General features: G+C 71.0%; 87 protein-coding genes, 2 tRNA genes and 8 pseudogenes (1 of these 97 running past the window's edge). 50 read left to right on the plus strand and 47 right to left on the minus strand.

The window, feature by feature from the left end; all coding sequences use genetic code 11:
• Positions 1-158: 158 nt before the first annotated feature.
• Positions 159-641, minus strand: coding sequence for a cupin domain-containing protein (locus tag ACIGJO_RS16145; protein ID WP_399958190.1), 483 nt, complete (start codon positions 639-641; stop codon positions 159-161).
• 81 nt (positions 642-722) lie between these two features.
• Here ACIGJO_RS16145 and ACIGJO_RS16150 point away from each other — a divergent pair, with 81 nt between their 5' ends.
• Entirely contained in the window at positions 723-1574 is an 852-nt protein-coding gene (locus ACIGJO_RS16150; RefSeq protein ID WP_399958193.1) for a LysR family transcriptional regulator, read from the plus strand.
• A gap of 98 nt (positions 1575-1672) precedes the next feature.
• On the opposite strand, the gene ACIGJO_RS16155 is transcribed toward ACIGJO_RS16150, so the two are convergent.
• Complete coding sequence (locus ACIGJO_RS16155; RefSeq protein ID WP_399958196.1) at positions 1673-3571, minus strand: LamG-like jellyroll fold domain-containing protein; 1899 nt, start codon at positions 3569-3571, stop codon at positions 1673-1675.
• 742 nt (positions 3572-4313) lie between these two features.
• Between ACIGJO_RS16155 and ACIGJO_RS16160 the strand changes: the two genes are divergently transcribed.
• Positions 4314-4925 carry a hypothetical protein gene (locus tag ACIGJO_RS16160; RefSeq protein WP_399958199.1) on the plus strand — a complete coding sequence of 204 codons (612 nt, stop codon included), beginning with the start codon at positions 4314-4316 and terminating at the stop codon, positions 4923-4925.
• Between the two features lie 214 nt (positions 4926-5139).
• Here the strand turns inward: ACIGJO_RS16160 and ACIGJO_RS16165 are convergent, their stop codons facing one another.
• The gene (locus ACIGJO_RS16165) at positions 5140-5664 is read right to left on the minus strand and encodes a DoxX family protein (RefSeq protein ID WP_399958202.1); all 525 of its coding nucleotides are present in this window, start codon (positions 5662-5664) and stop codon (positions 5140-5142) included.
• A gap of 239 nt (positions 5665-5903) precedes the next feature.
• Here ACIGJO_RS16165 and ACIGJO_RS16170 point away from each other — a divergent pair, with 239 nt between their 5' ends.
• Together ACIGJO_RS16170 and ACIGJO_RS16175 are read left to right on the plus strand one after the other, a co-directional pair.
• Positions 5904-7919, plus strand: coding sequence for an FAD-dependent oxidoreductase (locus ACIGJO_RS16170; RefSeq protein WP_399958204.1), 2016 nt, complete (start codon positions 5904-5906; stop codon positions 7917-7919).
• Between the two features lie 32 nt (positions 7920-7951).
• Positions 7952-8509 (plus strand): PadR family transcriptional regulator, encoded by a 558-nt coding sequence (locus ACIGJO_RS16175; protein ID WP_399958207.1) that lies wholly within the window; start codon positions 7952-7954, stop codon positions 8507-8509.
• Here the strand turns inward: ACIGJO_RS16175 and ACIGJO_RS16180 are convergent.
• Positions 8490-9551, minus strand: a complete 1062-nt coding sequence (locus ACIGJO_RS16180; protein ID WP_399958210.1) for a DMT family transporter — start codon at positions 9549-9551, stop codon at positions 8490-8492. The genes ACIGJO_RS16175 and ACIGJO_RS16180 overlap by 20 nt on opposite strands.
• Positions 9548-10444, minus strand: coding sequence for a phosphatase PAP2 family protein (locus tag ACIGJO_RS16185; RefSeq protein WP_399958213.1), 897 nt, complete (start codon positions 10442-10444; stop codon positions 9548-9550). Before ACIGJO_RS16185 ends, ACIGJO_RS16180 begins: the two co-directional genes overlap by 4 nt.
• A 160-nt stretch (positions 10445-10604) precedes the next feature.
• Between ACIGJO_RS16185 and ACIGJO_RS16190 the strand changes: the two genes are divergently transcribed.
• From ACIGJO_RS16190 to ACIGJO_RS16215, 6 genes are all read left to right on the plus strand, one after another.
• On the plus strand, positions 10605-11234 hold the full coding sequence (locus tag ACIGJO_RS16190) for a TetR/AcrR family transcriptional regulator (protein ID WP_399958216.1): 630 nt from the start codon (positions 10605-10607) through the stop codon (positions 11232-11234).
• A gap of 236 nt (positions 11235-11470) precedes the next feature.
• On the plus strand, positions 11471-12250 hold the full coding sequence (locus tag ACIGJO_RS16195) for an SDR family oxidoreductase (protein WP_399958219.1): 780 nt from the start codon (positions 11471-11473) through the stop codon (positions 12248-12250).
• A 53-nt stretch (positions 12251-12303) separates the two neighbouring features.
• Positions 12304-13317 (plus strand): SPFH domain-containing protein, encoded by a 1014-nt coding sequence (locus ACIGJO_RS16200; RefSeq protein WP_399958221.1) that lies wholly within the window; start codon positions 12304-12306, stop codon positions 13315-13317.
• A complete protein-coding gene (locus tag ACIGJO_RS16205; RefSeq protein WP_399958223.1) occupies positions 13314-14213 on the plus strand; it encodes a hypothetical protein in 900 nt (299 codons plus the stop codon). Before ACIGJO_RS16200 ends, ACIGJO_RS16205 begins: the two co-directional genes overlap by 4 nt.
• A 75-nt stretch (positions 14214-14288) precedes the next feature.
• The gene (locus tag ACIGJO_RS16210; RefSeq protein ID WP_399958225.1) at positions 14289-14783 is read left to right on the plus strand and encodes an FBP domain-containing protein; all 495 of its coding nucleotides are present in this window, start codon (positions 14289-14291) and stop codon (positions 14781-14783) included.
• Between the two features lie 98 nt (positions 14784-14881).
• A complete protein-coding gene (locus ACIGJO_RS16215; RefSeq protein ID WP_399958229.1) occupies positions 14882-15286 on the plus strand; it encodes an SHOCT domain-containing protein in 405 nt (134 codons plus the stop codon).
• A gap of 83 nt (positions 15287-15369) precedes the next feature.
• Here the strand turns inward: ACIGJO_RS16215 and ACIGJO_RS16220 are convergent, their stop codons facing one another.
• Complete coding sequence (locus ACIGJO_RS16220) at positions 15370-15501, minus strand: hypothetical protein (protein WP_399958232.1); 132 nt, start codon at positions 15499-15501, stop codon at positions 15370-15372.
• On the opposite strand from ACIGJO_RS16220, the gene ACIGJO_RS16225 reads away from it, so the two are divergent.
• Complete coding sequence (locus ACIGJO_RS16225; RefSeq protein ID WP_399958235.1) at positions 15500-16393, plus strand: acyl-CoA dehydrogenase; 894 nt, start codon at positions 15500-15502, stop codon at positions 16391-16393. The genes ACIGJO_RS16220 and ACIGJO_RS16225 overlap by 2 nt on opposite strands.
• A 182-nt stretch (positions 16394-16575) precedes the next feature.
• On the opposite strand, the gene ACIGJO_RS16230 is transcribed toward ACIGJO_RS16225, so the two are convergent.
• Positions 16576-19452: a hypothetical protein gene (locus tag ACIGJO_RS16230; RefSeq protein WP_399958238.1), complete on the minus strand. Its 2877-nt coding sequence runs from the start codon at positions 19450-19452 to the stop codon at positions 16576-16578.
• A gap of 241 nt (positions 19453-19693) precedes the next feature.
• On the opposite strand from ACIGJO_RS16230, the gene ACIGJO_RS16235 reads away from it, so the two are divergent.
• From ACIGJO_RS16235 to ACIGJO_RS16250, 4 genes are all read left to right on the plus strand, one after another.
• A complete protein-coding gene (locus tag ACIGJO_RS16235; protein WP_399958241.1) occupies positions 19694-20914 on the plus strand; it encodes a saccharopine dehydrogenase family protein in 1221 nt (406 codons plus the stop codon).
• 117 nt (positions 20915-21031) lie between these two features.
• The gene (locus ACIGJO_RS16240; protein WP_399958244.1) at positions 21032-22531 is read left to right on the plus strand and encodes an APC family permease; all 1500 of its coding nucleotides are present in this window, start codon (positions 21032-21034) and stop codon (positions 22529-22531) included.
• Between the two features lies 1 nt (position 22532).
• Positions 22533-22949, plus strand: a complete 417-nt coding sequence (locus tag ACIGJO_RS16245; protein ID WP_399958248.1) for a universal stress protein — start codon at positions 22533-22535, stop codon at positions 22947-22949.
• A 563-nt stretch (positions 22950-23512) separates the two neighbouring features.
• Positions 23513-25033, plus strand: a complete 1521-nt coding sequence (locus tag ACIGJO_RS16250; protein ID WP_399958251.1) for a hypothetical protein — start codon at positions 23513-23515, stop codon at positions 25031-25033.
• A gap of 74 nt (positions 25034-25107) precedes the next feature.
• Here ACIGJO_RS16250 and ACIGJO_RS16255 read toward each other — a convergent pair whose 3' ends face one another.
• Complete coding sequence (locus ACIGJO_RS16255) at positions 25108-25656, minus strand: zinc-binding dehydrogenase (RefSeq protein WP_399958254.1); 549 nt, start codon at positions 25654-25656, stop codon at positions 25108-25110.
• 1758 nt (positions 25657-27414) lie between these two features.
• Between ACIGJO_RS16255 and ACIGJO_RS16260 the strand changes: the two genes are divergently transcribed.
• Positions 27415-28335 carry a Dyp-type peroxidase gene (locus ACIGJO_RS16260; protein WP_399958257.1) on the plus strand — a complete coding sequence of 307 codons (921 nt, stop codon included), beginning with the start codon at positions 27415-27417 and terminating at the stop codon, positions 28333-28335.
• 506 nt (positions 28336-28841) lie between these two features.
• Here ACIGJO_RS16260 and ACIGJO_RS16265 read toward each other — a convergent pair.
• From ACIGJO_RS16265 to ACIGJO_RS16275, 3 genes and pseudogenes are all read right to left on the minus strand, one after another.
• Positions 28842-29069, minus strand: a pseudogene (locus tag ACIGJO_RS16265) (AraC family transcriptional regulator); the annotation flags it as partial.
• Positions 29070-29473: 404 nt separating this feature from the next.
• A complete protein-coding gene (locus ACIGJO_RS16270) occupies positions 29474-30223 on the minus strand; it encodes a transposase family protein (RefSeq protein ID WP_399958260.1) in 750 nt (249 codons plus the stop codon).
• 157 nt (positions 30224-30380) lie between these two features.
• Positions 30381-30937: pseudogene (locus ACIGJO_RS16275) on the minus strand (transposase); the annotation flags it as partial.
• Here ACIGJO_RS16275 and ACIGJO_RS16280 point away from each other — a divergent pair.
• Positions 30937-31170 (plus strand): annotated as a pseudogene (locus ACIGJO_RS16280) (tyrosine-type recombinase/integrase); the annotation flags it as partial. The pseudogenes ACIGJO_RS16275 and ACIGJO_RS16280 overlap by 1 nt on opposite strands.
• An 861-nt stretch (positions 31171-32031) precedes the next feature.
• A complete protein-coding gene (locus tag ACIGJO_RS16285) occupies positions 32032-32229 on the plus strand; it encodes a hypothetical protein (RefSeq protein WP_399958263.1) in 198 nt (65 codons plus the stop codon).
• A 129-nt stretch (positions 32230-32358) separates the two neighbouring features.
• Here the strand turns inward: ACIGJO_RS16285 and ACIGJO_RS16290 are convergent, their stop codons facing one another.
• From ACIGJO_RS16290 to ACIGJO_RS16310, 5 genes and pseudogenes are all read right to left on the minus strand, one after another.
• On the minus strand, positions 32359-32694 hold the full coding sequence (locus tag ACIGJO_RS16290) for a hypothetical protein (RefSeq protein WP_399958266.1): 336 nt from the start codon (positions 32692-32694) through the stop codon (positions 32359-32361).
• Positions 32691-38765 carry an RHS repeat-associated core domain-containing protein gene (locus ACIGJO_RS16295; RefSeq protein WP_399958979.1) on the minus strand — a complete coding sequence of 2025 codons (6075 nt, stop codon included), beginning with the start codon at positions 38763-38765 and terminating at the stop codon, positions 32691-32693. The genes ACIGJO_RS16290 and ACIGJO_RS16295 overlap by 4 nt, the downstream gene beginning before the upstream one ends.
• 198 nt (positions 38766-38963) lie before the next feature.
• Positions 38964-39797: pseudogene (locus ACIGJO_RS16300) on the minus strand (IPT/TIG domain-containing protein); the annotation flags it as partial.
• A gap of 867 nt (positions 39798-40664) precedes the next feature.
• A tRNA-Pro gene (locus tag ACIGJO_RS16305) sits at positions 40665-40738 on the minus strand.
• 50 nt (positions 40739-40788) lie between these two features.
• Positions 40789-43443: an ATP-binding protein gene (locus ACIGJO_RS16310; protein WP_399958269.1), complete on the minus strand. Its 2655-nt coding sequence runs from the start codon at positions 43441-43443 to the stop codon at positions 40789-40791.
• A 108-nt stretch (positions 43444-43551) separates the two neighbouring features.
• Between ACIGJO_RS16310 and ACIGJO_RS16315 the strand changes: the two genes are divergently transcribed.
• The 3 genes from ACIGJO_RS16315 to ACIGJO_RS16325 all read left to right on the plus strand — a co-directional run bounded on the left by ACIGJO_RS16315 (position 43552) and on the right by ACIGJO_RS16325 (position 45098).
• Complete coding sequence (locus tag ACIGJO_RS16315; RefSeq protein ID WP_399958272.1) at positions 43552-44064, plus strand: DUF309 domain-containing protein; 513 nt, start codon at positions 43552-43554, stop codon at positions 44062-44064.
• A gap of 124 nt (positions 44065-44188) precedes the next feature.
• Positions 44189-44611, plus strand: coding sequence for a DUF350 domain-containing protein (locus tag ACIGJO_RS16320; RefSeq protein WP_399958275.1), 423 nt, complete (start codon positions 44189-44191; stop codon positions 44609-44611).
• 1 nt (position 44612) lies between these two features.
• Entirely contained in the window at positions 44613-45098 is a 486-nt protein-coding gene (locus tag ACIGJO_RS16325) for a hypothetical protein (RefSeq protein WP_399958278.1), read from the plus strand.
• Positions 45099-45110: 12 nt separating this feature from the next.
• Here the strand turns inward: ACIGJO_RS16325 and ACIGJO_RS16330 are convergent, their stop codons facing one another.
• From ACIGJO_RS16330 to ACIGJO_RS16340, 3 genes are read right to left on the minus strand one after another with little or no spacing between them, the layout of a single operon-like run.
• Positions 45111-46400 (minus strand): NAD(P)/FAD-dependent oxidoreductase, encoded by a 1290-nt coding sequence (locus ACIGJO_RS16330; RefSeq protein ID WP_399958281.1) that lies wholly within the window; start codon positions 46398-46400, stop codon positions 45111-45113.
• The gene (locus ACIGJO_RS16335; RefSeq protein ID WP_399958284.1) at positions 46397-47830 is read right to left on the minus strand and encodes an FAD-dependent oxidoreductase; all 1434 of its coding nucleotides are present in this window, start codon (positions 47828-47830) and stop codon (positions 46397-46399) included. The genes ACIGJO_RS16330 and ACIGJO_RS16335 overlap by 4 nt, the downstream gene beginning before the upstream one ends.
• Positions 47827-49260, minus strand: a complete 1434-nt coding sequence (locus tag ACIGJO_RS16340) for an FGGY family carbohydrate kinase (RefSeq protein ID WP_399958287.1) — start codon at positions 49258-49260, stop codon at positions 47827-47829. Before ACIGJO_RS16340 ends, ACIGJO_RS16335 begins: the two co-directional genes overlap by 4 nt.
• A 372-nt stretch (positions 49261-49632) precedes the next feature.
• Between ACIGJO_RS16340 and ACIGJO_RS16345 the strand changes: the two genes are divergently transcribed.
• Complete coding sequence (locus ACIGJO_RS16345) at positions 49633-50640, plus strand: hypothetical protein (protein ID WP_399958290.1); 1008 nt, start codon at positions 49633-49635, stop codon at positions 50638-50640.
• A gap of 145 nt (positions 50641-50785) precedes the next feature.
• Positions 50786-52315: an amino acid permease gene (locus tag ACIGJO_RS16350; RefSeq protein ID WP_399958293.1), complete on the plus strand. Its 1530-nt coding sequence runs from the start codon at positions 50786-50788 to the stop codon at positions 52313-52315.
• A 31-nt stretch (positions 52316-52346) separates the two neighbouring features.
• Here ACIGJO_RS16350 and ACIGJO_RS16355 read toward each other — a convergent pair whose 3' ends face one another.
• A complete protein-coding gene (locus ACIGJO_RS16355; protein ID WP_399958296.1) occupies positions 52347-53114 on the minus strand; it encodes a sulfite exporter TauE/SafE family protein in 768 nt (255 codons plus the stop codon).
• Between the two features lie 338 nt (positions 53115-53452).
• On the opposite strand from ACIGJO_RS16355, the gene ACIGJO_RS16360 reads away from it, so the two are divergent.
• Entirely contained in the window at positions 53453-54496 is a 1044-nt protein-coding gene (locus ACIGJO_RS16360; RefSeq protein WP_399958298.1) for a hydroxyacid dehydrogenase, read from the plus strand.
• Positions 54493-56385, plus strand: a complete 1893-nt coding sequence (locus ACIGJO_RS16365) for a DUF2264 domain-containing protein (RefSeq protein ID WP_399958301.1) — start codon at positions 54493-54495, stop codon at positions 56383-56385. The genes ACIGJO_RS16360 and ACIGJO_RS16365 overlap by 4 nt, the downstream gene beginning before the upstream one ends.
• A 50-nt stretch (positions 56386-56435) precedes the next feature.
• Here ACIGJO_RS16365 and ACIGJO_RS16370 read toward each other — a convergent pair whose 3' ends face one another.
• The 5 genes from ACIGJO_RS16370 to ACIGJO_RS16390 form a co-directional block, all read right to left on the minus strand.
• The gene (locus ACIGJO_RS16370) at positions 56436-57068 is read right to left on the minus strand and encodes a lactate utilization protein C (protein WP_399958304.1); all 633 of its coding nucleotides are present in this window, start codon (positions 57066-57068) and stop codon (positions 56436-56438) included.
• The gene (locus ACIGJO_RS16375; RefSeq protein WP_399958306.1) at positions 57065-58597 is read right to left on the minus strand and encodes a lactate utilization protein B; all 1533 of its coding nucleotides are present in this window, start codon (positions 58595-58597) and stop codon (positions 57065-57067) included. The genes ACIGJO_RS16370 and ACIGJO_RS16375 overlap by 4 nt, the downstream gene beginning before the upstream one ends.
• Positions 58594-59361 carry a (Fe-S)-binding protein gene (locus tag ACIGJO_RS16380; RefSeq protein ID WP_399958309.1) on the minus strand — a complete coding sequence of 256 codons (768 nt, stop codon included), beginning with the start codon at positions 59359-59361 and terminating at the stop codon, positions 58594-58596. Before ACIGJO_RS16380 ends, ACIGJO_RS16375 begins: the two co-directional genes overlap by 4 nt.
• A 157-nt stretch (positions 59362-59518) precedes the next feature.
• Positions 59519-60250, minus strand: coding sequence for a FadR/GntR family transcriptional regulator (locus ACIGJO_RS16385; RefSeq protein WP_399958313.1), 732 nt, complete (start codon positions 60248-60250; stop codon positions 59519-59521).
• Positions 60251-60378: 128 nt separating this feature from the next.
• Positions 60379-61614: an MFS transporter gene (locus tag ACIGJO_RS16390; RefSeq protein ID WP_399958315.1), complete on the minus strand. Its 1236-nt coding sequence runs from the start codon at positions 61612-61614 to the stop codon at positions 60379-60381.
• A gap of 132 nt (positions 61615-61746) precedes the next feature.
• Here ACIGJO_RS16390 and ACIGJO_RS16395 point away from each other — a divergent pair.
• Both ACIGJO_RS16395 and ACIGJO_RS16400 read left to right on the plus strand, forming a co-directional pair.
• Positions 61747-61902, plus strand: a pseudogene (locus tag ACIGJO_RS16395) (AraC family ligand binding domain-containing protein); the annotation flags it as partial.
• A gap of 184 nt (positions 61903-62086) precedes the next feature.
• Complete coding sequence (locus ACIGJO_RS16400; RefSeq protein WP_399958317.1) at positions 62087-62479, plus strand: helix-turn-helix domain-containing protein; 393 nt, start codon at positions 62087-62089, stop codon at positions 62477-62479.
• Here ACIGJO_RS16400 and ACIGJO_RS16405 read toward each other — a convergent pair.
• Complete coding sequence (locus ACIGJO_RS16405) at positions 62442-62813, minus strand: DUF3040 domain-containing protein (RefSeq protein ID WP_399958320.1); 372 nt, start codon at positions 62811-62813, stop codon at positions 62442-62444. The two genes, ACIGJO_RS16400 and ACIGJO_RS16405, sit on opposite strands and share 38 nt — an antisense overlap.
• 252 nt (positions 62814-63065) lie before the next feature.
• Between ACIGJO_RS16405 and ACIGJO_RS16410 the strand changes: the two are divergent.
• The 3 genes and pseudogenes from ACIGJO_RS16410 to ACIGJO_RS16420 all read left to right on the plus strand — a co-directional run bounded on the left by ACIGJO_RS16410 (position 63066) and on the right by ACIGJO_RS16420 (position 65774).
• Positions 63066-64017: pseudogene (locus ACIGJO_RS16410) on the plus strand (HAMP domain-containing sensor histidine kinase).
• A 2-nt stretch (positions 64018-64019) separates the two neighbouring features.
• Complete coding sequence (locus ACIGJO_RS16415; protein ID WP_399958982.1) at positions 64020-64742, plus strand: response regulator; 723 nt, start codon at positions 64020-64022, stop codon at positions 64740-64742.
• A gap of 126 nt (positions 64743-64868) precedes the next feature.
• The gene (locus ACIGJO_RS16420) at positions 64869-65774 is read left to right on the plus strand and encodes a DUF2510 domain-containing protein (protein ID WP_399958323.1); all 906 of its coding nucleotides are present in this window, start codon (positions 64869-64871) and stop codon (positions 65772-65774) included.
• A 67-nt stretch (positions 65775-65841) separates the two neighbouring features.
• Here ACIGJO_RS16420 and ACIGJO_RS16425 read toward each other — a convergent pair whose 3' ends face one another.
• On the minus strand, positions 65842-67905 hold the full coding sequence (locus ACIGJO_RS16425) for a phosphocholine-specific phospholipase C (RefSeq protein ID WP_399958326.1): 2064 nt from the start codon (positions 67903-67905) through the stop codon (positions 65842-65844).
• Between the two features lie 456 nt (positions 67906-68361).
• Here ACIGJO_RS16425 and ACIGJO_RS16430 point away from each other — a divergent pair, with 456 nt between their 5' ends.
• Positions 68362-69780, plus strand: coding sequence for a DUF2252 domain-containing protein (locus ACIGJO_RS16430; protein WP_399958329.1), 1419 nt, complete (start codon positions 68362-68364; stop codon positions 69778-69780).
• Between the two features lie 34 nt (positions 69781-69814).
• On the opposite strand, the gene ACIGJO_RS16435 is transcribed toward ACIGJO_RS16430, so the two are convergent.
• Positions 69815-71137 (minus strand): hypothetical protein, encoded by a 1323-nt coding sequence (locus ACIGJO_RS16435; protein WP_399958332.1) that lies wholly within the window; start codon positions 71135-71137, stop codon positions 69815-69817.
• A gap of 363 nt (positions 71138-71500) precedes the next feature.
• Between ACIGJO_RS16435 and ACIGJO_RS16440 the strand changes: the two are divergent.
• Positions 71501-71821: pseudogene (locus tag ACIGJO_RS16440) on the plus strand (site-specific integrase); the annotation flags it as partial.
• A gap of 99 nt (positions 71822-71920) precedes the next feature.
• Here ACIGJO_RS16440 and ACIGJO_RS16445 read toward each other — a convergent pair.
• Positions 71921-71994, minus strand: a tRNA-Pro gene (locus ACIGJO_RS16445).
• 127 nt (positions 71995-72121) lie between these two features.
• Between ACIGJO_RS16445 and ACIGJO_RS16450 the strand changes: the two genes are divergently transcribed.
• Complete coding sequence (locus ACIGJO_RS16450; RefSeq protein WP_399958335.1) at positions 72122-72823, plus strand: transketolase; 702 nt, start codon at positions 72122-72124, stop codon at positions 72821-72823.
• Positions 72824-72910: 87 nt separating this feature from the next.
• Positions 72911-73810 carry a transketolase family protein gene (locus tag ACIGJO_RS16455; RefSeq protein ID WP_399958338.1) on the plus strand — a complete coding sequence of 300 codons (900 nt, stop codon included), beginning with the start codon at positions 72911-72913 and terminating at the stop codon, positions 73808-73810.
• A gap of 172 nt (positions 73811-73982) precedes the next feature.
• Here ACIGJO_RS16455 and ACIGJO_RS16460 read toward each other — a convergent pair whose 3' ends face one another.
• From ACIGJO_RS16460 to ACIGJO_RS16485, 6 genes are all read right to left on the minus strand, one after another.
• Entirely contained in the window at positions 73983-75173 is a 1191-nt protein-coding gene (locus ACIGJO_RS16460; RefSeq protein ID WP_399958341.1) for a Gfo/Idh/MocA family protein, read from the minus strand.
• A 41-nt stretch (positions 75174-75214) separates the two neighbouring features.
• The gene (locus tag ACIGJO_RS16465; RefSeq protein WP_399958344.1) at positions 75215-77431 is read right to left on the minus strand and encodes a right-handed parallel beta-helix repeat-containing protein; all 2217 of its coding nucleotides are present in this window, start codon (positions 77429-77431) and stop codon (positions 75215-75217) included.
• The gene (locus tag ACIGJO_RS16470) at positions 77428-78894 is read right to left on the minus strand and encodes a M1 family metallopeptidase (RefSeq protein WP_399958347.1); all 1467 of its coding nucleotides are present in this window, start codon (positions 78892-78894) and stop codon (positions 77428-77430) included. The genes ACIGJO_RS16465 and ACIGJO_RS16470 overlap by 4 nt, the downstream gene beginning before the upstream one ends.
• Positions 78891-80564 carry an extracellular solute-binding protein gene (locus tag ACIGJO_RS16475; RefSeq protein ID WP_399958350.1) on the minus strand — a complete coding sequence of 558 codons (1674 nt, stop codon included), beginning with the start codon at positions 80562-80564 and terminating at the stop codon, positions 78891-78893. The genes ACIGJO_RS16470 and ACIGJO_RS16475 overlap by 4 nt, the downstream gene beginning before the upstream one ends.
• 49 nt (positions 80565-80613) lie before the next feature.
• Positions 80614-81474: a carbohydrate ABC transporter permease gene (locus ACIGJO_RS16480; RefSeq protein ID WP_399958984.1), complete on the minus strand. Its 861-nt coding sequence runs from the start codon at positions 81472-81474 to the stop codon at positions 80614-80616.
• Positions 81475-81577: 103 nt separating this feature from the next.
• Positions 81578-82456 (minus strand): ABC transporter permease subunit, encoded by an 879-nt coding sequence (locus tag ACIGJO_RS16485; protein ID WP_329946083.1) that lies wholly within the window; start codon positions 82454-82456, stop codon positions 81578-81580.
• 502 nt (positions 82457-82958) lie between these two features.
• Here ACIGJO_RS16485 and ACIGJO_RS16490 point away from each other — a divergent pair.
• From ACIGJO_RS16490 to ACIGJO_RS16510, 5 genes are all read left to right on the plus strand, one after another.
• Positions 82959-83945: a hydroxyacid dehydrogenase gene (locus ACIGJO_RS16490; protein WP_399958354.1), complete on the plus strand. Its 987-nt coding sequence runs from the start codon at positions 82959-82961 to the stop codon at positions 83943-83945.
• A 59-nt stretch (positions 83946-84004) separates the two neighbouring features.
• Entirely contained in the window at positions 84005-85099 is a 1095-nt protein-coding gene (locus ACIGJO_RS16495; protein ID WP_399958986.1) for a LacI family DNA-binding transcriptional regulator, read from the plus strand.
• Between the two features lie 314 nt (positions 85100-85413).
• The gene (locus ACIGJO_RS16500) at positions 85414-86832 is read left to right on the plus strand and encodes a M60 family metallopeptidase (protein ID WP_399958357.1); all 1419 of its coding nucleotides are present in this window, start codon (positions 85414-85416) and stop codon (positions 86830-86832) included.
• 32 nt (positions 86833-86864) lie between these two features.
• Positions 86865-89279 carry a polysaccharide lyase 8 family protein gene (locus ACIGJO_RS16505; protein WP_399958359.1) on the plus strand — a complete coding sequence of 805 codons (2415 nt, stop codon included), beginning with the start codon at positions 86865-86867 and terminating at the stop codon, positions 89277-89279.
• A 25-nt stretch (positions 89280-89304) separates the two neighbouring features.
• The gene (locus ACIGJO_RS16510) at positions 89305-91242 is read left to right on the plus strand and encodes a DUF2264 domain-containing protein (protein ID WP_399958362.1); all 1938 of its coding nucleotides are present in this window, start codon (positions 89305-89307) and stop codon (positions 91240-91242) included.
• Between the two features lie 85 nt (positions 91243-91327).
• Here ACIGJO_RS16510 and ACIGJO_RS16515 read toward each other — a convergent pair whose 3' ends face one another.
• The 6 genes from ACIGJO_RS16515 to ACIGJO_RS16540 all read right to left on the minus strand — a co-directional run bounded on the left by ACIGJO_RS16515 (position 91328) and on the right by ACIGJO_RS16540 (position 97201).
• A complete protein-coding gene (locus ACIGJO_RS16515; protein ID WP_399958365.1) occupies positions 91328-91909 on the minus strand; it encodes a GAF domain-containing protein in 582 nt (193 codons plus the stop codon).
• Positions 91906-92529: a GTP-binding protein gene (locus tag ACIGJO_RS16520; RefSeq protein ID WP_399958368.1), complete on the minus strand. Its 624-nt coding sequence runs from the start codon at positions 92527-92529 to the stop codon at positions 91906-91908. Before ACIGJO_RS16520 ends, ACIGJO_RS16515 begins: the two co-directional genes overlap by 4 nt.
• Positions 92507-92878, minus strand: a complete 372-nt coding sequence (locus tag ACIGJO_RS16525; RefSeq protein WP_399958371.1) for a DUF742 domain-containing protein — start codon at positions 92876-92878, stop codon at positions 92507-92509. The genes ACIGJO_RS16520 and ACIGJO_RS16525 overlap by 23 nt, the downstream gene beginning before the upstream one ends.
• Before the next feature lie 2 nt (positions 92879-92880).
• Positions 92881-93315 (minus strand): roadblock/LC7 domain-containing protein, encoded by a 435-nt coding sequence (locus tag ACIGJO_RS16530; RefSeq protein ID WP_329946090.1) that lies wholly within the window; start codon positions 93313-93315, stop codon positions 92881-92883.
• A 7-nt stretch (positions 93316-93322) separates the two neighbouring features.
• Complete coding sequence (locus ACIGJO_RS16535; RefSeq protein ID WP_399958376.1) at positions 93323-95275, minus strand: ATP-binding protein; 1953 nt, start codon at positions 95273-95275, stop codon at positions 93323-93325.
• A 666-nt stretch (positions 95276-95941) separates the two neighbouring features.
• On the minus strand, positions 95942-97201 hold the full coding sequence (locus tag ACIGJO_RS16540) for an MBL fold metallo-hydrolase (protein WP_399958379.1): 1260 nt from the start codon (positions 97199-97201) through the stop codon (positions 95942-95944).
• Positions 97202-97580: 379 nt separating this feature from the next.
• On the opposite strand from ACIGJO_RS16540, the gene ACIGJO_RS16545 reads away from it, so the two are divergent.
• From ACIGJO_RS16545 to ACIGJO_RS16565, 5 genes and pseudogenes are all read left to right on the plus strand, one after another.
• Positions 97581-98162 (plus strand): carboxymuconolactone decarboxylase family protein, encoded by a 582-nt coding sequence (locus ACIGJO_RS16545; RefSeq protein ID WP_399958382.1) that lies wholly within the window; start codon positions 97581-97583, stop codon positions 98160-98162.
• A 95-nt stretch (positions 98163-98257) separates the two neighbouring features.
• Positions 98258-98539 (plus strand): annotated as a pseudogene (locus ACIGJO_RS16550) (thiamine pyrophosphate-binding protein); the annotation flags it as partial.
• A 136-nt stretch (positions 98540-98675) separates the two neighbouring features.
• Positions 98676-99914 (plus strand): thiamine pyrophosphate-binding protein, encoded by a 1239-nt coding sequence (locus ACIGJO_RS16555; RefSeq protein WP_399958384.1) that lies wholly within the window; start codon positions 98676-98678, stop codon positions 99912-99914.
• On the plus strand, positions 99911-101158 hold the full coding sequence (locus ACIGJO_RS16560; RefSeq protein WP_399958388.1) for a Glu/Leu/Phe/Val dehydrogenase dimerization domain-containing protein: 1248 nt from the start codon (positions 99911-99913) through the stop codon (positions 101156-101158). Before ACIGJO_RS16555 ends, ACIGJO_RS16560 begins: the two co-directional genes overlap by 4 nt.
• Before the next feature lie 218 nt (positions 101159-101376).
• Complete coding sequence (locus ACIGJO_RS16565; protein ID WP_399958988.1) at positions 101377-102987, plus strand: alpha/beta hydrolase; 1611 nt, start codon at positions 101377-101379, stop codon at positions 102985-102987.
• A 191-nt stretch (positions 102988-103178) separates the two neighbouring features.
• Here the strand turns inward: ACIGJO_RS16565 and ACIGJO_RS16570 are convergent, their stop codons facing one another.
• The 3 genes from ACIGJO_RS16570 to ACIGJO_RS16580 form a co-directional block, all read right to left on the minus strand.
• Complete coding sequence (locus tag ACIGJO_RS16570) at positions 103179-105191, minus strand: hypothetical protein (protein ID WP_399958391.1); 2013 nt, start codon at positions 105189-105191, stop codon at positions 103179-103181.
• 229 nt (positions 105192-105420) lie between these two features.
• Positions 105421-106218: a hypothetical protein gene (locus ACIGJO_RS16575; RefSeq protein WP_399958393.1), complete on the minus strand. Its 798-nt coding sequence runs from the start codon at positions 106216-106218 to the stop codon at positions 105421-105423.
• Positions 106215-106841 carry an RNA polymerase sigma factor gene (locus ACIGJO_RS16580; protein ID WP_399958395.1) on the minus strand — a complete coding sequence of 209 codons (627 nt, stop codon included), beginning with the start codon at positions 106839-106841 and terminating at the stop codon, positions 106215-106217. Before ACIGJO_RS16580 ends, ACIGJO_RS16575 begins: the two co-directional genes overlap by 4 nt.
• Before the next feature lie 359 nt (positions 106842-107200).
• On the opposite strand from ACIGJO_RS16580, the gene ACIGJO_RS16585 reads away from it, so the two are divergent.
• Positions 107201-107812, plus strand: coding sequence for a TetR/AcrR family transcriptional regulator (locus ACIGJO_RS16585; RefSeq protein WP_399958398.1), 612 nt, complete (start codon positions 107201-107203; stop codon positions 107810-107812).
• 43 nt (positions 107813-107855) lie between these two features.
• Here ACIGJO_RS16585 and ACIGJO_RS16590 read toward each other — a convergent pair whose 3' ends face one another.
• The 3 genes from ACIGJO_RS16590 to ACIGJO_RS16600 all read right to left on the minus strand — a co-directional run bounded on the left by ACIGJO_RS16590 (position 107856) and on the right by ACIGJO_RS16600 (position 110515).
• Positions 107856-108857 (minus strand): DUF6745 domain-containing protein, encoded by a 1002-nt coding sequence (locus ACIGJO_RS16590; RefSeq protein ID WP_399958401.1) that lies wholly within the window; start codon positions 108855-108857, stop codon positions 107856-107858.
• A 166-nt stretch (positions 108858-109023) separates the two neighbouring features.
• On the minus strand, positions 109024-109350 hold the full coding sequence (locus ACIGJO_RS16595; protein WP_399958404.1) for a hypothetical protein: 327 nt from the start codon (positions 109348-109350) through the stop codon (positions 109024-109026).
• 913 nt (positions 109351-110263) lie between these two features.
• A complete protein-coding gene (locus ACIGJO_RS16600) occupies positions 110264-110515 on the minus strand; it encodes a hypothetical protein (protein WP_399958407.1) in 252 nt (83 codons plus the stop codon).
• Between the two features lie 169 nt (positions 110516-110684).
• On the opposite strand from ACIGJO_RS16600, the gene ACIGJO_RS16605 reads away from it, so the two are divergent.
• From ACIGJO_RS16605 to ACIGJO_RS16625, 5 genes are all read left to right on the plus strand, one after another.
• Positions 110685-111644 carry an STM4015 family protein gene (locus ACIGJO_RS16605; RefSeq protein WP_399958408.1) on the plus strand — a complete coding sequence of 320 codons (960 nt, stop codon included), beginning with the start codon at positions 110685-110687 and terminating at the stop codon, positions 111642-111644.
• 5 nt (positions 111645-111649) lie between these two features.
• The gene (locus tag ACIGJO_RS16610; protein ID WP_399958411.1) at positions 111650-112597 is read left to right on the plus strand and encodes an STM4015 family protein; all 948 of its coding nucleotides are present in this window, start codon (positions 111650-111652) and stop codon (positions 112595-112597) included.
• Positions 112578-113723, plus strand: coding sequence for an STM4014 family protein (locus ACIGJO_RS16615; protein WP_399958414.1), 1146 nt, complete (start codon positions 112578-112580; stop codon positions 113721-113723). Before ACIGJO_RS16610 ends, ACIGJO_RS16615 begins: the two co-directional genes overlap by 20 nt.
• Positions 113724-113790: 67 nt before the next feature.
• On the plus strand, positions 113791-114600 hold the full coding sequence (locus ACIGJO_RS16620; RefSeq protein WP_399958990.1) for an STM4013/SEN3800 family hydrolase: 810 nt from the start codon (positions 113791-113793) through the stop codon (positions 114598-114600).
• A protein-coding gene (locus ACIGJO_RS16625; RefSeq protein WP_399958416.1) for an STM4012 family radical SAM protein crosses the window boundary here: on the plus strand, positions 114600-115343 show its 5' portion. It continues 621 nt past the right edge of the window; only the first 744 of its 1365 coding nucleotides appear in the window; it begins with the start codon at positions 114600-114602; its stop codon lies off the right edge, out of view. The genes ACIGJO_RS16620 and ACIGJO_RS16625 overlap by 1 nt, the downstream gene beginning before the upstream one ends.

Below are 115343 nucleotides of genomic sequence, written 5' to 3' on the forward strand. Positions count from 1 at the left end.
AGCGAGTATTTCCGGGGAGCAGCCATGGTCGATGTTCCTCTCATGAGTCCCATCTGACCTGCTGTCAACCGACTCCGCATCTCGGGGGAACCTCACCGGTCCGTCGCCCCAGGGACCCGGACGCCGAGAGGCGGGGGGGGCGGGCCGTGCCGTCGGCCTCAGGCGGGCTCGGTCGCGTAGCGGCTCATCGCGTCGATGTTGGCCTGTGGCGTCAGCGGCCGGCCGCCTGCGAGTTCTTCCTGGAGGTCCCGGAAGTACTGCACGTACAGGTCGGGGGTGAATGTGCTGAGCATGACGGCGGGGTGGTCGGTCAGGTTGGCGAAGGTGTGCGGGGTACCGGGCGGAACCATCACGAGCGTGCCCGTGGCGGCGTCGTAGTCCTCGTCCCCGACCGTGAACCGCACGGTGCCGGACAGGATGTAGAAGCCCTCGTCGTGTCGGCCATGGCGGTGCTGCGGCGGTCCCTGGGTGTGCGGGGCGAGGACGGACTCGGCGATCGCGAGACGATGCCCGGTGTGGCTGCCGTCCTCCAGAAACCGCATGCGCGTGGTACCCAGAACGATCGTCTCGCCCTCGCCGGGACCCGTCACCGATACCGAGGGGTGGGTCTGCGGCTCGCTGGTCATCGCTTCTTCGGTCATGCCCACAAGTTCACCGCCGGGGCTCCGGGGCTGTCCAAGACCTGTTCCGCAGCGCCGATACCTCGTGGGTATCGTTGCAGCGTGGAGCTACGGGCCTTGCGCTACTTCGTGGCGGTCGCCGAGGAGCTTCACTTCGGCCGGGCCGCCATCCGGCTGCACATGAGCCAGCCGCCACTGAGCCGGGCGATCAAGCAGCTGGAGGCCGATGCCGGGGCCCTGCTCTTCGCCCGCTCCCCTGCCGGCGTCACGCTCACTCCGGTGGGCACGGTGCTCCTCGACGAGGCACGGGCCCTCCTCGACCATGCCGACCGCGTCCGGGAACGGGTGAGCGCGGCGGCACGCGTCGCGACCATCACCATCGGCATCCTGGGCGACGGCACCGACCCGGGAGTGGCCAGGCTGGCCGCCGCCTACCGCCGGCACCACGCCGGCGTCGACATCCGCGTCCGCGAGACCGATCTGACCGACCCGACCTGCGGGCTGCGCGCCGGACTGGTCGATGTCGCGCTGACCCGGGCGCCGTTCGACGAGACTGCCCTGACGGTACGTGCACTGCGCGCGGATCCGGTCGGCGTGGTCCTGCGCGCCGACGATCCGCTGGCCCGCCGCGACGGGCTGCGGCCGGCCGAGCTGAGCGACCGCCGCTGGTTCCAGTTCCCGCAGGGCACCGACCCCGTCTGGCAGTCGTACTGGAACGGCGGCACGCCGCGCGAGGGTCCCGTGGTGCGCGCCGTCCAGGAATGCCTGCAGGCCGTGCTGTGGAACGGCACGGTCGGCCTGGCCCCGCTCGGACACGACCTGCCCGCGGAGCTGGCCGTGGTGCCGCTGATCGGCATGCCGCCGAGCCGAGTGGTGGCGGTGTGGAACGAGGGTGACACCAACCCGTTGATCCGGTCCTTCGTCGAGATCGCGACAGCCGCGTACCGTCACTGAGCCCCGGCAACCCGGCGGAGACGGTCCCGTGTGCCGCGATCCGGCGACTGCACGCGTATCCGGTTCGCTCCTCGGCCCGTCGCGAGGAGCAGCGGCGCTCAAGCGTTCATGAAGTCCCGGACGGGCAGGGCGCGCTCGACGATCCTGATGTCGCCGAGCCAGCCGTGCATCAGCTGGTCGAGCCGTCCTCCGTACTCGTAGGCGCCGAGCAGCCAGGGCAGGCCCAGGGTGGCGAGGCCGATGGTGCGGGTGTCGGGGTTGCGGGCGACCACGCAGCCGTCGATGTACATCGCCGTGTGCTTCCCGTCGTTGACGACCGCCACGTGCCACCACCGCTCACGCTGCAGCTCATGACTCCAGTTGGTGACGGCCCCCGGTCGGTTCAACGGCGCCGCCGCCCACTGGAGCCCGGGGCCGTCCGATACGGAGAGGGTGGCGACGGGCTCTTCCGGGTCGCCCGAGGTCTTGCCGGCTGCCCCGAGCGTGCCGCGGCGGCCGAGTACGGCACCCCAGGCGTTGCGTCCGGCGTCCCAGTCCCCGGGGAGCCGGAGGAAGGCCTCGATGGTGTAACCGGACCTGAACGTCTTGGTGTTGAGCGGAGCGTGGTTCTCCGTGCGCAGGTACGCGCCCCGCAACGGCGGCTTCGAGCCGTCGAAGTAGAGACTGCCGTGGCCCGGCTGGTCGGGATGGTGGGAGGTGGACCAGCGCAGCGTGTCGGGCGCGCTTCCGGGGACCGCTTCGCGCACCAGGTCGTTGCGGTGCCGGGACAGGTCCGGGACGCGCAGGCCCGCATCGGCGGGGGAACCGTCCTGGTGCGAAGGGGAGTCGAAGCGCCAGTAGGCGACGGTGCCCGGTATCAGCATCCGCTCGGCCGGGCGGGGACCGCGCACGGGTACGGGCGCGAAGCCCGAGAAGCGCTTCTCGAAGTCGATGGGGACGGCGAAACAGTCCTGCGGCCCCGTCAGTTCGATCTCACCGCGTTCCAGGTCGTTGAGCCTCTCGCCCGCGCGGCCAAGGATCCACGGGGAGATCGTCTCCACGTCAATGGTGTTCCGGGCCAGGTCGAAGCGGTAGAGACGGATCATGGCGCTGCCGCCGTAGTAGCGGTTCTGGTAGTTGGCGATGTGCAGATGGACGTCATTGCCCGCGGTGTTCTTGACGGTGGTGCGCCCGGCGGGCCAGTAGTGGCCGTTGAGGGTGAGGAAGATCTGGTCGTGCCCGGCTATCAGCTCGTCCCACAGGTGCTTTCCGTGCTCGGAGAACTGGGCCTCGTCGCCGTCCGTGTCCGCGTACACCAGCTCGTGGGTGGTGAGGATGACCGGCGTCTCCGGGTGCCGGGCGATGACGTCCTTCGCCCAGGCGAGACCGGCCGCCGACGGCCGCCAGTCGAGCGCCAGCACCAGCCACTCGCGCCCGGCGGCCCGGAACAGGTGGTAGGTGTTGTACCCGTCCGGGGTCGCCCCGCCGAACGTCGGCAGACGCCGCATCCGCTGCGGTCCGAAGGTGTCCAGGTACGGGGTGCGGCCGCGCTGATCGTCGGTGGAGGACGTGATGTCGTGGTTGCCCGCGACGACGCTGTAGCCGACCCGCCGCCGGTCGAGCAGCCCGAACGCTTCGCCGATCGCCTTGAACTCGCCTGCTTGCCCGCTCTCGGTGAGGTCACCCAGATGGGACAGGAAGACGATGTTCTCGTCGCGCCCGTGATCGAGTACGTAGCGCAACGACGCCTCGACCGGCGCCTTGTGGATGCTCGCCCCGTCGAAGAGGTACTGGGTGTCCGGCATGACGACGAGCGTGAACCTGGGGCTCTCGCGGTCGGGCCGCCAACCTGCCGTGACGGCGTCGGTGTTCTGCTGGGGAAGAGCTGCGACGGGCGTGGCGGACGCGAGCCCCGTGGCCGCGGTGGCAGCGCCGGTGAGCGCGGTCGCCCGCAGGAACGTACGACGGCTCGCGCCGGGCAGGAGCGGTCCGTCGGGCTGGTGAAGGGGGCTGCACATGGATGTCTCCGCGGGGAATGAACGTCGGGGGTGATCGTCTGCAAGCTAGCGCGGAGTGGAGGGAGGAACCGGTCCGTACGGGCGACAGCCGGGCGAAGACTCCATGAACTGCACAGCACCGGCGCGCGGGCCCGCGGTGATGGGACCGTGCGGACGCGCATCGGCAGTCGTTGCGCAGTGGCCGGTTCAGCCGCTTCACGCGTCTCGGAGTGAGTGCCCCGGCCTGCCGAGGCAGCCACCCATGACCGCACTTCCTGACCGCGTGCGCGGTGGACGACCACCGGGTCACCCTCCAGGGAGCACGCTCCCGATCGGCACATGTCCAGGATCGGCAGCCGGTGTTGCGAACGCGGTTGGTGAACGCCGTGAAGCCGATGAGCCGATCCGTCCGCCTCGCCGTGGAGCCGATGAGGCGGTCCGTCCGTCACTGTCACCCGTTACGGTGACTCTTCGTGTTGGCTTTGTGTGTGCAGGGCATGTCTGACTTGACATTCCCGCTCCACCGAACACCTGGAGTCACCATGAGCCGTCCTCGTCTGGCCGTGCTCGGCATCGTCGGCGCCCTGTGCGCCACCCTCCTCTGCACCGGGGCAGCAACCCCGGCCGGCACGGAATCCCCCTCCACCCAGGGTGCTCGCCGCGCACACCATCGTCGTGGGCGCCCCCTCGACCGTGCCCCCCGCACACGGCGAACACGACCAACGTTCCCTGTCAGGGAGGGCAGATCCCCTCCGGAGGGGGCGTGCGCACCACGAGCAACGGGGTGTTCCTGACCGCTACGTGGCCCAGCGGAATCAGCTGGTTCGGCGACGTCTACAACGAGACCAACACCCCGCAGACCTTCACCCCCGTGGCGATCTGCACCTCCCAGCCTCACGCGACCCGGTTCGGCACCTCGGCGAACGTGCCACCGGGGCAGACGGCGATCGTCCGCGCGGCCTGCGACCCGGGACAGGTGGCCTCCGGCGGCGGACCGAACGCCGGCGCCCGCGGTACGGGGTCCGACAGCGGGCAGGCCTACATCAGCCAGTCGTCCGACATCGGCCAGGAGTGGGTCGGCCGGGTCACCAACCACGGCCCCCGCGCCACGATCCTGCAAACCTACGTGCGGTGCGCGAACACACCCCACACCGCCCACGCCAGCGCCCCGACCAGCCTGACACAGGGCGCCACGGGCACCGCCCACGCCGAGTGCGGGCCCGGTGAGGTGCCGACCGGGGGCGGCGGACTCGGCAATCCCGCGGTCGAGTTCAACGAGTCGTTCCCGACGGCCACGGGGTGGACCATGCGCGCCACCAACCGCGGCTCCTCCCCCCTGGACCTGTTCGCCCGGGTGACCTGCACGCAACCCTGATCCGAGCGCGGCCGAACCGGCCTGATCGCTTCGAGGCATGGAGGGAGTCACTACGCCCGGCTGGTTCCCGGGGCGGCCGGCGCCGGTACGGCGAGAGGTGCCCGGCCCGTGCGTCACCGGGCCGGGCGCCTTCAGCGGACGACAGCCCGTGTGCGGAGGGCCGTCCCAGGGACTCCGAACCGGACGCTTCCGCGGTGGCCGGACGGGGTGGGGTCTACTCCTCGTCCAGCGGCTCCGCCTGCCGCCTGGCCCGCCTGCCGACGACGGTCGCGGCGGCCATGGCGCTGCCCACGAAGGCAAGCGCGACCACCCACGGCTGGTCGAGGACATGCCGCGTGGCGTGGTCCACGGAGTAGCGGCCGGGGCCGGTCAGGCCGATGGCCGCGGCCGTGAAGCCGAGGAACGCCGGGTACTCGTAGCCGCCGCCCTGCGCGAAGAAGCCCGCCGGGGCATGGACGGAGACGGCCCCCGCCATCGCTCCGGCCGCGGCCGCGCCGGCCGCCGGAGTCGCGAGGCCGAGGGCCAGCAGGACACCGCCGCCGGTCTCGCCGAGCCCGGCGGCGACGGCACTGTGCTTGGGCGGCTGGAAGCCCATGGCCTCCATCGCCGCGGTGGTGCCCTCGATTCCGCCGCCGCCGAACCATCCGGCGAGCTTCTGGGTGCCGTGCGCGACGAGAACCGCGCCGGTGCCGAGGCGCAGGACGAGCAGGCCGAGATCACGCCGGTTGACGCAGACCATGAGGGACTCCCGGGGGTGGGGCAGTCGGGCGGACGCTACGGATTCCACTGTGGTCGGCCCGCGCCCCGGAGGCACGGTCGGGTTAGACCGGACGGGAACGGACGGCCGTCCGGCAGGGCTCCGCAGGTGCGACGCAGATCATTGTGCAACTTGTTGCACAATCACGTTCGGGTGGTTTACAACGGGACAGCCCTCAAAAGCTGCCCCGTAGACGACACCTGTGCGAGGAGAGACGCCGGATGAGTCCGTACCCCACGCTGCTGAGCCCGCTCGACCTGGGGTTCACCACCCTCCCCAACCGGGTCCTCATGGGATCGATGCACATCGGTCTGGAGGAGGCCGAACGCGGCTTCGAGCGCATGGCCGCCTTCTACGCCGAGCGCGCCCGCGGCGGGGTCGGCCTGATCGTCACCGGGGGCATCGCACCCAGCGAACGTGGGTGCTCCTTCCCCGGCGGCGCCAGAATGACCACCGAGGCGGAGGCCGCGCAGCACGCGGAGATCACCACGGCCGTGCATGCGGCGGGCGGCCGGATCGCGATGCAGATCCTGCACTTCGGCCGCTACGCGCACCACCCGGACCTGGTGGCACCCAGCGCTCTCAAGGCCCCGATCAGCGGCTTCACCCCGCACGCCCTGACCGGCGACGAGGTCGAGGAGACCATCGAGGACTTCGTCCGGGCGGCGGAGCTGGCGCGTCGCGCGGGCTACGACGGGGTCGAGATCATGGGCTCCGAGGGCTATCTGATCAACGAGTTCATCGTCTCCGCGACCAATCACCGCACCGACCGCTGGGGCGGCTCGTACGAGAACCGCATCCGGTTCCCCGTGGAGATCGTGCGCCGGGTCCGTGAGCGGGTCGGCAGCGACTTCATCCTGATCTACCGGCTCTCCATGCTCGACCTGGTGCCCGGCGGCTCCACGCTGGAGGAGGTCGTGCGACTGGCGCGCGAGATCGAGGCGGCGGGTGCCACGATCATCAACACCGGCATCGGCTGGCACGAGGCACGCATCCCCACCATCGCCACCTCCGTGCCGCGCGGCGCCTTCACCTGGGTGACGGAGAAGGTGCGCGGTGCGGTCTCCGTTCCCCTGGTGACCAGCAACCGGATCAACACCCCGGAGGTGGCCGAGGAGATCCTCGCCTCCGGCCGTGCGGACATGGTGTCGATGGCCAGGCCGTTCCTGGCCGACCCGGACTTCGTGGCCAAGGCGGCCGCGGGCCGCGCGGACGCGATCAACACCTGCATCGGCTGCAACCAGGCCTGCCTGGACCACATCTTCAGCCTGCGGATCACCTCGTGCCTGGTCAATCCGCGGGCCTGCCACGAGACGGAACTGGTGCTCTCACCGACCCGGACCCGTAAGCGGATCGCCGTCGTCGGAGCCGGTCCCGCCGGTCTGGCCTGCGCGGTCTCGGCGTCCGAGCGCGGGCACGCGGTGACCCTGTTCGACCTCGCGGACACGATCGGCGGTCAGCTCAATGTGGCCCGCCTGGTGCCCGGCAAGGAGGAGTTCGACGAGACGCTGCGCTACTTCCGTACCCGGCTCGCCGAGCAGGGCGTCGAGCTCCGCCTCGGCACGCGCGCCACGCCCGGGACGCTGGAGGGCTACGACGAGATCGTCCTCGCCACCGGAGTCGAGCCCCGCACCCCCGCGATACCCGGGGCCGGACACCCCAGCGTGGTCAGCTATCTGGACGTGCTGCGCGACGGAGCACCGGTCGGTGAGCGGGTCGCCATCGTCGGGGCGGGCGGCATCGGCTTCGACGTCGCCGAGTTCCTGACGGACGGCGGCGATGCGGCGAGCCGCGATCCGGAGGTGTTCTTCCGCCAGTGGGGCGTGGACACCGGCTACGCGGACCGCGGCGGGCTGCGCGCTCCCGAGCGCCCCAAGGTCTCCCGCACGGTCCATCTGATCCAGCGCAGGACGACCAAGGTCGGAGCGGGGCTCGGAAGGACCACGGGGTGGATCCACCGGACCGAGCTGCGCCACCGCGGCGTCGAGATGATCGCGGGCGCGAGCTACGACCTTGTCGACGACGAGGGCCTGCATCTCACGGTGGACGGCGAGCAGCGCCTGCTCCCCGTCGACACCGTGGTGCTGTGCGCGGGCCAGGAACCGCGCCGCGAGCTGTACGAGGAGCTGCTCGCCGCCGGCCGTCCGGTGCATCTGATCGGCGGCGCCGATGTGGCCGCGGAACTCGATGCCAAGCGCGCGATCCGCCAGGGAACGGAGCTCGCCGCGACGTTGTGAGGCCCCTGCCGCCCGTCCCTAGGATGCACTCCATGTCACTGCCGCACGCGATCCTCACCGCCCTGCTGGAAAAGCCGTCGTCGGGGCTGGAGCTGACCCGCAGGTTCGACCGGTCCATCGGGTACTTCTGGTCGTCCACGCATCAGCAGATCTACCGCGAGCTGGGGAAACTGGAGCAGGCCGGGCGGATCAGGGCCCTGCCCGCGGCGCAGCCGGCACGTGGGCGGAAGAAGGAGTACGAGGTGCTGCCGGCGGGCCGGGAGGAGCTGGCCGCCTGGGTGGCGCTGCCGGAGGATCCTCGTCCGGTCCGTGATCCGCTGCTGCTGCGGATGCGGGCGGCCGCGGTGGTCGGGGCGCCGGGCCTTCAGGCCGAGCTGCGGCGCCATCTGGAGCTTCATCGGCGTCAGCTGGCGGAGTACCGGGAGATCGAGGAGCACGACTTCACGCCCGCTCCGACGGCGGCCGAGGACCGGCTGCGGTACCTGGTGCTGCGCGGCGGCATCGATCTGGAGAGCTTCTGGATCGGCTGGCTGACCCGGGCCCTCGACGATCCGGGCGAGCCGCCCGCTGTCATGGGCCGCCCGTCCTGACGGCGAGCGGGTCGAGCGCCGAGGTGTCGAGCGGCGGCAGGCCGGCCCCGCCCGGACCGGGAGCGTGCGGGGCCGGCCGGGCACGGGCGTGTGCCGCGCGGACGGAGGCCGGGCGGCGCCGCTTCCGCGGGCTGCCGATGACGATCCGCGACGGCGCCGGCCCGCCGTCCACGGCCACGGATGTCCCGTCCTTGCCGACGGCCCCGGGCGCGGGCCGATCCTGGGCCCGGCTGAGCAGGATCACCCCGCGTACCGCGGCCGAGGCGCCCGCCAGTGCCAGTACCACGCTGATCGCTCCGCCCTGGAGGCGTTCGCCGAGGAGGGCCAGGCCGATCGCCGCCGCGGCGACCGGGTTGGCCAGCGTGACCACGGCGAGCGGGGCGCCGAGACCGCCGCGGTAGGCGGTCTGGGACAGCAGCAGGCCGCCCATCGCGAAGGCGGAGACGAGCAGCGCGACGGTCAGCAGCCGCCAGCTGAAGAGCGGCCCCGTGGTGTGGTCGGTGACGGCGACCGTGAGTGTCTGGGTGAGCGCCGAGGCGACGCCGGAGGTGATGCCGGACGCCGCCGCGTGCCGCAGTCCCGGGCGGGTGCCGGGCCGGCTGAGACCGGCGACGACCGCCATGGTGACCGCGCCGACGCCGAGTGCTTCGGGGAGGCTGAGGGTCTCGTGCGGGGCGGCGCCGCCGCCCGCGGTCATCAGCAGCGCGCCGAGACCGATCAGGGTGAGGATCGTGCCGCGCCATTCCGTCCGGCTCACCCGGCGCCCGGCGGCGCGCGCGCCGAGCGGGACGGCGGCGACGAGGGTGAGTGCCCCCAGCGGCTGGACGAGGGTGAGCGGGCCGTACTTCAGCGCGGCGACATGGAGCAGCGCGCCTGCGGCGTTCAGGCCGACGGCCGACCACCACGCTCCGCGGCCCAGCATGCGCAGGACTCCGGCGGAGGGCTCGGTGCGTCCGGCGAGCCGGGACTGGGCCACGGCCGCGGCCGCGTAGGCGGCAGCGGACACGAGGGACAGGGCGACCGCGACGAGCGTGGCGTTCACCGCCGGGCTCCGGACCGGGCGAGCGTGCGCGGCCCGGCCGCACCGGCGACGGGCGCGGTAGGGGTACGGAATTCGGCGGCCGCCGGTACGCGGGCGGTGGCGAACGCGCTCCCGGCGGCGGCGGGCGCCCCGGGTGACTGCCGGGGCAGGGGGCTCCGGGCCGGCGCGCTGCGCGGGAGCCGGAGCACGGCGAGGGTCACGGCGAGCAGCGCCGAGACGGCGATCGCGTCGAGCCAGTAGTGGTTGGCGGTGCCCACGATCACGAGCAGCGTGACCAGCGGGTGCAGCAGCCACAGCCAGCGCCACCGGGAGCGGGTGGCGACGATCAGCCCGACGGCGACCATCACCGCCCAGCCGAAGTGCAGGGAGGGCATCGCGGCGAACTGGTTCGCCATCGAGTCGGTGGACGGCGTGTTCCCGTACACCGTCGGGCCGTACACCTGGCCGGTGTCGACGAGCGCCGCCGCGTCCAGCATCCGGGGCGGGGCGAGCGGGAACAGCAGGTGCAGCGCGAGGGCGGCACCGGTGAGCACGGCGAGGACGCGGCGCGACCAGACGTAGTGACGGGGCCGGCGCCAGTAGAGCCAGACCAGGAACAGCACCGTGGCCGGGAAGTGCACGGTCGCGTAGTACGTGTTCGCCGCGTGGATCAGCGTCTCGCTGTGCAGCAGGACACCCTGTACGGCGCCCTCGTCCGGCAGGCGGACGGCGCGTTCGAGGTCCCATACGTGTGCGGCGTTGCGGAAGGCTTCCTCGACATGCCCGTTGGCGGCCTGCCGGCCGAACTTGTAGACGAGGAAGAGTCCCGCGACCAGGAGGAACTCACGTACGAGGGGCGGTCGGGCAGAACTGTCCGGCTCCCGGTCCGCAGGCTCGCTGCGGGCGTGTATCACCCGTTGCCCCTTTGCTGACGAAGCGCTGTTACGGCGGCATGGCCCAGTCCATGCCGTATCGATACGCCAGTGTACCGATACGCGAACGTATCGGTACACGCGCGTATCGGTACACTGGCGTATCGAGGGACCTCACCGCAGAGCCGCAGGAGGGAAGCACATGCCGTCGCACGATTCCGTACAGGAGTCAGCACCCGTGTCGCGCCGATCGAAGATCACACCGGAGCGGGAGCAGGAGCTCTACGCGGCCGTGCTGGACCTGTTGCGCGAGAGCGGCTACGAATCCCTCACCATGGAGGGAGTGGCCTCGCGGACCCGCTGCGGGAAGTCGACGCTCTACCGGCAGTGGGGCTCCAAGCCCGAGCTGGTCGTCGCCGCGCTGCACGGCACCCGGCGCATGTCGCTCTCGCACATCGACACCGGCACCCTGGCCGGGGACCTGCATCGGGCGGCCCGGTCCATCGGCGAGGGCTCCGGCCGTGACACCCCGCTGATGCACGCGCTCAGCCACGCGGCGCTCCAGAACCCCGAGCTGCTGTGCGCGTTGCGGGAGGCGCTGATCCTGCCGGAGATCGCGGCGATCGACGCGATGGTGCGACGCGGCGTGGAGCGGGGCGAGATCGCGGCGGACAACCCCGCGGCGGCATACGTCGCCGCGCAGCTGCTCGGCGTGATGCGTGCGCGGCCGCTGCTGGAGGGGCGGTACGCGGACGAGGCGTATCTCACGCGGTTCGTGGCGAACGCGATCCTTCCCGGACTCGGACTGCGGGCACCCCTGCCGGAGTCCTGAAACAGACGTGGACCGTCCGCCCCGGCGGAGACGACGGTCCACCCGCGCCGCACCGTGGGGACGGGGGCGGCGCACCACCCCGGCCGGCCGGTGAATCCTTCGGGAGTCACCGGCCGGCCGTGTTTCCCCGCACTCCGGGCCTCGGCCACCGCCGCCGTCCCGTTCCTCCCCCGCGGACCCTAGGTCACCAAACAAATGCTTGGTAGCTTATCGTCGACAGCGACGGAGGGCGGACCATGGACATCGGCGATCCGATCGACTTCTCCGGACGGGCGGTGATCGTCACCGGCGGCACGAAGGGCATCGGCGCGGAGATCGCCACAGCCTTCCTCGCGGCGGGCGCGGATGTCATGGTGTGCGGCCGCGGCGAACCGGTCCGGCCGCCCTCGGCGGACGGGCGCCACGCCCTCTTCCGGGCCGCCGACGTCCGGGATCCGGCGGCGGCCGCCTCGCTGGTGGCGGCGGCCGCGGACCGGTTCGGGAGGCTCGATGTGCTCATCAACAACGCGGGCGGCTCCCCCGACGCCGACGCGGCGACCGTCTCCCCGCGTTTCGTCGAGAAGGTCGTCGCACTCAATCTGCTCGCCCCCTTCTACCTGTCACAGGCCGCGAACCTGGTCATGCGGGAGCAGCCGGAGGGCGGCAGCGTGATCAATATCGGCAGCGTCTCCGCGCACCAGCCGCAGCCCGGGACCGCCGCCTACACGGCGGCGAAGGCGGGGCTGCTGGCACTGACGCGGGCACTGGCCCTGGAGTGGGCCCCGAAGGTGCGGGTCAACCACATCACCGTGGGCCCCGTCCGCACCCCGAGCGCCGGGGGCGACAGGGAAGGCGGTGGGGCGGCGGAGGATGTCATCCCGATGCGGCGGAAGGCGTCGGCGGACGATGTGGCCCGAGCCTGCCTCTTCCTGGCCGGCCGGCTGGCTCCGTACGTCAACGGCGCCGATCTGGCGGTGCACGGCGGCGGCGAGGTACCGGCCCGCTACCTGGCCGGAAATCCCTTCTCGTCCCCTTGACGATATTCGGCGCCATCCTTTATCGTCGCGCTGACGAAATAAAGGGGGCCCTCATGGCCGACATCACCCGGCGCTTCGGCTGGCGCCATCTGCGTTCCGCGCCCACGGCCCACATCCGCCACCACAAGCGCGGCAAGCTCGCCCACGACGGCCCCGGAGTCAGCTTCTGGTACCGGTCGCTGACCGCCGCGCTCTCCGAGGTGCCGGTCAACGACCGCGAGCTGGCCATGGCGTTCCACGCCCGTACGGCCGACTTCCAGGACGTCACCGTGCAGGCCACCGTGACGTACCGGATCAGCGATCCGGCTCAGGCGGCGGCCCGGCTCGACTTCTCCGTGGACCCGGACACCGGCGACTGGCGCGGCGCACCGCTGGAGCAGATCGCCACCCTGCTCACCGAGACCGCGCAGCAGCACACGCTGGACGTCCTGGCCCGCACACCGCTCGCCGCCGCGCTGGTGGACGGGGTCGCCTCCGTACGCGACCGGGTCGCCGCAGGTCTCGCCGCCGAACCGCGGCTGCCCGCCACCGGCATCGACGTGGTGGCCGTCCGCGTCGTGGCGATCCGCCCCGAGGCCGAGGTCGAACGGGCCCTGCGCACCCCGGCCCGCGAGCAGATCCAGCAGGAGGCCGACCGGGCGACGTACGAACGCCGGGCCGTCGCGGTCGAGCGCGAACGCACCATCGCCGAGAACAAACTGGCCAGCAAGATCGAACTGGCCCGCCGCGAAGAGCAGCTGGTGGAACAGAACGGCACCAACGCGCGGCGCCAGGCGGAGGAGAAGGCGGCGGCCGACGCGGTACGCACCGAGGCCGAGGCGGCCCGCACCGTGCGGCTGGCCCGTGCGGAGGCGGCGGCGGCCCGGGACACCGGAGCGGCGCGTGCCGAGGCACAGGCGGCCTGGCTGCGGGTGCACGCGGAGGTGGATCCCTCGACGCTGCACGCCCTGGCGGCGACACGGCTGGCCGAGAACCTGCCCCGCATCGACAGCCTGACGCTCTCCCCCGACGTTCTCACCGGGCTGCTCTCCAAGCTCGGCCGCCCGGCCCCGGAACCGCGGGCATGAGCCTCGCCCCGCGTGCGGTGCTCGTGCACCGGACCACCGAGTACGAGGAACTCCTCGCCCGGCACGGGACGCACGGACAGGCCGCGTTCTTCCTGTCCAGCCGGGGCCGGTCGATCGACGAGGTGGCCCGGCGCCACGAGCGTACGCAGCGGGCCCTGGCCGACGTGGCGGCCGCCGTTCCGCTCCAGTGGCGGGGCTCACGGGTGGAGCGCGCGGATCTGGACCGCTTCCTCTTCGCCCCAGAGGACGTGGTGATCGTGGTCGGCCAGGACGGGCTGGTGGCCAACGCCGCGAAGTACCTCGCGGGCCAGCCGGTGGTGGGGATCGACAGCGACCCCGGGCGCAATCCCGGCGTTCTCGTCCGCCACCGCCCCGCCGACGCCGCCGCCCTGCTCCGGGCGGCCGTCACGCCCCGGGGCCGGGCGGAGGAGCTCACCATGGTGGAGGCGGTCGCCGACGACACCCAACGGCTGCTCGCGCTGAACGAGATCTACCTCGGCCCGCCCGGCCACCAGACCGCGCGCTACCGTCTGGGCCCCGACGACGGGGCGACCGCCGCCGAGGCCCAGGCCTCGTCGGGCGTCCTGGTCGGCACCGGAACAGGAGCCACCGGCTGGCTCCGCTCGCTGTGGCTGGAGCGGGGCGGCACGCCGGTGCTTCCCGCCCCGTCCGATCCGCGGCTGCTGTGGTTCGTACGCGAGGCCTGGCCCTCGCCCGTGACCGGCACCTCCCTGGTCGCGGGCGAACTGATCCCCGGACAGGGGCTCCGGCTCACGGTCGAGTCGGACCGGATCGTGGTCTTCGGCGACGGCATGGAATCCGACGCCCTGGAGCTGACCTGGGGGCAGACCGTACGGCTCGGCATCGCCGCCACCTCGCTGCGGCTCGTCGTCTGAGCGCGTCGGCCGACCACTCCCCTACACACTTTAACCATTTGCCTAGAGGTCATAGGCGTCAATAGCGTCTTCCTCATGAGAGCCGTCAGTGAGCGGGAAATCCGCGCGTCCTTCGTCAACTGCTCCAAGGGTGAGGCCCAGCGCCTGCCCCTTCCCCGCGATCTGGACGAACGCCGCTGGGACGATCTGGACTTCCTGGGCTGGCGCGACCTCTCCGCACCGGACCGCAGCTACATCGTCACCGAACTGCGGGGATCGCTCATCGGCATCACCCTGCGCTTCCCCTCCCACCAGCGCGGTTTCCTCCACCGCAGCATGTGTGCGGTCTGTCTGACCACCCACCCGGGCAACGGCGTCTCCCTGATGACCGCCCGCAAGCGGGGCCAGGCGGGCCGGGACGGGAATTCGGTCGGGATCTACATCTGCACCGACCTGGACTGCTCGCTGTACGTGCGGGGCAAGAAGGTGCCCGCCCCCGGGGCGCGCTTCGAGGAGTCCCTGACCGTGGAACAGCAGGTGGAGCGCACCCGGAACAAGCTGTTCGCCTTCCTGGACACGCTCGCGGGCTGAACCGCCCGCCCCGTAACCCGATCGGACGCCTACGGATGCGCCATAAAGAGGCTAGCTGTATGAATAAATCACCATTCGCGTGATTGGAGCAGGCACCCATGGATGACTACCCGCTGCTGAACCTCTTCCTGACGATGCTGTTCCTGTTCCTCTGGGTGCTGTGGTTCTTCCTGCTGTTCAAGGTGGTGTCGGACCTCTTCAGGGACCACACGCTGAACGGCTGGGCGAAGGCGGGCTGGCTGGTCCTCGTGATCCTGCTGCCCTACATCGGCGTTCTCGTCTACCTCATCGTCCGGGGCCGCAGCATGAGCGAACGGGATGCCAAGCAGGTCAAGGAGTCGGAGGCGGCGTTCCGCCAGTACGTGAGACAGGCGGCGGGCACGGAGGGCGGGGCCGGCGGCGCCGGCCATGTGAACGACCTCGCCAGACTCGCCGAACTGAAGGACAAGGGCCACATCAGCCAGGAGGAGTACGAGAAGGCCAAGGCCAAGCTTCTCGCCTGACGCGCGAGGCCCCCGCGGATACGCGGCACCCCCTGCGGACATCCCTGAGGCCGTACCGGAGATCTCCCCGGTACGGCCTCGGGTCATGGTCGGGAGATCCCGCAGAGGTGTTCGCCGATCCGCACGAACGCCTGGACCAGCGGGGCGGCCGGCACGGCGGAGGAGGAGGCCGGGGCCTGCGGGCGGGTACTGGCGCACTCCGTCCTGGGCGACATGGGCGGCCCCCTGCGCGCGGGCGACATCCTCAAGCACGCCACCGAGTACCAGCTGGACACATATCTGCGGCCGCTGATCCGCGGCGAGCGCGCCTGCTGCTTCTCCCTGACCGAGACCGACGCGGGCTCCGACGTCCGCTCCATGCGCACCGTCGCCGTTCCCGACGGCGCGGGATACCGGCTGACCGGGCACAAGGTCTTCTCCTCCGCCGGCCCGTTCGCCGACTTCGCGATCGTGGTCGCCCGCATGGCCGGGACCGGTGAGCAGGAGGGCGAGAAGCCGCTGTTCTCCGCCTTCCTGGTGGACCTCGACAGTCCCGGCTGCCGGGTCGAGGACGGGGCGACACCGATGTCCGGCGAACACATCGAGAGCGACATCGTCCTGGACGACTGCCACGTCCCCGCGGCCAACCTGCTCGGCGAGGAGGGCATGGGCATGCGCATCGCCCTCGGCCGGGTGACCACGAACCGTCTGCTCCACTGCCCCACCGTGCTCGGCGCCACCCGCCGCGCCATCGCTCTCACACTGGAGCGGACCCGGACGCGCAAGGTCGCCGGAGGACAGCCGCTGCTCATGATGCAGGCCATCCAGCACAAGGTCGCCGACATGGCCACCGAGTTCTACGCCGCGCGCTCCATGACGTACGCCGCGCTCGCCGCGCTCGACGAGGGCCGCGAGGCGCACGCCGAAGCGTTCATGTGCAAGCTGTTCGTCGCCGAGTCCGCCTTCCGCATCCTCGACGAGGCCGTGCAGATCCACGGCAAGGAGGGGCTCACTCGGGGAACCGAGATCGAGTTCCTGTTCCGCAAGATCCGCATGTTCCGCATCCTCACCGGGACGTCCGAGATCCAGCGCAACGGCATCGCCAAACTCCTCGCGTTCAATCACTGACCCGCCGGCGGCACCGGAAGGCCCCTCATACGACCACCGCGGCCCCGCCGCCCGCTTCCCCGTCGCCTTCGGCGCGGGGCTCACCACCCGGTGCGCGCGGCCGGCCGTCCTCCGCACACCCGGTCCGGGGGGGCACGCGGTACGTGACACAGGGCACGGCACACGCGGTGGACCGCCTCGGCTCAGCGCCGGCCACCCCCTCCGCCCGTGCCGGAACCGCTGGTCGTGGAACTGACGCAGCCGGTGCAGGGGCCGGTGCCCTGCCGCAGATACCGGTGCTGGTTCGCCAGGTCGATCGCGGGCGTCAGCGACATGTCCTCGGTGGGGATGCCGATGCCGAACCGGCCGTAGAAGACGAGCAGGCCGGCGTCGGCGCGTTCGACCGCCGCCCGGGTGCGGTCGTAGGCCACCGCCGTCAGGCGGCGGACGTCGATGCTCACGAGGCGGCCGCCGTCGGGCGGGGGCCGGCCGATTCCCTCGCCGTACTGGTGGAAGATCTTCTTCACCGGGCCGTCCTCCACCAGTCCGCCGAGGTACTCCTTGAGGAGCTGTACGGCCTGGTTGTCGCCCAGGTCGAGGGCGTCGAAGGAGCGGGTGATCGCGAGGGAGGCCAGCTCGGCGAACCGGTCGGTCCTCTCCTCCCGCTCCGCGGTGCGCTGTTGGCTCTCGTCGAGCTGATCGAGCCGGCCGTCGAGGTCGTCGGCCTCCGGACTCTGGGCGGGTGGTGGTTCCGGGTCGTCGAGAGCGAGAGCGCCGGCCTGGAAACGGCCGACCTGCCGGGCTATGTCCAGCGCCGTCCGGTTCACGGGCTCTCCGGGGGGCGAAGGAGCGGCCCGGTGCACGGCGAGAATCACGGCCCTCAGACGGGCGGCGGCCCGGGGATGCGCCACGACCTGCTGGTGGATCTCCTCGTACGCGGCCGCGGCGCCCTCGGCGTACTGCCCGCGCTGAACCTCCAGCGCGTATCTCTCGGCCACCGGCCGCTTCCACGCGCCCTCGGACACCGGAACCAGGGAGACGGGGAACAGCAGCGCGACCATGATGCCGACGCTGACCCCCGAGAGGGACCGCCGTGCGAAGTTGACGGTGATCCCCAGCGGCAGCCGGGACTCGCCGAAGCGCGCCGGGCGCAGCCGCTGTCGGACCCGCGCCACACGGTCCGGCCAGCGCAGTACGGCGTAACTGCCGGAAGCCAGCACCGTGTAGGCCGCCAGCCAGTACAGCCAGTCCACCTCGGTGAGTTCTTGGATCCTTTCCACCACGCCGCGCACCACGGTGACTTGGGACGGGGTGAAGGACAGCACGTTGGCCAGCCACACCATGAGCACGGTCAGCACCAGGCCGAGTTCCACGGACAGGGCGATGTCGGCCACCGCCTGCACCGTCGGCCGCGTCGACTCCTTCAGCTTTCGCCAGCCGCGCCAGGAGAGCCCGACGGCGAGCGGGAAGAAGAACCCGGCGGCCGGCGTGAGCGTCAGTACGTCGCCGGAGACGAGCTGCTCGACGGCGAGGACGACCAGGAACACACCGGGCAGATCCGGAAGGTGGCGCACGACCAGGCGTTCGGACGCACCGCACCGCCTCACCAGGAGCAGCAGCGTCCAGCCGCCGAAGAAGAGCAGCGCGACCAGGGGGACCAGACGAGCGGGGACGGTGCGGAACAGGAAGAGGAGCAGTACCACCGGCGGGACGACCGAGAGAAGGGCGAGGGCGGCCGCCGCGACGTACCGGCGGTGCCGGATCCAGCGGATCAGGGGTTCGACGAGCAGCAGGCCCGCGACCTTCGGCACGATCATGACGGCTGCCGCGAGAAGCAGGCCGAAGACCGCACCGAAGAATCCGCCGAGGACCACCCTGACGGCGGCGAGGAGTGCGGACCCCAGCCCGTCGATCTCCTGCCGGGTGCCCAGGCGCCAGGCCGCCCACGCGCCCACCCCGAAGGTGACGTACAGGCCCAGGAGTTCCGGCACGTCCGGGGATGCCTCGTCGTCCGGGGAACCCTCGCCTTCCGGGGGTTCCTCGTCATCACGGGCGGCCGACGCGGGTCGGGTGGGGGTCGGTGCGTCCGGGGCCGGTCCGTCCGGGCTCGGCGCGTCCGGAGCCGGTTCGTCCGGAGCCGGCGCGTCCGGGCTCGGCGCGTCCGGAGCGCGTGCGGCCCGGGGCCTGCTTTCGCGCAGCTGACGGGCGAGGTCGAGGAAGATCTCCAGATTGGGTATCCGGTACGCGGGCCATACGAAACGGGTCGGGAAGTCGCTGCCCCGCGAGGCGACCAGGAGGCAGCCCTCAGCTGTCAGCGAGAGCGCGTCGACGTCCTCCCAGGCAGTGAAGTCGTCCTGGCCCCGCCTGCGCCGCACGGTCAGCCCGTCCTGGCTCAGCACCAGGTCTCCGAAGGAGACTTCACCGCCGCCCAGAACCGTCACGGCGGCCGGGGCCAGCTGCGCGTCCCGGACACCCTGCCGGATCGCCGGCCCCCACTCCTCCTCCTGCGGGAGCTGGGCACCCCTGATCACCGTACGGGTGCGCAGGCCCCGGATCCTCTCCCCGCCGAGTACGGGGCCGCGGTCCGCCGCCCCGAGCGTGACGACCGTGCCCTCGGGGTTGGACAGCTTGTAGCGATGCGAGCCGTTCGTGAAGACAGTGGCCGACTGCCAGGGATAGACCGCTTCCGCGGCGTCGGCCGCGATCGCGACGAGGCCCTTCTCGTAGAGGCGGAACTCCACTCCCGTGTGCCGCCGGTACCACAGCGTCCGGACGGCGAACGGCCCCAGCAGCGCCAGCCCGCCGAGCGCTTCGGCGACAACGGCTGCAACGGAAACCGCCCAGCCGAGGAACACCCCGAGGAGGATCGTCAGGAGGTAGGTCAGGGCCGAGAAGGGGGCCAGCTTCAGCAGGAGCAGCGCGTACGCGGAGGGCCTTCTGCGCCGCGGGCGGTAGGTACGGCGATGACGCCCCAGCCCGGGGCGCTCCGCCCCGCCCTCCGCCCCGTCCTCCGCTCCACCTCCCGCGCTGCCTTCCGCACCGTCCTCCGCGCCGCCCTCTGCCCCCGTCAGCTCACTCATCCCGGGAAGTTTCCCGCACAACACCTCTTAAGTGAAAGCAAGTTGGTGTCTGGGGCACGGCAGCACTCCCATGAGGCGCGGCCCCGGCCGGACGAACCTGCGGAAAACGGATACCGCGGACCGAGGGCATCACCCGTGCGGTTGCCCGTCACCGGGCCGTCCGGCTGTTACCGTCCTCGCCCCACCGGACGGCACTGGCGCGCCCACTGCCGCGGCAGCACGGAGAAGGAGTGGTGCACCCATGCGTGTCCTCTTGGTCGGCGCGGGAGGCGTGGGCACGGCGATCACCGGGATCGCGGCCCGCCGGCAGTTCTTCGAACACATGACGGTCGCCGACTACGACCTCGGGCGGGCGGAGGCCGCGGTCGAGGCTCTCGGGGAACACGGGCATCGGTTCACCGCCGCACGGCTGGACGCCGCGGACCCGGCGGCGGTGCGCGCCGCCCTCGGAGAACACCGCTGCGACGTACTGCTCAACGCCACCGACCCCCGCTTCGTCATGCCCCTGTTCGAGGCGGCACTGGCGTACGGTGCGCACTATCTCGACATGGCCATGTCCCTGTCCCGGCCGCACCCGTCCCAGCCGTACGAGAAGTGCGGGGTCAAGCTCGGGGACGCCCAGTTCGAACGGGCCGCCGAGTGGGAGGCGGCCGGCCGCCTCGCCCTGGTGGGCATGGGTGTCGAGCCCGGCCTCTCCGATGTGTTCGCCCGGTACGCCTCCGACGAACTCTTCGACGAGATCGAGGAGATCGGCATTCGTGACGGCGCCGACCTGGTCGTGGAGGGCTACGCGTTCGCCCCGTCCTTCAGCATCTGGACGACCATCGAGGAGTGCCTGAACCCACCGGTCGTCTACGAGGAGGGGCGGGGCTGGTTCACCACTGCCCCCTTCAGCGAGCCGGAGGCCTTCGACTTTCCCGAAGGCATCGGGCCGGTGGAGTGCGTCAATGTCGAGCACGAGGAAGTGCTTCTGGTACCTCGATGGCTCAAGGCCCGGCGGGTCACGTTCAAGTACGGTCTCGGCGACGAGTTCATCGGGGTGCTCCGGACCCTCCACAAGCTGGGCCTCGACCGGACGGACCCCGTCCAGGTGAACAGCGGCTCGGGCCCGGTCGCGGTGTCCCCCCGCGATGTCGTCGCCGGTTGTCTGCCCGACCCGGCCGGACTCGGCGAGCGGATGAGCGGGAAGACATGCGCGGGTACCTGGGTGAAGGGCGTCAAGGACGGCAGCCCCAGAGAGGTCTACCTGTACCACGTGGTCGACAACCAGTGGTCCATGCGGGAGTACGGCTCCCAGGCCGTGGTCTGGCAGACCGCGATCAACCCCGTCGCCGCCCTCGAACTCATGGCCCGCGGCACCTGGAGCGGCAGCGGAGTGCTGGGCCCCGAGGCCCTGCCGCCCCGGCCGTTCCTCGATCTGCTGACGGAATACGGCGCACCGTGGGCCATGCGTGAGCAGTGACCGTGCCCGATGGCATCCGGGTGCTTCCGCCTGACAGAAACAACCAGAGGCCACCAAATGTCATGGAGTCGGTATATTTCGCTCGTTCTTTCAGGACCGTGACCGGAGCGAGGGAGCATGGCAGAGGCGGAGAACCTTGCCCGGCCGACACCATCGGCGAGCCTGAAGCCGAACGCGATCGGCTTCGTCGACGCGCTCGTCATCGGACTGAACGCGACATCACCGGCCTACTCCGTGGCGGCCGTCATCGGCCCGATCGTGGCCCTCGTCGGTGTCTACGCCCCGGGGGTGCTCTTCGCCTCGTTCGTGCCGATGCTGTTGATCGCCTCCGCGTTCTACTACCTGAACAGGGTCGATCAGGACTGCGGCACGACATTCTCGTGGGTCACCCGTGCGATGGGACCGTGGACCGGATGGCTCGGCGGCTGGGCCATCACCATGACCGGGGTTCTGGTGATCGGCTCCCTGGCGGACGTCGCCGTCAGTTTCGGCCTGATGGCCATCGGCCTCGACAGCTGGGCGGAGAACGCGTTCGTGCGCCAGTTCCTCGCCGTGCTCCTGATCCTCGTCATGACGGGCATCTGCGTCATCGGGACGGAGCTGTCGGCGAAGGTGCAGAACGTCCTCATCCTGGCACAGGTCGCCTTCCTTCTGGTCTTCGTGATCGTGGCCCTCTACCGCGTCTACGCCGGTACGACGTCGTTCGATTCCGTCAAGCCCTCGGCCGGGTGGCTCAACCCCTTCGGTGCGGGCGGCTCGGCACTCACGGGCGGGCTGCTGCTGGGCGTCTTCGTCTACTGGGGCTGGGAGTCGGCGGTCAATCTCACCGAAGAGGTCGAGGACTCCGCCAGCGCTCCCGGCAGGGCCGGAGTGTGGTCGACCGTCATTCTGCTGGTGACCTACGTGTCCGTCGGCTTCGCGGTCGTCGCCTTCGCCGGAACGACCTATCTGGCCGACAACGCCGCGGAGGAGGAGTTCATCTTCGCCCTTCTCGCCGGTGACGTGATGGGCGGCTGGGACTGGATCGTGCTGCTCGCGGTCGCGACCTCCGCGCTGGCCTCGACCCAGACCACCATCATCCCGGCGTCGCGCACGGCGCTGTCGATGGCCCGCCGCCACGCGCTGCCGACGCACTTCGCACGCATCAACCCGCGTTTCCGGACCCCCGACGTGAGCACTTGGTGGGTGGCGGGCATCGCCATCGCCTGGTACATCGTCGTGAACCGGATCAGCCAGAACGCCCTCTTCGACTCGCTGACGGCGCTGTCCCTGCTCATCGCCTTCTACTACGCGCTCACGGGTGTGGCCTGCGTCGTCTACTACCGTCACCATCTGACCAGGAGTGTCCGCAACTTCGTCCTCATCGGCCTCGGCCCGCTGGTCGGGGCCGGGCTGCTGACCTGGCTGCTCGTGCGGTCGGTGATGGACATGTCGGACCCGGCGAACTCCTACAGCGGGACCTCGTGGTTCGGGCTCGGCCCTCCGCTGGTCATCGGCATCGGCATCAGCATCGTCGGGGTGGTGCTCATGACCGTGTGGCGGCTCCGGTCGGCCGCGTTCTGGACCGAGCGCCGGAGTGTCGTCGATCCCGATCTCGTACCCGGCAAGGAGTCCTGAGATGTCGGTCGTCCTCGGGTACGACGAGTCACCCGGAGCCGCACGCGCCCTGCGCATCGCGGTCGAGGTGGCCGCCGCGTTCGGTGAGCGGCTCGTCCTGGTCTACGGGGCGGCGCCCCCCGGGCCCTCCGGCGAGGAGTACAGGTCCCACTACGAGGCCATCCGCCAGGCCGGGCGTACGGGGCTTGAGCACGGCGTCACGGTGGCCGAGGAGGCAGGCGTACAGGCCACCGTCGAGGTCATCGACAAGAGACCGGCGCAGGCGTTGATCGACGCCGCCGCACGCCACGGAGCGAGGGTCATCGTCGTGGGCAGCTGGGGCGAGAGCCCGATGCGCGGGGCACTGCTCGGCTCCACCCCGCACAAGCTGCTGTATCTGTCGACGGTGCCGGTGCTCTGCGTACCGACCGGGGAATGAGGACGGCAGCCGACCGCAGCCGGCGGAACGGCGTTCTCCGGCTCCGCCTCGGCGTGCTGCGGGCATCGCGTTGACCGGTAGTCCCGGAGTGGTGCCTCGACGGTGAAGTCGGCCACCCTAACGGAGTAATGCCAGACAGATGCTGGAACAGTACATTGAGTCCTGTAACGAAGACGGTAAGTGACTGAGCTTCAGACTTGCCCATGTCCGAGCCCCCCACTCGGTCTGCCCAGCGGCAGACCCTCGCAGAGGGGCCGACAGGGCCGCCCCGCTTCCCGCCTCAAGGGCGTGACCGGCTGAGGGAACCCGCAGCTGGTTGACGACCGACGCGCCCTATCAGCCACGGCCCGGTGAACGGTCCGATGGACCGCCTTCCTCCTCAGCCCGGTTGCGCGAACGGCCGCGGAACCGCCGGAATCCCCCAACGGGCCTGCCCCGGCCCGACATTCGTTTGCTGCGGCCGGCGAGCCGGCACACCGCCACCGCCCCGGGCGCGACGGCGCCGAAGAGCCATGGCGCACACCGCCGCTGTCACCACCCCACCTCACAGCAGGAGTTGAACCATGAGTGGATGCGGCTGCAGGCAGTCCCCGGTCGTCATCGGCGGCTGTCAGCCCGCCGGAGCGGGCTGTCCGCCCGCCGGCGGCCACGGTGGCTGTCCCGGCTCCAGGCCGAGCCAGCACTGCGAGACGACCCCACTGCGCGATTCCGCACCGTACCGGGTCGCGGCGACCGCGAGCAGCACCGACCCGACGCCGTACTACACCATCGCCAACACCCACGCCGCACTGGACCCGCTCGTCGCCCGGACCATCCTGAACGGCGGTACGGGCACGTTCCCGGCCGACGACGGGACGCACAACGGCCGGCACACCTGGCTCGCCGGCGTCGTGCACATCGACCCCGCGTCAGTGCGCGGCAACCCCACCGGCGTCACGGTCAGCGCCTCGGTCCACGTCCACAACGACGGCCCGGACGCGGCCTGCCGGCTCTACGGCCGCTTCGCCCTGTGGAACGGCACGAACCCGATCCGCACCGATCTCCTCGGCCCGCCCGATCTCCCGGCGGGTGGTGACGACAACGGCGTCATTCCACCGACCACCGTGTCCCTCGCGGACGTCCTCGCGGGAAGGATCGTCGTCGAGCTCAACCTCGAAACAGGCAATGACGACACCTGCCGGGTCGGCCCCAAGCAGTGGACCGTCGACAGCTTCGTCCTCACCGTCCAGGCATCCGCCCCGGGCTGCGGCAGGCCGTTCCTCCGTACGACCTGCCGCGGCTGCGACGGTGTGCTCACGTGCACGACCGACACCCTCGACGGCTCGACCCCCTACACCCCGGTCCCGCCGGTCGTCCCGGACACCTCCTGCCAGGACAGATGCTCCCCCGCCTCTCCCCCGTGCATCTCCACCGACCGGGGCAACGCCCTCACCCGGGGCAGCGACGGGTGTCTGTACGCGCCCGACACGCCCACCCTGGACCCGTCCCCGTGCAACGCCGCGCGGAACACGACCGGCGGCCTGCTCGTGCCGCGGGTCGACCTGACGGGCATCGCTCCGGGCAGCAACAGCGGTATGGAGCGGTCGGTGGACATCGATGTCGCCGAGATGCCCGGCTGCCCCGAGAGGTGGAGGATCGGCGCCCGCCTCACGCCGGTGAGCGCGTTCCTCAACTCCGAACGGCAGCACGCCGACCTCCTGGCCAGGGCCGGCGTCGATGTGCCGATCCCGGAGTCCGACATCGTGCTCCCGGAGGCCGGGGTCTACCACATCGACAGCGATGTCCGGTACGCGCTGGGCACCGCCACCGGCGGCAGCGGCTACATCATCGGCTGGCTCAGGGACGAGACGACAGACACCCTCCTGACGAGCTTCACCCAGATCGCGGCGATCAACGCGGCAAAGCAGGAGCAGCAGGGCGGGACCACACACATCATGACCGAGTACACGGTCACGTCAGGCCCCCGGACGGTCCGCCTGCACCTGATGCTCGTCCGCACCGGCGGCACGATCACCGACGCCGAGGCCGGCGGCACCGACAGCAATGGGGCGACCCGGATGCGTTTCCTCAAGGTCAGGGACTGAATGAGCGTTTCGCACGCGGGAGACGCTACGAGAAGATGGTCCGCTCGCCGGCCGCCATGGCGGCCGCGACCGGGTCAGGACCGGGTCAGGACCGTGGCGGCCGTCGAAACTCGGCGAAGGCGCGCTCGATCTCCTCGTGCGCGCGTGCCACGAATGGTGCCCACGCGCGATGGGTGACGACCACGAACTGCCGCTGCTGGATGGCCTCGACCACCTGTTCGCCGACGCGTCCGGGATCTGCCCCCTGGGAGCAGCGCGCTGTTCTCCTCGGCGGCAGTTGAGGTGATCGCCGGGACCGCGCCCGCGGCGTCCACCGCGACATCCACACCGTCGCCATCGGTGAGCGAGGCGATGGCGGCGGCGAGATCCTCGTTCGCGGGGTCGACCACGCGTGCGCTCAGCGCGGCCGTCACGGCGCGACGGTCCGCGCTCCGCTCGGACACCAGCACCTTGTCCACGCCGCGAGCCTTGAGCGCGGACCAGGAACCGATCCCGATCGGCCCGGCTCCTGCGACGAGTGCGGTGCCGCCGGGCTCGACGCCGCTGCGTGAGACGGCGTGCCGGCCCACTGCCATCGGTTCGACGAGCGCGCCCAGCCGCAGGTCCACACCATCCGGCAGCACGTGCGCCTTCGACGCGTCACATGTGGTGAACTCCGACAGACCCGCCGCCTTCCACGTTCGACCCGAGCGAGCCCATCAGCCGGCAGGAGAAGGGCAACCCCTTGCGGCAGGCCCCGCACTCGCCGCAGGAGACCGCCAACGGGTAGACGGCGCAGAGGTCTCCCCACCGGTCCCCAAAAACGATCAGGGCAGGTTTCGGATTTCTCCGAAACCTGCCCTGATCTGCGACTGTCTCCAGTCGGGACGACAGGATTTGAACCTGCGACCCCTTGACCCCCAGGAGTAGGGCCTGTCCCTTTCATCTGCACATACTGAGTAGAAATCAGGGTGCATAGTGTGCAGTGCCGTGCGTGCCGTTCAAGTGCGCGGATACCGGGGTGGTCCCCGACCGGTCCCCACGGGGCATGTCCGTGACGCGCATGTCCAGGGACCGCCGCCGGGTCAAGAGGCTGGCTCGCCAGGGCCTGTCACCGCATGACACCTGGCGGCCTTGAAAGGCCGCTGCCACTTCGCCACCGGTCACTGCCGGGCTTCCGGAAAGGCGCGAGGTGACGCGGTCCTCCGTGAGCAGGCCACCGGCAGCCCGCCAGACCGCTCGGCATCCAGGCTCCGCAGGTCGTGCGCGCCGCGCCAGGACAAGCAGGCGAAGATTCAGATCCCGATCTTCGGTGCCGTAGGCATGACGGAGGGTTCGGCGTCCGCCCTCGGCCAGACCCAGACCTTCACCAGAATACGGATCGTGGACGCCCAATGTGACCCTTGATTCCTGTTGGTCAGGCATGGTCTCACGCAGGCCAGGGAGGGGTACAGCGTCCCGGTCTGCTTGATGGCCGAGGCGTGCGCGGTGGCGTCGGTGCTGGGAATGCTGGGGGGAAAGAGAGACGACCGCACGTGTGCGGGTGGAGGGCCTGCGGGAGGAAGCCGCTCGGATGGCCGAGGCGTTGAGGCCGCGGAGATGAAGCTGGACCGGCGGGTGATCGTGCGGGAGGCGTTGATCGTCTCCCCGGGCGGGACGACTGGCGTGGCCGAATCCAGGCCAAGACCGAGCAGAGCAACAGTGCCCTCGCCTGCATCGGTGCCGGGCTCGACGGCGCCGCCGTGGCGGGACAGGCTGCCGATGACGGTGCTGACCTCGGAATCACCAGCGGGTTCTGGGTGTGGTCGAGGAGGGCCACTGCAGGCCAAGGGCCGCCCAAGCCCGGGGAGATCGCGGTGGGCTGGGCCTTCAGACGACCCCGGCGAAAGTCAAGGGGGCGCGCTCGAAGACCAGGCGCCTGGCGGAACGCGGGGAGCTGCTGGCTCCCGCGAGGACTTCCAGCAGACGTTCATTCGGATGGTTCACGGTCGCGTACAACCCGAATCACGAGTGCCCAACCGCCGCCTCGCTTCTCTCCCACGCTTGGTCACCGAGAACTGCGGCGACACGATGGCGGAATGCGAACTGGCACCAGCGGCTCCTTGTCGTCAGACCTGCCCTGCCGAACGATGCCGGGCATCAACGGGTGTTCCAGAGAACAGTCCGTAAAAGCACTGTTGCGTTCGGACTTCGGTTGACAGGGTGAGAAATGATGAGGCAACGGGCTCATCGGAGTGAGTGAGGTCGAAGTGGTACGGCGTAGAAACCTGATGGCTTCGGGCATGGCAGTTGCTCTAGCAGGTGGAGGTGCAGCTGCCTACGGGTTGGCTGGCAGGGGAAGCACAGGTCCTGATGCTTCTTCTAGCGATTCGGCCGACATACCAGCCCAGTTGCGTGGAGTCTTGCCGGAGCGGCACGCGGCGTTGATCGCGCTCGATATTGGACAGCATCGGGGCGGGCTGAGCGAACTCGTGAAACGGGTTCACGCTGCCGCTGAGCCAGGCACATCTGTGGGGTTCGCTCTTGGGGCGACACTTTTCGGGACCAAGGATTCGCTTCCCCGTCAGCTCAAGGCGATGCCGCACTTCGCGGGCGACCTTCTTGAGCCTTCGATGTCGCACGGAGACATTCTTGTGCACGTCGCGGGCAACAGAGCCGCAATGGTACGGAAGGCCGTCGAACGCATCAGAAATGCCACCTCCCCTCACTGGAACGTTCGGTGGCACATCGATGGCTCTCGTCCCGCCAACCGAGTCGAGGGCGGCAGGGGCCTCGCCCGTAACCCGTTCCGCTTCACTGAGGGCTTCGGCAATCCCGGCACCGAGAGGGAATCCCTCGACCGCGCGCTCACCGCTGCCGATCAGGACGAGCCTCAGTGGGCTGTGGGCGGCAGCTATCAAGTTGTGCGCATCATCCGGTTCGCGACGGACCTATGGGACAAAGACTCAATAGATGAACAGGAACGGATCATCGGCCGCCGACGCGACGGTGGATGGCTTGACGGCACACCCGTCGACGAGCGGCCAAACTATGCGGCCGATCCGACGGGCAGGCTTACCCCGCTTGATTCACATGTACGTCTCGCAGCTCCTGACCGCCGCAACTCACCACCGATCGTGAGGCGCAGCTACAGCTACGACCAGGGCAACGGCGACACTGGGATCATATTCTCCTGTTTCCAGCGAGACCTGACCCAAGGATTCGAAGCAACCCAGAAACGACTGGAAGGGGAATCCATGGCGAAGTACCTGCTGACCACCGGCGGTGGGTATTTCTTCGTTCCTCCGCACGGCGACGGCTGGATGGACGCACTCACGCACTGAGCCGCGTCCCGCCCGTCTCCGGGTGCAGTTGGACGGTTGCAAAGAGCGTTTTGTCCTGGCGGGGGTGTTTGATAGCTGGCATGATGTCAGCTGCTTGGGGCGGACCCTGCCGACGTGTGAGGATCCGCCCGCGAGTGTGATGTGTGCGGACAGGCGATGTGGCGGTGGCCGGTGCGCCCGACGGTCTGGAAGCAAGAGATCTGGACCTTTTCGTGGTGTTATGCCGCCACGCAGGTGGGCGGCGAGTGGTTCGAGATCTCGTGACCTCCGTATCTGTCGATGGAGATGCGCTGGGAGAGGGCCGTCGCGGATGGCCTTGCCGTCGGCGCCTCCCACGCTTTTGGCATCTTCGACAAGACTCTGTGCGGGATCCAGGAACTAGGCATGTCACCGTCTGACCACTGGTAGCTGCCGGAACGGGAGGCAGCCTGTGGCGCGTGCGGGGAAGCGGCGTGTGTCATCAATGAGCCTTTTCAACGTGGCCGCGGCCGAGTGACGCCGGGGTCACGACAGCTCATGTACGCCCGCGCGGCCGGCGTCCCCACGCCGAACTGCTCGTGGAGGTGCTCCAGCGCCCAGGCGACGACCTTGGCGAGCGGGTCGGCGCCGATCTCCTCCGGTAAAGACCTGTCGAGGTAGCGCTCCTGACCGGCCGAGGGGCGCGGCGGGACCACCAGTCGGCGGGCCAGGGCCCCTGCCGCCTCGTTGCCGTGGTCCGTCCGCACGATGTGGAGAAAATCGTCTCAGGCACCCGGCATGTCAGCCAAGTTGACAACGCCCACTGGACCGCTCCGGATCGATGGAGGCACGGGTGAGGCTTCGCACTGACAGCGGTGGGTACATCCGCAAACATGGACGCCGGCGCATGGATATCGCTGATAGCTACGGGGATCGTCGTGCTCATCGGGGCGGGGCTCATCTGCTACGAGCATTGGGGATCCGGCGCGAACCAGAGCCGGGAGTATGACCTCGGTCCGGACAACACCAGCGGCGGAGGCGGAGGCGGCTGACGCCCACGGTTCGGCCGAACCGCCTCAGCCCGAACCCGCCGCCGATCCCAGGACCGCGCTGCAGCAGCGCATCGAACAACGGCCTGGATCTCGTCGGACTCCCATCGCGATAGATCGGTGCCTTGGGTTCAGCGTTGCCGCTCCAGGGTGAGGACGGCTGCAGCGATTGACGACATTCGATTCGGGCTGCACCGGGCCTTGCGGAGGATCCGCCACGACTTCAGCCGTGCGACACCACGCTCGACCGGAGCCCGTGCCGCGGACAGCACGCGGTTGACGGTCTGTTGGGTGGGCGTGAGGCCATGGCCCGGTGGGCGCCTGAGGGGCGTCGTCACCCACGGTCCGGCTCCCACGCAGGCGCGGTCTGCCAGGGCTGGAACGCCCTGACGCTCGCAGATCCGGATGATCCGGGCAGTGCGGGCCGCGGTCAGGTCGTGCGTGCGGCCGGGCAGTGCAGGCGAGATCCACAGCAGCCGCCCAACCGGATCGGTCACCACCTGCGCGTTCACCCCATGTCGGCGGTGCTTGTGGGAGTAGTCGGCCCGGCTGTCGCCGACCCGGTCGCGCTCCGCCAGAGTGCCGTCGAGCAGAACGTGGTCAGGGTCGGCCTCGCGCAGAGTGCGCAGCAGGCCGGGCGCGTGGTCGGCCAGCATGTCGACGACGGCTGCCACGTAGGCGTGCGCGGTGCCGACGGAGATGCCGAACCCGGCAGCGAGTTGGGCGAGAGTGTCGTGCCGCCGCAGGTAAACCAGGCCGACCAGGGCACGCTGGTGCGGCGGGAGCTTGCAGCGGCGGTCACCCTCGCGGGTGACGATGAGCGTGGTGACCCACTCGACCAGGGCATGAGGCAGGTCGAGTGCGGCTGAATACGGAACCAACGCGGCTCCTGTGCCTGTGGGGTGAGACCGAACACCTCCCCCAACGGCACGGGAGCCTCGTGCGTTGCGCACACCGCCGGCATCACCCGATCAGTGGCGACTCCGAAACAGCTCAATGACCGCTGGCCGCAGGCGATGAGGGGCGAGGACGCGCCGGTCAGCGTGGCCCGGCGACTATGAATACTTCCAGTGTCGCTTCTCGGGTGAGCCTGCGGCTCATCAGGTCGATCAGCGCGAGGTGGATCATGGCCTCGGAGCGGTGCGGGTGGGTTTCGTAGTCGCGGCGAGGCGGCGGTAGTGCACGAGCCAGCCGAAGGTCCGCTCGACGGCCCAACACCGCGGAAACACCTTGAATCCCCTCTAGGCAGGGTCTCGGCGGGTGACTTCGACGTCGATGCCAAGGCGGGCGCCATGCTCGATGACCTTGCGGTAGCCGGTGTCGGCCCAGGCTTTGGTGACGCGAGGGTGGTCCATGGCGATGTTCGAGAGCACGTGGATGCCGGCGACGTTGTCGGAGACGCCAGCGGCCGTGACCAGCACGGCCAGGAGGAGGCCGAGTGCGTCGACGCCGATGTGGCGCTTGCGGCCTGCGATCTTCTTGCCCGCGTCGATGCCCTGGCCTGACGCCGGCACGTTCGCGGAGGTCTTGATGCTCTGGGCGTCAAGGATGCAGGCGGTCGGCTCGGCATCCCGGCCCTCGACTTCCCTCACAACGCTTTCACGACCTCCGGCACTCGACCGCCACCCCGCTCCTGGAACAGGGTGTCGACCTTGTCGTGATCAAGGAACTCCTCTGCCACGCCCACATCGGCGTCACCGCCAGCATCTACGCTCATGTCCGACTTCGCCTCCAGCGCCAAGCCATCGATACCCTTGGCAACGCCCCGCGCGACCCTGCGGCCCGACGACAGCGACGAACCGCCACTTTGTGCAGCGCCCATCGCTGACGTTGCCGTCAATTACTGCCGTCAGACCCCCAGAGGCCCCACCGGAGAGAATTCCGGCGTGGCCTCTGTGTTCATTCATTGGTATGAACAAAAAATCCGCGAGCGAAGGCGACGACCTATTACCGATCCCTAGGGCGCCTCGGATTTTCAATCTCTTCTTGCGGTTCTGGAATATCGATCGAAATCTCACCGAGTTCCCCCTTCGATACTCTGCCGAAGGAGGAGATTGCGGATCGCACATCATCGCGAGCCCATCCAGTGCGGATGAAGAATTCGCTACGGGACAATGCTTCTGCTGATTCGATTACACAGGTGAGGAGTCGGCCAAGCTCAACCTCCGTCAAGGTGAGCATGAAGCTGTTTTTATCGCGCTTGAGCTGCATACATCACCCGTTCGGGTCGAGTCGGGACAGGAAGTTTTCGGCCGACGTCTTGAAGGCTGTCATCGAGTATGCGCCGCGCTGAATAATCATGACTCCACGGCCTGAATCATACCATCCCATTCCTCCACCTTAATCGCCTTCCCCGTGCCACTATTTGCATACATGTCAAGATAATCTGCGAGCTCGTCGTCAACCATTCCCAGACGGTGACTCACATTTCCCTTGGCGACTTCGTCACCAATATGCAGAACACCTTGATAGGCAGCGTCGGAACACCCGTCCATTCCACCGGAATTGTGAACGAGGACCGGGGTGGCACCAGCGAGCACATAGTACGTGTGCGTGCTGAGGTGCTGTCATCTGCGTTTTCGCAGGTCAGCGAAATTCGGCCAGTGCGTGGAAGTGCCGTGTTGTGCGGCCCTGTTGCCGTCGGCGTTGCTGTCAGGCGGCTACGCGCGTGAGGGCGGCGGAGTGGGCTTTGGCCGGTGTCCTGTTCGGGTTGGAGTCGGGCATGGTCAGGGGGCCGTACGCTGGCCGGCAACTCGGGCAGGCTTTGATCGTCTACGCCCACGTCCGGCTCCGACTCCAGCGCCAAGCCATCGACACCCTGGGCGACGCCCTCAGTGCCGAGGACGACGACCGTGACGACCCACCCGCCGCAGCAGTCGTCCGCTGACGTTGCCGTCACTGTTGCCGTCACCGTTGCCGTCAAGACCCCAGGAGCCCCGCCGGAACATTCTCCGGCGGGGCTCCTCAGCGTCCGCTTATTTCACCCTTGGGCGCTTTAAGCCCCCTCGGAGCTGGGCTAATCTTCCACCCCTGCGTCACGCATTGAAAGCAATGCACTTTCAATCGCATTCCGAAGATGTGGCCGCGCGTTTCCTGAGTCAGCCTTGCCCAGCAGGACTGAAAGGAAATCCGCGTCCGGGTAGCCGTTAGCCTGGGGTTCCTTGATCGCCCACACCTGCGACCAAATAGAGATCATCATCTCGTTGCAGGCTTGAGCCTGCCGCAACTCATGCGATCCGTCTTCGGTGAAGATATCGCGCGCCGAGATACCGAGCCGATGCCCCATGGCCAGCAGGAACGCCTCCTTGGACTCCGAGTTCAGGATCGCCAGAACTTGGTCTCGAATGTTCATTGGTCCATGTCCCAGAAATCTTCGTCCGTCATCCGTCGACCGCCACCATAGGGCTCGCGAGGCAATGAATCGACGTCGTATCCACGCGACCGCAGAACCGCGACCCTGGTATTTCCATTCATGATCGTTCCGTCCGGCTTGGCGATCAGTGGTTCATGTGCTCCCGGCCGCAAGGAGAAGGTAATGTCGTCCGTATCTTGCTTGTGCCAGAAGTCCAACGAACTCTTATCGAGCGAACTGTCTGGATGTAGTGACTTCAGCGGGACATCACACGGACCTGAATTGTGAACGAGTACCGGAGTCTCGCCCGCCAGCACATAGTACGTGTGGAGGTCTGCGACGGTGAGGTTGTAGACCGTGGTGGTTGTGGTGTGGTGGGTGACTGCGGTGATCTGCACCCAGGTGCCGTTGCTCGTCTGGAGCCATTGGCCGGCGGTGAGTTGATCGGCTTCGATCCAGCGGTTCAGAGCGGGGACCCAGAAGGGGTGGCCGTCCGTGGCAGTCAGGGTGTGGGTTGTGCCTGTGTCGAGGGTGATGTCGACCAGTTGTTTGTCACCGGTGCCCTTGATCAGGGCGGTGACGGGGCGGGGGCCGCTTTCACCTGTTTCGGGGTCGGTGGCCAGGACCTCGTCGCCGATCCGGATGTCCTTGATCGGCTTACGGGTGCCGTTCGCCAGGAGGACCGGTGTGTCCGAGGTGAAGCTGTTGCCGGCCTTGAAGCACTTGCCGAGGGAGGCCCACTTGGCCGCGCCCGCCGCACCGAGCATGCCGGTTGCGCAGCCCATGGCTGCGGAGGTGCCGACCTGGCCCCAGTTGGCTTTGCGGCCCGAGAGGCGTTGGCCGAGCCAGTCGAGGCCGGCTTCGGAGAGGCCGCCGATGACGCAGCCCGCGAGCATGGGGTTGTTGCCGGAGGGGTCGGTGTAGGTGGTGGGGGAACTGAGGGCGTACTGGTAGAGGTTGATGCCGCCCGCGTGGCCGATCGGGTCCTGGGAGATGAAGCGGCCGGACTCCGGGTCGTAGTAGCGGTTGCGGTAGTGGAGGAGTCCTGTTCCGTCGGATTCGCGTCCGGTGAAGGTGTAGGGGTTGGAGGATGCGGCGCCCGAGGCGGTGGGCTGGCCGTTGGGGTCGTAGGTGTAGCGGGTGGCGACGGTGCCGTCGGTGTTGGCCAGGCCGACGACGGTGCCCAGCGCGTCGGTGAGGTAGATCTGCGTCGCGTTGTTCTCGGTGCGGGTCAGGTACTCGTCCAGGCCGGATGTCGCGACCGTGGCCGTCGCCGCCCCTGCGGCGTCCTGCTCCACAAGCGGGTTGGAGCCGTCGGTCAGGTACTTCTTCGTGGTGGTGCCGAGGGCCTTCGCGGTGCGGGTGCCCAGTGCGTCGTACGTGAACAGACTGGACACTCCGCCGGTCGCGGTGAGTCCGGACAGCTGGCCGCGGGCGTTCCAGGTATAGGTGCGCTTTCCGTCGTTCTTGAGCCGGCCGTCGGCGTCGTAGGTGAAGGAGCGGCCGTTGAAGGTGGTGACCCGGTTGTCCTTCCCGAACACCGCGCCTGTCTCCGCCGCCGGCAGCGCGACCGAGGCGAGACCGCCGGACAGGCCGGTCTGGAGACCGCGCACGTCCCTGGCGTAGGTGAGGTCACCGATGCCGGCCGCGCCCTTGGCGTAGCCGATGTTCTTGACGGTGCCCGTCTTGTCTAGGGTGGTGGTACGGGTGATCCCGCCGGGCAGTGCGGCGGTCTTCTCGCGGCCCACCGCGTCCAGGCCGAAGGTGACCACTTGGTCGCCGGAGGTGACGGAGGTGAGGATGCTGGAGGCGTCGTAGCCGTAGAGCGTGGTCTTCCCGGCCGCGGTCATCTCTGTGCGCCGGTCCGCCGCGTCGTAGACGTAGGCGACCGTTCCGGTCGGTCCGGTGACCGTCTTCGGCCGGTCGTATGTGTCGTACGCGAAGGTCTGTGTCCCGGCCTGGGTGTCTGTGATCGTCTTCGGCAGGTCGACCGCGTCGTAGACGTAGGTGGCGGTGGACTCGGCCGTGCCGGCCACGTTCACGCCGTACTTGGTGTTCTTCGCCCGTCCCAGCAGGTCGTACTCGGCTGTGGCGATCTGGCCGGAGCGGCTGGTCACCTTCGCCAGGTTGCCCGCGGCGTCATAGCCGAACAGCGCCTGTGCTCCCAGCGGATCCTTCGCCGACTTGGCCCGGTCTGCGTTGTCGTACTCCCAGACGGTGGGGTTGTTGCGGGCGTCGGTGAGGGTGGTCAGGTTGCCGTTCTCGTCGTAGTCCAGGGCGGTGGTTTGACCGAGCGGATCAGTGATCTTGCGCGTCTGGTTGAGAGCGTCGTAGGTGAGAGTCGTGAGGGATCCTGCCGCGTCGGTCAGCGCGGACGGCCGCCCTGCCGCGTCGAGGAACTGGCTGGTGGTGCGGCCCTCCGCGTCCTTGACCGACACCACCTCACCGTTCAGGCAGGTGTATTCGGTCACCGCTTCGGAAGCGTCGGTCACCGTCTTCACCTGCCCGTCAGGGGTGTAGGTGAGAGCGGTCTTCCGGTTTGCGGGGTCGGTGACAGTCCGCAGATCGCCCTCGGCGTCGTAGCCGAGGATCGTGGTGTTGTTCAACGGATCGGTGAGGGCGGTGGGCTGGTCGTACGGACCGTCGTAGACCGCGGTGCCGGACTGGCGTGCCTGTGGCGTTCCCGCGAGCTCGGTGGTGCGGGTGATGTATCCGTTGGTGTCGTAGGTGAGTTCGGTGCGGCGGCCGTACGGGTCGGTGACCGCGTCCACGCGGTGGCGAGGCCCCCGGTGGTACTGGGTGGTGCGGGCGAGGGAGCTGCCGTGGGCCTGGGTGTCCTTGATCCCGTAGCCGTCCGCGTCGAACTCCACTCTCCTCACGGATCCGCCGGGCTGGGTGACCGTCGTGGAGGTGACCTTGCCCGCGCCGGTCAGGGTGTACACGAAGGTGTACTTGGCACCCTCGGTGAGCGTCTGCTCCTGGACCCGCCCGCCCGAATAGATGTTGGTCATGTAGGTGACGCCGCGAGCGTCCGCTGCTGTCTTGATGCGGTTGGAGGTGCCGTCGTAGGTGTAGCGGCTGATCTTGCCTGCGGGGTCCTTGACGGTGTCCAGGCGTCCGGTGGTGTCGTAGGTGTACCAGGTGGTTCGGCCCGCGTTGTCACGGACCGATGAGACGCGCTTCTTGGTGTCGTAGGCGAGGGAGATCCAGCGGCCACCGGGGGTGGAGATCTGCGTGATCTCGCCCTTGTTGCCGGCGCGCGTCAGCTGTACGGCGTTGCCGTGCCGGTCGCGTATCTCCTTCAGCGGCGCGTACTGGGGGAAGATCCAGGTGGTGCCGTCGCGGAACTTCAGGTGCCACGTTCCGTCGTCGCCCCACACGATCTTCGATCCGTGGTATCCGGACGGGGTTCCGGAGGGTTCGAAGACCGCGTCGGAGTAGCCCGTGCCGGGCGAGGTGCGTACGAAGGGGACCGACTGGCCGCCGGGCAGGTACAGGTCGACCTGTTCGTACTGTTTCTTCGAGTGCAGGAAGACGTTGTAGGAGAGGTCCCGTCCGATACCGAAGGCGCGGGTTCGCGTGTCGCCCTGCCAGTAGGTCCGGGTGACTTCGGCCGGGCCGCGGGAGTCGGACACCGCCAGGTCGGTACGCGAGTCGGTCAGCATTCCGGTGGACAGGTCGACGGGGTCGCCGGACAGCCAGTCGACAACGTCCTTCACCCACGGCAGGTCCCAGGGAAGCCAGTCGGGGATGTTGAACATCGCACCGTGAAAGGCCCAGACCCGTGTCTTGGCATCGGGCACGACCTGGCGGCCGTCGGCAGATACCTTCCCGTGGCCGTAGACGTACCAGCCCTTCTTCTTCGGGTCGTAGTCCATGAACTCCACGCGGGTGCCGGGGGCTTCGCGTGTGTAGTTCGGATAGATGACCTGCGCGCCCTTGGGAAAGACGTACGTGCCGCCCGGCTGCACGGTGAAGTACACCGGCACGACGCTGTTCTCGGGCAGCGGGAAGGGCGGCCGGTCGATGGGGATGGCGGTGATCCCCAGCTCCGTGACCGGCTTGCCCTTCTCGTCCCGGACCACTGAACCCTTGGGGATACGGACTTCGAGCCCGGGGATCTTCGGCGTCTTCAGCACGACGTCGGACTTCGCCGGGGCGGCGAAGCTCACCGTGTTCCTGGTGTCGAGGGGCGTCATCCAGACCGGGAACCCGAGATCGACGCTCTGGCCGCGCTTCGGGCCGATGTGTATATCGAAGCGGCCGTACTGACGCTTCCTCGTGTTCGCTGTCGAGCCGTCGACCACCAGGGTCTTCGCGTCGGGACTGATGCCGGCCAGCAGGAATCTGCCGCGGGAGTCAGTTCTGGCCGTCTTGTCGCCGACGGAGACGGTGACCTCTGCCAGGGGTTTCCCGTCCAGCTTCAGTATGTGACCGGTCAACGCCGTTCTGCCCGGGGGCGAACGAAGGCCCTGCGGGGCTTTCGGCCCGTGACCGCGGCCTGTCACCCAGTCCCGGCCGGTTGTCTGCTGCTTGCCCGGCTGCCAGGCGTCCGCACCCTTGGGAACAATTCCTGCCGTATCGCTCGTGTCGTCTCTGCTCTTCGCTGCGGCCGCGAATCGGTCCTTGATGCCGAGAGTGATCTGACCGGTCGACGGGCCTACCGGCTCGACCACCAACGTGTACGTGCCCGGCTCGAGGAATCGCAATGATGCTGAGAGAGTCGACTGGGACAGATGTACCGATCCCCATTCCTCACCGGCTGAGTCAACCAGCGTCGCGGACCAGGCGAACGGTGATGGTGCCTCCACCTCGACGTCGGGACCGGCCCCATCCTCCGACTCGACTGTGAAGGTGAAGTAGGCGTGCTGGTACGGCTGGGAGATCACTGCTGTTTGCTTGGCCCCGCCCAGCGCCAGTGTTCCGGCGTTCACTCCGGCCAGCCGTGATGCGGTCACGGTGCCCATGGCTGTGCGCCAGGGTTGGACCAGAACCAGGTGTGTTCCCTCGGGGAGAGGCGCGGGTAGAGCAACCCCGGTCTCTCCCGACGTACCGATTGTGCCGATGCCTGTCATGATTTGGCCGTCGGGTGTGACCCTGGAGACCGAGGCCATGCCCTTCAGCGCAACCGGTCCCGACACGATGGCCGAGATGCCGCTGTGGTCCGCGGCGAGAACGGGAACGATGAGCTGCTGACCCGGTCGTGTCAGTTCCGCTTGTGTGCTGGTGCTGCCAGTGGTGAGGGGCGTGGTTGTCACGGGAGTCGAAAGCCAGAACTTCACCGACCCGGTGGAGGCCACATACGTCTGGAGCACCGCTGTGTAGTCGTCTCCAGGGGTCAGGTCGTTCAGGTGCAGAGCACCGTCGCTGTTCGCGAAGACGGTTCCGAGCCCCTCGACGATATTTCCGTCGGCGTCCCATGCCTGAAGGGTCGAATTCATCGGGATGGTTACGTCAGTGACGCCGAGCCCCACGATTCCGCCGGGCGGGGCGGTGAACTCCGCTCGCGCCAGCTGCCCACGCCGCGCCACCACCGCTGGTACCGATGCCGCGTCCGGTGAAAGAGATACCTTGACGTCCGCCGACAGGAGAAGTCCCAGCGTTCCGGTGACCCCTGGGTCTGGGTTGGCGGTGACGATGTAGGTTCCCGTCTCCGGCAAGTCTCCCAGCCCGACTGTTGCGGAGGCTCCGGCGGGGACATAGGTCCCTCCCCAGCCGACAGTCTCACCGGACGGTGCCTGCACCGTGACGTAGGCCGCGCCGGTAAAGGTGCTGTCGAGCGCACCGATCGAGAGGTCGTCGCCTTTCTGTGCCTCGAAGGTGGCTTTCGCGAGTCGTCCTGGCCTGTTGAGGCTGACGTTGGCAGGCGTCGCGTCGGTCGGGGAGAGCCTGCCGACCGCCAGAGCCTGAGACGCGGTGACCGTGACAGACCCCGGCCCCGTAGCCGAGCTGTACGGCTTGATGACCAGGGAATACGTTCCGGAGACCGGCAGGTCGGTGAGATCCCAGTCGAAGAGCTTGCCGGGGCGCACCCGGACCTGGTCGAGCTCGATGTCCTGGGGAGAGACCATCCGCAGCTGCAGGTCGCCACCAAACGTCGAGCCGGAGAGATGGAAGCTCAGGGAGTCGCCTGCGTCGGCATCAATCAGAACCCGGGCTCTCTTGTCGGAGGCCGAGATCGAGACTGAAGGCGGATCTTCATCGGTCGGCGACGTGCGAACCGTGGTCTCGAACTCGTCTCCCCCCAGGGGAACACTGAAGTCGCCGGGAACCGCTCCCTGGCCGTCAGGGGTCTCAACCGTGATCCGGCCTGTAGTCGCACCTGCGGGGACCTTCACCGTCAGAGCGTCGTCAGCACGGTCAACGACCTCCGCGATCCTGCCGCCGTTGAATCGGACGACATTGTCCGTCGCAGCGGACGCGAAACCAGACCCGGAGAGCACGACGTTTGTCCCTGGCGGACCGGAGGTCGGCGCATATGAGGTGACGCTGGGCTTGCCCGGGGCTGGAGTGAAGGTCTCCACAGACGCTGCACTGGCACCGCCGACTGCTACCGAGACCAGCCCCTTGGCCGCGCCTTCGGGAACGGTCACCACCAGTCGGGTGGCCGACGCCGACGTGACCGTGGCGGTCTTCGTTCCGAACGAGACCGTGTTGGATGCCGCTGTTGTCGAGAACCCCGTGCCGGAAAGAGTGACGCTCGCGCCGGATGCAGCGCGGACAGGAACCAGGGAGAGAACCGACAGGTCACTCGACGCGAAACGGTCCACGCCGAGGCGGTTGCCCGCCGCGTCGTAGCGGTAGCGAGCGGTCTGGCCTCCCGGGTCCGTGACACCTACGAGGCGGGATGCCGCATCGTAGGCATACACCGCATTGTTCGTGGTCGGCTCGGCGGCTGCGGGTGCAGTCGGCCCCGCCGGGCTGCCCACCGGCGTCGATTCGCTGAGAGTGCCGTCCCAAGTCTGCGAAGACACTCCTGATGAGGGGGCGGATGGGGCCGCCTCGGCGGACACCAGCCCTACCGACAAAGCCAGCCCCAGCACCCCGACCGTGAGTGCCCGCCAACGTGCGGACACACCTGTTCCGAACCGTTCGCCGCGCATGCGCACGCCGCCCCTCCCCAGAACCCCCTCATGAGCCACGAATGGCCCACGACACCCACATCTCCAGGCGAGCGATCACAAGTTACACACAAACTGTCGCCATCGAGCCGAAGAAGACAAGATCACGCCAACGCGACACACTCACAGCACTATTGACCATCAGGCCATGATGGAGATCAACCATCCAGAAACCTCAGCTCAGGGTGCTCGGACAGACGTCGCCGGCTTACCACGCCCCATAGACAGCCTCCGCACACCTGCGCCATCTCCAGGTCAGATTCGTCCGAATTGGAGCAGGCGCGAAGTGTGTAAAGTCCTCTGCGCCCATCCGCGGGGTTGGTCGTCGTACCGATAAGCGTGCCCGCTACGCGGTGGCAATTGGCCGCCACGGCAATCTGGCTGAAGACCAGTGCGGTCCAGCACATTGTTGGAAGCCTGTTCGGGGCCGATGGTTACGTCATCTCGGGAGCTTTCCACTCCTAGCCGCCCATCACGATCACCGCCGGCGCCCCGCTCGCCGTGGTCTCCAAGACGCTGCGGCACTCCACTCCGTCGACCACCGCCCGCCTCTACAGCCACCTCACCCAACAGGCCGCACACCAGGCCGTCGACGCGATCGCCCACACGCGCACCACGGCGGCAGGAGCTACTGGCCGCCCGCCCCGACCAGGGTGACTACGACCACATTCCCCACCTCCGCGAAGCCCTCCACAAGTTCCGCTCCCCCGCACCGCATGCCGCCAGTGCCACGGCGAACCGCTCCAGGCTCGGGCCCGCGACCACACTGCGACCACCATGCCCCCGGGCGCACGAAAGGCCGCCCTCCCATGGATGAGAGAACGGCCTCCGACCTGCGTTTCCGCACAGTCGGGACGACAGGATTTGAACCTGCGACCCCTTGACCCCCAGTCAAGTGCGCTACCAAGCTGCGCCACGTCCCGATGCGTTTCCTCCCGGTTGCCCCGGGTGGCCGCGCAAGAGGAACTTTACCTCACTCCGAGGACCGGATCGACGCCCGTGCCTGCTGGGCGCGGGCGGCGAGCCCTTCCGCTCCACAGGTCATGGCCTGTTTCTGCGCCCGTGCCAGCTCCCGGTGCGAGCGGATCGCGATTCCGTAGTCCACCCGGGCCAGGGCGTGCTCGTACGCGGACGGGGACTTCTCCAGGTGGCGGAGTGACTCGGCGAGCAGACGCGTGGATTCCTCCGACGGGGCGAAGAGGGCAACGCTGCGCAGGGCTTCGCCGATCGCGGTGTCCGTACCGAACCGTTCCGCGTGCACCCTGGCGCGGGCGGCGAGCTGGGCTCCACGGGCCGGGTCGTCGTCGACCAGGGCGCGGGCGAGATCGCCGGCCCAGGGTGCCCAGACTCCGTTGAACCGTCCGCGTGGTTCCAGCGCCGCGCCCGCCGCCTCCAGTTCGGTGACGGCTTCCTTCGTACGGCCCTCGGCCAGCAGCAGCCGGCCGCGGACGCACGGAGCGTCGGGCAGCACCATGGCGCTGGGATAGGGGGCGCCGAAGTCGTAGCGGTCGGCGACCAGACGGGCCTCCGCCGTGCGTCCGCGGGCGAGCAGGGTGTCGATGAGCAGACAGGTGGCGTCCCAGTGGACGGGCAGCCCGCTGCCGACCCGGTCGGCCAGGCGCAGTCCCTCGCGCAGGAATCCCTCGGCCTCGGCGAGGCGGCCGCGACGGCGGTGGACCAGTCCGAGCAAGGTGTGGGCGAAGGCGAGGTGCGCCCCGCTCCACCCCGAGATCTCGAAGGCGCGCACCGCTTCGCCGAACAGGCTCTCGGCCCGGTCCAGCTGGTCGGTGAAGGCGTAGGCGATGCCGACCATCGTGGGGAGCTCGAAGCCCCATTCGGAGTCGGTCCAGCCGAGGCCGCGCGCCGGACTGCCGTCGATCAGCGCGCGTTCGCAGAGGTCGACGACGACCTGGGAGTTCTCGCCCCGCAGCATGGCGTCGAAGGCGCGGAGGGTGAGCAACGCCCGTTCGGCGTTGTCGCGGCCCTCCAGATGATCGGCGTTGCGGGCCAGCCGCCGGGAACGGCTCGGACCATCGGACTCGGTGGCCTGCATGCCCTCCCAGAGGAAGTGCGCCGCCTGCAGCCGCATGAGTCCGGGCCCCGGAGCGGTACGGGCCGCTTCCGCGGCCAGCGCGAGCGCCGCGTCCCTCAGCTGGTTGTTGTGGGCCAGGGCGGCGGCGAGCCGGAAGGTGGCGTCCACCCGCAGCCCGTCGTCCAGCCCCGGCAGGTCGAGGGCCGACCGCAGGTGCCGCACCGTGGTGGGCGGTGAGCTGAGCAGTGTCGCGCAGCCCAGCTCGTACAGCAGGGCAGCCCGCGCGTGCGGGCGGGGCGGCTCCTCCAGCGCGCGCTCCAGGCAGCGCCGGGCCGCTTCGGGAGCGCCGACGGCGAGGTGCTGGCCCGCGGCTTCGCGGAGCTGGGCGACCAGTTCCTGGTCGTCGTCCGGGTGGACTTCGAGCAGATGCCGGGAGGCCGCGGCGGCGCCGAGCCCGGCGCGGTTGATGGCCCAGGCGGCCCGCCCGTGCATCGCGGTGCGGGTGGCCGGCGGGATGGAGCGGTAGACGGCGGTGGCGATCAGCGGGTGCACGAACTCCAGCGGGTCGAAGCCGCTGACGATACGGGCGTCGCGCAGCCGCGCCGTGCAGTCGGCGGCCTCCGCCGAACTCATCCCGGCGAGGGTGGCGGCGAGTTCCTGGGAGATGTCGGTGCCCAGGACCGCGGCGGCCCACGCGAACCGGTTGGCGTTCGTGCCCAGCCGTTCGAGCCGGGCGACGAGTCCGCTGCCGCGGGCGGACGCGCCCAGTTCCCGCAGCGTGCCCGCCGATTCCTCGACCGGCGGCAGTTCACGGTCCTGGACCTTGGCGACCAGCTCGACCGCCTCGTACGGGTTGCCGCCGGTCACGGCCCACACCTCGCGGCAGAACGGGTCGTCCGCGTGCTCGCCGAGGGCGGCGCGGACCAGTTCGGCGGTGGCGTCCGGGGTGAGGGCGCGCAGGGCGACCCGGACCAGCGGGGCGTGGCCGGCCGGGTTGCGCTCGGCGTCCCGGTCGGCGGTGTAGCTCGCGTCGCGCTCGGCCATTTCCTGCGGACGGTGGGCCTGGACGACCAGGAGCGGGAGTTCACCGAGGCGTGCGGTGAACGAGGCCAGCCAGGCGAGTGATTCGCCGTCGGCCCAGTGGGCGTCGTCCACGATGAGCAGCAGCGGCCGGTGGCTGAGGCGTGAGGCCAGCCGGGAGACGAAGAAGTCGAGGCCGTCGCGGACACCCTGCGGGTCGGGCTGCGGACCGCTCGGTTCGGCGAGGCCGAGTGCGGGTGCCGTGATCTCGTACCAGTCGCCGAACAGCGCCCGGGTCTCATCGGCGGCGAACTGGTCGAACGCGGGCTGGAGCAGCTGCCGCACGACGTGGAACGGCACCGATGTCACCGTCTCACCGCCGCGGGCCGACCAGACGGTGCAGCGGTCGGACGCCATCGACTGGACCTCGGCGAGCAGCGCGGTCTTGCCGATGCCCGCCTCACCACTGAAGACCACCAGTCCGCCGACTGCCTGGGCGCCGCAGAGGGCTTCCACGGCCGCAGCGGCTGCGGCGAGTTCCGGTTCACGCTCGTACAACGGCCGGGACGGCTTCATGCCCACCCTTCCCCAAAGTGGCACTGACGACTGTCGAGACTAGTCGTGCGCGGGGGCCCACGGACAGTGTTCAAGCCATTCCTCGCAGGTACGGGGCACAATCGGGTAGTGGACGAAACTCGCAGGGACCGTGACGCCGAGGGCAGGGCGCGCAACGCGCGCCCCCGGGACGGGCTGGGGCGCCCCCTGCCCTACGGGACCCCGGGGGTGGAGCGGCAGCCGGAAGGCGTGGTCCGTACTCCGCGGGAGACCGTGCGGGAGGCGCAGCGGCTGCTGGACGCGGGGATGCCCTTTCACGCGCATGAAGTGTTCGAGGACGCCTGGAAGTCGGGGCCCGAGGGGGAACGTGAACTGTGGCGCGGGCTGGCCCAGTTGGCTGTCGGGCTGACACACGCGGCCCGGGGCAACACGGCGGGCGGGGCGCGGCTGCTGCGCAGGGGCGCGGGGGCGATCAGTGCCTTCCGTGACACCGATCCGCACGGTATCGGCGTCGGCTCGCTGGTCGGCTGGGCGACGGAGCTGGCCGGGCGGGTGGAGGCGGGCGCGGCGAGGACCGCTGGTGCTGCCGGGGATTCGGGGAACGTGGACGCGGCGGCGGAGGCGCCTCGGCTGCGGAAGTAGAAGCACCACGGCAGCGAGGGAGCGTGCGATCAGGTGTGCGATAGATTTCCCTCTTCCTGACGCGTTTTCCCTGTTCCCGACGTGTTTCCCGGTTCCCACCGCCTGCTCTGGAGACGGACTCCCGATGACCGACATCATCAACGGCCTCGGCCGCGCCACCGCCTACGGGGCCCTCGGCGTCGTACTGCTCGTGCTCGGCATCCTGCTGGTCGACCTCCTGACGCCGGGCAGGCTGGGCCGGCAGATCTGGGAGGAGCGCAACCGCAACGCGGCCGTGCTGCTCAGCTCGGCGCTGCTGGGCATCGGCGGCATCGTGTTCACCTCGATCTGGACGACGTACGAGGACTTCGGCAAGGGACTGGTGTCGACCGCGGCGTTCGGGGTGCTCGGTCTGGTGCTGATGGCCGTGGCGTTCCTGGTGGTCGACCTGGTCACCCCCGGGAAGCTCGGAGCCACGCTGGTCGAGCGGGAACCGCACCCGGCGGTCTGGGTGACGGGGTCCTGCAACCTCGCCGTCTCGGCCGTCGTCTCGGCGTCCATCGCCTGAGGTGCCTCCCCGGAAGCCCCCGCGGCCGCCCCCCGGACGCTTCCCGGACGCCCCCGCGGCCGCTTCCCGCGAAGCCCGCTCCGGCGCTTCCCCCGGACATGATCTTCCCCGGTCCGCGGACCCTCGCGCCGCACAGCCATTACGATCCGGCTCCATGAGCACTTCTGACCAGGACCAGGGACAGGACCAAGGCGTGGACGCCCCGATAGCCGCAGTCGCCACCGACGGAAAGAGACTGACACCACGTCAGGCGCGGCGGCTGCGGATCGTCCTTTCCTCGGTGGGCATGGCGGCGATGGCCGTGGTTCTGGCGCTGCGGATCGCCAGCCGCTCGTCCGTGCTGGTCGTCGGCGTGTACGGGCTCGCGCTGATCCTGTGCGGCGTCGTGATCGAGCTGAGCAGGAACGGGCGGACCCGGCTGGGCAGCTGGCTGCTGGGCGTGGGCCTGGTGGCGGCCGTCGGCGCGGACTGGCTGCTGATCCCCTGAGTTCCGGGGCGCTCACACGGCGGTGATCCGCACGGTACCGCCGTGCGGATCGGCCCGCTCCAGCCAGCCCGCGCCCAGGTGGAAGGGCCGGCCCGGGACGGCGGGCAGCAGCAGGCGCTGCCGGTCGAGTTCGCGCCCGTCCTGGGTGACGACGAGGACGGGGTGTTCCAGCCGCCGCGCCGTACGCAGCACGAACCGGCCGCGGAGGGGGCGCGACCCGGCCGGACCGGTCCGGTTCGGTGCGATCCACAGCAGCGGGGCACCGACCGCCAGCGGCACCGACGGCCGGGCCGGCGGCGCGGTCCCGGCGAGATGGCTCAGCACGGGAGCGGCCGCGGCACGGCCCTCGGACGACGCGACCCCCGCCCGCTCGACGCCGTGCAGCAGATTGCCCACGGCGAAGACCCCCTGCCGTGAGGTGCGGTAGTCGGCGTCGTACGCCGGCCCCCGGGTGCCGGGGTCGAGGGTGAGGCCGCCGCGCCGGGCGAGTTCGTGGTCGGGGACGAAGTCGCCGGTGAGGACCACGGTGTCGCAGGGGATGGTCAGGGTGCGGCCGTCCTCGTGGCGCAGCGTCACTCCGGTCAGCCGGGTGCGGCCGCTCAGTCCGATGACGGTGGCGCGGGTGAAGAGCGGACAGCGGCCCTGGAGGCGCAGGAGCGCGGCGACCGGGGACGGCGGCTGGTCGGTGACCATGGCGACGACCTCGGCCCCGGCCGCACGCAGGGTGTCGGCCGCCGCGTGGCCGACGGGTTCGTTGCCGATGACCACCGCGCGGCTGCCGACCGGCTGCCGGTACAGATGGACGGCCTGCTGGAGTTCGCCGGTGGTGTATACGCCGGAGGGCCTGCCACCGGGGATCAGCCGGGCGCTGCGCGGACGTTCCCGGGCACCGGTGGCCAGGACGACCGCGCGGGCGGTGATCCGCTCCAGCCCGGCCGGTCCGGTGACGTCCAGGACGTGTGCGCCGACGGGGTACGGGGCGGCGGCCGGGCTGTCGGCGGCGGATCCGGCGGGGGTGGCGTTCGCCCAGCCGGTGACCGTGACTCCCGTACGGAGCACGGCTCCCGCGCGCACGGCGGCCCTGACGCACTGGCGGGCGTAGTCGGGCCCGGTGTCCCCGCCGCGCAGCCGTCCGCCGAACCCGCCGTGGTGGCAGTGGCGTGGCACGCCGCCCGCGTCGAGTTCGCGCTCCAGGATCTCGACCCGGCCGGCGCCCGACGCGGCGAGTTCGGCTCCGGCTCCCAGACCGGCCGGACCGGCCCCGACGACCAGCACGTCCACGGCCCGTTCGTTCCGGGTCACGGCCGGGCCCCCTCGAACAGCGCGCGGACGGCGGGTCCGCAGGCGAAGCCCTGACAGCGGCCTCCCCGGGCCCGGGTGCGCCGGCGCAGGCCGTCCAGGGAGGCGGGCGGGACGGTGGCGGAGAGGGCGTCGCGGATCTCGCCCAGGGTGACGCGTTCGCAGTGGCAGACGATGGTGCCGTACGCGGGGTCCCGGCCGATCAGGTCGGCTCGCAGATAGGGGCGGGGGAAGGCCTCTCCCAGGTTGGGCATCGTGACGGCCGGCAGTTCGCGCGGGGTGCCGAGATCCAGGCCGATGCCGTCGAGCAGCCCGGTGACATGGGCGGCGATGGCCATCGACGCGGTGAGTCCGGTGGAGCGGATTCCGCCGACGGTGACACAGCGCCGGTCGGGGTGTGCCTGGATCCGGTAGTCCTCCTGACCGGTGGCGGCCCGGAGCCCGGCATAGACGGCGGTGACCTCCTCGTCGAGCAGCTCGGGCAGGATGCGGCGGCCCTTCTCCCGAAGGAAGTGGAGGCCGTCCGCGCTGGAGGCGGTGTCGGTCTTGTCGTCGAGCTCCTCGGAGGTGGGGCCGAGCAGCACATTGCCGAACACTGTGGGCGCCACCAGAACTCCCTTGCCCGCGGCGGTGGGCACGGGCAGCAGGATGTGGCGGACGAGGTCGCGGGCGAGCTCGTCGAAGACCATGAGCTCGCCCCGGCGGGGCGTCACGGTGAAGGTGCCCAGCCCCAGCCGCCGGTCGATCTCGTCGGCGTACAGCCCTGCGGCGTTGACCAGGTAGCGGGTGTGCAGCGGGCCGCGCGAGGTCGTGAGGGTGTGGCGGCCGGCCGCGGCGCCGGAGCCGGTGTCCGGGCCGCTGTCGATGCTCAGGACCCGGCAGCCGAGGTGCAGATGGACCCCCGCCAGTGCGGCCTGGGTGGCGTACGCGAGAGGAGTCGTCCAAGGGCAGATGATGCTCTCGTCGGGGATGTCGAGGGCCCCGAGCGCGCCCGGCCCCAGACGGGGTTCCCGGCTGTACAGCTCCTCGGCTCCCAGCAGGCGCCCCGCGTGGTAGCCGTTGCGCTCCGCCTTCGCCAACAGATGCGGGAGCAGCGCGTGTTGTTCCTCGTCCCAGGCCACGAGGAGGGCGCCCACGCGTTCGACGGGGATGCCGGTCCCGGTGGCGTACCCGGCCAGCAGCCGCTGCCCCTCGCGTACGAGGCGCGCTTCGAGCGAGCCGGGAACGGCGTCGAAACCCGTGTGCAGGATCGCCGTGTTGGCCTTGGACGTGCCCTCGCCGATGTCGTCGCGGGCCTCGACCAGTGCGGTACGGAGCGGGTACTTGGCGAGTTCGCGGGCGACTGCCGCGCCGACGACTCCCCCGCCGATGACCGTGACGTCGTAGGTGACGCCACCCGGCAGATCTCCGGACGTGGTGACGGTGGGCCTCATGCGCGCTCCAGGAGGGTGTCCACCGCCGCACGGAATCCGGCGCGGCGTTCGGCTGCCTCGTCCGCCGTGATCCGGGGCTCGTACACGGCGGCGGGTTCCCATGTGGGTACGGCCTCGCGGACCGGCAGGTCCGGGTCGAGGCCGAGGCGTGCCACGGCGCCGATCCCGAGTGCGGTGACGTCGGGCAGGGCGGAGACTTCGACGGGCCGTTGCAGCAGGTCCGCCTGGGTCTGCAGGAGGAGCGCGGAGCGGGTCAGGCCACCGTCCACGCGCAGTACCGACAGCGGTCCGCCGAGGTCCGAGGCGGCCGCGTCGGCGAGTTCGGCGACCTGTGCGGCGATGCCCTCGCACAGGGCCCGCACCAGGTGGCCCGCGGTGGTGTCCAGGCCGAGGCCCGTCATCGAGCCGCGCAGGTCGCCGCGCCACCAGGGGGCGGCGAGTCCCGCGAGTGCCGGCACGAAGGTGACGCCGCCCGCGTCCGGGACGGCGGAGCCGACCGGATCGAGGTCGGCGGCGCCGGAGATCACACCGAGCTCGGTGAGCCAGCGGACGGCGGAGGCGGCGGTGTAGACCTGGCCGTCGAGGCAGTAGCTCGTACGGCCGCGGAGCCGCCAGGCGACACAGCTGACCAGACCGGTGGAGCCGCGCCGCGGCCGGTCCCCGGTCTGGGCGAGGAGAAACGCCCCGGTGCCGTAGGTGCACTTGGCCATGCCCGGGTCCAGGGCGCTCTGGGCCAGCAGTGCCGCCTGCTGGTCGACGAGCAGGCCGGTCAGCGGCAGTTCGCCGCCGAAGGCGGAAGTGGTGCCCACCGGGCTGTCGGCGTCGGTCACGGCGGGGAGCCGCTCCCCGCCGAGCCCGAAGATCTCCAGGGCGGCGGGCGACCAGCCGACCCGGTCCAGGTCGAGGAGCTGGGTGCGTCCCGCGGTGGCCGCGTCGGTGACGAACGCGCCGGTCAGCCGGTGGACGAGCCAGGCGTCGCTGGTGGTGACGACGCCATCGCGGGTGAGTTCGCGCCGGATCCAGGCCATCTTGGGTGCGGCGAAGTACGGGTCGAGCGGGAGACCGGTGAGCTGCTTCAGCTCATCGCCCCGGTCGGTGAGTTCGGCGCACACGGCCTCGGCCCGCCGGTCCTGCCAGACGATCGCGGGGGTGAGCGGCGCCCCGGTGGCGGGGTCCCAGGCGAGGACCGTCTCCCCCTGGTTCGCCAGGCCGACGGCGGCGACCGGCTCGCCCGCGTCGTGCAGCGCCTGCCGCCCGGCGTCGAGGACCGAGCCGAGCAACTGGGCGGGGTCCGCCTCGACGGCCCCCCCGGCGCCGTAGCGGGGCCGGACCGGCGCCGAACCGGAGCCGATCACCCCGCGCTCGGGGCAGATCACCAGCGCTTTCGTTCCGGACGTCCCCTGGTCGACGGCGAGCACGGGGCCTGACATCGACGCTCCAGCTGTGCGGTGGTCCCGAGGGGGAACGGAATTGGTGATCATTGGTCTTTCACGCACAGAGTCGTGCAGACCACGGCATTCGTCAACCCCGGGCACCGATACCTTGCCGGAACCGGAATGTCGACGTCAACACCCTTGGGGCACCCGGCATTTCAGTAGGATCCGCAAAGTCGTCGGAAGATCGGCGCCCGGCGCTCTACACTCACCGCCGAGCAACAACCGGACTCTCCGGCGCAGTTCGCTCACCGCAGCTGCTCCACCCCCCACGTTCTTGAGGATTCATGACGACCAGCCCCTTAGCCGTGCCGCGGTGCCCGGCATTCCGCCTCGCCCCCTCAGGTCCTCCGGGGGCGGGGCGAGCCGATGGCCCCCAGTGACTTCCGGCCGGTCTACCATCCCGCCGGCCATGACAATGATCTGCGCGGCGCACTGCAGGACCTGCGCACCGGCCGCTGGGTCTCCATGCGGAACCTGCTGGAGAGCACCCCGGACTGGTCCCTGTGGACCCAGCGCACCCAGGTGCTCGGCGCGGTGGCCGCGGGTTCCGACGCCGTACAGGCGTGGCTGGCCGAGGAACCCCGGAGCGTCGCCGCGGCCGTGATGCATGCCCGGGTCGTCGTGGAGCGTGCCATCCGCGCACATCGTGAACGCAGCCCGCACGCACAGCAGTTGTGGCAGGAGGCCTGGGAGGGCTGCCGGTCCGCCGCGCACGCCTCCCCCGCCGACCCGGTGCCCTGGATCTGTCTGCTCGCCCTGTCCCAGCTGGATGAACAGCAGCGGCTGGAGGAACACCGGCTGGCACCTCCGGGGCCGATGCTGTTCCCGGGGCCCTGGGGCCTGCTGGCGGAAGCGGACAGACGCGACCCGTACAACCGCGAGTCGTACCACCGGATGCTCCAGTTCGTGTACGCCCGACGGGGCGGAGGTTCACTGTCCGAGGCCGTCAACTTCGTTCAGTGGGCGGCTTCTTCGGCTCCGGACGGATCACCGCTCCATGTGCTTCCGCTGTACGTCAGGGTGGAGCGGTACCGCCGTGAGAGAGGCGGCGAGAAGGCACTGGATCTGCACTGGGTCACCGAGGACGGGGAGCGGGACGCCCAACGGGCGCTCCACATCTGGTTCCACCGCACCGACCCGGCCCGTCAGTCGCTGCTCGATCTGAACCATCTGGCCCACGCCCTGTGGGGTGCCCTGCAGTTCGCCGAGGCGGCACCGGTGTTCCGGTCGCTGGGCCCGTACTACACCTCGGTTCCGTGGGCGTACCGCACCCGTACACCCAATGATCCGGCGGCGGCCGAGGAAGTGTTCCTGCGGGCCCGCGGCCGGAGTCTCACCGCCGCGCACGATCCGGGGGCCGGCCGGCACGGCTGAGTGCGTGCTCACGCCCGGCCGGTCCTCCTGCGCCCGTTGTCCCTTACGCCTGCCCCTTTCCCTGACTTCCCGCCGACCTCTGTCCCCCTTCCCGCTCCTTCCCCGGACCGTTTTCCATCCCCACCCCCACCCGGAGGTTCTCCCGATGTCCATATCCACCAGCAAGCAGTCGAGCGCGGAGGCCGCTCCGCAGAGAGATGAAGAGCAACGCCTGCGGGAGCTCGGCTACCAGCCGGTGCTGGCCCGCCGCATGGGCGGTTTCGGCAACTTCGCCATCAGCTTCTCCGTGATCTCGATCCTGTCCGGCTGTATGACGCTGTACGGGTTCGGCATGTCGACCGGCGGCCCGTCGGTGATGCTCTGGGGCTGGGCCGGCGTCGGCCTGTTCGTGCTCTGCGTCGGCATGGCGCTGGCCGAGGTCACCAGCGCCTACCCCACCTCGGGGGCGCTGTACTACATGGCCGACCGGCTCGGCGGCCGCAAGTGGGGCTGGTACACCGGCTGGCTGAACCTGCTCGGCCTGCTGGGCGCGATCGCCGGTATCGACTACGGCGCCGCGCTGTTCACCGGCGCGCTGCTGAACCTTCAGTGGGGCTTCGACCCCACCCCCGGGTCCACGATGGTGATCTTCCTCTGCATCCTGCTGCTGCACGCCGTCCTGAACCTGTTCGGCGTCCGTCTGGTCAGCGTGCTGAACTCGATCAGCGTGTGGTGGCACCTCGGCGGAGTGGCCGTCATCGTCTCCGTACTGGCGATCGTGCCCTCCAACCACCAGTCGCCGTCCTTCGTCTTCACCGAGTTCGTCAATGACACCGGCTGGGAGAACCCGCTGTACGTCGCGGCGATCGGGCTCCTGCTGGCCCAGTACACCTTCTGCGGCTATGACGCCTCGGCCCATCTGTCCGAGGAGACGTCCAACGCCTCGGTGACCGCGGCCAAGGGCATCGTCCGCGCGATCTGGGTGTCATGGGTGGCCGGCTTCGTCCTGCTCGCCGGGCTCACCTTCGCGATCCAGGACTACGCGGGCACGCAGAACAGCGCCACCGGAGTGCCGCCCGCCCAGATCCTCATCGACGCGCTGGGCACCGCGGGCGCCACGGCGATGCTGCTGATCGTGATCGCGGCACAGCTGTTCTGCGGCAACGCGGAGGTCGCCGCCGCCAGCCGGATGGTGTTCGCGTTCAGCCGGGACAACGCGCTGCCGGGCTCCGCGCTGTGGCGCAAGGTGAGCGCCCGTACGCAGACGCCGGTTCCGGCCGTGTGGCTCTCGGTCTGTGTCGCCGCGCTGCTGGCGGTGCCGTCGCTTTACTCCGCGACCGCGTACGGCGCGGTGACCGCGATCAATGTCATCGGCATCACGCCCGCCTACGCGATCCCGATCTATCTGAAGCTGCGTGCCGGGGACCGCTTCGAGCGCGGCCCGTGGCATCTGGGCCGCTGGTCCAAGCCGATCGGCTGGATCGCCGTGGTCTGGGTCGCGATCGTGACCGTGCTGTTCCTGCTGCCGCAGTCCTCGCCGGTGACGATCGACTCCATGAACTACGCCTCGATCGCCCTGGTCGCGGTGCTGGTCCTGGCCACGGTCTGGTGGTTCGTCGCCCGCCGTTCGTACAGCACGCCGTCCGCGTACGGGAACGCCCGGGAGCAGGCGGAGATCGCCGAGGGCATCGTCTGACCGGTGTGCCGGGCGGTGTCCGGCCGCTGCTTCAGTTCAGCAGCAGCTGGAGACCGCCCAGCACGGTCGCCCCGATGACGATCCGTTCGAAGACCTTCTGGTTGATCCGGCCGACGCACTTGCGGCCGATGAACGCGCCGGGGACGACGAACAGCACCAGGCACACGTCCAGCAGCAGCGACCGGGCGTCGATGAGCCCGAGGCCCACGCTGAAGGGCACCTTGGACGTGTTGACGATCAGGAAGAACCACGCCGACGTTCCCAGGAAGCCGAGCTTCCGGAAACCGGCGGAGAGCAGATAGAGCGACATGACGGGGCCGCCCGCGTTGGCGACCATGGTAGTGAAGCCGCCGAGCACCCCGTAGGTACGCGCCTTGATCCGGCCCCCGCGAGAGGGGCCCCGCTCCGTCGCCCCCTCCTCGGCCGGGGCGGCGGCGGTACGCCGGCGCCAGATGGTGACCCCCGACATGAACAGCAGGATGGCGCCGATCGAGGTCCGTACGGCGCCGTCACCCGCCCACATCATGAAGAGCGTTCCCGCCACCACGCCCACGGCGACGGCGGGGAACAGCCGCAGCAGGGTCGGCCAGTGCGCGTGGCGGCGGTAGACCAGCACGGCGAGGATGTCACCGGCGATCAGGATCGGGAGCAGCACCCCGGTGGATTCGCGGGCCGGGAGTACGGCCGCGAAGACCGCGAGACTGATCGTATTGGCACCGCTGACGGCCGTCTTGGAGAAGCCGACGAGTGTGGATGCCGCCGCGAGCGCGGCCAGTTGCCAGAGTGTGATGGTGTCCATGCCAGATCAGATGGTAGACACACCGGGTTTTCGGCGGCCGGTCATTCCGCTTTCCGGCGGGCGGCCGGGGGTTTGCCGCTGGGCCATGGCCGTACCGAGCCGTTGCCCGCGCTCAAGGTACGTGGTTCGGCGTGAAGGACCGGCCCGACCCAGAAATGATCGTTTGACCGTTTCAACTTTCTTCTGAGCGATCTCTTGACCATTTACGATCAGCCGATCAGGATTCCCGTTGTCCGCTGCTCGCCGTGGCACCGCTGATCCTCGCGTTCGGTCCGCTCCGGTGCCTCCGGCGGCCGGGGCTCGCGGCGGGCGCCGTCAAGCAACCGGACAGGAGAGAGATGACCCCCACCACCGGTTCCGCCGCGCCCGTGCCGGTACGCCGACCGCGCGCCGCCCTCGCGATGGGGAGGGACGCGGCAGCCGCCGTCTTCCCGCCGGAATCCCTGGCCGCACTGGGTGAGGTGTGCGCGCTCACCCCGCCGCCCGCGCTCGACGACTTCACCACCGACCGGGCCCGCGCCACTCTCGCGGATGTCGAACTGCTGGTCACCGGCTGGGGCTGCCCGCCGCTGGACGCGGACGTCCTGGCCTCGGCCCCCGCGCTGCGGGCCGTCGTCCACACCGCGGGCTCCGTACGCGGCCATGTCACCGAGGCCTGCTGGGAGCGTGGCATCGACGTCTCGTCCGCCGCCGCGGCCAACGCCCTCCCGGTCGCCGAGTACACCGTCGCGATGATCCTGCTGTCCGGCAAGCGGGCCCTCGAACGGGCACGCGGCTACCGGACCGCCCGCCGCCGCGAGAACCCGCTGAGCACCCCTCCCCAGGTGGGCAACTACGGCCGCACGGTGGGCATCCTGTCCGCCTCGATGATCGGCCGACGGGTGATCGAGCTGCTGCGCCCGTACGACTCTCGGGTCCTGCTGTACGACCCGTACGTCTCCGCGGCGGACGCCGGGGCGCTCGGCGTCCGGCAGGTCGGGATCGGCGAACTCTTCGCGCTGAGCGACACGGTGAGCGTCCACACACCGCTGCTGCCCGCAACCCGTGGTCTCGTCAGCCGTGAACTCCTCACCTCCATGCGGCCGGACGCCGTCCTGATCAACACCTCGCGCGGCGCCGTCGTCGACCAGGACGCGCTGACCGACGTACTGCTGCGGGACCGGATCCGGGCGGTGCTCGATGTCACCGACCCCGACGAACTGCCGGCCGCTCACCCCCTGTGGGACTGCGGGAACGCGCTGATCACCCCTCATCTCGCCGGGTCCCAGGGCAACGAATGGCGCCGGCTGGCCGAACTGGCTGTCGGTGAGGCCGGGCGCTGGGCCGCGGGCGACGGCTTCGCCCATCCCGTACGACCCGAAAGGCTGGGCTTCCTCGCATGACCCTCTCCTTCGCACTCCCCGCCGAGGACCGTGACCGCAGCCCGTACACCGGTTACACCCGGGCGCACTGGGAGGCCGCGGCCGACGGACTGCTGCACGCCGCCTGGCGATGGGCCACCCCCGGCCGGGCCCTGCTCGACCTGCCGGGCAGGCCCTCGGCCTCCGGGGTCCGGTCCGACGGGCTGGAGGGGTACGCCCGTACGTTCCTGGCCGCCGCGTTCCGCGTCGCGGGCGCGGAGGGCAAGGATCCGCACGGCTGGCTGGAGCGGTACGCGGACGGGCTGGGCGCCGGTACGCGCACCCCCGGGCGGGAGGACACCGAGTCCTGGCCACTGATCCTGGACCACCAGGTGCAGGGGCAGCCGATGGTGGAGTCCGCGTCCGTCGCCATCGGCCTCCGGCTGACCCGGCCCTGGCTCTGGGACCTGCTCGACGAGGGGGTGCGGGACCGGACCGAGGAGTGGCTCCGGGGAGCGCTGCGGCACACCCCGGCGCCGAACAACTGGTACCTGTTCCCGTACTCCGTCGCCGGGTTCCTGGAGTCGGTGGGCCGCGGCGACGCCGAGACCGCGCGGGCCAGGGAGCGGGCGCTGGAGCTGCTGGAGGGCTGGTACCGGGGCGGCGGCTGGTACGCGGACGGGGACGGGCGTGCCTTCGACCACTACAACGGCTGGGCCCTGCACCTCTATCCGGTGCTCGACGCCCATCTGTCGGGGGACACGGAGCTGGGCGAGCGCTACGGGGCACGGCTGCGCGAGCATCTGGAGAGCCATGCGGCGATGTTCGGCGCCGATGGCGCGCCGATGTACTTCGGGCGCTCCCTCTCGTACCGCTTCGCGGCGGGAGCCGCGGCCGGGATCGGTGCGGTCAGCGGGCACACCCCGCTCTCCCCCGGGGTGTCCAGGCGGCTGGTCAGCGGATCGCTGCGCTACTTCCTGGAGCGCGGCGCGGCCGGGGACGACGGGCTGCTCTCCCTCGGCTGGCACGGCCCCCACGAGGCCACGCTCCAGACCTACTCAGGCCCCTCGTCGCCGTACTGGGCGTCCAAGGCGTTCGTCGCGCTGCTCGCCCCCGCGGAGCATCCGCTGTGGACGGCGACCGAGGAGCCCGCGCCGAGCGAGGGGCCCGACCGGGCGCTGTCCGTACCCGCTCCCGGTCTGCTCGTGCAGTCGACGCGGGCGGACGGGATCGTCCGGCTGCACAATCACGGCAGCGACCACGTCCGGCCGCACGAGGGTGAGCCGGCGGCCGGTCAGGACCCGCTCTACGCCCGGCAGGCCTACTCCACGGTGACCGGTCCGACCTCCTCCGCGAACACCGCGGACAACCATCTGTCGGTACGGATCGGCGGGGCGAGCAGCGCGCGGGTGCGCATCCACCCGCTGGGCGCGGGGCACGGCGAGGGCTGGGGCTGGGCCGCTTCCTGGCACCGTCCGGTCTTCCCGTCGGGGCCGCCCACGGTGCCGGGGCTGCGGGTGGAGAGCGTCACCGTCGTGCGGGGCCGCTACGAACTGCGGGCGCACCGGGTGCTGGGGGCTCCGGAAGGGGCCCGGATCGAACAGACCGGCTGGGCGACGGGCCCGGGGGACGGGGTGCGGTCCCAGTTGCACGGGCTGTACGGCTGGCAGGAGCGCGAGGAGGTGCGGGCCCCGCAGGGCACGGCGTTCACCCGCTGGGCCGTGCTGCCCCGGCTCTCCGCCGACGCGCGCGGCACGGCGCTGCTGGTGGCGCTCGCCTCGCTCACCGCGGAGCCGGACGCGGGCGGACTCGCCGCGGTGACGGACGTCCGGGCCGTGGACGGTGACACGGTGGAGGCCGTGTGGGCGTGGGACGGGGCGAGGACGCGGATCGTCTTCGGCCCGTCGGGAGTGACGGTGGATCAGCTCTGAGGGCGGTCCCGCGTGCCGCGGACTCCGGTCCCGCCCTGTCCCGTCCCGCCCTACGCGTCCGTGCGGATCACCACGGCGAGGGTGCGCGGGCCGTGGACACCCTCCACCCGCTCCAGTTCGATGTCCGAGGTGGCCGAGGGCCCGCTGATCAGGGTCGTCGGCCGCTCGGGCACCAGCCTGGCCACCGCCTCCGGCACCCCGGCCTCGACCGAGGACAGGTCGACGACGCACACATGCAGATCGGGGACGAGGGACAGCGCCCGGCGTCCCTGGTCGGGCGAACCGTCCAGAAAGATCGTGCCGGTCTCGGCGCAGCTGACGGCGGACGCGGTCACCACCCCGTCGAGGGTGTCCAGGCTCGGCGCGGGAATGCCGGCGGAGTCCTGCTGGACCTCGCCGTCGAACGCGGCGAGCCACCGCGCGTCGAGCCCGGCGGGCACGCCGATCCGGTGCGCGCCGTGCTCCCGCAGGACCTCGGCGAGCACGTCGGCGGTGCGGTCCGCCGTGCAGAGGTGGACGCGCGCCTTGTAGTCGACGAGCCGGTCGGTGAACAGGGCCAGCCGTACGTCCTCGGGCAGGCTACGGCCGGTGCGGTAGTCGCGCGGGACGACCGCCGCGGTGGCGGGGGCGAGGGCCAGGGCGTCCCTGACCCGGCCGAGCACGGTGTCACGGGCGGTGGTCACTTCTCGTCCTCCTGGCGGCTGCTGTCGTAAGCGGCGGCGGCGCGCATCGTGGCGGCGCCCTCCTCCGATGCCAGCCAGGAGCGGAAGGTCCGGCGTGGCGGGGCGGCGGTGTCGCGGCTGTCGCTCCAGCCGTTGAGCGGTGGGGGCAGGCGCGAGATCGTGCCGTCCCGCCCGGCGACGGCCCGGCCGAGGCCGGACGCCCTCTGCGCGGCGGTGAAGAGTTTCGGCCTGCTCATCACGGCCGCGGCGGCCTTCATGGCCAGCTTCTCCGCCGTCGTACCGGACTGCTCGGTGTTCTGGTGGCGCAGCTCGACCAGCAGCGAGGGGATGTCGATCTTGACCGGGCAGGCGTCGAAGCAGGCACCGCAGAGGCTGGAGGCGTACGGCAGCGAGCTGTTGGGGTCGTCCTTGGCCGCGTGCATCCCTGCGAGCTGCGGGGTGAGCACCGCGCCGATCGGGCCGGGGTAGGTCGATCCGTAGGCGTGTCCGCCGGTCCGTTCGTACACCGGGCACACATTGAGACAGGCCGAGCAGCGGATGCAGTTGAGGGCCGCGCGTCCGATCGTGTCGGCGAGGGCCGCGGTCCGTCCGTTGTCGAGCAGGATCAGATGGAAGTCCTGCGGCCCGTCGCCGGGCGTCACCCCGGTCCACATCGAGGTGTACGGGTTCATCCGCTCACCCGTGGAGGAGCGCGGCAGCAGTTGGAGGAAGACCTCCAGGTCCGAGTAGCGCGGCAGCACCTTCTCGATGCCCATGACGGTGATGAGGGTGTCGGGCAGGGTCAGGCACATCCGGCCGTTGCCCTCGGACTCGACGACGGACAGGGTGCCGGTCTCGGCGATCGCGAAGTTGGCGCCGGAGACGGCGACCTTCGTCGTCATGAACTTCTCGCGCAGATAGGCGCGGGCGGCCGCGGCCAGGTGGGCGGGCACATTGTCGAGCCCCGGGTCGACGCCGGGGATCTCCTTGAGGAAGATCTGCCTGATCTCGTCGCGGTTGCGGTGGATCGCGGGCACCAGGATGTGCGAGGGCCTGTCGTGGGCGAGCTGCACGATGAGTTCGGCCAGGTCGGTCTCGTACGGGGTGATCCCGGCGGCTTCCAGGTGCTCGTTGAGGCCGGTCTCCTGGGTGGCCATAGACTTGACCTTGATGACGTCGCTGCTGCCCGTCGCCTTCACCAGCCGGGTGACGATCTCGTTCGCCTCGGCTCCGTCCCGGGCCCAGTGGACGGTGCCGCCGTGCTCGGTGACCTTGCGCTCCAGTTGTTCCAGGAGTTCGGGGAGCCGGTTCATGGTGTCGGTCTTGATGGCCGATCCGGCGTCGCGCAACTGCTCCCAGTCGGGGAGCTCACCGGTGACGTGAAGGCGTTTGGCGCGGATGGTGCGGGTGGCCCGGCCGAGGTTGCGGCGCAGCTGGCCGTTGCGCAGCTCGTCGTGGGCGGCCTCGGGGAACGTCCGCTCGCCGCGCAGATTGCCCGTCCCGTACGGGGAGCGGGGCGGTGCGGCGGGCATGCCGAGGAAGGTGTTCATACGGCGGCCTCCAGCAGGGGGTACGGCGAGGTGCGGGTGGCGGCGAGGATCTGGGCGAGATGCAGGGTGCGCGTACCCGATTTGATCCTGGAGAGTCCCCCGCCGATATGCATCAGGCAGGAGGAGTCCCCGGCGGTGCACACGGCGGCCCCGGTGGCGACGATGCCGGCCATCTTGTCCTGGAGCATCGCGGTGGACGTCTCGGCGTTCTTCACGGCGAAGGTGCCGCCGAAGCCGCAGCAGACATCGGCCTCGGGAAGCTCGACGAGGTCGATGGAGCCGACGGCACGCAGCAGCCTGAGCGGCTTGTCACCGACCCGGAGCATCCGCAGGGAGTGGCAGGTGGGGTGGTAGGTGACGCGGTGCGGGAAGTACGCGCCGACGTCGGTGGCGTCGAGGACGTCGACCAGGAATTCCGAGAGCTCGTACGTCTTGGCGCTGACGGTGGCGACCGAGGCGCGCAGCGCGGTGTCGCCGTACCGTTCGGCGATGATCCTGTGCTGATGGCGGACCGAGCCCGCGCAGGAGCCGGACGGCATCACGACCGCCTCGATGGAGGCGTCGCCGAACTGGTCGGCGAAGTTGCGCACCAGCGGGACGGGTTCACGTTGGTAGCCGGTGTTGACGTGCATCTGGCCGCAGCAGGTCTGCTCCGGCGGGAACACCACTTCGTGTCCCAGGCGGGCGAGCAGGACCGCGGTGGACTTCACCGCGTCGGGGAAGAGCGTGTCTCCCAGACAGGTGGCGAAGAGTCCGATGCGCATGGGGGCCTCCTCGGTCGTTTGTATGGTCGGACCATACTAGCCTCGGTCCGCATGAGGAACCGTGAAGGCACGAAAAAGGGACGGTGCGCCGCGCACCGTCCCCTTGGCCGTCCCTTTGGCCCTCCTTTTGGTCCTCCCGGCATGGCTTGCCGGACCCTCAGCTCCCGGCGTTCTCGTCGACGAGCGTGCCGTGCAGCCCCCGGATGTGCTCCTCCACCAGGTCCGCGGCCTCGGCGCCGCACCCCTCGCGCACCAGGCGCAGCAGCTCCGTGTGCTGGGCGTTGAGCGCGCGGGCGGTGGCGGGCCAGTCGGCCGCCGCCTCCAGCGCGCGCAGGATCAGCGGGCGCACCGACTCGCGTACGGCGGAGGTGAGCGTGGAGGTGAGCGCGTTGCCGGAGCTCCGGGCGATCAGCACATGGAAGCGGGTGTCCAGGTCGTTGAACTCGCTCACCGTGACGTCCGGTTCCCCCATCCGCCGGAGAAGCTCCTCCGCCTCGTCGAGATCCTCGGCCCCGGCATACCCCGCCGCCGCCTCGAAGCTGGACCGCTCCAGGACGACCCGCGCCTCCAGGACGTCGTGCAGGCTGTAGCTGCCGAGCGCGAAGTGCAGGCGCAGCAGCCGGCCGAGCGCGTCGTCCGGGTTGCGGACGATCCGGGCGCCGGAGTCGGGGCCCCTGCCGGGCTGGGCCACCAGTACTCCGATGGTCTCCAGCACCCGCAGCGCCTCGCGCAGCGCGGACCTGCTCACACCGAGCACGGGAGCCAGCTCCCGTTCGGGCGGCAGACGGTCGCCCGCCCTCAGCTCACCGGCGGACACCCGGTCCTCGATGCTCTGGAGCACGAGTTCATGCGTACGGGACTGCCGTACCGGCTGCCACTCGACGGGCATCCACCACTCCCTGCACCTCACGGACGGTCGAATTCTCAGACTATGTCACGCATGCCATGTGGTCGGACCGAACCCGTCGGGCACCGTTCGGCCCGGCTGCCCGACGGCGTCCGGGAGGGCGCCGGCCTTCACGCCCCGGCCTTCCGGGAGGGCACCACCGCGACCAGCAGGCCGCACACCGCCGCCCCCGTACCGAGTGCCACCACCCCGGCCCAGCCGCCGCCCGCCCAGGCCAGGGTGCCCAGCAGCGACCCGACCGCGATACCCAGGAAACGCAGGGTGAAGTAGAGCGTGTTGAGCCGGCTGTGCACAGCGGGGTCGCGGGTGAACAGGGCCGTCTGGCAGACGGCCTGGCTGCCCCAGACGCCCACGTCGAGAACGACCACCCCCGCGATCAGCCAGAGCAGCCCGTCACCGCCGGGCGCGAGAAGCGCCCACCCCACGACCACCAGCCCGATGAGGAGTCCGAGGGAGAGCCGGTGCCCGATCCGGTCGGCGAGCCGTCCGGCGTACGGCGAGCCGAGCGCGCTGGCCGCGGCGACCAGGCCGAACAGTCCGATCCCGGTGGGGCCGAAGCCGTAGGCGCGCTCCAGGAGGAACGTCAGTGCCGTCCAGAACGCGCCGAACGAGATGCCGACCAGCGCGCCGGAGAGCGTGATGCTCCGGACGAGCCGGTCGGCCGCGAAGAGCTTCGGCAGCGAGGTCAGGGTGGCGCGGTAGGCAGGAGTCCCGGTGGTCGGGGGAACCCGGGGCAGGGCGCGCCGGAGCACGGCCATCAGGAGCAGCGTCAGCGCGGCGGAGCAGCCGTACACGGCACGCCAGCCGAACAGTTCGGCCAGCGCCCCGGAGTACGCGCGTGCGGCCAGGACCCCGACCAGCAGCCCCGCCTGCACGGTACCCACCAGCGTTCCCCGGCCCGCTCCCGCCCCGCCCCGCCGGCCGGCCAGCGCCACGGCGAAGGGGGTGACGAGCTGCGGAACCGGCGACAGCAGTCCCAGTACGAAGCTCGACACGACCAGGCACCACACCGTGGGCGACGCGGCGCAGGCGGCGAGCGCGAGCACGGAGGCCGTGCCGAGGCCGAGGATCAGCCGCCGCCGGTCATGGCTGTCCCCGGCCGGTACGAGCAGCAGGATGCCCGCCGCGTAGCCGAGCTGGGTGGCTGTCGGTACGGAGCCGAGGACATCGGGCGGCACTCCCAGTGAATCCGCCGCGTCGCCCAGCAGCGGCTGATTCACATAGACGTTCGCCGCGGTGACGGCGCTGGTGCAGGCGAGCAGGGCCGTCAGCCCCCGGACACGTACCGGAGCGGTGCCGGGGCCGGGGTCGGGTTCGGGTGCGGTGCGGGTGTGGGAATGGGTCACATGGGTCGACGTTAGGACGGCCCGTACCGGCATACTTTCGGCGTAGCGCCATCATCTATCGAGAGTGCGCCAATGTATGGAAAGAGCGAGCTCCGCGACGACTACCAGGACGTGCCCCGGCCCGTCGGGGCCATGGCACGCGACCTCGCGGACGGTCATCACATCCCGCCGCACGAGCACCGGCGGGCCCAGCTGATCTACGGCACGACGGGAGCGATCACCGTCACGACCGGGCACGGGGTCTGGGTGGTTCCGGCCACCCGGGGCGTCTGGGTGCCGGCGGGGCTGACCCACGCCATGACCTGCGCGGGCGCGGTGGCCATGCGCACTCTCTACATCGAGCCGCAGCCCTCCTGGCACCTGCCCACCGCACCGACCGTCGTCTCGGTCTCCCCGCTCCTGCGCGAGCTGATCGAGGACGCCACCCGGATTCCGGTGGAGTACGACCCGGGGGGGCCGGGACGGCAGGGTCATGGAACTGCTGCTGCTGGAGCTGGCCCCGCGCCCCGTCCCCGCGCTGCATCTGCCGGCCCCCGGGGACAACGGGCCCGAGGGGGTGCACCGGCTCTGCGAGGCGATCCGGGAGCACCCCGGCCGCCGGTGGACGACGCCCCGGGCCGCTGCCTTCGCACACATGAGTACGCGCAGTCTCCAGCGTGGATTCGCCGCCGCCACGGGAATGGGCCTGGCCCGCTGGGTGCAGCAGGCCAGGCTCGTCCACGCGGTCACCCTGCTCGCGTCCGGCACCCCGGTCACGGCGGTCGCCGCGGAGCTGGGCTACGCCACCCCCAGCGCCTTCACCGCGATGTTCCGCCGCGCACTGGGCATCACGCCCTCCGCTTACTTCGCCGACCGCGCGCCGTGACCGGGTCCGCCGGACGCGGGCATGTCCGACGGGCTCGGCGCGCGGGTGGGACGTTCCGCCCGTACGGGCGGCCGTACCGGCGGCCGCGCTGAGGGTCGAAGAGCTGCCCGGCCACCCCGGCCGCCACGAGGCCCGCGGCGATCAGGAGACCGTGCTCCGCGGCGATTCCGGCGCCCAGGGCGGCGAGCCCGGCCACCAGCCAGATCCAGGCATGGACCCGGCGGTACTCGCGCGGGGCACGCGGGCTGCCGCCGGACAGCGAATCGGCGAACTCGCGGTCCTCGTGACGCAGTCGCTCCTCAAGATCACGCAGCCGCTTGTCGTACGTGGGCATGAATGTCTCCCTCCCGGTGCGGAAACCGCTGGGTACGAGGCCGTCACCGCCGGGTGCGCGGAGGCGGGACCTGTCCTCCATGCTCGCGGACGCGGCGCCGCTCGGACCATCGGGGACACCACCCATTTCCGGGGGGCGGTCACCATGTACGCGGGCGCACACGGGGACCGGGGCGGGGCACGGCGCCAGTTCAGCGGCAATAGTGGAGGCAGTCAACCGTCCGTACGTCTGTCCTGAGGAGGCCGTGCTCCCTTGTCCCTGTTCCGGCGGATCTTCCTGCTCAACGCGGCGGTGCTGGTGGCGGCCGGGGCCCTGCTGCTGCTCGGCCCGATCACCATCTCCACCCCCGTGCTGCTGACCGAGGCCCTGATCCTGGCCGGTGGCATCGCCTCGATGCTCGTCGCCAACGCGGCCCTGCTCAGGCTCGGACTCGCCCCGCTCCAGCGGGTCACCCGGGCGATGACCACCATCGACCTGCTGCGCCCGAGCCCGGCCCCGAGGTGGCCGGGCGGGGCGAGGTCGCCGACCTGATCGAGACGTTCAACACGATGCTCGACCGGCTGGAGGCGGAGCGGGCCACCAGCAGCGCCCGCGCGCTCTCCGCGCAGGAGGCCGAACGCCGCCGGGTCGCCCAGGAGCTGCACGACGAGGTCGGCCAGACCCTGACCGCCGTACTGCTCGAACTGAAGCGCGTCGCCGACCGGGCCCCGAACCGCTGCGCGGCGACCTGCGCCAGGTCCAGGAGGTCACCCGGGGCGGGCTGGACGAGATCCGCCGGATCGCCCGCAGGCTGCGCCCCGGCGTGCTGGAGGAACTGGGCCTGGTCAGCGCCCTGACGGCGCTGATCACCGAAACACCCAAGCCCGAGGGGATGACGGTGGGCCGCCGGATGGAGAAGGACCTGCCCGAACTGGGGGCCGAGGCCGAACTCGTCGTGTACCGCATCGCCCAGGAGTGCCTCACCAACACGGTCCGCCATTCCGGCGCCACGCGTCTGGAGCTCTCGCTGCGCCGCAGCGAGGGTGGAGTGGAGCTGTGCGTCCGCGACAACGGCCGGGGACTCGGTGACGCCCCCGAGGGCGGGGGGCTGCGCGGCATGCGCGAACGCGCCCTGCTCATCGGCGCCGCGCTCCACCTCGGTGACAGCCCCCGGGGAGGCACCGAGATACGCCTCGATGTGCCCGTCCGGAACGAAAGCCGGTGACCATGCCCATGTCCTCGTACCCGCCCGCCTCCCCCGGCGCGGCCGCCGCTTCCCCCGTCGCCCCGGGGGAACCGGCGCGCAGAACCCGCATCCTGCTCGCCGACGACCACGCCCTGGTCCGCCGCGGTGTACGCCTCATCCTGGACAGCGAACCGGACCTCCAGGTGGTCGCCGAGGCGGGCGACGGTGCCGAGGCCATCGAGATGGCCCGCGCCGAGCGGCCGGACCTGGCCATCCTCGATATCGCGATGCCCCGTCTGACCGGGCTCCAGGCGGCGCGCGAGCTGTCGCGGGTCCAGCCGGAACTGCGCATCCTCATGCTGACGATGTACGACAACGAGCAGTACTTCTTCGAGGCGCTCAAGGCGGGAGCGGCGGGCTACGTACTGAAGTCCGTCGCCGACCGGGACCTGGTGGAAGCCTGCCGGGCCGCGATGCGCGACGAGCCGTTCCTCTACCCCGGTGCGGTCACCGCGCTGATCCGGTACTTCCTGGAACGGGCCGGGGAGGGGGACGAACTCCCGGCCCGCACCATCACCGAACGCGAGGAGGAGATCCTCAAGCTGGTGGCCGAGGGCCACTCGTCGAAGGAGATCGCCCGGCTCCTCGTCATCAGTGTCAAGACCGTCGAGCGGCACCGCGCGAACCTGCTCCACAAGCTCGGGCTGCGCGACCGTCTGGAACTCACCCGCTATGCGATCCGTGCCGGTCTGATCGAGCCCTGACGGCCCTGCGCGGTCCGCGGCCGGCCCGGGACACGCATGTCCAGCAGACCCGCCGGGCCCATGCGCCGAGAGTTCGTGTGCCGATAGTTCATGTGATTCTCACTCAGTACGCATACGGTGCACACCGTGACCCAGATGAGCCCGCCCGGTTGGCATCCAGACCCCGGGCATTCAGGAATCGGCCCCGTCCAGGAACGCTGGTGGGACGGGACCCGGTGGACCGAACACCTCCGTGTGCCGCCCGCGGCGATCCGGCGGCGGCGCACACGCGTCGCCGTCGGTGCGACGGTCGCGGTGGTGGTGCTCGCGGCCATCGGGGGCGGTGTGTATCTGCTCCAGGAGGACAGCGGCAACCGGCCGGACAGCGCCGCCACCGCGCCGCAGCCCGCACCGTCCGGCGGACCGGGGCGGCCCGGCGCACCGGACGGGAACGGCGGGGACAGCGGCGGGAACGGGAGCGGCGGCCAGGCCCCCGACGGGCAGATCCCGCCGACCGAGAAGGGGTACGCCACCGACCTGGCCAGCGGCATCAGCCTCCCGGTGCCCAAGGGCTGGACCGGCAGGTCGGGCACCGTCGGCGCCGGGCTCACCACCGGTGAGTACGCCTGCCCGGGCAACTCGGGCGAGAAGTGCGTGCGCGGCGGTGTTTTCTCGGCCCCGGCGATCGCCCTGAAGCTCGACGCGACCACGGCGGAGGCGGCGGCCAAGAAGGACATCGCGGTCAACGCCGAGGAGTCGTACGGCGAGAAGATCTACGGAGGCATCACCTCGCACGAACAGCTCAGGTCCGAGCCGGTCACCGTGGCCGGCCAGAAGGGCTACGCGGTGCGCTGGAAGGTGGTGACGGCGAAGGGCGACGACGGGTACGTCGAGTCGCTGGCCTTCCCGTCCCCCGCCTCCAAGGACATGCTGATCGTCGTCCGCTCCGGCTTCGACGTCAACGCCGGGGCGCCGAAGCTCTCCGTCCTGGACGACATCACCAAGGGCATCAAGGCGGCGGCCGGCGGAGCCGGCACCGGCCGGACCGCCTGACGGGACGCCCTGCCCCGGACCGCCCTGCGGACACCCGGCTCCGGACCGGGTGTCCACAGGGCGCCGGTCAGACGGTGAGCGTCGCCGGGTCGCTGATACCCGCTTCGCCGGTCTCCACATGGCCGGCGAAGCGCCGCAGGAAGCCGGTGCCCGTCCCCGCGTCGACGGACACGTCGTACCAGCGCCGCGAGGCGCTCAGATCCACGGTGTGGCGGACCGTCGCCCCCGGTCCCACCGTGACCGTAAGCGGCGGCCGGCCCCCGTAGGCGTTGGCGACCGTGAGCCTCGCGTCCGTGCTCCCGGCGTTGGTGAACGTCAGGTCCAGGTTGCCCGTGCCGGCGTTGTGGCGGGCCGTCACCTCGGCCCCGGCGGTCTTCGCCGGACACCTGAACGTCCGCAGGAAACCGTTCGGGCCGTGCACCGTGAGGTCGTGCGTGCCCTTGGAGTAGGCGGAGTTCCAGGTGTCGGAGACCGTACGGCCCGCCTCCGCGGTGTAGGTCCACGGGGCGTCGGAGCGGTTCGCCGAGGTGACGTAGAACTGCGCCCCGGCCGCCGTACCGGGGCTGAAGGTCAGGGCGATGCGGCCGTCGCCCACGCTGACCGCGCCGTCGACGTACGGTGCGTACGGCAGCGGCCTGGCCGGGCGCGAGCCCGCCTCCTGCCTGGGCATGCTGCCGGCTCCGGGCGGTGTGGGCCGGTAGTCGGGGTGGCGGTCGTGGTCCGGCGGCGCGTAGCCGGACGTGTCGGGCAGTGCGGCGGGGGCCGTGTCCGTCGTACCGAAGTCGAACGCCGAGGTGAGGTCGCCGCAGATGGCGCGCCGCCACGGGGAGATGTTCGGCTCGCGCACCCCGAAGCGCCGCTCCATGAACCGGAGGATCGAGGTGTGGTCGAACACCTCGGAGCAGACATAGCCGCCGGTGCTCCAGGGAGAGACGACGAGCATGGGGACGCGCGGGCCGAGTCCGTAGGCACCGGCCGCGTACGCGATACCGCCCCGGTAGAGGTCCGGGCCGACATCGACGGTGGACAGACCCTGTGCGGCGGAGGACGGCGGGTAGGGCGGCACGACGTGGTCGAAGAACCCGTCGTTCTCGTCGTAGGTGATGAACAGGGCGGTACGGCTCCACACCTCGGGGTTGGACGTCAGCGCGTCCAGCATCTGCGCGATGTACCAGGCGCCGTAGTTCGAGGGGAAGTTGGCGTGCTCGGAGAAGGCCTCCGGAGCGGCGACCCAGGAGATCTTCGGCAGCCTCCCGGCCTGCACGTCCGCCTTGAGCTCGTCGAAGTAGCCGTCGCCCGCCCTGACGTCCGTACCGGTGCGCGCCTTGTCGTGGAGCGGGTCGCCGGGGCGGGCGTTGCGGTAGCTGTTGAAGTAGAGCAGGGAATTGTCCCCGTAGTTGCCGCGGTAGGCGTCGTCGATCCAGCCCCAGCTCCCGGCGGCGTCGAGGCCGTCACCGATGTCCTGGTAGATCTTCCAGGAGACTCCGGCCTGCTCCAGCCGTTCGGGGTAGGTGGTCCAGCCGTACCCCTTCTCCTCGTTGCCGAGCACGGGACCGCCGCCGGTCCCGTCGTTTCCGGTGTACCCGGTCCACATGTAGTAGCGGTTCGGATCGGTGGCCCCGATGAACGAGCAGTGGTAGGCGTCGCAGACGGTGAACCTGTCGGCGAGCGCGTAGTGGAAGGGGATGTCCTCACGCGTGAGGTAGGCCATCGTCGTGGGTGTCTTGGCGGGTATCCACCGGTCGTAGCGGCCGCCGTTGTACGCCTGGTGGCCGCCCGCCCAGTCGTGGTTGAGGCCCTGGAGGAACTGCATCCCCAGGTCGTCGGCCGTCGGGTGGAACGGCAGGGTCTCCTTCTTGGCCCCGTCCGCCTGGTGCCAGACCGACGACCCGCTGGGGAGCGTCACCGGGCGTGGGTCCCCGAACCCCCGTACACCCTTCATCGCGCCGAAGTAGTGATCGAAGGACCGGTTCTCCTGCATCAGCACGACGATGTGCTCGACGTCCTGGATCGTGCCGGAGCCGCGGTGCGCGGGGATCGCGGCGGCCCGGTCGATGCTGCTCGACAGAGCGGCGAATCCCGCTGTGGCGCCCGCGAGTTGGAGGAAGCGACGGCGATTGAGGTCAGCCATGAGTGTGGGGCCTCTTGGGGTGAGGGAACAGAAGCGAGCAGAATGTTCCAAGAGGACAGGGCAGAAGGGAAGAGGCCGCGACGACGCCGTGAACAACGGCCGTACGCACCACCAAAGGCCCGGCCCGCCGGAGCGACTCCCGCGCGAGACACCCCACCCTCCGGCCGCGCACCGGCCACCCCCGTCCGAGCCCCCGTTCCTCAGGCCGAGCCCCCCGTTCCTCAGCCCCGGCGCCCGCGCCTGGACCGGCCGGCGCGACTCCCGCGCGACGCACCCCGCTCTCCGGCCGCGCACCGGCCGCCTCCGTCACGAGCCCCCGTTCCTCCCGCCGGCGGCTTCGGCCCGACATGCCGTGCACCGTGATCTGCGGTTTGCTGGACAGGAAGCGCGCAGCCGGTGCGTCCGCCGCGGGCGAGGAACGCGGGACCCGTGTACGCGCGCGTCAGGAGACGGCGAATGAACCGCGAACCGATGTCAGCGACCCGACTGGTACAACGCTCCCCGCAGGAACGGGCTGCTCGCGGCCGGGCGGCCCGCAGGCGGGCACCAAGGTCCACGCACGGCGACTACTCCCCTTCCCGCCACCGTCCCGACCCGGTCGACGTCATCGAGAAGCAGTCCGCGACCAGGCTGCAGGAACTGGTCCCGCTGCGCTACGGCCGCATGTCGGAGTCCCCCTTCCGCTTCTACCGGGGAGCGGCGGCGATCATGGCCGGGGATCTCGCCTCGACGGCGGACTCGGGCATACGGGCCCAGCTCTGCGGCGACGCGCACATGCTGAACTTCCGTCTGCTGGCCTCGCCGGAGCGCCAACTCCTGTTCGACATCAACGACTTCGACGAAACCCTCCCCGGTCCGTGGGAGTGGGACGTGAAGCGCCTGGCGACCAGCCTCGTCATCGCGGGCCGCGAGAACGGGTTCTCCACCTCCCAACGGCGTACGATCGTCCGCTCCACCGTGACGTCGTACCGCGAGAACATGCGCCGCTTCGCCACCATGCGCACGCTCGACGTCTGGTACTCGCACGTCGACGCCGCCTCGCTCACCGCTCTCGCCTCACAGCACCTGCGCAGCAGCGGACGCAAGCGTCTGGCCCGTTCCCTGGACAAGGCCAGGTCCCGCGACAGCCTCCAGGCCTTCGGGAAGCTCACCTACCTGGCCGACGGGGAACGGCGCATCGCGGCGGCTCCCCCCGTCATCACCCCACTCGCCGATCTGCTCCCGGAGGCGGAGGGAGCGCGGATGGAGGAGGACATCCGCGGCCTGCTGCACCGGTACCGGCAGAGCCTGCCCACCGACCGGCAGCATCTGTGCGCGGAGTTCACCCCGGTGGACATGGCACGCAAGGTGGTGGGTGTCGGCAGCGTGGGCACCCGTTGCTGGATCGTCCTCCTGCTCGGCCGCGACGGCGACGACCCCCTGTTCCTCCAGGCCAAGGAAGCCGGTGCCTCCGTCCTCGCGCCGCACATCGGCAGCAGCGAATTCGCCACGCAGGGAGAGCGGGTGGTCGCCGGGCAGCGTCTGATGCAGGCGGCGAGCGACATCTTCCTCGGCTGGGAGCGGACGCGGGGCATGGACGGCACGGAACGCGATTTCTACATCCGCCAGCTGCGTGACTGGAAGTTCGTCGCGGAACCCTCGCTGATGTCCCCGCGGGACATGCGCCTGTTCGGTGAGCTCTGCGGTTCCACGCTCGCCCGCGCCCATGCCAGGTCGGGCGACAGGATCGCCATCGCCGCGTATCTGGGCGGGAGCGATGTCTTCGACCGCGCCCTGTCCGTCTTCGCCGAGAGCTACGCCGACCAGAACGAACGCGATCACCGCGCGCTCCTCAAGGCCATCCGGAGCGGCCGGGTCCCCGCGCGTTCCGGCTGAGGAACGCCTGGCGGCGCTCTCGCCCGGCCCTCCGTCACGGCCCGTCCGCGGCCTTCCCCCGGTCCTCGGCCCTGCCACCGGCCGCCAGCAGCGCGATGAGGGCCAGCACGGCCAGCACGGCCAGCAGGACCAGGGTGAACGCCAGAACGGTCAGCACGGTCGGGCGGTTCCACAGAGCGAACACGAGCGCGATGACCGCCAGCACACCGATGGTGACCTCACGGCGGCGGGCCCGGACCCATGTTCCGGCGCGGCCGGTATGGAGGTCATGAGCGGCGCCCCGGTCGGCAACGGCGCCGGCCGCGCGTTCCACCGCTCCCCGTACGCCACGCGGCAGGCGGCCGGTGCCGGACAGATAGGCGCCGAGCGCCACGACGACCGCGAGAACGAGGGCGGTGCCGACGCTGTCCTTCAGGAATCGCACCAGCGTGTCGAAGACGGCTGCCGCGGCCTCCCGCGACTGGACCTGAGCAGGCAGATGGTCGAGGTAGTAGCGGCGCGCGACGGCCAGAGCGACGGAGAGGACGAGGCAGGCCGCCGCCGCGCACAGCGCCGTGGTCACCAGCGCCCGGCGGCGGCGACGGGCCAGCAGCACTCCGCCCGCAGCCAGGATCACCGTGAGCACGGGCAGCCAGTTGCCGACGGCATCGAGCAGGCGGAAGGCGCTTCTGGCCTTCTCCAGACGGTCGGACTGGAACAGGACCATCTGCTTGTCGACCTCGGGAATCCTCTCGGCCGGGGTGAGGCCCGCGTACACGAGATCCTCCTTGACCCGCTCGACGGCGGCGCCGATGTCGAGGGTGACGGTCCCGCCCTCCACCTCCACGGCACCGCGGCCCTCCCCGGTCAGCGCTTGGACCACGGAGGAGTGGGCGGCACGGTTCGCCCCGGTCCAGATCGCCTCGAACCTGTCGCTCCGGACGAAGCGGGTCGCCACCTTGGCCACCGTCCGGTCCACGGCCTCGTCCAGCTGGGGTCCCAGCGCCTCGACCGCCGTGGCGACACGGGGCGGCAGCCCCTGGTCCACCAGCCAGGCCCCCAGGTCCGCCGTCACCCGGACCCCGTCCACACGCACGTCGGCGGCCTCTGTGATCCGGCGGACGGCGGCCTCCTCGATCGCCGGGTCCGTCGCGAGCGGGGCGACCGTGGACACGTACCGGTCGCTGTCGAGAACGATGTCGTGGACCCAGACCGTGAGCAGCGAGACCGGCACGAGCAGGCACCCGAGCGTGATCAGCACGGCCGTGACGGCACTGCGCGCGGTCCGCCCCGCCCGGGACCCGCCCGCCCGGGACCCGCCCGCCCGGCGCGGTACCGTCCCGTGGGCATCGTCCGGCGACTCGTACGGCAGACTCATGGCACTCCCAGGGGCGGCTACGGAGAAGGGCCGCTCCCCCACCCATTGGATACACGCTTCCCCGGCAGGGGCGCGTTCAGTTGGGCCCACCGGGGACAGGACCGCGGGCCGTCGTGGAACCGGCACCGCGCAGGCACGCGGAACGGACAGCGCGGTCCTCGCTCCCGGACACGGAAAGGCCGCCCTCCCACTCAGCGGGAGAACGGCCAGGGTCGCCGCCGAGTCAAGTGGCCGACGGCCAGCGTGTTCCGCTCCGCCCGCACCGGATCAACCAGCACCGCGCGTATCGACGCCTACGACTCGGTGAAAGCGTCACGGTTCGCTGCCGCGGTCAGGGACTCTGCGCATCACCAGGCTCTCCCCGGCCCACGCGGCGGACGTATCTCCACCGCCGCCCTGCGCGACGCCACGCACTGGGACGACGTGGTCACCAAGCTCGGCTACGAGTACCTGCGCCGCCACGACCTCCGGCACAGGCACACCGGACTGACCTGGTTCGCCGACGCCGGGGTCCACGTACACGTCCTCCGCAGGATCGCCGGCCACGGGGCACCGACCACCACCCAGCGCTGCCTCCAGCCGGACATAGACAAGATCACCGCCGTCGGCGCAGCGCTCTCCGCGCACCTCAGCGTGCTCTGCGCACCGCGCTCCCCGCCGAGCCCGATCGTCATGACCCGCTGATGCCGGTCACGGACATCGCCCCCCAACCGGTCCCCAAAAACGATCAAGGGCCGGTTTCGGATTTCTCCGAAACCGGCCCTGATCTGCGACTGTCTCCAGTCGGGACGACAGGATTTGAACCTGCGACCCCTTGACCCCCAGTCAAGTGCGCTACCAAGCTGCGCCACGTCCCGTTGCTTGTCTGACCTGGGCTTTTCCCCTGGCCGAACGCGCATGAGAACAATACCGCACTTGACCGGGTGCTCACGAACGGCTTTCCGTCCTTGACTTCGACCTTGGTTGAGGTTTGACACTGCAGGCATGACGAACACGACCGCCGCACCGGTGCGCGGCTACCAGGACCTGGACCGGCTGATCGGCCTGATGACGGGCGACGAGAAGCACGGCCCGGCCGCCCATTCCACACTGGACGCCCTGTGGGTGCTCTACGACCGGGTACTGCGGGTCACACCCGCGACCGTCGCCGACCCCGGGCGGGACCGCTTCCTGCTGTCCAAGGGGCACGGGCCGATGGCGTACTACGCCGTTCTGGCGGCACGCGGATTCTTCGGCGAGGAGCTGCTGCCCGGCTTCGGGTCGTACGGCTCGCCGCTGGGACACCACCCCGACCGGGTGCTGGTCCCGGGCGCCGAGATCGGCAGCGGCTCGCTGGGCCACGGGCTCCCGCTGGCGGTGGGAACCGTGCTGGGGCTGCGGGCGCAGGGACTCACCGGTCCGCGTGTGTGGGTGCTGACGGGGGACGCGGAGCTCGACGAGGGCAGCAACCACGAGGCGATCGCCTACGCCGGTCCCGCCGGGCTGGAGCAGCTGCACACCCTGGTGATCGACAACGCCTCCGCGAGCCATGCCCTGCCCGGCGGCATCGCCGCCCGGTTCGAGGCCGCCGGATGGTCCACGGTGACCGTGGACGGACGGGACCACGAGGCGCTGTACGCGGCCTTCACCGCACCGCATCCCGGCCGCCCCCTGGCCGTGGTCGCGCGGGTGGCCCCCAAGCGCTGACCCCGCGCGCAGCACGGGCAGGACGCCCGTTCGGTCCCGGACCGCCCGGACCGCCGACAAGACCCGCCACAACGGAGGAACACCCTCATGGACACGATGCGCGACCGTTTCATCACCACCACCTCACAGCTCCTGGACGAGGACCCCCGGCTGGCCCTGGTGCTGGCCGAGATCAGCCGCGACGGCTTCGGGCAGGCCGAGCGGACCCACCCGGACCGGGTGATCAATGTGGGCATCCGGGAGCAGCTGCTGATCGGGGCGGGCGCCGGAATGGCGCTGACGGGCATGCGGCCCCTGATGCACACCTTCGCCGCCTTCCTGGTGGAGCGGCCGTTCGAGCAGGTCAAGCTGGACCTCGGCCATCAGAACCTCGGCGCGGTCCTGGTCAGCGCCGGTGCGTCGTACGACTGGCCGGCCGGGGGCTTCACCCATATGTCTCCGGGCGACGTGGCGCTCCTGGACACGCTCGACGACTGGACGGTCCTGGTGCCGGGCCACCCCGACGAGGCCGAGACCCTGCTCCGGCGGGCCGTGGCGGGGGAGGGCCGGGTGTATGTACGGCTCTCCCTCCAGTCGAACCGGGAGGCGCGGCCCGTGACCGGGTCCGGATTCACCGTCGTACGGGAGGGGCGGGGCGGCACCGTGATCGCGGTCGGGCCCATGCTGGACAACGTCCTGGCAGCGGTCGAGGGCCTGGATGTGACCGTGCTGTACGCCACGACGGTGCGCCCCTTCGACGCGGCCGGCCTGCGGCGCGCCGTCGGCACGGGTCCCGGCGCCGATGTGGTGGTCGTGGAGCCGTATCTGGCGGGCACCTCGACGGCGGCGGCCAACGACGCGCTCGCGGAGCTGCCCCACCGGGTGCTCGGCCTCGGGGTGGGGCGGGCGGAGCTGCGGCGGTACGGGCAGATGGACGAGCATCTGGCGGCACACGGACTGGACCCGCACGGTCTGCGCGGACGGATCACGGGCTTCCTGCCGGCCTGAGCGGCGGGCGGCCGCGGAGAGCGCGAGGGGGAAGGCGTCCCGGAAAGCGCTCCGGAACGCGCTCCGGAACGCGCTTCGCGACAAAGTGCCGCCACGCCGATGGCTGTCCCCGCCCACGGTCGGCAGGTCGTCCAGGTCCCGCCGCGCCGCATGCCGCGCGCCCAGGCCGTTCTCAGTCCGCGCGTACCTGGCCCCGCTCGAAGTACGCCGCCAGTTCCGGATCCAGTGCGGGCACCGTGGCCGGGGTGCCGCCGTCGCGCAGCGAGGCCGTGGCGCGTACGCCCGCCGCGACCGCCATCCGGGCCGCCACCGGTGAGGTGTCGGTACGGCCGCCCTCCCGGACGAACCGCAGGAACTCGTCCACGAGCAGCGGGTCGGCGCCGCCGTGCCCGGCGTTGTCCTCGGCGGCCGGGATCTCATGGGTCTCGTCCGCCTCGGGGCGGTAGCCGGAGCGCCGGGTGTTCCAGACCTTCACACAGCCGCCGGGGCCGTCGCCGAAGTTCTCCAGGCGGCCCGCGTCGCCGATGACCGTGTAGTTGCGCCAGTAGTCGGGGGTGAAGTGGCACTGCTGATAGGAGGCCAGCACCCCGTTGTCGAGGCGCATGTTGAGCAGCGACACGTCCTCGACGTCGATGACGGGGTTGAGCGCCCGCTGGGTGTGCGGGGGCCAGTGGCCGTCCTTGGTGTACCAGTCATCCGCCTTGGGCTCCCCCGGCTCGCGCCGGTGCGGGTTGTCGCCGTAGACCATCAGGTCGCCGAGCGCCTGCACGTCCTTGGCGTAGCCGCCGGCCAGCCAGTGCAGGACGTCGATGTCATGGGCCGCCTTCTGGAGCAGCAGACCGGTGGTGTACCGCCGTTCGGCGTGCCAGTCCTTGAAGTACCAGTCACCGCCGTATCCGACGAAGTGCCGGATCCAGACCGTCTTCGTCTTTCCGATGGCGCCGCCGCGGATCAGGTCGCGCATCAGTCTGACGACGGGCATGTGGCGCATGTTGTGCCCGATGTAGAGCCGGGTCCCGGTCTCGTACGCGGTGCGCAGGATGGTGTCGCAGCGCTCGACGCTGATGTCGAGGGGCTTCTCGACGAAGACCGGCTTGCCCGCCCGGAGTGCTTCGCAGGCCAGGTCCGCGTGGGTGTGGTCGGGGGTGAGGACCAGGACCGCGTCGATGTCCGGGTTCTCGATGACCGCGCGGTGGTCGGCGGACATGGCCGCGCCGGGGAAGGCCGCGGCCGCCTCCGTACGGGCGCGGGGGTCCGGTTCCGCCAGCGCGGTGACGCGGGCGCCGGAGCCGGGGCGGTGGGCGGTGCGGGCGAGTGAGCCGCGCAGGCCGTAGCCGAGCACGCCGATACGGAGGTCGGTCATGGGGTCTTCCTTCGTTGTTCAGTGGTGCGTGGTGGACGGTGTCAGGGGTGGACGAGGACCTGGGACAGGGCGACGCGTCCGGTTCCGGCGACCTTGATCCTCACGGTGCGGGTGCTGCTGTTCAGGTCCAGAACGGTCGGACGCAGGGACTTTCCGCTGACGTGGACGGACCCCTCGTCCGTGATGACGTCGAAGTCGGCCGTCGTGGACGAGACGTCGTTCCAGATCTCGATCTGGCGGACGCGCCGCTTCGTTCCGAGGTCCACCTGCCACCAGGCTCCCGCCTCGGCGAGGGTGCGGGTGTCGGTGGTGGTGTCCGCGTCCAGGGCGAGGGCGGCGGCGGCCGTCCGGTCGGTCGAGGACTGGGTCGCGGTGCCCGTACGGGCCAGGTCGGCGCGCAGCTGCTCGACGCGTCCGCCGTGGGCGCCGGCCCGGGAGGCGACGGCCAGTGCGGCGGCCGGCAGCCGGTCGAGGCCGGTGAGGTTGCCGGTCATGACGGAGCCGGTGCCGCCGGGGGCGGGGGCCGCGGTGTCGGTCCAGTTGCCCCGGGCGGTGTTCCGGATCCCGTAGTCCGCCCAGTTGGAGACCCACTTGTAGCCGATGCGGGTGATGACGTTCTTCTCGACGAGGATGTGCGAGGACTGCTCATCGAGGTAGATGCCGTTGCCGTCGCGCTCGGTGTTGCCGTGGGCGGAGCGGTTGATGTAGTTGCCGGACACGACGGTGCCCGGCTGGGCGCCCTGGGTGTAGATCGCGCCGCCGTCGTGCTGTTCCCGCGCCACTTCCATCACGTCGGTGATGCGGTTGTCCGTCACCTTGTTGTCGCGCAGGACGGACTTCTGGGCCTCGGGCTGGTTCCAGCCCCAGCCGACGGAGATGCCGGAGTACGGCAGGTGTTCCAGGGTGTTGTGGTCGACGGTCAGCCCGGCCTCGTATCCGGCCCAGATGCCCACCGAGTCGGTGTACTCGACGCCGGTGCGGCGGATCGTGTTGTACGCGACGGTGTTCCGCTCGCCCGCGAGCGCCGTACCGGGCAGCGGCTCCGTGTCACCGGCGTACACCGCGCCGGAGGACAGGTCGGTGAAGGAGGACCGGGTCAGGGCGCTGTCCTTGGTACCGGCTTCGAGGATCGCGCCCGCTCCGCCGAGGTGTTCGAAGCGCGCGCCGTCGATGCGGACACGCTGTCCGCCGCGCACGGTGAGTGCCGCTGCGGGCTTGGTGTAGTAGCGGCCCGCGTGGTCGGCGGGGCCGGTGGCGCCGGTCAGGGTGAGACCGGCCTGCGTGCCCGCGTAGCCCTCGTCGGTACCGGGCTGCCGGTAGGCCGCGTACGCGAAGCCGATGCCGCTGACCGTGATGTCGTGGGCGCCGTCCAGGACGAGGAGCTGTTCGGTGTGCGGGGTGACCACCTGCGCGCGGCGCATGTTCTCGCCCCTGCGCGGCAGGTAGGTGACCGTACGGGCTTCGGAGTTCCAGGCGAACTCGCCGGGTGTGTCGAGGAGTTCGGGGGCGTTCTCGAAGAAGGCGACCCCGCTGTAGCGGGCGGAGTCGACCGTGGTGGAGTCCCAGGAGGGGCCGGTGCGGCCGGTGCCGCTCGCGGAGTTGGTCCAGCAGGGCTGGGCGAAGGTCATGACGTCGCCGCTGACGCCCGCGATACGGCAGTGGTAGTTGCGCCAGCGGACGCGGATCACCGCTTCGGCGTCGGTGGGGCGTTGCCACCGGGCGATGCCGGTGGCGTCGGCGCCGGTCATCCCCGTCTTCGTGGCGTCGCAGACGGCGGCCGCGCACGCCTCGCCCCGGGCCCGGACGGCGCGCTGCCCGTCGACGAAGAGCTGGCGCGGGGTGACGCCGTCGGGGACGGGGGCGGTCCAGGTGCCGTCGGCGGCGCGCTGCCAGCCGGTGAGGTCGCGTCCGCCGGACAGGACGGGTCGGGCGCCGGGGGCCGCGGTCCAGGTGACGGTGCGGCCGTTCTTCCCGGAGTCCTCGGCGCCGAGCTCCAGCGGCTCCGTCAGCCGGTAGGTGCCTCCCTTCAGGAGTACCCGGACGTCCCGGCCGCGCTCGGTACGGGCCCGGTCCCGGGCACCTTCGACGGAGCAGGGCCGGGCGGCCGTGCAGGAGGTGCCGCCTCCGTCGGGGCCCGCGTACAGGGTGCGGGCCCCGCCGGGTGCGGCCTGGGCGGCGGGGGCGGCGAGAAGTGCCGCGAGGAAGGTGGTGGTGACCGCCGCGGCGGCTCCCCGCAGGATGTGCGTGGCGCGGTTCACGCGGTGGCCTTCCAGTCGGGGTGGCCGGGCATGGGCGGGTTCACGGCTCCGAAGAGCCAGTCGCGCAGGAACGGGTCGAGCGACTTCCTGCCGGTGACCTTGACGGTGTGCCGGATGAAGTCCTCGCTGGAGACGTTGCCGTCCTTGTACCGCTCGGGCCACAGCCGCATCACGCGGTCGAAGTCCCGGTCGCCGATCTGCCGGCGCAGGGCGTACAGGACCAGGGCGCCGCCGTCGTAGATGTTGGTGCCGCCGAGCGCCTTGGGCAGTCCGGGCGGGCCGTCCTCGGCGCGGATCGCGTCGAGCTTGCCGTAGGTGGCCTTCATCTTGTCGGCGAGGACGGACCAGCCGCGCTCCTCACCGTAGAGGGCGGCGTAGTACACCGCGGGGCCTTCGTTGAGCCAGGCCTGCTGCCAGTCGGCGGGGGTCACGGAATCGCCCCACCACTGGTGGACCAGCTCATGGACCATGGTGGTCTCGTAGCCCGGGTGACCGTTGGCGTTGGGCTTGAACCAGTTGGTGGAGAAGAGCGAGAGGGTCTGGTTCTCCAGCGCGTCGGTGTAGCCGTCGTAGATGTGGACGCCGTAGACGGAGAACGGGTAGCGGCCGAACTTCGCCTCGCACCAGGCCAGATGGTCGGCGGTGCGGGCGACGATCGGGGCGTAGGTGTCCTCCAGGCCCTGGGGCACGATGTGGCGCAGCGGGAGTCCGCGGTGGCCGGTGCCGTAGAGGTAGGTGCCCTTGACGACGGCGATGCCGATCAGTTCGGTAGCCATCCGCTCGCGGAGCGCGAAGTGCCAGACGGTGGAGCCGTCGGCGCGCGGGGTCCGGTGCAGCAGTTCGCCGTTGGCGGTGGCGACGAAGCCCTTGGGCGCGCTGATGTGGAAGGTCCAGGTCGCCTTGTCCGACGGGGTGTCGTTGCAGGGCAGGAAGGTGTCGGCGCGGGAGGACTGGGCGGCGGAGGCGAAGCCGCCGTCGGTGCCGAACTTCCAGCCGGTGAGTCCGAGCCGGGGCGCCTTGCCGTTGCCCCGGTAGCGGACCTCGACGGTGAACGCCTGGCCGTCGCGCAGGGCGCGGGCCGGGGTGACGGTGAGTTCCTGGCCGCTCCGGCCGGCGGTCAGTTCCCAGGTGGCCGTACGTCCCTGGACGGTGATGGCCTCGATGGTGTGGCCGTCGGTGTCCAGGTTGAACGCGGACAGGTCCTGGGTGGCGCGGGCGTTCATCTTCACGACGCCGGTGAAGTCGTACGTCACCGGGGTGAAGTCGAAGGTGAGGTCGTAGTGGAGGACCTGGTAGCCGCCGTTGCCGAGCGTCGGGAAGAGCGGGTCGCCGACTCCGTCCGAGCCGGGCCGCGGGTCGAAGCGGTGCGGGCGGGCCGCGGCGGGCGTACCGAGGACGGGCAGGGCCACCGCCGCGGCGACCGCCGCGCCGCCGAGCCCGATCAGTGAGCGTCGCGTGGTCACTTCTTCCCCTTCTGGAAGGCCTCTTCGAACTCGCCGCGGGCCTGCTCGCCGCCCTTGGCCAGGTAGTCCTTGAGCAGCTGGTCGTACGCGGACATGGGCTTGCGGCCCGCGACGATGTCCTTGAGCGCGTCCTGCTTGAACGAGTAGAGGCTGCCGTAGCCCTTGGAGTCCCAGGTGGGAGAGGAGAACTGGAGCGTCGGGTCCTGCTCCATCATCGGGACCATCGTGGTGAACGCCTCGTGCACATGGCGCACGCCCTGCTCGGAGTCGGCGCTGTAGATCGCGGGGACGGCGGAGGCCATGAACTTCCACGGCACCGTGACGTCCTGGGTGCCCTGCTTGGTGAGCGCCGGGTTGCCCTTGGCGTCGCGGGTGAAGTCCGAGCCTTCGACGCCGTAGTTGATCAGCGTGTACTCCTCGCTGCCGAACGGCGAGGCGGCGAAGTCGGCCAGTGCGAGGACCTGTCGCACCCGCTCGCCGGACGCCTTCTTCACATGGGTGTTCTCCAGCTTGACGTTGTCCATCCAGGCGACGGCGCTGTCGCCGAACGGCACGAAGGGGCGCGGGTCGTACGTCTTGTCGATGGCCTTCATGGCGGCGACGTAGCCGACACCGGGCGCCAGGTAGGTGGGCATGCCGTCGTAGACGTACGCCCCCTTGCCGTTCTTGAACATGTCCGTGTACTGGGCCTTCTGCGCCCCGGACATCTGGAGGGTGCCGGGGTAGTAGCAGCCCGACTTGTACAGCGAGCGCGCCGTCTCGATGGCGCTGCGGTACTCGGGGGTCTCCAGGTCGAGGGTGAACTTCCCGGTCTTCGCGTCGAGCCGCCAGGAGTACGGCGCTCCGGCCGACATCGCGAGGACGTTGTTGGCGCCCGCGATGATGGCGTACTGGTCCTTCTTGGGGCGGGTCAGCTCCTTGCACGCCTCGACGAAGCGGTCGAGGCCGGTGATCTGGTCGAGGCTCGTGATGCCGATCTCCTCGAAGAGATCGTGGCGGTAGAAGCCGGCACCGCCGGTGCCGGTGCGGGCGATCGGGATGCCGTAGAGCTTGCCGCCGAAGATCGCGGCCTGCCAGGCGCCCTTCGGGATCGCGGCCAGGTTCGGGTAGTCCTTGATCTTGTCCCCGGCGAGGTACGGGGTCAGGTCGGCGCACTTGGCCTGGAGGAAGGCGGACTTGTTGTCGACGCCGCCGACCTCGGGGTACATGAAGAGGTCGGGCAGGCTGTCGCTGGCCACCATCGTGGAGAACTTGGTGCCGTAGTCGTCGGCGGGGACGGCGGTGATGTTCACCTGGCCGCCGAGAAGCTTCTCGATGCTCTGCCAGGCGGCGTTCTTGCCCCGGGCGGGCGGCGGCGGGGAGAAGGTCTCCATGGTGGCGCTGATCGGGGCCGCCCCCTTGAGCGGGGTGTTCTTCGTCGCGCGCAGCGGCTTGGCCGGGTAGCCGAAGAAGCCCTGCGGCACTCCGGCGGCGGTCGCGGCCAGGTCGGGCTTGAGGCCGATGTTGCGGATCGCCGTGGTGGGCAGCAGCGAGGCGCTCTTGGCCTCCGCCTTGGCCACGGTGCCGCCGTCGCCGCAGGCGGCGAGCAGTGGTGCGGCGGCCAGCCCGAGACCGAGGCCCGCGCCCATGCGGAACAGGGATCTGCGGTTGATGGGGGTGGAGCTCGACACAGGATCTCCTTGGGAGAAGAGGAGGCGGAAGGGTCCGGGGGGGGCGCGCTCAGCCCTTGATGGCGCCGGTGAGCACGCCCTTGGTGAAGTAGCGCTGGAGGAAGGGGTAGACGAGCAGGATCGGTACGACGGCGATCACGAGGACGGCCATCTGCACGGCCTGCTGCGGTGCGAGGGCCTCGCCGGCCGAGGCGCTGTTGAGGCTCTGGCCCTGGAGGACGTAGGTCCGCAGCACCATGGGCAGCGGCCACTTGTCGGAGTCGTTGAGGTACAGCAACGCGTTGAAGAAGGCGTTCCAGTAGGTCACCGCGTAGAAGAGGCTGATCACGGCGAGGACGGCCTTGGACAGCGGCAGGACGATCCGTACGAGGATGCGGAAGTCCCCGGCGCCGTCGACCTTCGCCGCGTCGTACAGCTCCTCCGGCAGGTTCATGAAGAAGGACCGCAGGACGACCAGGTTGAAGGCGCTGACCAGGGTGGGCATGACGAGCGCGGCGTAGGTGTCGTACAGGCCGAGGCCCTTGACCAGGAGGAAGTTGGGGATGATGCCCGCGTTGAAGAGCATGGTGAACAGCGCGATCATCAGGATGAAGCGGCCGCCGGTCACATCGCGGCGGGAGAGCCCGTAGGCCATGCCGACGGTGACGAGCAGGCTGGCGAGCGTGCCGACGAGCGTGATGCCGATGCTGACGAGCAGCGCCCGGCTGACGACGCCGCCGGTGAAGATGGTGCGGTAGGCATCCAGGGTCGGGTGGTCGGGCCACAGGACGAGGCCGGTGGAGCGGATGATGTCGCTCTGCGAGGCGAAGCTCGTGCCGATGACTCCGAGCAGCGGATACGCGACGGCGGCGACCACGACGACGATGGCGAGGCCCTTGGCGAACTGGCCGAGCCGGGTGGGCCGTTCCATCCACGGCGGACGGCCGTCGGACTTCGCGGCACGTCCGGAGCGGGCGGTACGGGTGGTCTTCTTCGCCGGTTCCGTACTGGGGACGGGACTGACGGGCGGCTTCTCAGCGGTCAGCACCGCGGTACACCCCTTCGTGGCCGAGGCGGTGGGCGAACTTGTTGGCGCCCAGGACGAGTGCGGTGCCGATGACCGCCTTGACGAGTCCGACGGCGGCGGCGACGCCCCAGTCGTTGTCCTTGATGCCGTGGTAGTAGACGTAGGTGTCCAGGACTTCACCGGCGTCCGGGCCGACCGCGTCGCGCTGGAGCAGGATCTGCTCGAAGCCGACGGAGAGGATCTGCCCGAGGTTGAGGATGAGCAGCAGGATCAGGACCGGTGCGATGCCGGGCAGGGTGACGTGCCAGAGGCGCCGCCGGGGGCCCGCGCCGTCGATCGCGGCGGCCTCGTACTGCTGTTTGTCGATGTTCAGCAGCGCGGCCAGGATGATGATCGTGCCCCAGCCGGCGTCCTTCCAGGCCACTTGGAGCGTGAGCAGCCAGGGGAAGACGTCGGGGTCGCTCATCATGTCGTAGCGCGGGAGCCCCATCCCTCCCAGCACGTCGGGCAGGAGCCCCGCGCCGCCCAGGATCTGCTGGAAGATCGAGACGATGATGACCCAGCCGATGAAGTGCGGCAGATAGACGACGCTCTGCACGAAGCGCCGCAGCCGCTCGCTGACGATGCTGTTGAGCAGCAGGGCCAGGGCGATCGGGATGGGGAAGAAGAACACCAGCTGGACGAGTGCGATCTCCAGGGTGTTGAAGGTCGCGGACCAGAAGGCCGCGTCACCGAACGCCGCCGTGAAGTTGGAGAAGCCGACCCAGACGCTGTGCATGTAGCCGAGGTAGGGCTGGTAGTCCTGGAACGCCACGACGTACCCGAGCAGCGGGACGTAGTGGAAGACGATGAAGTACAGCAGTCCGGGCAGCGTCAGCAGGAGCATCACGCGGTCCCGCTTGAGGCGCTGCCTGAGCGTCAGGCGGTGCTGTACGGGTGCGGTTGCCGGGCCGGCGGGCGAAGGGGCGGTCGGCGGTGCGGGCGCTTCGGCCCCCTGCCGCCGTTTTGACCGCTTTTCCCGCGGCAGCGGAGGTGCTGTTTCAGCCATGGTGCGTCCTGTTCGGCTGGGTGGCGCGTGGTGAGCCTTCTGCGGCCGCAAGTTAGTAAGCGGTTAACCCAAAGGTCAAGAGATCTGAGGAAAAGGCTGCGATCCGGGATCATCACGAGATCAATTCCAGGGGCACAGAACCATCAAATCACCCCCCAACCAGGGCATTCGGCTTCGAGTGTCGCTTGACGCTCGGCCGTCCATGTCCCTAGCGTGCCGGTCATTCCATAGAACGCGATTACTGTCCGGAGGCAGGGTGCGAACCACCGAAGAGGCACCGGCTCGATCCGGTGCCGATGCCGCGACACCGCCCCCCGAGCGGCCGCGCACGGTCCTGGTCATGAGCCCCGGGCTGCTGGACGACGTCTTCCCGCCCCCCGTACGGGCCCGGCTCGAAGAGATCGCCGAACTGCACAACCCCACGGTGATCAGCGAGTTCGACTCGCCGCAGGCCGCGGCGGCACTGGCCGGGGCCGAGGTCCTGCTGACCGGCTGGGGCTGCCCGCCCGTGGACGCGGCACTGCTGGCACGGGCACCCCGGCTGCGCGCGGTGATCCACGCGGCGGGCACGGTGAAAACGTTTCTGTCACCCGACGCCTTCGACCGCGACATCGTCGTCTCCTCCGCGGCGGTCGCCAACGCCGTGCCGGTGGCGGAGTACACGCTTGCCGCGATCATCATGGGCGCCAAGCGGGTCTTCCCGCTGGCCGAGCTGTTCCGCACCCGGCGCACCCACCGCACCGGAGCAGACCTCGACCGTCAGCACTGGCTCGGCACGCACGGTCTGACCATCGGCGTGATCGGCGCCTCGCGGATCGGCCGCCGCGTCATCGAACTGCTGAAGGTGCTGGATGCCGAGGTGCTCCTGTACGACCCCTACGTCGGGGCGGCCGAGGCGGAACTCCTGGGCGTCACACCCGCCGATCTGGACACGCTGGTGGCGACGAGCGACGTGGTCACCGTGCACGCCCCCGACACCCCGGAGACCCAGGGGCTGATCGACGCCCGACGGATCGGGCTGATGCGTCCGGGAACCCTGCTGGTCAACACGGCGCGCGGCCCGCTGGTGGACACCGAGGCGCTGACCGCGCACCTGGTCAGCGGGCGGCTCGACGCGGTCCTGGACGTCACCTTCCCCGAGCCGCTACCGCCGGACCACCCCCTGTGGGACCTGCCGAACGTCTTCATCACCCCGCATCTGGCGGGTGCCCAGGGCAATGAGATCGGGCGCCTGGGCGCGCTCGCCGTCGACGAGCTGGCCCGGTACGCGGGCGGATCACCGTTCGCCCATCCGGTGCGCCGGGCCGACCTGGGGAGGATCGCATGAACCCCACCGCCCCGCAGGCTCTAGGCTCGGCGTCACACAACAGCCAGGGGGTGAGCCGGATGCGCCGGCAGAGCACGGCCGCGGACGGACAGCGGCGGGCGACGGTCACGGACGTGGCGCGGCGCGCAGGCGTCTCGACGGCGACCGTCTCCCGGGTCCTGAACCGCAACTACCCGGTGGCCGAGGCCACCCGGGAGCGGGTCGAGTCCGCCATGCGCGAGCTCGGCTATGTGGTCAACGCCCATGCCCGCGCGCTGGCCGGGGTCTCCAACCGCACCGTCGGCATCATCGTCAACGAGGTCATCGACCCCTTCTACGCCTATATCGCGCGGGGCGTGGAGCGGGAGGCCGCGCTCGGCGGCCGGCTCTGCCTGGTCTGCTGCACCCAGGGCGACCCGCAGCGCGAGCTGGCCTTCATCGACCTGATGCACGAGCGCCGGGCCGACGCGGTCGTGGTGGTCGGCGGCAGCATCGCCGACCGCGGCTACACCTCCGAACTGGCCCGCCGGGCCCGTGAGCTGGACGCGGGCGGCTCGAAGCTGGTGCTGTGCGGCAGACCGCCGCTCGACGATCCCGCCCCGACGGCGGCGGTGGAGTACGACAACGAGGGCGGCGCCTTCGCCATCACCGACCATCTCCTGATGCAGGGGCATGAGCGGATCCTCTATCTGGGCGGACCGCCCAAGCTCTCCACCACCCGCGACCGGCTCGCCGGACATCTGCGGGCCCTGGAGCTGCGCGGTGTGCCCCAGGACCGCGACCTGGCGCAGCCCGGCGCGTTCAGCCGCGGCTTCGGATACCGGAGGATGGCCGAACTCCTCCGGGACGGACCGGACTTCACAGCAGTCTTCGCCGCCAACGACATGGTGGCGGCCGGCGCGGCACAGGCCCTGGAGGAGGCCGGGCTGCGGGTGCCCGAGGACATCTCCCTGGTGGGGTACGACGACATCCCGGTCGCCCAGGAGCTGCGGCCCCGGCTGACCACGGTCCACGTACCGCTGGAGGAGATGGGCCGGCAGGCGGTGCGCCTGGCCGTCTCCGGCGACGACGAGGACGACTGGCGCGAGCCGACGACGGGTGCGCTGCGGCTCGGCACCCACATCGTGGTGCGCGACTCGGTGGCCCCGAGGGCGGGACGCGGCAGCAGGGCGTGACCGCGGGGCGGGCCGGGCGGGGCGGCCTCCCGGGCGGGCGGACCGTGTGAGGCTGCGTCCAGGGCGGGCCGGTGAGGCTGCGGGCCGGACGTGACCGGAGGCCCGTGCACGTACCCGTGCCGGTCCGAAGGCGGCGGTCGGCGGCCGGTCGGGGGTGACCGCTTACCGGACTGGGGACCCCGCTCGGCCATAGTAAATCGTAGTAACTTCCCGACTCCTCTTGCGGCTTCGTAGCAACCGCTTACATGCTGACGGCGGGTTCACCACCCCCGCACGCTTTGGCCCCTCACTCATTTCTGCAGGGAGAGTTCCGCATGCGCTTCTCCGCCTCAGCCGCATCAGCCGCCACAGCCACAGCCACAGCCACCACGGATGTCACCACTGCCGCCGCGGCCGCCCCCGTCGGCCGCCGATCCGTCCTCGCCGCGGCAGCCGGCGCCGGGGCTCTGGCCGCGCTCGGCGCCGCCGCGGCACCGGCGGCCGCCCTCGGCTCCGCAACGGCGGCCGGCCACCGGCCGGTCCGGGTCACCGTGACCGCCCGCCCCGCGGCCGAGGCCGAGCGGCTGCGTCTGGCCCAGGCCCTGCGCGGCAGCGAGTTCCAGCCCACCGGCCGCTATGTCGCGCCCGGCACCGCCCTGAGCCTCACCGTCCAGCCGCACGACGGCCTCGTACCGACCCTGTGGATCGGCGCCTGGGACTACTACGGCGAGATCAAGGAACCGCGCGGCTACCCGCTCACCGCTGGCGCGAACACCGTCACCGACCCGCACGGCGGCCCGGTCTATCTCACCCTCACCGGCAACGGCGAGCGGGCGGGCGTGCTGTTCAGGTCCGGTTCCGTGGCCATGCCCGTCTTCATGCTGGGAAGCACCCGCGAGGCCGGCTTCCAGCAGCAGTTGGACACGCTGACGGACTCCCCGTACGTCGAGCTCCACGCACCGCACACGATCATGACGCTCACCCGTGAGGGCGCGCTCCTGTACCGCGGCGAGGACCACGCCGCCCTGCTGCGGCTGGTCGAGCGGATCATCGACTCGGCCGCGCGGATCAGCGGGCTGGACGGTTCGAAGCCGGTGCACCGGAGCAAGGCGGGCCCGTACCACTTCACCGAGGTCAGCAAGGTGCCCACCGGGGTCGGCGCCTACGCCACACACGGGTACAACGGCTTCCCGCGCGCCTACCTCGACCGGGCGACCACCGTGGAGGGACTGCGCACCCGCGGCTGGGGGCTCTACCACGAACTGGGGCACCTCCACCAGCAGATGGCGTACAAGCCGGGCGGTCTCACCGAGGTCACGGTGAACATCTACTCGCTGGCGGCCCAGCGCGCCCTGGACCAGCCCTCCAACCTGCTCACCGTCGACCCGGCGACCGGGCTCACCGTCTTCCAGTCCTCACGGGCCAAGTTCGGTACGGCGGGGCTGACGTACGAGAAGTCCTTCAGCGCCTACGAGAAGCTCGTCCCGCTCCGCCAGCTGGAACTCGCCTTCGGCGACGACTTCTGGCCCCGGCTGCACCAGCTCGTGCGCGAGGAGAACCCGCAGTCCCACTACACGGAGAACGACAAGCGCTACCGGGCACTGGCGACCTACTCCAGCCGGGTCGCGGGCCACGACCTCACCGACTTCTTCCTCACCACCTGGGCCTTCCCGGTCGACGCCACGGGCAGGGCGGAGCTGGCGGCGCTGAACCTGCCGAAGCCGCCCGTGGACCCGAGCACCCTCAGCGACTGAACACCCGGGCAGAGAGCCGACAAGGAGCCAGCATGGACATGAGCAGAAGGACCCTTCTCGCCGCCACCGGTGCCACGGCCGCCACCGCGCTCGTCGCGACGGCCGGCCCCGCCGCCGCCACCGGGCGCACCGGAGCCGCGCCGGAGCCGGACGACTTCGCCGCCCTTCTCGGACGGGCCGAAAGCCTCCTGACCGGGGGCGCGTTCGATCCCTCGGACGCCGACTTCGCCACCGCGGCCGCCACGCTCGACACCACCGCCCGCGGTCTGTGGAACACCCTCGACCGGACCGCCGGCCGGACCGCGCTGTGGCCCGACCTCGCGCCGGTCACCGACGCCGGCAACTTCGGCCAGAGCTACACCCGGCTGCGCACCATCGCCACCGCCTGGGCCACCCCCGGCACCTCGCTCGCCGCCGATCCGCAGGTGGCCGACGCCCTCGTCGCCGCCCTCCGCTTCGCCCACGACACCGCGTACAACCCCACCAGGCCGGAGAAGGGCAACTGGTGGTTCTGGGAGATCGGCGCACCGCGCGCCCTGATGGACTGCTGTGTACTGCTGCGTGAACGGCTGCCCGCCGCCGATCTGGCGGACCATCTGGCGGCCGTCGACCGGTTCTGCCCGAACGCGGACCGGCGCACCAACTCCCCCACGCTCGCCGAGACCGGCGCCAACCGCACGGACAAGGCGGTGATCGTCGCCCTGCGGGGGCTGCTCGGACGGGACGGGGCCAAGCTGGTCTCGGCCCGGGACGCCCTCTCCGACGTACGCGACGGGGGACGCAACAGCCTGTTCCGCTACGCCGCTTCGGGTGACGGGTTCTACGAGGACGGCTCGTTCGTCCAGCACGACGTGGTCGCGTACACCGGTTCGTACGGCACCGTCCTGCTGAGCGGCTCCGCCCATCTGCTGGCGCTGCTGGCCGGTTCGCCGTGGGCCGTCGCGGACCCGGCGGTCTCGGTGATGTACGAGGCCGTCGAGCGCTCCTTCACCCCGGTGCTCTTCGACGGGCTGATGATGGACGCGGTGCGCGGCCGCGCCATCTCCCGGGAGCGGGCCGGCGACCACCGGGACGGGGCAGCGGCCGTGTCCGCGATCCTGCTGCTGGCGACGGGCGCGCCGGCCGCGTACGCCGGCCGCTGGCGCTCGGTCGTCAAGGGCTGGCTGACCCGCAACCGGACCGCGCCGTTCGCCGCCTTCGCCTCGCTCCCCCAACTGGCCCTGGCCAAGGCCGTCCTGAACGACCGCGGGATCGATGCGGCGCCGCGCACCACGGGCCTGTTCGTCTTCGCCGACATGGACCGGGTGGTGCACCGGCAGCCGCGCTGGGCATACACCCTGTCGCTGTCCTCGAAGCGGATCTCGGCCTACGAGGCGGGCAACGGCGAGAACCTGCACGGCTGGTATACCGGCGACGGCATGACCTATCTCTACGACGCCGACGACCTGGGGCAGTTCAACAACGGTTTCTGGCCCACCGTCGACCCCTACCGGCTGCCCGGCACCACCGTCGACACCAGGCGACGCACCGATCTCGGCACCGGCGGCGGGACCTCCACCTACCGGCCGTCCAACGCGGTCGCGGGCGGCGTGGTCCTCCACTCCCGGTACGGCGCGGCGGCCATGGAACTGACCGGCGCCCCGGGTACTTCGCTGCGCGCGCGGAGGTCGTGGTTCCTGCTCGACAATGCCGTGATCGCGCTCGGCGCGGGCATCACCTCGGACGACGGACAGCCGGTCGAGACGATCGTCGAGAACCGCGGCCTCGGTGCGGACGGCCGGCACCGGCTGGTCGTGGACGGCGTCCGGCAGCCGTCCTCGCAGGGCTGGTCCAAGGAGTTCGACCGGGCCCGCTGGGCGCACATCGAGGGGGTGGGCGGCTACGTGCTGCCCGAGGGCGCCGCGCTGCGCACCCTGCGCGAGGAACGCACCGGCACCTGGCGCGCCATCAACACCGGGGCGGACACGGGCGGTTCGGACAAGCCGCTGACCCGCCGCTATCTGACCCTGTGGGTCGACCACGGAGTCTCCCCCACCGACGCGCGGTACGCCTATGTGCTGCTGCCCGGGGCGTCGGCCGCCGCGACGGCCGTCTGGTCGCGCTCCCGGCCCGTGCGGGTCCTCGTCAACGACGCGGGCGCGCAGGCGGTCGAGGTGCGCCGGCAGGGGCTGACGGCGGTGAACTTCTGGGCCGCGGGCACTGCCGGCGGGATCACCGCGTCCGGTCCCGCGTCGGTCCTGGTCCAGCGGCGCGGGCCCCGGATCTCGGTCGCCGTGTCGGACCCCGGCCGCACCCTGACCAGCCTCACCGTCGAGCTGCCGCACCGCGTGCGTACGGTGGACAGCGCCGATGACACCGTGAGCGTGGTGCCGGGCCACCGCCCGGTCCTCACCGTGGCGGTCGGTGGCTCCCGCGGCCACACCCACCGCGCCGAACTCGTCCAGTAACCCACCCCAGAGGAGCAGCACCACCATGTCCGTCGCCCCGCATCTGCGTCTGCCGCCGCCCGACCGGCTCCTGTCCTCCCGCACCGGCTGGACGCGGGCCCACTGGGAGGTGACGGCGGACCGGATGCTGGACGCGCTGGTGCCGTACGCGACCCCCGGCCTCGCCCAGTACCGGCTGCCCGGCCGGTCGAGCTGGTCGGGGGTCGTCTCGGACGGGCTGGAGGGGTTCGCCCGCTCCTTCCTGCTCGCCGCGTGCCGGATCGCGGGGGCGGGCGGGGCTGTCGACCCGGCGCTGATCGAGCGGTACGCGACGGGGCTCGCCTCCGGTACGGACCGCGACAGCGGCGAGGCCTGGCCGGAGCTGACGGACTGCTCGCAGCAGATGGTGGAGGCCGCCTCGATCGCGGTCGCGCTGCACGAGACCCGGCCGTGGATCTGGGACCGGCTGGACGCCCGGGTCCAGGAGCGGGTCGTCGACTGGTTCTCCGGGTTCGTGGGCGGGCGCACCTGGGACAACAACTGGCGGCTGTTCCAGGTGGTGTCCGAGCAGTTCCTGGCCTCGGTGGGCGCTCCGCACAGCCGCTTTGACATCGAGTCCAACCTCGACAGGATCGAGGACTGGTACGCCGGTGACGGCTGGTACACGGACGGGGACGGGCGGAACTTCGACTACTACATCGGCTGGGCGATGCATCTGTATCCGCTGCTGTGGTCGCGGATGGTGGCTCCCGGTGACGACGGGGGCCGGACCGCCGTGTACCGGGAGCGGCTCAGCCGGTTCCTGGAGGACTACCCGCACTTCTTCGGTGCCGACGGCGCTCCGGTGCACCAGGGGCGCTCGCTGACGTACCGGTTCGCCGCCCTCGCGCCGGTGTGGATGGGTGCGCTGGCCGACTGCACCCCGCTGGCGCCGGGTCTCACACGCCGGCTCGCCTCCGGCACCATGCGGCATTTCGCGGAGCGCGGGGTGCCGGACGAGCGGGGGCTGCTGACGCTCGGCTGGTACGACACGTTCCTGCCGTCCACCCAGCCGTACTCGGGGCCCGCGTCCCCGTACTGGGCCAGCAAGGGTTTCCTCGGGCTGCTGCTCCCGGCGGACCACGCGGTGTGGACGGCGCGCGAACTGCCGCTGCCGGTCGAGGAGTCCGACCGGTACACCGCGCTGCCCGCGCCCGGCTGGCTGCTGCACGGCACCCGGCACGACGGCATCGTCCGTCTGGTCAACCACGGCAGCGACCACAATCCGCCGTACGACCCCGCCGGCGACCCGGCGGGCGGCGAGGAGGACCCGCACTACGCGAAGCTCGCCTACTCCAGCGCGACCGCGCCGGAGTCGGCCCCGCACGCGGTGGCCCGGGGCATCGACAACCACCTGGCGCTGCTCGCCCCCGACGGCACCCCCAGCCGCCGCAGCCGAATCCATCCGCTGCACTGCGGGGGGCGAACGGCGGCCTCCTGGTACGCGGCCCGGCTGCCGGGCGACGAGCAGCGGTACCGGATCGCGACGACGAGCGTGCTGCACGGCCCGTGGGAGATCCGCGTCCACCACATCGACGCGCCCGAGGGGGCGGCAGTGCGGGAGGGCGGTCACGCGGTGGCGCACACGGAGCGCCCGGTCGCGACCTCCGGGCCCGGCTGGGCCATGGCCCGTACGGCGGACGGGCTGAGCAGCGCGGTGGTCGCGCTGTACGGCTGGGAGGGCGCGACGGGCATCGACGGGGCCGGGGCGGAGGTGGCCAGGGATGTGCAGTCCAACGCGTACGGGCCGTACTCCGCGATCCCGTATCTGCGCAGGGACCGTCATCCGGGCGGCCGGAGCATCCAGGTGTCCCTGATCGCGCTCTCCCGCGACACCCTGCATCCCCAGGCGCTGCGGGACTCGGTCTCGGTGCGGGTGGCCGCCGGGGGAACGTCGGTGGTGCTGGCCTTCCTGGACGGCACGACGGTCGAAGTGACGGGCTGACCGGCGAGTGGCCGGGGCCTGGACCGGGGCTGGGGCCTGGGCCGGGGCTGGGCGGCGGAAGCGGATCGGGCGGGTGACGGCACGGTCAGCGCGGGGGTGTCCCCCTGCGGTCGATCTGGACGACGATCTCCTGGGCCAGCGACTTGATGGTGGCGAGCCCGGCCCGCCCCCAGGGGCGCGGCACGGTGTCGACGGCGCAGACGGTTCCCAGGGCGATGCCCGTGCGGTCGATGAGGGGTGCTCCGAGGTAGGAGCGGATGCCTATCTCGTCGACGACCGGATTCCCGGCGAAGCGCGGGTAGTCGCAGACATCGTCCAGGACGAGGGCCTTGCGCCGGACGAGAACGTGCGGGCAGTAGCCGTGGTCGCGGGCCATGTAGCGGGCGCTGCGGCCGCTGCCCGCCGCGGCGGCGCCGAGGTCGGTGCCGCGCCGGTTGCCCGCGGGGGTGTGCAGCCCCGCGAAGAACTGCCGGTTCTCGTCGATGAAGTTGACCATCGCGAAGGGGGTCGCCGTCATTTCGGCGACCTTGTCGGCGAAGGCGTCGAAACTCTCGAACGAGGTGTCGGCCCGTTCCCCGAGACCGAGGGCACGCAGCCGTTCCGCGCGGACGAGGCCGTCCCGGTCGACCGGCGTCAGCAGGAGGCGGCCGCCGGAGAAGTGGTTCACGGATGGGCTCCGAAGGTCTGGAGCAGGGCCGGGGAGGAGGTGGCGTTGATCAGGTGCTGGACCAGGGTGACCAGCGCACCCGTGCCGGAACTGGCGATCCGGGCGTCGCACAGGACGACCGGCACTTCGGGCCCGAGGTCGAGCGCGGCCCGTACCTCGTCGGGTTCGTAGCGGTAGGCCCCGTCGAACTCGTTGACGGCGACGATGAATCCGATCCCGCGCCGCTCGAAGAAGTCGACCGCGGCGAAGCACTCCGCCAGGCGCCGGGTGTCCGCCAGTACGACGGCCCCCAGCGCGCCCTGGGAGAGTTCGTCCCACATGAACCAGAAGCGCTCCTGGCCGGGGGTGCCGAAGAGATAGAGCACATGCCGGTCGGAGAGCGTGATCCGGCCGAAGTCCATGGCCACGGTGGTGGCCGTCTTGGACTCGACGCCTTCGAGGCTGTCGGTCGCCGCGCTGACCTGGGTCAGCAGTTCCTCCGTACTCAGCGGGGCGATCTCGCTGACCGCGCCGACGAACGTCGTCTTGCCGACGCCGAAGCCTCCCGCGACCAGGACTTTGAGGGCGACGGGGAAGAAGCCGGAGGCTCCGGTGCTGTCAGAGCTGTCGTCGTAGACCATCGAGCACTGCCTCCAGCAGGGATCGGTCGGTGGGAAGGTCGTGGAAGGCGGGGGCGTGGGCGGTGACGGCTCCGCAGTCGACCAGGTCGCACAGGAGGACCTTGGTGACGACCGCGGGAAGCCGCAGGAGCGCGGCGATCTCGGCGACGGACATCGGCTCCTCGCACAGCGCCAGGGCCTCGGTGTGCTCGGGGCCGAGATGGGCCCGGGGCTCGCTCCCGGTCGCCATGATCAGGGAGAGCAGGTCGAGCGTGGCCGACGGCCGGGTGCGGCCGTTGATCACGGTGTACGGGCGGATGAGCCGGCCGGCCGCATCGTCCAGCAGGGGCCCGTCCTGCGGGGCCGGCATCCTCACAGCCCCGGGGTGAACGGCGCCCCGGCCGTCTGCCGCAGCGGGGTCACCAGATAGGGCCGGACGCTCTTGACCAGCATGGCCATCTCGTAGCCGAGCACGGCGGCGTCCGCCTCGCGCCCGGCCAGGACGGCGAGACAGGTGCCGGATCCGGCGGTGGAGACGAACAGCAGTGTCGCGTCCAGTTCGACGACCACCTGCCGTACGTCTCCGTTGTCGCCGAACCTGGCCCCGGCGCTGCGGCCCAGGGAGTACAGCCCGGCGGCCAGCGCCGCCATGTGGTCGGCGCTGTCGGGATCCATCCCGTGGACGGACTTCACCAGCCCGTCGGCGGAGAGCAGAACCGCGCTGCGCGTGTAGGGCACGCGCTGGACCAGCCCGCTCAGCAGCCAGTCCAGGTCAGAGACCTGACCGGACGGCATTTCGCTCGCCATGGTGCATCTACTCCTTGAAAGTGGTGTCTTCTCGGGGGTTCGGAACGACCGGGCCCCTGTCCGGGAGACAGGGCTCGGGCTCGTGGGGTGCGTACTGGTGCGGTGTGTACTGCTCCGATGCGTACTGCTCCGCCACGGGCTGATCCGGAACGGGCTGAGTCGGTACGGGCTGAGTCGGTACGGAGGGCGGGCTCTGCCCCCGTACCGGCAACGGGGCCAGGGACTCCAGCGGGGCGTCCAGCGCGCTGGGCGCCGGTGTCCCGAATCCGCCGCCCGCCTCGTAGGCGGCTCCGGCGCCCTCCTCGGCGGACTGCGCCTCGGCGAGGCCGACCCCCCGCCTGAAGGCCGCCATCAGCCCCGGATCGTGCAGGGCGTGTTCGCCCTCGACGCGGGGGACGGGCGCTTCCCTCAGCTGGGGGACCAGGTTCTCCTGGTTGGCCCGCCTGGGCAGTTCGGGGCGGAGCTCGGCGTTCGACGGCCCGTCGGCATGTTCGGAGGCCTCGTCGCGTTCGACACGTGCGACGCCTTCGACGCGCTCCGCGCGCAGTGGCAGCGGTGGGCCCTGGCCCTCGCGCGGCGTCTGCCGCGGGGGCTGTGGCAGACGGGGCGGGTGCTGCTCCGAGGGGTACGCCGGTGGCTGCTGCGCCCCGGTGATGTCCTGGGCCGGTGGCCGGTGGACCGCCCCCGGCGGTGGGACGGGGGCGGCGTCGGGGGTCGCCGGGCCGTCGATGTCGATGCCGAGCAGATCCTGCGGCAGGACCAGCACCGCCTGCGTGCCCCCGTAGATATTGCTCTGGAGGCGGACCACGATGCCATGGCGGCGGGCCAGCGCCGAGACGACGAACAGGCCGATCCTGCCGTCCTGGAGGAGATGGCCGACATTGACCTGGTCGGGATCGGCGAGCAGGGCGTTCATGCGCTTCTGTTCATGGGCCGGCATGCCGAGCCCGCGGTCCTCGACCTCCAGGGCCAGCCCGGCCGTGACGTGCTGGGCGCGCAGCAGCACCTGGGTGTGCGGGGCGGAGAACACCGTGGCGTTCTCGACGAGTTCGGCCAACAGGTGGATGACATCGGCGACGGCGTGCCCGCGCAGGGTGCCGTCGATCGGCGGCACCAGCTTCACCCGGGGGTACTGCTCGACCTCGGCGATCGCCGAGCGCAGCACCTCGGTCATGGTGACCGGGTTGCTCCACTGGCGGCGGGAGACGGCTCCGCCGAGGACGGCGAGGTTCTCCGCGTGGCGACGGATCCGGGTGGCCAGATGGTCGACATGGAAGAGGCCCTTGAGCAGGTCGGGGTCCTCGACCTCGTGCTCCAGCTCGTCGAGGATCTGGATCTCGCGGTGGACGAGCGACTGCAGGCGCCGGGCGAGATTGACGAAGACCTCGACCTTCTGTTCGTTGCCGGCGTTGCTGAAGAGCTGGGAGGCCTCGACGACGGCGGCCACGGCCGCCTCGTGCGAGCGGCCCATTTCCTGGCCGAGCAGATCGAAGGCGTCGCCGCCCGGGGCGGGGTCCGGCGGCGGCCGGCCGGCCACCGGTTCGCCGTTGCGGAGCCGCTCCATCACCTGCTCCAGCTCCGCCTGCGCCTGCGCGCCGCTGCGGCGGAGGTCCAGGGCCCGGTCGAGCACTCCGGAAGCGACCCGGCCGGCCCCCAGGCAGGCCGCGGCGACGGCAGCGACGGCGAGCGCCGCCGATCCGCCGAGTGCGGCCCAGAGGCTGCCGGAGGGGCTGACTGCGCTGGAGCGGATGGTGAAGATGACGGCCGCGGCACCGCTCAGCAGGGCAGCGACCGTCGGAAGCAGGGCGGCGCGCAGCAGCTGAGGGCGTATACGGACATCGGGGGGCGGCTGCGCGGAGCGGGGCCTGTTCGTGGCCGAGTGGGAGCGTGCACCCGGGCGTCCGTGCCGCCCGCCCTCTCGGCGTTCCGGTCGCGCGTCGGGTGCGCGAAGTTGAGACATCAGGGTCCTCGGTACGTGGGACACCGGGAATCGGCGTTCATGCGGTGGCACCTGCGGTGGTCGGTCGGACTCGGTGGATCGGTCGGGCGGGCTCACGGAACATGAGCCCACCGTTGCCCACCGGACACACACGGTAGTCGTCAATCACGCATGCGCGACGGGCAGTTGTCGAACTTGCCGGCCATCCGTCCCGCTCTGGTATGACCTCTCGCACGAGCGACCGATTACGCCGCACCGACGCCCGACTCCCGGGGCCGACGCCTCGGACCACCGCAGACGCCGGGCGTCGGGAAGCCCGCCGCGCCCGGTCGGCCGCAGCATCGGCCGGCGCCCGATGCGTTCGTCGCGGAAGATCCTCAGGTAATACCCTGCCTGGGAGCGCGTGGTGCCCACCGTCTCGGCACGTTCCCCTTGCGTCACACGTCAGTTGACGCGAACCACGTCCCCGTTTCCCGCTCCGGCTCGATGGGCGAGCCGCAACAGCACCTCGGCCGACCGCCGCTGACCGCCCATCGGCATTGACCGGGCGAACGCATTCCCGCCCACCGGTCACCACCGGCACGCGAGAGCCGAGCGTACGCAGCCGGACCCTTCCGGACTGCTCAAAACTGTGCCTCCGGCGGCCGGCCCCGTACCTTGCGGCCGTCCTGTGTCCGTCCCCGGCCGTTACGGCGTCGGGGCGACCTCGGCCCGCCCGGAATCCGCTTCGGCCGCCGGGGCCGCCCCATGCCCCGCCCCGGACCCGCCCGGCGCGATCCCGGGCACGTCCTGTGCCGTCCGCGCCGCCCCGGCGGGCCGGTACTCGATCGGCCGCGGCGCCACCGCACGCCACCAGGGCTCGGTGGGAACGTGCTGCCCCGCCGGTTCGAAGGGCTCGCCCGGACGGGGCAGGGCGAGCCGCTGGCCGGCGTCGTCGGCCGCGGCGAGTGTGCCCTCGCCGGGCTCGGCCCACGGGTGCGGGGCGAGATTGAACGTGGCCCAGTGGATCGGCAGCATCACCCCGTGGGGCCGGCCGCCCTGGAGGTCCAGGTGGGCGCGCATGCCCTCGGCGGGTGTCATATGGATATCGGGCCAGTACTCGCTGTACGCGCCGATCTGGATCATCGTCGCGTCGAACGGGCCGTGCTCGGCACCGATGTCCGTGAAGCCCTGGAAATAGCCGGTGTCGCCGCTGTGATAGATCCGGTGCTCGGGTCCCGCGACCGCCCAGGACGCCCACAGGGTGTGCTGCCGGTTGCGCAGCCCGCGGCCGCAGAAGTGGCGTGCGGGGGTGGCCGTCAGGCTGATCCCGGAGACCTTCGCGGTCTCGTTCCAGTCGAGCTCGTGCATCCGGTCGGCGGGCACCCCCCACCGCTCCAGATGGGCCCCCACGCCGAGCGGGACGGCGAAGACCGTGTCCGTGCCCGCCAGTGACCGGATCGTGGGCAGATCGAGGTGGTCGTAGTGGTCATGGGAGATCACGACGACATCGACCGGCCCGAGCGCCGCCAGCGGCAACGGCACCGGGTGCAGGCGCTTGGGCCCGGCGAAGGCGAACGGGGAACAGCGCTCGCCCCACACCGGGTCGAACAGGACCCGTCGGCCGTCGATCTCGGCGAGGACGCTGGAGTGACCCATCCAGGTGAGCCGCAGACCCGTGGCGGGCGGTTCGGCCAGATCGGCGAGGGTGGTGGGGTGCACGGGCACGGTACCGGCCGGCGCCCTGCGGGCCCGCTGCTCCTTGTGGAAATAGATCTTGGCGAACTCCAGCGTGGAGCCGGACGGCCTGGTCCGCGCCCCCACCGGGTTCTGGAACACTCCGTCGGCGAAGTTGGGCGAGCGGCGGATGCGCTCCATCCTGGCTCCGGCCGGATCGGCGCCGAAGGCCTCGGTGTGCATCGAACGCAGTTTCGTACGGAACGGAAGCAAGTAGTCGGCGCCGGTCACAGCATCTCCTGAGGGAGTCGGTGTCGTTTCATTATCGTCGGGCTGTACGACAGGGCGAGAGCAGAGCGGTGAACGGAGCAGCGCGCCCGGCGCCGTGAGCGGCCGGTGATTCTTCAGGCACGCGGCCACCCGTACACATGGCCGACACGCGGGGCCGGCGGTACCCGGCCGTCCCGCTCGCCGATGCGTCGCGGCAGCGCTTCGCGCGCGGGTTCGCATTCCGTCATGCCGACTCCAACGTCCGTGCACACCGCAGGATTCCGCCCGGCCCGCCGCCCGATGTCACATCCCGCGGGCCGCCGTACGTCTCCTCGGTGCAGCGCCCGTATCCGGCGCCGGGGCACCGCCCCCCGCGCCTCACCTCATCAGGAGACCGGTCATGACAGCTCGCATCTCGCTCGATCCGCCCCGCAGCGCCCTCTACCGCGCCGTGTCCTGGTACTCGAACCGCACGTACGGCAAGGTCATCGACCCCGTACGGGCCACCGCCCACCACACCCGGGTGCTGTGGGCCGGCCTGCGCTTCGAACTGGCCGTGGGCCGGTGGAAGGCCCTCGACCCGGACCTCAAGGCGCTCGCCGTCATGGTGACCGCCTCGTCGGTCGGGTGCGGCTGGTGCATGGACTTCGGCTACTGGACCAACCGGCAGCGGGGCATGGACGCCCGCAAGCTGCGGGACGTACCGCAGTGGCGCGGGAGCACCCTCTACAGCCCGCTGGAACGAGACGTCATGGAGTACGCGGAGGCCATGACCGCCACTCCGCCGCAGGTCGGCGACGAACTGGTGGACCGGCTGCGGACCTCGCTGGGCGAGGCGGCGCTGGTCGAGCTGACGACCATGATCTCCGTCGAGAACATGCGCGCACGCACCAACGCCGCCCTCGGCCTGACCAGCCAGGGCTTCAAGGACCACTGCGAGGTGCCGGGCCCGCCGGAGGGCGAAGCCGCCGGTCAGCGGTGACCGCATGCGGCCGTAATCGCTTTGACAGGGGCGCCGGCGCTTCCCGATACTGACCGACGGTTCAGTAAAGCGACCCGTTCGCGGAGGGAGGCAGCATGTCCGTTCAGACCGGCCGCACGTCGCTGACCGGCGGCGAGGCGATCGTCCGCGCGCTGGCGGCACACGGGGTGACGCAGGCGTTCGGCATCCCCGGCACGCACAACCTGGAGATCTACCGGCATCTCGGGCCGTACGGCATCGGTCATGTCGCGCCCCGCCACGAGCAGGGCGCGGGATACGCCGCCGACGCGTACGCGCGGGTCACCGGGCGGCCCGGGGTGGCGATCACCACCACGGGTCCGGCCCTGCTCAATATCGCGGCGGCGGTCGGCCAGGCGTACTCCGACAGCATTCCGCTGCTGGTCGTCTCGCCCGGCATGCCGCTGCGCCACCCCCGGCAGGCGACCGGTCTGCTGCACGAGATGCGCAGCCAGACCGAGGCCCTGCGGGGGGGTCGCCGCGTTCAGCCACCGGGTGTCCTCGGTCGAGGAGATCGGCTCCGCCGTGGCACGGGCGTTCACCCTGCTGCGCCACGAGCGCCCGCGCCCCGTCCACATCGAGGTGCCGCTCGACCTGCTGGAGGCCATGGAGCCGGCCGGTCCGGTCCGGCTCGCGCCCCCCATGACCCGGCCGGGCGCGGGCGGACACGCGGTGCGCGACGCGGCGCGGGTGCTGCGGTCGGCCGAGCGGCCCGCACTGGTGCTCGGCGGCGGCGCCCGGCAGGCCGCGGCCGGGTGTCTGTCCCTCGCCGAACAGCTCGGCGCCCCCGTCGTCACCACGGCCAACGGCAAGGGCATCGTCGACGAGACGCATCCGCTGGCGCTGGGGGTGTCCCTGCACAGCCCCTCCGTCCAGCGGTGGCTGACCGGCTGCGACGCGGTGCTCGCGATCGGCACGGAGCTGGCCGAGTCCGATCTCTGGTCCGCGCCGCCCGCGCTCTCCGGGACCCTGATCCGGATCGATCTCGACCCGGCGCAGATGTACGCGGGACCGCCCCCCCGGCATCCGCTGACCGGCGATGCCCGAAGCACCGTCGCGGCGCTGCTGAAGGTGCTCGCGGAACCGTCGGGCGAGGACTCCGGGGCCGCGGACGGTGCCGGCGGGGACGTCCGGCCACCGGACCCCGCCGGCCTGGTGGCGGCGCTGCGCGCGGGGCGGGACGCGGAGACGGCGGACCGTGACGCCCGATGGCTGCCGTATCTCCGCGCCGTACGCGATGTGCTCGCCCCGGACGCGGTGCTCACCTCCGACAGCGCCCAGTGCTGCTACTACGGCGCGCTGCCGCATCTCCCCCTCGGCCCCGGGGGGCGCTTCCTGCACCCGACCGGCTTCGGCACGCTCGGCTACGCGCTGCCCGCCGCCATCGGGGCGAAGACCGCCTGCCCGCAACGCCAGGTCGTGGCACTGAGCGGTGACGGCGGCCTGCAGTTCTCCGTGCAGGAACTGGCCACCGCGGCGCAGCTGGGGCTGCCGTTGCCCGTCGTCGTCTTCGACAACGGCGGCTACGGGGAGATCCGCGACGGAATGGCCGCCCGCGGCGACCACCCGGTCGCCGTCGACCTGCCTCCCGTGGACCTGCCCGCACTGGCCCGTGCCTACGGCGGCCGCGGCAGCCACGCCGACTCCCCCGCGGCTCTCGCCCGCGCTCTGTCCCTGGCCCTGACCACCCCTGGGCCCACCCTGATCACCGTGACCGAGGAGCCTGTCCGATGAGCGCACCGACGGCGTCGACCCCTTCCGCCGCACCCCTCACACCTGCCGCACCGAATCCGCAGGGCCCTCTGATCTCCCTCACCTGGACGGACCACGTGACCGGCCGCAACGGCTACCTGGTCGTCGACCGGCTGGTGCGCGGCGTCTCCAGCGGCGGTCTGCGGATGCGCGAGGGCTGCACCCGGGCGGAGGTCACGGGACTGGCCCGCGGCATGACGATGAAGGAGGCGCTGCACTACGACGCCGCCGACACCCGGGCCCGCTACATCCCGCTCGGCGGCGCGAAGGGCGGCATCGACTGCGACCCGCGCGACCCCGCGGCGTACGGCGTCCTCGTCCGCTTCCTGCGGGCCGTCCGCCCGTACATCGAGAACGTCTGGACGACCGGTGAGGATCTCGGGCTCACCCAGGACCTCGTCGACCGGGCGGCGGCGGAGGCCGGGCTCGTCTCGTCCATCCAGGCGGTCTACCCGCTCCTGGACGACGAGACGGCGGCCCGGCAACGGCTGGCCGCCGCCTTCGCGGTCACCGTTGACGGGATCGGACTCGACGAACTGGTGGGAGGCTGCGGCGTCGCCGAGTCGGCACTCGCCGCGCTGGACCGCGCGGGTGTCCCGTACGAGAACACCCGGGTGTCCGTCCAGGGGCTCGGCACCATGGGCGGAGCGACGGCGCGCTTTCTCGCGCGGGCCGGCCTCAGGGTCGTCGCCGTCGCCGATGTGAAGGGAACGATCGCCAACCCGGAGGGCCTGGACATCGAGGCACTTCTCGGGGCGCGGGACGCCCATGGGACGGTGGACCGCGGTGTGCTGCGCGAAGGCGACCTGGAACTGCCGCGCGACGCCTGGCTGACGGTGGACGCGGAGGTGCTGGTCCCGGCCGCCGTCTCCTACGCCGTCGACGCGACGAACCAGGCCGGCATCACGGCGCGCTGGGTCGTGGAGGCGGCGAACATGCCGGTGCTCGCGGAGGCCGAGGAACTGCTGACGGCACGGGGGATCACGGTGCTGCCCGATGTCGTGGTCAACTCCGGGACGAACGCCTGGTGGTGGTGGACCCTGTTCGGGGACATCGGTCCCGACGCCGACCAGGCCTTCGCGCACACCCGTCGCGCGATGCGGGACCTGATCGACCGGATGCTGGCGCGCGCGGACGCCGACGGCTCCACCCCCCGGGCCGCGGCACACGCCATCGTCGCCGAACGCCTGCCGCTGATGGCGGAGCGGTTCGGCTGGTATCGGTAGGCCGGAGTCCGGAAACCGCGCTTCAGCGGCCCTTCCCCTACAACCTTGGGACCACCCAGGGAAGTTGTGTCATTCCCTGGGTGGAGAAAGGTGCACCCCGGCGGGGGATCCGCGGGCGTCGCCGGTTCCTGAAGGATCTTTCCTGTCCGAACATAAGACCGGAAGGATCGATATTCGTGCGCAGACGACGTCTCGTGCCCCTGTTAGCCGTGAGCGTCATGGCAACGCTGGCTCCCGCGCTCGCCACCTCGACGGCCACCGCCGCTCCGGCCACCGCCGCGTCGGCCGTCTCCTCGCCCACCGCGTCCTCGCCCGCCGCCGGCAGCGCGCTGGAGCGGTACGTGAAGCAGAAGCCGCGGTGGAAGCGGTGCGAGGCCGACGCCCCGGCCGAGTTCGAGTGCGCCACGATCAAGGTCCCGCTGGACTACCGGGCTCCCGGGGGCAAGCGGATCGACATGGCCATATCGCGGATCAGGACCACCGGGCCCGGCAAGCGGCACGGTGTCCTGCTCTCCAACCCCGGCGGCCCCGGGGGGCCGGGGCTCTCCATGCCGCTGGGGATGAAGGAGGGCCTGCCCGAATCCGTCCGGCAGAAGTACGACCTCATCGGCTTCGACCCGCGCGGAGTGGGGCGGAGCACCCCGGTCTCCTGCGGTCTGACGCCGCAGGAGGAGGAGTGGCTGCGGCCGTACAAGGAGGAGACGTTCGACAAGGACGTCGCCTGGGCCCGCACCGTCGCGGACAAGTGCCGGGAGAACGCGGGCGGCACGCTCGCGCACATCACCACGCGCAACACCGCCCGCGACGTGGATCTGCTCCGGGCGGTCCTCGGTGAGAAGAAGATCTCGTACCTGGGGTACTCGTACGGCACCTATCTGGGCGCCGTGTACACCCAGATGTTCCCGGGCCGGGCCGACCGGTTCGTGCTGGACAGCGCGGTCGATCCGGCGCGCGCCTGGCGAGGGATGATCCAGTGGTGGGCGGAGGGCGCCGAGCCCGCGTTCGACCGGTGGACCGAGTGGGCCGCGGCGCGTTCGGAGAAGTACGGCCTCGGAGACACCCCGGAGAAGGTCGACCGGACCCTCTGGGACCTGGTCGCGCGGGCCCAGGAGACTCCCATCGTGGTGGACGGGCAGCCGCTCACCGGTGATGACATCCGCACCGGTATGCGGGTGGCGGTCTTCACCCCGGAGTACGCCACCGAGGGGGTGGTGGAGCTGAAGAAGGCGGCGGCGGGCGCGACCGTCTCCGCGAAGAAGCTCGCGCCGTTCACCGGAGCCGGGGGAACCCGGACGGCGGGCGATGCCGCCGGGACACCGGCCGACAACATGACGTCGAGCTTCTGGGCCGTGGTGTGCGGCGACAACTCGGCCGCGTGGTCCCGCGATCCGGAGACCTACCGGCGGGACGCCATCGCGGACAGGGCCCGGTACCCGCTCTACGGTGACTTCGCGTCCAGCATCAAGCCCTGCGCCTTCTGGAACAGGTCCGTGGAACCGGCCACCGAGGTGAACAACAAGGCCGGCTCCCTCATCGTCCAGAACGAGTGGGACTCGCAGACCCCGCTGCCCAGCGGCCAGGCCCTGCACGCCGACCTGAAGCGCTCGAAGATGCTCACCGTCCTCGGCGGCGAGGGCCACGGCGTCTACCCCAACGGCAACGCCTGCACGGACGGCGCGGTCAACCGCTACCTGCTCACCGGCAGGCTCCCCGCGAAGGACATCACCTGCGAGGCGACGGCCCCGTCGAACGCCGAGGCCCGGAAGAACCAGGAACAGGACACGCTCCCCGGATCACCGCTCCCGGGGCGCGCCCCGGACCGGTTCTGATCCCGGGATCACCATCCATCGCCGCATGGGCCGTTGACGTATGACCCATCGCCGCACGGCCCATGACGCATGACCCGGTCGAACGACGGGGCGGGACCTTCTGGGGGCCCGCCCCGTCACACGTCGTCGGCGCCGCGGGGCGCGGGGCGCGGACCGCGGCGGATGCCGCCGCCCGCGCCCTGACCGGAGGCTCAGCTCCGGGCGGGTGTACCGCTCGCTGTGACGTGGGCCGTGCCGTCGGCGTCCAGCCATGCGACGCCGTCGCCGAACTTGTCCACGTCGTAGTTCTTCCAGCCGGGCACGGCGGGCAGGTCCGTGACCGTCCGGGGCTCGGCGGCGGTGCCGGTGTGGAAGTCGGTCAGCTGCAGCTTGCCCGCGGCCGTGTCGTGGTTGACGAGGAACCCCTTCCCGAGCTTTCCGCGCTTGGGCAGGCTGATGCCGTCACCGGTCTTCAGGTCGTACACGCCGAAGGGGGTCGACAGGTCGCCGGTCATGTCCTGGCCCAGGCAGTCCCAGTACACCCAGCGCCCGACGACCTGGAGGTCACGGATCACGCACGGGGCGCCGACCGTGTACGGGGTGACGGCGCCGGAGACCAGGTCGCGGGCCTCGACACGTCCCGCGGTGCCGTCGGTGGTCCACAGCGTGCTCCCCTTGAGCGCGGCGGCCGGGGTCTTCAGCTGCTGAACCACGGCTCCGCCACCGGCCGCTTCGAAGTCGACGACCATCCGCTCGTCGCCGCCTCCGTAGACCGCGTACCTCCCGGCGGCGTCACGCAGACCGCGGCCGGAGGCCGGCGGCATGACACGGTCGAAGGGCACGACCTCGGTGCGCGCACCCGTCGCCGAGGCGCGGACGAGGACGTCCCGCTGGGTGGCTTCGTCGTACCGGACGTGGACGACGGAGCCGTCGCCCGCTCCCAGCGGCTGGCCGTAGTCGCCGCCAAGAGGGGCGGTGGTGACCTCGGAGCGTTCCCCGGCCGACGGCGTTCCGGCCAGGGTCACCTTCCGTGTCTGGTAGGAGGGCCGCGGGGCGCTGTCCTCCTCCTTGGTGACCAACTGGCCGCCCGCCAGCGCGATGCCGCGCACCACGGCGGGTGCGGCGGGCACCTCGGAGAGCGTACGCAGCGTCGGGCGGCCGTCCGACGCGGTCTCAATACGGCGCACCGCCCAGTCACCGGCGTCCGCGCCGCCGACCGCCACCGCTCCGCCGCCGGGGATCTGGGCGAGGCCGGGCTGGGCCGCGGCCAGCAGGGTCAGCGGTGTGCCGCCACCGATGGGGGTGGCCCTGAGCGGGCCTCCCCGGCCCGCGGGAGGGTTCTGTTCCGTGGGGGTCTGCGGCCGGTAGGCGGTGAGGAGCCAGTCCCCCGCCAGCCCGACGACGGGGGTGCCATCGCCGGAGGACGCCACGGCGACCGGGGTCTGTGTCCCGGCGGGGTCGTCACGGCGGATCACCCGTGCCTGGCTCATGCCCTGCTGGTACCAGGCGATGTGGGTGGGAGAGACCGCGGCCTGGATCGACCAGGATTCGTCGACGGCAGCATGGGTGGCGACGGATGTGAGCGCGCCGCTGGTCAGGTCGAGGATGCCGAGGGTGTGCCCGCGGGTGAACTTCACGACGGCCAGCTGTCCGTCCCCGGCGGCGACCGGGTACCGGTCGAATCGCAGTCCTGACGGTGGTTCGACCGGGGTGTCGGTGGTCGTGCCGTCCTGGAGCCGGAGGATGTGCAGCTTGTCCACCTGCCACACCTCGTTGTACGAGAACGTCAGCACGGTCCGCCCGAAGGAAGCCACGGTGTACTGGCCGTCCGGCACGGTGAGCGGCGTCGATTCCCCGGTCGCCGGGTCGCGCAGCTGCACCACGCCGCTCGCACCGACGGGCACGGGAAGGATGTCCGTGCCGGCCCCGTAGTAGCCCTGCTGGCCGGGCAGTTGGCCGGTGAAACCCTCGACGGTCCGCTCGGACCCGTCGTATCCGCGCCACTGGTACGAGGGGGTGGACCCGTCGCCCGTCTCCCGCCGGTGGAGATAGCCGGTGTCCCCGGCGGCGTACAGCACGTCCTGCACAGGCGTGTACCTGTCCGGTGCGCCCACCACGACCTCCGCGGCCTCGGACCCCTTGGCGTGGGCCACCGGGGAGACCGCGGCGACGGGCACGGCGGCAAGAGCCAGGACGAGGGCGAGACGACGCGCAATATCGGGCACATGTTCGAATTTTGTGTTCATGTACAGCCCAGCGCCGACCGGAGCGAAACCATCACACCGCTCGCGGCGGGCTCCTCGGCAAGGGGTACTCCGGCAGCCGGAAAGCGAGCAGCCCCTGAGGCATCCCGCCCGACCCGTCCGACACGCGCCTGACCGCCCGACCTGTCCGACCCGCCTGACCGCCCGGCCCGCCTGACACGTCTCACCCGCTCGTCCCTACCGTCCCGCTTCAGCGATCGGCGGGTCTGGCACGAGCGGCGCCCGAGGCTTTCGGCGCCGGCCCACGCCCGGCTCCCGGCCCGGGATCGCGGTTCCCTCCCGCCCGCGCACCGCTGCCGGTGGCCTTCTTCTCCTCCTTGCCGTCGGGTGCCCGGCGGAGCAGCGCCTCGCAGTAGCCCGCCACCTGCGACGCGCCTCCGGCGGCTTGCTCCAGACTCTCCAGGGCGGTCGGGTCTCCGGCCCTTCCGTTGTCGCGCGAGCGCACGTACACCTGGCAGAGCGCCGTGTCGCCCGGTGTCCGCGCCGGTCCACCGGCGCGGCGTCCGGAGTCCGTCGATCCGGTCGGCTCCGGCCCCGTGCCGCCGGTGCGGGGCGGGGGCGTACTGGGGCGAGGGAACTGCGGATCGGCGGACGCGGGGGCCGACGCGCTGTGTGCGGGCCGGGCGGGGGCCCGTCCGCCGGGTCCCCCGTCGCCGAACGGCATCGGCAGCGCACCCGAACCGGCGGCCAGCGCGGCCCCGCCGAGCGTCACCGCGACGGCGAAGCCGCCGATCGCCGCGCGCACCGGAAGTCCACCGCGTCGCCGGTCCACGGGCCGCCGGTCCACGGGCCGCCAGTCGTCGCGCCCACGTCTGCGCCACGGCGGCACCTTTCTGTCCGGCCACTGGCCGCGTGCCTCCCGGAAGGCGGCGAGTGCCCGCTGTTCCGCGTCCCGCCCGGCCGCCCCGGCGCTCCGCGCGGCGGCCCCTGCCTCGTCCGGCCCGGGTGGCACCGATGCCCCGGACCCGTGCCGCGGTTCCTGTGTCATGCCTCGTCCCCCCGACCGCTCCGCCGCCCGCGCGTCGCACCCGCCACTCTGTTACCGGTCAACTGCTCGCCGAGTCTCTTCAGTCCCCGGTGCGCGGACGTGCGGACGGCACCGACCCGCTTGCCGAGCACGCGCGCCGTCGCGGGACCGTCGAGTCCGACGACGACGCGCAGCAGGACAGCCTCCGCCTGCTCCCTCGGCAGGGTGGCGATGAGTTTGAGCGCCTCCTGTGTGGAGAGGGTCTCCAGGGCGGACGCGGCGGTGTCGTGGCCGCCCGGCAGTTCGAGCATGTCCTGCTCCAACAGGGCGGTTCTGGGACGCCGTTTCTGTTTGCGCAGATGATCCAGCGCCTGGTGCCGCGCGATCGTCGCGGTCCAGCCGCGAAACCCCGCGCCGTCCCCCCGGAACCGCCAGAGGTCGCGGGCGATCTCCAGCCAGGCGTCGGAGGCCACGTCCTCGGCATCATCGCCCACCAGTCCCCGCAGATAGCCGAGCAGACCGGGATGGGTGAGCCTGTAGGCCGCGCCGAACGCCGCCTCGTCCCCCTGCTGGGCCCGCTCGACGGCCGCCCCGAGCTCGGTGTCGGACACCTGCCCGCGGCGCTGTTCCTCGACCTTGGCCACACGTTCCTCTTCGTACCGATCGTCTCGTCGGCGGCTGCCGACGCGACACAGTTCCCCCCGTCCGCCCGCCCCGGGGCCGACGTCCCTCGCCTACCTCTGCGTGGCGGTCCGCAGAAACGTCACAGCGAGGACCTGGTGTTTTCACAGATCAGGCCTACGACAGGGGCGTCCCGGCGCCCCTGTGTCCCACGGCGGAAGCGTGGAACCCCGGCCTTCGCCGCCTCGCCGCATCCGCCGCGCGGGTGCCGGCACCGGAGGCGTGATGCCGCGCTCCCGCAGGAGCTGGAGGCTTCCGGAGACCGGTGATGAGCCGGCACTCTCTTTCGGGACACGGCCCGCGCATTGGTTAGGGTGGCCGCGTGGCGAGAGTGCGGTTGGGCGTGGCGGAGCGGCGTGAGGAATTGCTGCGCGCCGCGGTCGAACAGATCCAGGTGCGCGGGGTCTCCTCCGTACGGATCGCCGATGTGGCTTCCGTGCTGGGAGTGAGCAACGCGCTGGTGCTCTACCACTTCTCGACCAAGGAGAAACTGGTCGCCGCCGCCTTCGCGTACGCCGCCGAGGCCGACCTCGCCCATCTGCGCAAGCTGCTGGCCCGCCGCACCAGCGCGGTGCGGCGACTGCGCGCGGCCGTCCGCTGGTACGCGCCGACCGGCCAGGCCAAGGGCTGGCGCCTGTGGATCGAGGGCTGGGCGGCCTCCCTGCGTGAGCCGGCGCTGCGCGAGGTGGCGGGCGAGCTCGACCAGCGGTGGAAGGCCGAGCTGTCCGCGGTCATCGAAGAAGGCGCCGCCGCCGGTGAGTTCCACTGCGACGACCCGGTGTCGGCGGCCTGGCGTCTGACCGCCCTGCTCGACGGCCTGGCCGTGCAGATGACGTCGTACGCGGGTCCGCTCTCCCGGACCACGATGCTGCGGTGGACCGATGAGGCGCTCGCCCACGAACTGGGCATCGATCACGAGGCCCTGACGGCCTGACGCCTCTCTCCCGTCCTTCCCTCCACCGACCGGGCGGCCCGGATCAGGTCTGGCGCACCGGCGCGTAGGCCGCCCCGTCGATTCCGAAGGTCCACGCGACCCCGTCCTTCGCTGTCCGCGTCGACGGCGGTACCCGCAGCCAGTAGGTGCGGTGCGTGCCGTCCGGTTCGGGAGTGGAGTTGACCACTTCGACCATCACCACGTCCTCGTCCCCGTCCAGCGCGATCCGCCAGAGGATGCCCGTCTCGTCGCGGTGGACCGGTTCGGCGCGGGATTCGGTGAGGTAGCGGTCGTAGCCGTAGTACTCCAGCATCACGCGGCGCAGTTCCGCGTTCTCCTCGGCGCGTATCCGCTCCGGGGTCAGGGCCGAAAGCTCCGCCAGGAATTCGGCGGGTACCGGCATTCCCCGCCATGCGTACAGCGCGAAGCCGTCCGCGTAGCTGAGCGCCGGGCCGTCCCCGTGGTCGAGCCGTCCCGCCTCGTCCCGGTGCAGCGCCTCGGGTCGCTCGCTGATCACCACGGCGTTCTCGTACGGCCACCACCAGCCGGCGTTGCGGGCGACCTGCGCGAGGCCGGTCAACCGGTCGCCGCGCCCGTCGAAGGCGGCGAGCCAGGCGGCGTCGTGCTGTCCGAGGACGGCGTCGAGCAGCAGCAGCCGGACATCGGACTCGTCCTCCGGCCGTTCGGCGAGGTCCGCGACGACACCCGTCCGTATCCGTTCGGCGAGGGCCGCCGTGGTCTCCCAGAGCTGGGCCCCGGTGGCGGACCAGAGCGCGGACCAGCCCGCGGGGCCCAACTCGTCGTACATCCGGCGGCGTTCCTCGGCCCAGGGCCGGGTGCGGATGTCGTCGCGGACCGAACGGCCGGCGTCGGTCAGCTTCTCGACCACGCCGACCGCCGCGCGCGGCGAGTCGGCCCAGATGATCCGTCCCGGCTCGGTGAGGCCCGCGCCCCGGTAGGCGAGACGCACCCCCTCCTCCGCCGCGGCCCGGTCCGCCCTGCCCGTCGCCGCCGCCACGGTCCGCCAAGAGTTCACGTGCTGCATCGGTTGTCCCGTCCCCTGTTTCTCGTATCTCGTATCTCGTCCGTGGAATCGCGGATTTCGCGTTCCCGGCAACGGAGCCCGGTGTCCGGACCCCGGTCCGCGGAGCCCGGTTCCCGGTGCTCGGCCGTTCGCCCGCGGTGTGCCGGCGGCTGCCGGTCCGGCGGGATCAGTCCGCGACGATGCGGATCGCCCCCGGCGCGTACTCCCGCTGGCGCACGACGCGGAACCAGCCCTTCGGCAGCGGGATCACCGCGTGCTCCTCGTGCACCACCCGGCCGCCCTCGGGGAGATGGAGGAGCATCGGGCCGAACGGACCGGCCTCCCGGATCAGCCGGCCGGGCCCCTGCACGGCGTGCGCGTGCCCGGTGACCTCGCCCAGGGCGAGCACCAGGCGCCCCCGCCCGTCGCGCAGTTCACCCGGCGCCTGGAGGAAGGGGGCGGGCACCGCCGACTCCTCCACCGCCATGATCAGTACATCGCCCTGCCGGTACACAGACGTCTCCCCTCGGTCGCGGCACCCGCTGTGCCGAACACGAGGAAAACGCTACGGGCAGGGTCTGACATCGATACTCGTAGCGGGTTCCGGTGGCCGTGGCTCAGGGTCTGACTGACGTCCTGCTGGGCTGTCCCGCGACTGTTCTGTCCGGCTGCCGGAACCCGTTCTCCGTGGCTCCGGCCAGGTGGAGCATGACCTGATAGGAGCTTGGCCAGAGGCCCCCTCAATGTCCTGTCCGACCCACCCGGCCGGTGTCACCGCCAGCCAGGAAGGCAGCTGACAGGATGACAGTGACGATCACGCCCGCCACGGAACGGATGCGGTGTTCGGCGGAGTGGACTCCCACACGGACACGATTCACGTTGCTGTCATCACCGACCGGGACGGCCACGTCGCCGACGCCGAGTTCCCGACCACGGCAGCCGGATGCGCCGTGGCGATCACGTTCCTGAACCCCCATGGCACGGTGACCGCCGTCGGCGTCGAGGGGACCTCCCCCTGCGGCCTCGGGTTCACCCGAGCCGCCCGCCGGGCGAGCCCGACCGTGATCGAGGTCAACCGGCCCGACAAGGCCGAGCGGCGCCGGATCGGCAAGTCCGATCCCATCGACGCCTACGCAGCCGCCCGCGCCGAACTGCCCGGCCGGGTATCAGGAGATCATCCGCCTGCTCAAGCGGGCGAGCGCCCGGGAGATCTTCCGCTACCTCACCACACCGGTCACCGTCCCGGACGTCTCCGGCCTCAGGCCCGCACGCCTGGCCAGGAACATCACCCTCACCACCGTCGCCGAGCACTTCGGCGTCCGGCCGGCAGCGATCTCCTGCATCGAACGCGGCACACACCGCGACGACGACCTCGCCGGCGCCTACCGAGACTGCCTCGCTGCGACCTGACCGCTCCAGAAGCGGATTCACTCATAGACGGTGGCCGCTTGAAGGGCTCTGGCCAGGAAGGTCCAGTCCCCTTCCTCGGGGAGCTGCTTCCCGAAGTTTCGATACCAGCCCGGCGAGTCGTCCATCCACGCCGCGAGGGCCTCAAGGAAGTGATCGAGGCTCTGGTTCTCCCATTCGTGCCCCCGGCGGAGGTAGTCCTGGTGCAGTTCTCGGACGAAGGCGACCAGCTCGTCGCGGCTGCGGACCTCGCTGTCGGGAGTAAGTGACATGGAGCGAAGGTAGCTTGCGCCTGCGAGCGCCTCCCCACGCTCGACGATCAATAGGAGCATCGATCGACCGGCGGCGGCACCCCGGACGGGTCCCGGTCACCGCGTTGTCAGTGGGGCTTGATAGACCTTGCGCACAACAACCCGTTCCCAGCATCAGGAGCTCAGGGCCATGTCCGGTGTGGACCATCTCAGCGAGCTGTGCGGCCTTCCGGCCGTCGACTTCCAGCGTGACGCCTCCGAAACACCCCGTCCGGCCGCCGACGCCGCCGCATGGCGGATCAGCGTCGATCCGTTCGGCGACGAGGACGCCGACCAGACCTGGGAGCAGGAGTTCGCGGCCTTCCTGGACGCCGTCGATCCGGCCGGGGTGCGTGCTCTGATCATCGGCCAGTGGGGCGAGGCGTACGAGGAGACGTCCTCCGTGCCGATCGGCCTTGTCATCGCCGCGGCCGACCGGCTGACCGCGCTGGAGGGGATCTTCGTCGGGGACCTGGTGCTGGAGGAGGCGGAGATCTCCTGGATCGAGCAGTCGGACGTCACCGGACTGCTCACCGCGTTCCCTTCGCTGGTGGAGTTCGGGGTGCGCGGCGGCACCGATCTCGAGTTCCCGGCGACCAGGCACGAGCGGCTGCGCTCGCTCACCATCGAGGCGGGCGGTCTGCCCGTGCAGGTGGTCCGGGGTGTGCTGGACAGCGAGCTGCCCGCGCTGGAGAAGCTCGATCTGTGGCTCGGGGTCTCGGCGTACGGCGGCGATGCCGACGTGGCGGACCTGGCGCCGTTGCTGTCCGGCACCCGCTTCCCCCGGCTGCACCATCTGGGCCTGCGCAACAGCGAGGTGGAGAACGAGATCGCGGCGGCCGTCGCCTCGGCCCCGGTCGTCGCCCGGCTGCGCACGCTCGACCTGTCGAACGGCACGCTCGGCGACGAGGGCGCCGCGGCGCTCCTGGAGGGCCAGCCGCTCACCCACCTCGAAGTGCTCGACCTGCACCACCACTTCCTCTCCGAGGCGATGGAGCGCCGGATCACCGACTCGCTGGTGCCCCACGGGGTCCGGGTCGACCTCTCCGAGCGCAGCAAGCCCTGGGGCGACGGTGGCCCCGAGGGCCGTTACACCGCCGTGTCGGAGTGACCACGATGACCGATGACGAGCTCTTCTTCGACCTGCGTGTCCACACTCTTCCGGAGCCGGGCGAGGGAGACCCCTCAAAGCTGCCGCCCGCGCACGCGGTCGCCTGGCGGCTGGACTGCGGCTGGCAGGGATCTCTGACGTTTCCCGCCCTGTGGCAGCACTTCCTGGACACGGTCGACACCGAGCAGGTACGCGCACTGATGATCGGCCCATGGTGGCAGGGGAATTACACGGGCATCGAACCCGTGGTGGAGCTGATCGCCGGACACGCGGACCGCTTCCCCACGCTGCGGGCCCTGTTCCTCGCGGATGTGGAGAGCGAGCAGTGCGAGATCTCCTGGCTGATGATGTCGGACATCACCCCGGTGCTCACCGCGTTTCCGCTTCTGGAGGAGCTGCTGGTGCGCGGTTGCGGGGAGACCACCGGGGCGGGGGGTCTGCGGCTTTCCCCGGTGCGCCACGAGAGCCTGAGGTCCCTGTGCTTCGAGTCCGGTGGGCTGCCCGGCCATGTCGTGCGGGCGGTCACCTCCTCGGAGTTCCCGGCTCTGGAGCGGCTGGAGATCTGGTTCGGGTCCACCTGGTACGGGGGCGACGCGACGGTCGAGGACCTGGGCCCGCTGCTGTCGGGCGGCACGTTCCCGCGGCTTCGCCATCTGGGGCTGCAGAACAGCGAGATCCAGGACGAGATCGCGGCGGCCATCGCCTCGGCGCCCGTCGTGGCCCAGCTGACGTCGCTGTCGCTCTCCATGGGCACCCTCAGTGACATCGGCGGTGCGGCGCTCCTGGCCGGGCAGCCGCTGACCCATCTGTCCGCGCTCGACCTGGATCACCACTACCTGAGCGACGAGGTGTTCGACCACATCCGCGCGGCCTGCGCACCCGCCGCGGTCAGCGGCGACGCGGCGGACATGGATGAGGACGAAGAGGAACGGTATGTCGCGGTCAGCGAGTAGCCACGCGCCGCGTTTCGCGGTCGTCGGCAATCCGGACAACCGGCGCGTCGCCTTCTTCCGGGAAGCCGTGCGCGCCGCCGGACTGCCCGACGTCCGCGTCGTGTCCTGGCTCCAGGTGCTGACCGGTGAGGTGACGTTCCGGCCGGGCGAGACCGTACGGATGGACTCGCCCGGTGAGGACGCCGAAGTGGAGCGGCTGCTGCGCGGGGTGGGCGATCCCTCGCGCGTGGAAGGGACTTCACGCTGGTACGCCACGTTCACCGAGGCCGTGCGGGAGGTGGCGCGGGCCGCTTCGGCGGCGGGCGCCACCCTGCTCGGCGATCCCGGGGACATCGCGGCGCTGTTCGACAAGCGGCTGTGTCATGCCGTGCTGGACGGCGCCGGTGTCCCCGTGCCGGCGTCGCCGACGTCCGGTCCCGGCGCACCTGTCGTACGGGGCTGGGAGGATGTGCGCGAGCTGATGGCGGCGCGCGGCATGCCCCGGGTGTTCGTGAAGCTCGCCCACGGCTCGTCCGCCTCGGGGGTGCTGGCCGTGGAGACGGCCGGTCCCGCCCGGGTCCGGGCGAGCACCTCGGTGGAACGGGACGCGGAGGGGCGGCTGTTCAATTCGCTCCGGGTGCGGCAGTACGAGACGGAGCACGAGGTGGCCGCGATCATCGACGCGCTCGCCCCGGACGGACTCCATGTCGAGCGCTGGCTGCCCAAGGCCTACCAGCGGGGGCGGGCCGCGGATCTGCGGGTCGTGGTCGTCGCCGGCCGCGCGACACACGCCGTCGTGCGGACCAGCCGTTCCCCGATGACGAATCTGCATCTCGGCGGCGTCCGGGGCGATCTGGACGAGGTCCGGGCCGCCGTCGCGGCGGCGGGCGGCAGCTGGCAGGACGCGCTCGCGATGTGTGAGCGGGCCGCCGCCTGCTTCCCCCGGACGCTGTGCGTGGGCGTCGATCTGCTGCCCGCCACCGGCTGGCGGCGGTTCGCCGTCGGCGAGGTCAACGCCTTCGGAGATCTGCTGCCCGGTCTGACCGGACTGCCGGGCAGCGGCGCCGAAGGACTGGACACCTATGCGGCGCAGGTCGCCGCCGTACTGGACAGAGCAAGGAACCACCGTGCCATCGCTGCCCCCTGACCACACCCACCGCACCCCTGACGGCCACACCCCGGACGCCGGTGCCTCGGACACCGGGGAACCCGACATGAGCGGGATCGTCGGACATCACGATCTGCTGCTCGTCACTCTCGACACCCTGCGCTACGACGTCGCCGTGGAGCTGGCCGCCGCCGGACGCATTCCGCATCTGGCCCGGCATCTGCCCGGTGGTGTCTGGGAGAAGCGGCACGCACCGGGGAGTTTCACCTACGCCTCGCACCAGGCGATCTTCGCCGGGTTCCTGCCGACCCCCGCTTCCCCGGGGCCGCATCCGCGGCTGTTCGCGGCGCGGTTCGCGGGCAGCGAGACGACGGCGGACGGCACCTTCGTCTTCGACACCCCCGACCTGGTGTCCGCCCTGGCCGACGAGGGCTACCGCACGGTGTGCATCGGCGGCGTCGGCTTCTTCAACCGGCAGGGGCCGCTCGGATCGGTGCTGCCCGGCATGTTCCAGGAGAGCCACTGGGAGCCCGGGTTCGGCGTCGCCTCGCCCACCTCCTTCGAGGAGCAGGTGACCCGGGCCGAGGAGGTCGTGGCCGGACTCCCGCCGGAGCGGCGGCTCTTCCTGTTCGTCAATGTGTCGGCGCTGCACCAGCCCAACTGGTTCCACCGGCCCGGCGCCACCCACGAGGCGGGCGACTCCCGTGCCACGCACGCCGCCGCCCTGGAGTACGTCGACCGGCACATCGGCCGGCTCTTCGCCGCCGCGAGCAGCCGCCGCCGCTGCTTCGCGATCGTCTGCTCCGACCATGGCACGGCCTACGGGGACGACGGTTTCACCGGCCACCGGCTCGGCCACGAAGCCGTCTGGACCGTGCCGTACGCCCACTTCTTCCTTGAGCCCGGGGACGCATGATGACCAGCCCGACCCTGCCCGCCGTCAGGCCGTACGAGAGCTACGTCTACGCCTATCCGCACAAGACGGCCTACCGGCCGCTCACCGGCCGCCCCGCGCTGCGTGAGCTGTGGGCGGCGGAGCCCAAGGACGCGCTCTCCCTCTATCTCCACATACCGTTCTGCGAGGTCCGCTGCGGCTTCTGCAATCTGTTCACCCGGATCGGCGCTCCCGACGAGCTGACCACGCGCTATCTCGACGCGCTGGACCGGCAGGCGACGGCCGTCCGCGACGCGCTGGGCGATCAGGAGCCGGTGCGGTTCGCCGCCGCCGCGTTCGGCGGCGGTACGCCGACCTTCCTGACCGCCGGCGAGCTGGAGCGGCTCTGCGACATCGCGGAGAAGCGGATGGGCGCCGACCTTCGCGCGGTGCCGCTGTCCGTGGAGACCTCGCCCTCGACCGCCACGGCGGACCGGCTGGCCGTGCTCGCCGACCGCGGCACGACCAGGATCAGCATCGGTGTGCAGAGCTTCGTCGACGCCGAGGCCCGCGCGGCGGTCCGCCCGCAGCACCGCGCCGATGTGGAGGCGGCCCTCGGCCGGATCCGTGACGCCCGGATACCGGTCCTCAACATCGACCTGATCTACGGCATCGACGGGCAGACCGAGCGGAGCTGGCGCACCTCCCTGGACGCCGCGCTGGCCTGGCGCCCCGAGGAGCTCTACCTCTACCCGCTCTACGTACGCCCGCTGACCGGCCTCGGC

The sequence above is a fragment of the Streptomyces sp. NPDC079020 genome (genome assembly GCF_044542225.1).
Taxonomy (GTDB): Bacteria; Actinomycetota; Actinomycetes; order Streptomycetales; family Streptomycetaceae; genus Streptomyces.

Coding starts and splice junctions, on each gene's coding strand:
- ACIGJO_RS16145 (WP_399958190.1), bottom strand. CDS start 641: ATGACCGAAGAAGCGATGACCAGCGAGCCGCAGACCCACCCCTCGGTA.
- ACIGJO_RS16155 (WP_399958196.1), bottom strand. CDS start 3,571: ATGTGCAGCCCCCTTCACCAGCCCGACGGACCGCTCCTGCCCGGCGCG.
- ACIGJO_RS16165 (WP_399958202.1), bottom strand. CDS start 5,664: ATGGTCTGCGTCAACCGGCGTGATCTCGGCCTGCTCGTCCTGCGCCTC.
- ACIGJO_RS16170 (WP_399958204.1), top strand. CDS start 5,904: ATGAGTCCGTACCCCACGCTGCTGAGCCCGCTCGACCTGGGGTTCACC.
- ACIGJO_RS16175 (WP_399958207.1), top strand. CDS start 7,952: ATGTCACTGCCGCACGCGATCCTCACCGCCCTGCTGGAAAAGCCGTCG.
- ACIGJO_RS16190 (WP_399958216.1), top strand. CDS start 10,605: ATGCCGTCGCACGATTCCGTACAGGAGTCAGCACCCGTGTCGCGCCGA.
- ACIGJO_RS16195 (WP_399958219.1), top strand. CDS start 11,471: ATGGACATCGGCGATCCGATCGACTTCTCCGGACGGGCGGTGATCGTC.
- ACIGJO_RS16200 (WP_399958221.1), top strand. CDS start 12,304: ATGGCCGACATCACCCGGCGCTTCGGCTGGCGCCATCTGCGTTCCGCG.
- ACIGJO_RS16205 (WP_399958223.1), top strand. CDS start 13,314: ATGAGCCTCGCCCCGCGTGCGGTGCTCGTGCACCGGACCACCGAGTAC.
- ACIGJO_RS16210 (WP_399958225.1), top strand. CDS start 14,289: ATGAGAGCCGTCAGTGAGCGGGAAATCCGCGCGTCCTTCGTCAACTGC.
- ACIGJO_RS16215 (WP_399958229.1), top strand. CDS start 14,882: ATGGATGACTACCCGCTGCTGAACCTCTTCCTGACGATGCTGTTCCTG.
- ACIGJO_RS16225 (WP_399958235.1), top strand. CDS start 15,500: ATGGGCGGCCCCCTGCGCGCGGGCGACATCCTCAAGCACGCCACCGAG.
- ACIGJO_RS16220 (WP_399958232.1), bottom strand. CDS start 15,501: ATGTCGCCCAGGACGGAGTGCGCCAGTACCCGCCCGCAGGCCCCGGCC.
- ACIGJO_RS16230 (WP_399958238.1), bottom strand. CDS start 19,452: ATGAGTGAGCTGACGGGGGCAGAGGGCGGCGCGGAGGACGGTGCGGAA.
- ACIGJO_RS16235 (WP_399958241.1), top strand. CDS start 19,694: ATGCGTGTCCTCTTGGTCGGCGCGGGAGGCGTGGGCACGGCGATCACC.
- ACIGJO_RS16240 (WP_399958244.1), top strand. CDS start 21,032: ATGGCAGAGGCGGAGAACCTTGCCCGGCCGACACCATCGGCGAGCCTG.
- ACIGJO_RS16245 (WP_399958248.1), top strand. CDS start 22,533: ATGTCGGTCGTCCTCGGGTACGACGAGTCACCCGGAGCCGCACGCGCC.
- ACIGJO_RS16250 (WP_399958251.1), top strand. CDS start 23,513: ATGAGTGGATGCGGCTGCAGGCAGTCCCCGGTCGTCATCGGCGGCTGT.
- ACIGJO_RS16290 (WP_399958266.1), bottom strand. CDS start 32,694: ATGAACATTCGAGACCAAGTTCTGGCGATCCTGAACTCGGAGTCCAAG.
- ACIGJO_RS16295 (WP_399958979.1), bottom strand. CDS start 38,765: ATGGTCTCTCCCCAGGACATCGAGCTCGACCAGGTCCGGGTGCGCCCC.
- ACIGJO_RS16310 (WP_399958269.1), bottom strand. CDS start 43,443: ATGAAGCCGTCCCGGCCGTTGTACGAGCGTGAACCGGAACTCGCCGCA.
- ACIGJO_RS16320 (WP_399958275.1), top strand. CDS start 44,189: ATGACCGACATCATCAACGGCCTCGGCCGCGCCACCGCCTACGGGGCC.
- ACIGJO_RS16335 (WP_399958284.1), bottom strand. CDS start 47,830: ATGAGGCCCACCGTCACCACGTCCGGAGATCTGCCGGGTGGCGTCACC.
- ACIGJO_RS16340 (WP_399958287.1), bottom strand. CDS start 49,260: ATGTCAGGCCCCGTGCTCGCCGTCGACCAGGGGACGTCCGGAACGAAA.
- ACIGJO_RS16345 (WP_399958290.1), top strand. CDS start 49,633: ATGGCCCCCAGTGACTTCCGGCCGGTCTACCATCCCGCCGGCCATGAC.
- ACIGJO_RS16350 (WP_399958293.1), top strand. CDS start 50,786: ATGTCCATATCCACCAGCAAGCAGTCGAGCGCGGAGGCCGCTCCGCAG.
- ACIGJO_RS16355 (WP_399958296.1), bottom strand. CDS start 53,114: ATGGACACCATCACACTCTGGCAACTGGCCGCGCTCGCGGCGGCATCC.
- ACIGJO_RS16360 (WP_399958298.1), top strand. CDS start 53,453: ATGACCCCCACCACCGGTTCCGCCGCGCCCGTGCCGGTACGCCGACCG.
- ACIGJO_RS16365 (WP_399958301.1), top strand. CDS start 54,493: ATGACCCTCTCCTTCGCACTCCCCGCCGAGGACCGTGACCGCAGCCCG.
- ACIGJO_RS16375 (WP_399958306.1), bottom strand. CDS start 58,597: ATGAACACCTTCCTCGGCATGCCCGCCGCACCGCCCCGCTCCCCGTAC.
- ACIGJO_RS16380 (WP_399958309.1), bottom strand. CDS start 59,361: ATGCGCATCGGACTCTTCGCCACCTGTCTGGGAGACACGCTCTTCCCC.
- ACIGJO_RS16385 (WP_399958313.1), bottom strand. CDS start 60,250: ATGCCCGTCGAGTGGCAGCCGGTACGGCAGTCCCGTACGCATGAACTC.
- ACIGJO_RS16400 (WP_399958317.1), top strand. CDS start 62,087: ATGGAACTGCTGCTGCTGGAGCTGGCCCCGCGCCCCGTCCCCGCGCTG.
- ACIGJO_RS16405 (WP_399958320.1), bottom strand. CDS start 62,813: ATGCCCACGTACGACAAGCGGCTGCGTGATCTTGAGGAGCGACTGCGT.
- ACIGJO_RS16415 (WP_399958982.1), top strand. CDS start 64,020: ATGCCCATGTCCTCGTACCCGCCCGCCTCCCCCGGCGCGGCCGCCGCT.
- ACIGJO_RS16425 (WP_399958326.1), bottom strand. CDS start 67,905: ATGGCTGACCTCAATCGCCGTCGCTTCCTCCAACTCGCGGGCGCCACA.
- ACIGJO_RS16430 (WP_399958329.1), top strand. CDS start 68,362: ATGAACCGCGAACCGATGTCAGCGACCCGACTGGTACAACGCTCCCCG.
- ACIGJO_RS16435 (WP_399958332.1), bottom strand. CDS start 71,137: ATGAGTCTGCCGTACGAGTCGCCGGACGATGCCCACGGGACGGTACCG.
- ACIGJO_RS16450 (WP_399958335.1), top strand. CDS start 72,122: ATGACGAACACGACCGCCGCACCGGTGCGCGGCTACCAGGACCTGGAC.
- ACIGJO_RS16455 (WP_399958338.1), top strand. CDS start 72,911: ATGGACACGATGCGCGACCGTTTCATCACCACCACCTCACAGCTCCTG.
- ACIGJO_RS16460 (WP_399958341.1), bottom strand. CDS start 75,173: ATGACCGACCTCCGTATCGGCGTGCTCGGCTACGGCCTGCGCGGCTCA.
- ACIGJO_RS16480 (WP_399958984.1), bottom strand. CDS start 81,474: ATGGAACGGCCCACCCGGCTCGGCCAGTTCGCCAAGGGCCTCGCCATC.
- ACIGJO_RS16485 (WP_329946083.1), bottom strand. CDS start 82,456: ATGCTCCTGCTGACGCTGCCCGGACTGCTGTACTTCATCGTCTTCCAC.
- ACIGJO_RS16490 (WP_399958354.1), top strand. CDS start 82,959: ATGAGCCCCGGGCTGCTGGACGACGTCTTCCCGCCCCCCGTACGGGCC.
- ACIGJO_RS16495 (WP_399958986.1), top strand. CDS start 84,005: ATGCGCCGGCAGAGCACGGCCGCGGACGGACAGCGGCGGGCGACGGTC.
- ACIGJO_RS16500 (WP_399958357.1), top strand. CDS start 85,414: ATGCGCTTCTCCGCCTCAGCCGCATCAGCCGCCACAGCCACAGCCACA.
- ACIGJO_RS16505 (WP_399958359.1), top strand. CDS start 86,865: ATGGACATGAGCAGAAGGACCCTTCTCGCCGCCACCGGTGCCACGGCC.
- ACIGJO_RS16510 (WP_399958362.1), top strand. CDS start 89,305: ATGTCCGTCGCCCCGCATCTGCGTCTGCCGCCGCCCGACCGGCTCCTG.
- ACIGJO_RS16520 (WP_399958368.1), bottom strand. CDS start 92,529: ATGGTCTACGACGACAGCTCTGACAGCACCGGAGCCTCCGGCTTCTTC.
- ACIGJO_RS16525 (WP_399958371.1), bottom strand. CDS start 92,878: ATGCCGGCCCCGCAGGACGGGCCCCTGCTGGACGATGCGGCCGGCCGG.
- ACIGJO_RS16530 (WP_329946090.1), bottom strand. CDS start 93,315: ATGGCGAGCGAAATGCCGTCCGGTCAGGTCTCTGACCTGGACTGGCTG.
- ACIGJO_RS16535 (WP_399958376.1), bottom strand. CDS start 95,275: ATGTCTCAACTTCGCGCACCCGACGCGCGACCGGAACGCCGAGAGGGC.
- ACIGJO_RS16545 (WP_399958382.1), top strand. CDS start 97,581: ATGACAGCTCGCATCTCGCTCGATCCGCCCCGCAGCGCCCTCTACCGC.
- ACIGJO_RS16560 (WP_399958388.1), top strand. CDS start 99,911: ATGAGCGCACCGACGGCGTCGACCCCTTCCGCCGCACCCCTCACACCT.
- ACIGJO_RS16565 (WP_399958988.1), top strand. CDS start 101,377: ATGGCAACGCTGGCTCCCGCGCTCGCCACCTCGACGGCCACCGCCGCT.
- ACIGJO_RS16575 (WP_399958393.1), bottom strand. CDS start 106,218: ATGACACAGGAACCGCGGCACGGGTCCGGGGCATCGGTGCCACCCGGG.
- ACIGJO_RS16590 (WP_399958401.1), bottom strand. CDS start 108,857: ATGCAGCACGTGAACTCTTGGCGGACCGTGGCGGCGGCGACGGGCAGG.
- ACIGJO_RS16600 (WP_399958407.1), bottom strand. CDS start 110,515: ATGTCACTTACTCCCGACAGCGAGGTCCGCAGCCGCGACGAGCTGGTC.
- ACIGJO_RS16605 (WP_399958408.1), top strand. CDS start 110,685: ATGTCCGGTGTGGACCATCTCAGCGAGCTGTGCGGCCTTCCGGCCGTC.
- ACIGJO_RS16610 (WP_399958411.1), top strand. CDS start 111,650: ATGACCGATGACGAGCTCTTCTTCGACCTGCGTGTCCACACTCTTCCG.
- ACIGJO_RS16615 (WP_399958414.1), top strand. CDS start 112,578: ATGTCGCGGTCAGCGAGTAGCCACGCGCCGCGTTTCGCGGTCGTCGGC.
- ACIGJO_RS16620 (WP_399958990.1), top strand. CDS start 113,791: ATGAGCGGGATCGTCGGACATCACGATCTGCTGCTCGTCACTCTCGAC.